We start from the raw sequence: 81289 nt of genomic DNA, 5'->3' as shown, positions 1-81289 counted from the left end.
CATATTTTGCAAGATTTTCGATAAATATTTTGCAAAAAATCTTAAAGAAATCTGATAAATAAAGAACTTTGACAAAAGAATCATAAAAATGAAAACGTTCATAAAACTCGATTAAAGATTAATTACACAAGAAGCGTTGTGATAGAAAACGGTTTATAATATAATGTTTACATGAATAATTACTAGTAGTTATGAAATAATCATTATTTAAGAGACGTCTTAATGGTTATGATTATTTCAAATTTGTGTGTGGCAAAAGCCCTGAGAGAGAAAAGGAGAATGACAAAATGGCAATTCCAAATTTACAAGTTGCATTAGACCATTTACGTATCGAAGATGCGTTGAAAGATGCACTTGCTGTTGGTAATGAAGTAGACATTATCGAAGCTGGTACAATTTTAATCTTGAATGAAGGGGACAAAGCAATCAAATGCTTACGCAATACTTTCCCTGATAAAGTTGTCATTGCAGATACAAAATGTGCCGATGCTGGATCAACAGTTGCTAAAAACTGTAAAGATGCTGGTGCCGACTGGATGACTGTCATTTGCTGTGCTACCATCCCTACTATGAAAGCTGCTCAAAAAGAAATTGGCACTTTACAAGTAGAATTATATGGTGACTGGACATTTGAACAAGCAGAGCAATGGCGTGAAGCTGGTATCGACCAAGTAATCTATCACCAAAGTCGTGACGCTCTATTTGCTGGAGCAACTTGGACAGAAAGTGACTTGAACAAAATCAAACGTTTAATCGAGATGGGATTCAAAGTTTCTGCAACTGGTGGATTAACAAAAGATACATTGAAAGTATTCGAAGGTATCGATATTTATACATTCATTGCTGGACGTGGAATTTACGCTACAGAAAATCCTGCACAATCAGCTCGTGAATTTAAAGAAGAAATTAGAAGAATTTGGGGCTAATCTCAAGGAAGGAAAGAAAGAATAATGGCAAACATTAAAGATGTAACAAAAGAATCATGGATTCTATCAACATTCCCAGAATGGGGTACATGGTTAAACGAAGAAATCGAACGTGAGGAAGTTAAACCAGGAACATTCGCTATGTGGTGGTTAGGATGTACAGGTATCTGGTTAAAATCAGAAAAAAACACTAACATCCTTTGTGACTTATGGTGTGGAACTGGTAAACGTAGCCACGGAAACGGAAAAATGAAAACTGGACACCAAATGCAACGTATGAGCGGTTGCCAAAACTTACAACCAAACTTACGTACACAACCATTTGTTATCGATCCATTTGAAGTGAAAAATGTAGATGCTTTAGTAGTAACTCACATTCACTCAGACCACTTAGATATCAATACAGCAGCAGCAGTTGCTAATAACTGTCCAGAAGCTAAATTCGTTGGACCACAAGAAGTAGTAAACACTTGGTTAGGTTGGGGAGTTCCAGCTGAACGTACAATCGTTGTACACCCAGGAGACTCAGTTAAAATCAAAGATATTGAAATCGTTGCTTTAGAAGCATTTGACCGTACAGCTTTAGTAACTGCTAAAGATGGCGAAGTATTAAAAGGTAAAATGCCTCAAGATATGGACGAAATCGCAGTTAACTACTTATTCAAAACAAGTGGTGGTAACTTATACCATGCTGGTGACTCTCACTACTCAAACATGTTTGCTAAACATGGTAACGAACACGAAATCGATGTGTGCTTAGGTGCATACGGTGAAAACCCTCGTGGTATCACAGATAAAGTGACTTCAGTTGATATGTTACGTATGGCTGAATCATTAAACGCTAAAGTTGTTATTCCAGTTCACTATGATATCTGGGCTAACTTCCAAGCAGATCCTAAAGAAATTACAGAAATCTGGAAATTCAAAAAAGATCGCTTAGAATATAAATTCAAACCATTCATTTGGCAAGTAGGTGGTAAATACACTTACCCAACAGATAAAGATAAATTAGAATTTAACTTCTATCGTGGATTTGACGACGTATTCTCAGTAGAAAACGACGTTCCATTCCCATCATTCTTATAATATTAACATCCTGATTGACCGTTACTACGGTAACGGTCAAATCTTAAAATATGGATGAATACGATTTCTTAAATAAAATCGTCAAAAAGGAGTTTTATCAGTGTTAAAAGAAATTATTCAAAACAATCGTTTTAGTTTCCAAAAAGGTTTTTCTTCTTGGGAAGATGCGATTCGCACAGCGTGTCAACCATTGTTAGACCAAAACATTATTACAGCTGACTATCCAGGTTACATTATTAATAATGTTCACGAATTTGGTCCATACATTGTAATCGCACCAGAAATTTGCATTCCACATGCACAAGAAGGAAAAGGTGTTAACGAAACAGCGGTTGCCTTCATGAACGTTGAAGAGGCAGTTGACTTCGGACCTAGTTCTGAATATAAACCTCGTTTATTCTTTGTTTTAGCTTCGACTGACAATGAAAAACATTTAGGCAATTTATCAGAACTTGTAACATTAGTTGAAGATGAAAATATCATCAATGCTTTTGTTAATGCACGTTCAAAAGAAGATCTAGAAAATATTTTACAAGGAATAGGTGAATAATATGGAATTCTTATTTGGTTTTTGGCAGTTCTTCTATACAAACATTTTTACTAAACCACAATACTTTGTAGGTTTAATCGTTTTAGTAGGTTACTTATTATTAGGTCGTAAATGGTATGACGCATTAGCTGGTTTTATTAAAGCAGTTGTTGGTTATATGATCTTAAACGTAGCAGCTGGTGGATTAGTTTCAAACTTCCGTCCAGTATTAGCAGCTTTAGGTGACCGTTTCGGTTTACAAGCAGCAGTTATTGACCCATATTTTGGTCAAGCAGCAGCAGAAGCAGCTTTAAAACAAGCTGGTCATGCAACAGGTTTAACAGTACAAGTACTTTTAGTAGCATTCTTAACTAACTTAGCACTTGTAATTTTCCGTAAATTAACTAAAGTACGTACTGTTTTCATTACTGGTCACATCATGGTTCAACAATCAGCTACAGCTACTTGGTTAATGGCTTTAGCATTAGGTGACAATGTACAACAATTACAATTTGTTGTTTTATTAGGTATCGTATTAGGTGTATATTGGGCAGTAGCTTCAAACTTAACAGTAGAAGCAACTCAAGAACTAACGGAAGGTGGCGGATTCGCAATTGGTCACCAACAAATGTTCGGGGTTTGGTTAGTAGATAAATTTGCACACAAATTCTCTGGTAAAAATGACAAGAAAATTGAAGATTTAGAATTACCAGGATTCTTATCAATCTTTAAAGAATCAATCGTAGCAACTTCAATCTTAATGGTAGTGTTCTTCGGAGCTATCTTATTAGTATTAGGTAAAGATTACTTAGTAAGCGTAAACGGTCAAGAAATCGTAGTTATGGCTTCTAAATTCAAAATGGCTACATTAAAAGAAGGCGACAACTTCTTCTTCTACATTTTACAAATTGCTTTAACATTTACAGTTTATGTACAAATTTTACAATTAGGGGTTCGTTTATTCGTTGCTGAGTTATCAGAAGCGTTCCAAGGTATCTCTAACAAATTATTACCAGGTTCTATGCCAGCCGTTGACTGTGCTGCTGTATATGGATTTGGTTCACCAAACGCAGTAACAGTTGGTTTCTTATTCGGGGTTTTAGGACAAGTAGTAGCAATCTTAGGATTAATCGTGTTCAAATCTCCAGTATTAATCATCACAGGTTTCGTTCCTGTATTCTTTGACAACGCAACATTTGCAGTATATGCTAACCACAAAGGTGGTTTACGTGCTGCTTCAGTTATGTCATTCTTATCAGGTTTAATCCAAGTTTTAGGTGGTGCAGTTGCCGCTGGAGCATTCGGATTAGCAGCATTCGGTGGATGGCATGGTAACTTCGACTGGGATACAGTTTGGGTTGGATTCGGATTCTTAATGCAACACTTCCAATACATTGGATTAGGTATCGTATTAGTAATTCTTTTAGCAATCCCTCAATTACAATACAGCCGTAACAAAGAACATTACTTTACAATTGCAGAAGATTACGAAACATATTTAGAAAATAAACAAGCTTAATTAGTTTTAAACAGAAAAATTTTATTATAAAATAGGTAACGGGTAAGAATGACTTACCCGTTATCAAATTCTAAAGGAGAGATATCAATGAAAGTATTAGCAGCATGTGGAAGTGGAATGGGATCAAGCCAAATTATTAAAATGAAATTAACAAACGTATTCCGTAAATTAAATATTCCGTTGGAAGTTCATCACTGTGCAGTATCAGAAGCAAAATCATCAGCTAAAAGCTATGACATGGTAGTTGTTTCATCAGCATTATTAGAAATCTTCGACGGATTAGATTTACCAAACACTAAAATCGTTGGTTTACAAAACTTATTATCAGAAAAAGAAATGACTGAAAAAATTTCAGCAGCTTTAGAGCTTTAATTAAAAAGGAGTCTTTTTTATCATGGCATATGAAGCGTTAAAACAACGTGTTCTTGAAGCAAACTTATTATTACCAAAACACAATTTAGTATTATTCACTTGGGGTAATGTTTCAGAATACGACCGTGAAGCTGGCGTTATCGCTATTAAACCTTCAGGGGTAGAATATGATGTAATGAAAGCAGAAGATATTGTTATTGTAGATATCGATGGAAACAAAGTCGAAGGAGCTTTAAAACCATCTTCTGATTTGGATACACACTTAGAAATTTACCGTAATTTCCCAGATGTTAATGGGGTAGTTCATACTCACTCAACATGGGCAACTACAATGGCTCAAAATGGTCAAGAAATTCCAGCATTTGGTACAACACAAGGAGATTATTTCTACGGAACAATCCCATGTACTCGTGCAATGACTGATGCAGAAATCAAAGGAGCTTACGAGTTAGAAACAGGTAAAGTAATCGTTGAAACATTTAAAGACAAAGATCCTAATGCAATTCCTGGTGTATTAGTATTCAACCATGGACCATTTGCTTGGGGTAAAGATGCTTTTGATGCAGTTCATAACATTACTGTTTTAGAGCAAGTTGCTAACATGGCTTGGCATAACTTAGTATTAAATCCAAACTTACAACCAATGTCTCAAACAATTTTAGACAAGCACTATTTACGTAAACATGGTGCAAATGCATATTATGGACAAGGGTAGGAGTTAAGCATGTACGAATTAGGACTATATGAAAAATCAATGCCAAACACATTATCATTTAAAGAAAAATTAGAAACTGTTAAAGCAACTGGTTTCGATTTCTTAGAAATGAGTGTGGATGAAACTGATGAAAAATTAGCTCGTTTAGAGTGGACGAAAGAAGAACGTCTTGAACTTGTTAAAACAATGTATGAAACAGGCGTATCTATTCGTTCTATGTGTTTAAGTGGACACCGTAAATATCCATTTGGATCACATGACGCATCTGTACGTGAACGTAGTATGGAAATCATGGAAAAAGCAATTGAATTAGCAGATGACTTAGGTATCCGTGTGATTCAATTAGCTGGTTATGATGTATACTATGAAGAAGGCGATGCTGATACATTAGAATTCTTTATCGATAACTTGAAAAAAGCTACTTTATTAGCAGCTCAAAAAGGAATCGTTTTAGGATTCGAAACAATGGAAACTCCATTTATGAATACAGTGGAAAAATCAATGCGTTTTGTAAACTTAGTAGATTCACCTTATTTACAAGTTTATCCAGATTCAGGAAACTTAAAAAATGCTTCTTTAGAACCTGGTGCGAAAAATGTTTATGAAGATATCGAGTTAGGGAAAGGTCACATTGTGGCTGCTCACTTAAAAGAAACAATACCTGGACATTATCGTGAAATTCCTTTTGGAACTGGACAAATTGATTTCAAGAGAATGGTGGACACTTTCTTATCAATCGGTGTTCGTCGTTTCACTGGCGAATTCTGGTATGTTGGACAAGAAAATTGGTTAGAGGATATTCATTTCGCAAACAAATTCTTACGTTCATATTTCCCAGAAAAATAATTAAGAATTTAATGTAACATCCTTAGAGTGTCTAGGGATGTTTTTTTACGTATAAGTTAATAACTAGATTATACCTCCCTGGTTTGTTGCAGCGCCGCCAGCAGCCTCGCTTGCGAGTCTCATGGCTAAAATTCGAGCCTGTAGTCTCGAATTTTGCGGGAATATATATTTATATATATTCCTTTTGCAACTGAGGAAGGTATAATCTATTCATTCACTTTAATTATTTATGTCATTTATTGTATTAGAATACTTATTTTACGTACGGATTCAGAATATATAGAAAATACTCTATAGTAGCACAAGCAATAAAAGTAGAGATATCTACTTTTATTGCAGGGAAACTTTGAGACCTAGGCTCAAAGTTTAGCCATGAGACAGCTTTAGCTGGCTGCTGGCGACCTTGCTACTATGTCCACAGTATTTTCTATGTATTCTGAGTCCTATGCATTGTCTTTATTTTTCTTTCCAAACCGTTTAAAATAAGGATAATGATACGTAAAAGAGGGGAGTGAGTTTGTTGTATTCTTATATGCAAAAGTGTATTGATAAAAATTATAAACCAATTACAAAGCACGATTTGATTCATAAATTTTCCCAGTTAGGAATTAAACGTGGGGATACTTTATTAGTTCATGCTTCTTTGTCTTCATTAGGATATGTGGTTGGTGGGACTGAAGATTTATATCTGGCGTTAAGGGAAGTTATTGGAGAGAAGGGAACGATTGTAGTTCCTTCTCAAACGGTTGAAATATCAGATCCTGCTAGTTGGCAATATCCTCCAGTTCCAGATGAATGGCATGCTGTAATTCGTGATGCTATGCCTGCATATTCTAAGGAGTTATCGTATAGTAAAGCGATGGGAGCTTTTAGTCAATTTATTGGTATTTTGCCAGAATCCATTCGAAGCAATCATCCTATGTATTCTTTCACAGCAATCGGAGAGAAAGCGAATGAAATTATTGGACAGGATTCATTTGATTTCCCATTTGGAGACGAATCGCCATTAGGAAGACTGTATTCTATTGGTACTAAAATATTAATGATTGGAACTGATTTTGAAACGAATACGTCACTTCATTTGGCAGAAAATCGGTTGAATAGAGAGGTCATTTATGAAAGAAGTAAAATAGTAACGGAAGATGGAGAAAAATGGATTTCGTTTAAAAATATCGAATTAGATTTATATGATGACTATTTAGAAATTCAAAATAGATTCATGGAACAGCATTTAGTTGCTAAAACAACTATCAATGAAGGTTCTGTATCCTTATTCGACATGAAAGAATGCGTTGATGTTGCGCAACATTATTATCAATTAAAAGAATGAGAAATAGTGTTTTACGTACAGATTCAGAATACATAGAAAATACAAATACAGTAGCAAAAGCAATAAAAGTAGCGATAGTTACTTTTATTGCAGGGAAACATCGAGACCTAGGCTCGATGTTTAGCCATGAGACCGCAGGGCTGCTGGCGACCTTGGTACTATATCAATAGTATTTTCAATGTATTCTGAAGAAGTTAAAGAGCAAAATGCCTTTTCAAACTATCACGAAAATACCCGAACGTCACAAAACAAAACGTTCGGGTATTTCTATTGTTCTTGATGTTATTTTTCTTTCCATAACTACCAAACATTTATCATTCGTGTTTTCATATATCTATTGTTCGTGTTTTACGCGTTTACATAGTTTGAAAATGAATTATTTTTATGAAAATTCATCTAAAAATGTATTTTTAGATAGAAATCACTTGTAATTATCGTTCGGATTTTGTATGATTGTACTTGAGGTTGAGAGTTCAATCTTGTAGAAAACATATCTTAGGGGGATATATTTTATGAAGAAGTCTTTTTGGTCAAAATTAGCACTTGGAGTATCAGCAGCAGCTTTACTTGCAGCTTGTTCAAGTCAATCAAGTGATTCAGGTTCTAAAGGAAATGGATCGAAAAAAATTGATACATTAAAGGTTGCATTTGTACCTTCTCGTGATCCAGAAGCGATTGTAACGGCTACTGAGCCATTGAAAGAATTATTGAAGAAACAATTAGCTGATGAAGGTTATACAGTGAATAATGTTGAAATCAATGTTGGTACAAGCTTTGATGCAGTAGGGGAAGCTTTAGCATCAGGAACTGCTGATGTAGGGTTCATTCCTGGTGGTACTTATGTATTATTTGACAAAGAGGTAGACGTATTATTAACAGCAACTCGTTCTGGTTTGGAAAAAAATTCTTCTAATGCAAAAGATTGGAACGATGGTCAAGAATCAAAACGTTCTAAAGATCAAGTTACTTCATACAAAGGATTAGTAATTGCTGGACCAACTGAAAAAGGGAAAGCAATCGCTGAAAAAGTAAACAGCGGTAAAGATATTTCATGGGATGATTTAAATTCAGCAAACTGGGGAGTTTTAGGAACTTCTTCTTCTTCAGGATATATTTATCCTACATTATGGCTACAAGATAAATTCGGTAAAAATATTTCAGATTTACAAAATGTTGTTCAATCTGATTCATACGCTTCATCTGCCGCTCGTTTAGCTTCAGGACAAATTGATATTATGGTTGGATATGCTGACTTACGTTCTGACTATGCTAAAAAATGGACAAGCGAATATGGACGTTCAGAAGAAATTTGGAAAGAAACAAATGTAATTGGTGTAACTCCAGATATTTATAACGATACAATTTCAGTAAGTAAATCGTCTCCAGTTGTAGACGACTCATTCAAAGAAGCTTTTGCTAACGCAATGATCAAATTAGCTGAAACTGATGAAGGTAAAGAAGTCATTAAGATTTACTCTCATTCAGGATATAAGAAAGCTAATGCCTCTGATTACGATAAAGAACGTGAAGCTCAAAAAGTTCTTAAAAAATTAAAATCAGGTAACTAAGGAAAGAAATGATGATCAAATGAGGGTTAGGAGCGACTCCTGACCCTTTTTTTGAGGAAGAGGACAGATATGATTAAATTTGAAAATGTTTCAAAAACCTATCCAAATGGTGTTAAAGGGTTAAAAAATATTAATTTAGAAATTGAACAAGGTGAATTTGTTTCGATTATTGGTTTATCAGGTGCTGGTAAATCGACATTAATTCGTACGATTAACCGTATGATTGAAATTACAGAAGGGACATTAACTGTAGATGGCACGAATGTATCTTCATTAAAAGGAAAGTCTCTTCGTAAATTCCGTAGAAATAAAGTAGGGATGATTTTCCAATCATTTAATTTAGTAACAAGAACAACGGTTATTAAAAACGTACTAACTTCGATTGTTCCAGATATTCCATTTGTTCGTTCATTATTTGGAATTTATACAAAAGAAGAAAAATTACATGCTTTAGAAGCTTTAGATAAAGTGGGGATTGTTGATAAAGCCTTTATCCGTGCTGACCAGTTATCAGGGGGACAACAGCAACGTGTTGCTTTAGCGAGAACATTAGCACAGAATCCTGAAATTATTTTAGCAGATGAACCAGTTGCCGCTTTAGACCCAATTACAGCTAAACGTGTTATGGAAGACTTTAGAAAGATTAACCAAGAATTAAATATTTCTATTTTATTAAACATCCACCATGTGGAATTAGCGTTAGAATATGCAGATCGTATTATTGGGATTCGTGATGGAGAAATTGTTTATGATGGTCCAAGTAGCCAAGTAACGAAAGAAGTATTAGATTTAATTTATAAAGGAAAGGCGGAGGAGTTACATGAAGGATAATAAACTCTTCGCTGCAAAAGAATTTACTTTAAAAAATGGTACAACCGTTACTGAACCAAAATCAAAAGCTATTTATGTTGCGATTGGTTTATTAATTGCGATGTATTTTTCAGCTAAAATTACTGGATTTAATATCCATACCATTTTACAACGTGGTGTTCAATTCTTTGTTATTATTGGTCGTATGTTTCCGCCAGCTTGGGAATATTCAAGTAATATTTGGCAACCATTAATTGATACAATTAAAATGTCATTATTAGGTTCTTTATTGGGTTCGATTTTAGTCATTCCATTTGCCATTGTTGCATCTAGTAATATTGTTAAAAATAAATGGATTATTAGTTTAAGTCGTTTATTTTTAAGTGTGGTTCGTACATTACCAACGCTTGTAACTGCCTTAATTGCAACTTATATCTTTGGTTTAGGAACAATGGCGGGTACATTTGCGATTGCGACTTATACATTTGCTTACTGTGGTAAACAATTATATGAACAAATTGAGACAGTAGATATGGGGGCTTTTGAAGCAGCTGAAGCTTTAGGAGCAACAAAAGGTCAAGCATTTACAAGTGCGATTATTCCCCAAATTTTACCAACTTACTTAGCAAGCTCATTATATTGCTTTGAAGGTAATGTTCGTTATGCGTCAATTTTAGGTTATGTTGGTGCCGGTGGTATCGGGATTATTTTAAACGAAAATCTTGGATGGCGTGAATATGGAAATGTAGGGATGATTTTAGTGACTTTATTTATCACTGTAGTCATTATTGAGTCTGTAAGTTACTACTTACGTACGAAATTAACATAGAAGGGGAGTTAAACACATGAATGAAGCAGTATTAAAACAATATGAAAAAGCTCCTCGTACATGGATTGTTCAATTAGGCGTTTTATTCTTATTAATCATCATTTTTGCATGGTCTGGATCTACGATTGAATTAAGTAAAATTCCAGAAAATGGATTACAAATTTCTCAAAGTATTTTACAAGGGATTGTAACTCCTGAAACATCGTTATTATTAAACTTTACAACAAAAGGTGTTCCATATTTATTATTAGAAACTATTGCAATTGCTTTTCTAGGAACATTAGTTGGTGCAATTTTAGCGATTCCATTTTCATTTATTTCTGCAACAAACATCGTACCAAAACCAGTTGCAATTATTGGACGTACAGCAATTATGGCGATTCGTACAGTCCCAACATTAATTTATGGGTTAATGTTTATTCGTGTAACGGGTCCTGGAGCTTTTACAGGGTTGCTTACAATGTCTGTGGCATCGATTGGGATGATTTCTAAATTGTATATTGAAGCAATTGAAGACTTAGATTATAAGATTTTGGAATCATTAGATGCTAGCGGATGTAATTTCTATCAAAAAATTCGTTTTGGAATCTTACCACAATTAATTCCTGCATTCATTTCTACAGTAATTTATCGTTTTGATATGAACTTAAGAGATGCGACGGTATTAGGGATGGTTGGAGCCGGTGGTATCGGTGCTCCATTAATCTTTGCGATGACAGCTTATAAATGGCATGAAGTAGGGGCTATCCTATGCGGATTAATTGTACTAGTATTAGTTATTGAATTCTTATCAACGAAAATTCGTACTCACTTAGCACGAGGATAAAAGAAAAAGCATGAAGGATTAAACTTCATGCTTTTTTTCTACTTTTGAAAACATTTTATGAAACAATGGTGCTAAAGCATATCCCATTAATGAAATCCCGATAATTCCCATGAAATATAAAACCGTTTCTTGGAAAATGCTAAAACCAATTAAAATAACTGGAATAGCTAAAATAGCAACAGCTTCTTTTAATGAAATAAAAATAAATAAATATCCATCACGAATATAACTCTTAATCGTACCAAAATACTGTGTTCTTGCTAATGAAATCAACATGGCTGTGATCGTCATACATAAGAATAAAAAGAAAATAATGGCTAACATCATTCCAAAAATATTTTGGAAACTATACCAAAATTGAATCACATATACTGTAGCTCCAATGATTGCTGTATAAATTAAAGAAACAGCAACTCGTACAAAGAAAAGATGTTTCAATTCATTCCAGAACGTTTTCACTAAATAACCATCTTCATTTTCAGAAAACTTCATCATTGTATACAACAAAGCCGCCAACACAGGCCCAATCGTTACAATAGGAATACTAATTACAATCACTAATAAGTTCAACAAAATAAAATCCGCTAACATCGTAGCAAAACGCCAAAAAGGACTTTCCTCATTAAATTTCATCTAAAACCATCCTTTAACAAATAAAATACAAAATACATTATACGATTAACCCCAAATTTAAGCAAGTTATCGTATGTAAGTTCATATCACATAATTAAAACACAATAGATAACATTCTAGACTGATAACGTAAAAAGTAAGAAATATTTAATACATTAGCTGAAGTTCTTAACTGAAACTTACAACGTAAAAAGTGAAGCATAATGGATACCGTACCTAAAGTTCTAATGGATAACGTTAAAAGTGAGAAATATTTTTTGTAGTATCAAAAGTAAAAGAATCCAGAGGATTCTTTTACAGCAAAATTTGAGACCAAGGCTCAAATTTTAGCCATGAGACAGCTTATAGCTGGCTGCTGGCGTGCTTGATACAACAAAGGAATATTTCGAACGATATCTAGGTTTACATAATATATATTAAAGAAAGTTACGTATTGAAAATAAACCAACAAACAAAAATCCTCCACCATCAACTAAACAAACATAAAAAGGACGCTCCTCACGAACGTCCTTCTTTCATCTATTAAACATTAGTAATATCAATGGATTGTCCAATCGACAATAAACATAACATACGTTTTGTAACTTTCTTTTGATAACTGGTTTCTAATGCTTCAGCATATAAATTCAATTGCTGTTTATACTTATCAACGACTTTCTGTATTCCTTTTTGTGTCGGAACCACATGATCCGTCTTATAATCAAATAAAATAATCTCATCGTCTAATTCCACAAATCCGTCGATAATCCCGTGAATTAACATCGAATCTTCATTATCTGGTAAATGCTTAAAGATACGTTTTGCTGTTACAACATGTGAAAATGCTTGTTCACGGTTTAATAATGCTTGATGTTCCTGTATCCATTGTCCAAATTCACTTTGGAAGAAATGATTAACTTGGTCAACTGGAATTACTGCAGCAACTTCTTTTTCTAAAAATTGTGTCTCAACTAATTGTTGAATCGTTTCTTGAATGAATTCAGGAGTAATTTCCTTCGTTAAGTCTAATTTTTGCATTAATAAATGTAAACCGCTTCCACGTTCTGCAGCAGAAACTTTTTGTTTACTTTCAATAAAGCTTGGTTTTGCTAATTCAGACGTTAAATAAACATATTGTTGCACAGTTTTTTCTGTTTGTTGAGTTTGTTCTTCTAAATGTGGTAATTGTTTTACATCTGGTTCTTCATTCATCCGTTTAATTTCAGATACACTCTGATAACTTGCAGTTGTAGATGCTAATAAATAAGGATACGTTTGTTTTAATTCTTCTAGTAGTTTTGGAAGATTTTTAACTGTATTCCCTACTGCTTGCTTTTGTAACCACTCTTCTTCATTTATTGAAGCTATTTCAGTTTCTTGTATCCAATTGAGCGCATTCTTTTTAATTTGTTCAAATTCAATCACTTCTTGATGGAATGGAACTTTATCCTGCTTTCTAAATGTGGCCATTAAAATCCAAGTTAAATAATTATCAACATGATAACGAAGAGCAAATGGTAATACTTCTTCATTCAAATCATCGATCATAGAATGTTCTTCTTTAAATTTTTCAAAATCTTTTAAAGAACCGACAATAATGAGTTTTTCACGTGCACGAGTCATTGCTACGTACAATTTTCTCATTTCTTCAGATAGTAATTTATTTTTCTCTGCTTTATAAGCCATAACATATGGAATGGTTGTATATTGAATTCTTTGAGGAAGTTGTAAATATTTAACACCTACTCCTAATTCATCACTACGAATGGCTTGTTGGCGAATATCTTGCTGGTTAAATTTCTTTCCAGCGTTCATTAAAAATACAACTGGATATTCTAATCCCTTACTAGCATGAATCGTCATGACACGTACTGCATCTTCTTCATCAGAAATTTGAGTAGGTTCTTCTAAATCTTGTTTTTTATGCTGCATTTGCTGAATAAATCGAACAAAATTACGTAAACCTTTAAAGCTAGAATCTTCGAAATCTTTAGCATATTTATACAAGGTATGTAAATTCAAGACACGTTGCTGTCCCACAGATTGCCCATGTACATATGTTAAATAGTTCGTATCCATATAAATTTGCCAAATAAGCGTACTGATGGATTGATGATTCGCAATATCTCTCCAAGATTCTAATTGTGCTAAAAATACTTGTACACGGTCTTTTAATTGCTGTTGTTGAGCACTATCATAATAATTTACTTCTTCTAGTTTAAAATGCTCCACAAATTGAACGCAAGCATCATAAAACGAACAAGATTTATTGTGTTTACGAATATGAGCAAGATCTATTTCATCTAATCCAACGATTCCGGAACGTAATACGGCTACAAATGGAATATCTTGAGTAGGATTATCAATAATTTTTAACGCTGACATCATAATCGCAATTTCTGTTCGTTTAAAATATTGAAGATTCTTTTGGACTAAAACAGGAATTTGATATTGCGTAAAGATTTCCTCAATTAATCCATTATTGGCTTTTGTTGGCGCTAAAATAACGATATCTTTATATTGTATTGGTCGTTTTTTCGGATTATCCTTTGTACTTTCTTCATGCATGATTTCGAATTGATTTGCCATCATTTCTTTAATCTTACCTGCAATAAAATGAACTTCCGCAGCTGCTGAATTATCAATCATACTTTCTGTCTCTAGTTCAGATGTTTCTTCTTCCTCATCATTCAAATTAGAATTTTGAATGATATAGCATTCGCTAAATTTATCCGTATCCTCTGAATAATTCAAGTTTCCAGTTTTTAGAGCGGCATCATCATCATAGTCAATTTGACCTAATTCATGGTCCATAATTTGTCTAAAAATTAAGTTGGTAAAGGACAATACTTGATCTCTAGAACGGAAGTTTTCAGCTAAAATAATTCGTTTACCGCCATTTTCATCTGCATAGGCTTCATATTTATCTCTAAATAAAGACGGATCTGCTAAACGGAAGGCATAAATCGATTGTTTCACGTCTCCTACCATGAAGAGATTATTCTCTTTAGCCACACTTGTTAAAATTGCTTCTTGAACACGGTTTACGTCTTGGTATTCATCAATTAAAACTTCGGTAAATAGTTCTTGATAATATTTTTTAGCAATTAGAACTCCATTTTTTTCAGTAGAAAGAATGGATAATGTATCATGTTCTAAGTCAGAAAAATCAATTTTATTAGATGTTTTCTTTTCTAATTGGAAAGCTTCATAGAATTTCAAGACAACTTGAGATAAATGCAACATCATTGGATAAATATTTCTTAAATGCTTCATTTGAACTTCAGGTGATTCGAAGAATACAGTTGCTAATACTTGATCTTCCCAATGTTTCTTTAAGCTATCTCTTTTCCGTTTAATGGCCTGAACGGCTTCTCTATCCGTTGTTTCATCTTTTTTAGGAACAGTTGGAAAACGGTCAAATTTTACCTCTTGTGCTAATGTATAGGCTGCAGTATAATTCCCACTTTCAAATGCTCCGTACACTTCTTGAATTTGTTGTGCATCAGCTTCAACCACATCTTTACATTTCATAAATTCGGTTAGTTCAGCTAATTTCAGTAATTCATCATAGGCAGAAACTAAATATTTTAATTCTTCTCGAATATAAGGAACAAATTGATCCTTAATAATCGGAATTTCGCCATAGTTATCCTTTGTTTCATATAAATCTGCCAAAGAAGAAATCCATTGTTTGGGATTTGGTTTTGAACGTGAAAAATCATATAGTTGGTAGACTAATGTAGTAAATCCATCATCATTACGGTCACTAGAAAAATAGCGCATTAATCCATCCATCCAAGAATGTTCTTCTAATAATTCATCCTGTATGTTTCTCCATACTTTTTCCTTTAATAAAGTCCCTTCCACTTCATTTAATAGTGAAAAGACAGGGTCTAATTGACTTAAATAAAAATAACGACGAATGACTTTCATACAGAAACTATGAATGGTAGAAATCGTTGCATTTGGTAATAAACTTAGTTGTTTGACATACATATGTTTCTTAGCAAGATCTGTTTCTTTTGTTATGGCTTTTTCTAAATTTGTACGTAAACGTTCTTTCATCTCTTTAGCCGCGGCTTCTGTAAAAGTCACGATTAATAAAGAATCAATATTCACACCATCTTCGATATATCCCATAATACGGTCAACTAATACTTTTGTTTTTCCTGATCCGGCAGAAGCAGACACTAATAAATTATCCCCTCTTTGCCAAATTGCTTGCCATTGTTCAGGAGTTGCTTGTACTCCCTCTGGTTTTACTGGTATCATCTATTACGCCTCCTTTCCGTTTAGTTTCTCTCTCATCCAAGTTAAGTTTTCTTGAAGAGGCATTTTTGTTAAAAATTGATAATTATTTTCTGGATTGGTTGCATCAAACATTGCTATTGCACTGAATTTTCCATTCACTGAATCAGCATATTCTTTTAATTCATCAAAAGGAGCAAGTTGATTTTCTCCATTTAAAATCTTTTCTCCAGCAGTTTTCAATTGATAGAAAGCAAAATCCATTAATAAATTGATGTCATCAGGAGCATAGACTTGGCTAGTTGCCTTGTATTCTCCATCTTTCTTTACTCCAAATGGTAATACAATAGAGTCTCCCGTTTCAAAATCAGGTTGAACTTGTTGCAGAACTCCTAAATCATTCGTTAATAAACCTGATAATTTATATTTTTTCAAACGAGTTTCTTCAAAATCTGCATCTGCTTTAATATCTTTTGCATTAAAACTTGGTTGGAAAACATGCATATATAATCCACCATATGGAGTCACTGCTTTATTAAATTGATCAGACACAATATTTCTAGCAACTGATAAATACGTTAAAAGTTGTAATTGAATCCCGTAACGTAATCGATTAATATCAAATTTTTGAGCTGAAGACTTATAATCAACTATTCCTAAATGATACCCTTTTTCAGTTTCTAAAAGGTCAATACGGTCAATTTTCCCACGAATAAATAAAGACTGTGTATCATTTAATGGAATTTCAATTTTCTTATCAGATTTTGCACCAAAAACGACTTCTGTTTTCCATGGTGTTACTTGTAATTGTTGCAATTGCATTAATGCTGCAGCTAATGTTTGTCGAATCGTATCTTGTAGTAGCACTTTTGTCCAATTCATTCTAGGAGATGAGTTTAAAATTTGGAATCTTGCATCTTCATTCATAGAATCAAAAATTTCTTTTAATAATGTTTCAGTTGTTGTTTTATCAATAGAACGAATATCTAGTTGTAATTCATGAACTTTACGAATAAACTGGTCAAATGTTTCATGGAAGTATTCGCCAGATCCAGCAGCTGTTAACTCGAACTCTCTACGTTCTCTTAAATTTAAACCATATTGTAAGAAATGACTAAATGGATCTTTATAAAATGTTTCCACTTGAGAAGTCGATAAGTATAAATGATTTCCATATAGTTCAGCAGCTAATTCTTTTGGTAATTGCTTGGCAATATTTAAATGGAATACACTATCTACTAATGTATGGTACTGATTTTGGAAATCTTTATCCTGTCTTAATAAATGTGGTAAAGTAAGCCAAATAGATGGGATATCTTCTTCTTTTGAGAACTTATATTGACGTAGTTTTTGTAGTAACGTTGTAAATAATTCATGAATCGTTACAAAGTCGCCCTGTTCAAAACGTTCTTGTTGGTTTAGATTTCCATCCTGGATATTAATCTCAAATTTATTTAAAATACGTTCTACAAAGCTAGATGGTTTTAATTTAGCACCTTTATCCGTATGATGCATGGATAAATATAACTTTTCAGTTGCGGAAGTTAATACTTTATAAAATAAAAATGGCTCTACAGATTGTTTTTGAATCGTTGTTGGATGTAAGAAACGTCCACTATCTAATCTACTTAATAAATATTCTCTTTCTTCATCGGTGATTAAACCACTCTCCTCTTCCATTCTAGGAAGGACTCCTTGAGATAATCCAATAACAAATGTAACCTTTTTAGGAGAATAACGCACAGAATCAATCCCCGTACACGTTAATTGGTCTAACGTAGATGGAGCCATATTATAGTGTGTATGTTCGAATCCTGTATGTAATAATAATTGGAATATTTCCCAATCAAATGGTTCATCTCCAAATATATAAACATACTCCTCTAATAATTTTAGAAATTCATTCCATACTTGATCTTGTCTACGAGCTGTTTGAATGTCTCCCATATTGGCAGCATGATTTCTCCAGTATAGGAATGCATCTGTTACTCCAATTTTTTCTAATAATTGATATAGGAGAGTAATAGCTTCTTTTGTTGTCTCAACTTTATCTAACTTCTTATAAAATGGTTCTAATAAAGAGACGATTTGCTCTCGTAGTTCTTGTGCTTGTGTTAACTGTTGATTTACTAACACTTCTCTGCTACTTAAGCTATCTTCATCAATATTTTCAAGTTGATAATTCCACGTTTTACTTGAAATCCAATCTTTTCCTTCATAGCCTTGTGCTAGTATAATTGTTTCTGTTTCATCTAATTTTTGACGATAATGAATCAGTGCTTCTCTTAAAGCCTCTTCCTCATCTTCCTTACTCTCTATATTTGCTCGATTTAGAGGCCAGAAACAATATTCACTTCTTAGAAGGTTCATTATGTCATGATAACGCCAAAAATGCTTCTGGATAGTAAAAATAGCGTCTAGCACTTGAATGAGTGGATGATGCTCCATTGTATCGGATAAATCCATGAAATACGGAATTTGGTACGTTTCTAATAAAGGCTGTAATAATGTTTGTTGTTCTTCTAAATTTCTGGATAAAATTTGAATATCTTGGTAACGATAGTTATCGCTATCGACTAATGATTTAATCGTTGCTAATGTTTCTTGGATTTCTTGTCGTTCATCTTCATAAGTAATCCATTGTAACGCATCGATTTTCTTATATGAAAATTCAGAAGAACTTTCAAGACCACCACTTGTTTCTAACCAATATTGCTCAAGTTCTAAAAAGTCAGGATGATAAGTCGTATTGGTCTCTTTTAATTCTTTTAAAACAGGTTTACTTTCATCAATCATTAACCAATTTAATAAGCGAGAAATTAATTGGCGATTGGAGTCAAATAACCCAGATTCTAGCGTTTCTTTTGGTTTAAAGGCATCAGTTGTTGCAGTCGTATAAAACTCTACTCCTCCGGATGATTTCACTAAAGCATCAATTACTTCTAATTCCATCGCATTTAAGTGGTACGATTGATCAATGACAACATAAGTATTTGATAAATCCATAGATGAAATTTCTTGCGCTAATATCCGTAATAAATCTTCTGATTGAACAAAATCTTGTTTTAAATATTCTAAATAATGTTTATAAATGATGCCAAATTCTTTTAAACGTTGGTCAATTTCTTCATAAGAATCTTGTTCAAACCACTCTGAGAAGTCCTCTACTTCAATTCCACCTAAACGAAATTCTTGCATGACAGCAGATAAACGTTCAATAAATCCTTTATGACGAGATTCTTTATTAAAAAGTACTAATTCATCTTGATATTCGGATAAGATTTTTTGTAAAATCATACAAATTCCAACTTTGGATAATGAAGGACGTTGCAATGCAGCATGATCTCTTAAAAAATACCATGCTAAACGTTTAAAACTATACACTTGAAGCTTTGTAACAGCATAAGAATTCTTCGGTTGCTGTAATAATTGACCCACTTCTTGAATCATTTCTAATTCTGCAGAAAATTTAATATGATCCGGAACTAGATAAATCACTTGATTATTGCTAGATTGTTTTAACCAATCTGCAATTTTAGTAGCAATTTGCGAAACTTTCGCACTTGTTTCTTTTGTTAAGATGACTTCGAAACTCATAAGAACCTCCAATCGTTTATTCTCTTTAACTTAACCATAGAACAATGAATTTGTAAACAAAAATAAAACGATTTTTCTACGTAGTAGAAAGCTACAATAGAAAAATCGTTTTTATAAATTTAGTTATTAAAATTTACCCAACTAGTTGTTCTAAGATATCTGGACGGAAACCGAAGAAAGGTTCAATTCCATCTGCAACTACAACTGGTAATGATTGGAATCCTAAAGCTTTCACTTCTTCTAAAGCTTCCTCTGATTCAAACACATCTTTAATCACAAATGGTACTTGATTATCCTCGAAAAATTGTTTAGTAAAGTTACATTGCATACAATTTGGTTTTGAATATAGTGTAATTTGACGATTTGACATAAACATCTCTCCCTTTTGTTTCATACAGGTAGTATCATACCTCATATTAGAATGAAATACAATATATTGTGCTTAAATTTTTTGTTTTATTTTTACAAACACAATATATTGGGATAGAACTGTTATAGTATAACGCCTCTAACCCTGATAATAAGGCAAAAACAGATTTGGTACAGACCAACAAAAAAAGCTAAGCACTATATTTTGTACTTAGCTTTTACATAGTTATTCGTTTTCAGAATCTTTCAATCTTTTAATATTTGCAGCATAAAGTGCTGCTCCAATAGATGAAAATACTGCTATCATCTTTTTATCATTGAAAAAAACAGTAAAGACAACTACTAAATATATCAAAAATAAAATTGTTACGATAACACTTCTTTTTTTCATAACCCTGCCACCTAATCAATATGTAATCTTGGCAAAATTATATCATAACTGAGACGGATTAGTAAACGCTTGGGTCAAATCCACGGTTTGTTACGTAGCCATCTTTTTCCCAAATATTTTTCTTTTTCTTCTTCGTTTGTTCTTCTACTTTTTGTAAATCTTTTAATAGCGTTGTATTCGGTGGGTGAGCATACCCTACTCTTGCTAAACTTTCTTCTACTAAAGTTTGTTGTAATAATTTTCCATCTAAGTAAACGTACATTAAAGCACGTCCATATTTATCTGTATAATCACCGACGTCAAACTTACCTTCTACTTTTTTAGCTTTCTTTAACAGTTCTTCTGTTTTTTGTTTTGCTTGATCTGCAAATGGTTGAGCAGCTTTTCCTTCTTTAGCGGTCTCAGGTGTATCAATCAATAATAAACGAATTTTAAAGTCTTTTCCATCTAATTTAACATGGAATGTATCTCCATCGGCTACTTTTCCAACTTGAAGAGTATACAGTTTTGATTTGTCATATCCAGAAAAATCTACACTACTTTCTACTTGTGTTTGGTTACTATTCGATTTATTAGAAGTTTTCTTCTGATTCTTCGAGAATAAACCAAGTCCAGAAATTATTAGAATAATAGCTAATATCGCTAACTTAACCAATAGAAATTGTTGTTTTTTCGTTAATTTCATAAAATCTCCTTTCAACGATTCAAAAAATAAGTGACAACAAATCTATTAAGATTACTAAGATCTGTTGTCACTTGATGAATTATACTTCTAATAATTCTTTTTCTTTTACTTGTGCTAAATGATCAATGTTTTTAACACTGTCATCAGTTAATTTTTGAATATCTTTTTCATATCCACGTAAATCATCTTCAGTGATTTCTTTATTTTTTTCAGCTTTCTTTAAATGCTCAATAGCATCACGACGAATGTTACGAACACTTACTTTTGCGCCTTCAGCTTCTTTCCCTACTTGTTTTGCTAATTCTTTACGACGTTCTTCTGTTAATTGTGGAATGACTAAACGAACAACACTACCATCATTTGTTGGAGTAATCCCAATATCTGACATTAAAATTGCACGTTCAATATCTTGTAAGCTTGATTTGTCATAAGGTGTAATTAAAAGCATACGAGCTTCAGGAACCGTTACAGAAGCTAATTGATTAACTGGAGTTGGAACTCCATAATACTCAACTTGCAGGCGATCTAAAAGACTGGCATTCGCACGACCAGCACGAATTCCGCCTAATTCACGTTGTAAGGCATCTTCAGTTTTTTTCATACGTTCTTTAGCATTTGCAATAATTTCAGTTGCTGTCATATTATTTCCCCCTTACAGTTGTACCGATATTTTCACCAAGAACAACTCGACGAATATTTCCTGTTTCATTTAAATTGAAGACAACTAATGGAATATCATTATCCATCGATAATGAACTTGCTGTTGTATCCATTACTTTTAGTCCTTTTTGAATCACATCTAAATGTGTTAATTCATTAAATTTAATTGCATTTGTATCGATACGAGGATCCGCACTATAAACGCCATCTACATTATTTTTTGCCATTAAAATAGCATCTGCTTCAATTTCAGCAGCACGTAATGCAGCAGCAGTATCTGTTGAGAAGTATGGATTTCCTGTACCACCTGCAAAAATAACGACACGTTCTTTTTCTAAGTTTCGAATTGCTTTACGACGAATATAAGGTTCAGCAATTTGACGCATTTCAATAGAAGTTTGAACACGAGTAGGAACTCCAATGTTTTCTAATGCATCTTGGAGTGCTAAGGCATTCATAACTGTAGCAAGCATTCCCATATAGTCTGCTTGTGCACGTTCCATGCCAACTTCTTCTCCTGTTACTCCACGCCAAATATTTCCGCCACCAACAACGATTGCAATTTGAACGCCTAAATCATGAACTTCTTTGATTTCTTTAACAATTTCTTTAATAGTTGGAGGATTAATACCAAAACCTGTTTGGCCTGCTAATGCTTCTCCACTTAATTTTAATACAACACGTTTATATTTTGGTTCAACCATTGTAAGGACTCCTCTTATATAGATTCTTAGTGAATTAAGTCTAAAAAAAAGGGGAATAGAGGGCAGCTTCCTACCTTATTCCCCACTAATTGAAATCAATTATTTTTTAACTTGTCCCATTACTTCTTCAACGAAGTTGTCAACACGTTTTTCTAAACCTTCACCAACTTCATAACGGTGGAATAATTTAACTTTACCACCTTTAGAAGCAGCATATTTAGAAACTGTTGTATCTGGATCTTTAACGAATGGTTGGTCGTTCAAGCTGATTTCAGCTAAGAATTTGTTTAAACGTCCAGCAATCATTTTTTCAACGATATTAGCTGGTTTACCTTCGTTTAATGCTTGTTCTGTAAGAACTTTTTTCTCATGTTCTAATTCATCAGCAGAAACTTCTGAACGGTCAACATATTTAGGATTGATTGCTGCAACGTGCATAGCAATGTCTTTAGCAGCATCTGCATCTGAAGAACCTTCTAATACAGTTAACACACCGATACGTCCGCCCATGTGTAAGTATGCACCGAATGCATCTGCATCAGATTTTTCAACGATTTCAAAACGACGTAATGAAATTTTTTCTCCGATAACTGTAGTTGCTTCAGCAATTACGTCAGAAACTTTACCTTCTGGAGTAACGATTTCTAAAGCAGCTTCTAAGTTAGCTGGTTTGTTAGCTAAAATTACTTCTGATAATTTAGCTACTAATGCTTGGAATTTGTCGTTTTTAGCAACGAAGTCTGTTTCAGCATTTACTTCTAATACAACTGCAACGTTTCCATCTACTAATACGTTTGTAATACCTTCTGCAGCGATACGGTCAGCTTTTTTAGCTGCTTTTGCTAAACCATTTTCACGTAAATAGTCAACAGCTGCATCGATATCTCCTTCAGTTTGAACTAATGCTTTCTTAGCATCCATCATCCCTACGCCAGTCATGTCACGTAGTTGTTTTACTAATTGTGCTGAAATTTGTGCCATTTCAATTTCCTCCTAAATGTTATAAATTTACAAATATTATTTTTTAAAAAAAGCTGTTTGGATGAAAGATTTCTTTTCCGATTCCAAACAGCCTACTGGTTAGTGATTATTCAGCGTTGTCGCCTTCAACTAATTTTTCAATATCTTCTAATGAAGTATCTTTGTCTAAGTCTTCTTCGTCAACTGCTACGTCTTCACCTTGGTTACCTTCAACGAATGCATCAGCCATTTTAGCTACGATTAATTTAACCGCACGGATTGCATCGTCATTTGATGGAATAACAACATCGATTTCATCAGGGTCACAGTTTGTGTCAACCATAGCAACGATTGGAATGTTTAATTTGTGAGCTTCTTGAACTGCAATGCGTTCTTTACGAGGGTCAACGATAAACATTACATCAGGAATGCGTGGCATATCTTTAATACCACCTAAGTATTTTTCAAGTTTGTCTAATTCTTTTAATAGAACGCCAACTTCTTTTTTAGGTAATACATCGAATGTACCGTCTTCTTGCATTTCTTTAATTTTTTTCAAGCGGTTGATACGTGTTTGGATTGTATCCCAGTTAGTCAACATACCACCTAACCAACGATGGTTAACATAGTATTGACCAGTACGGATTGCTTCATCTTTAACAGCATCTTGTGCTTGTTTTTTAGTACCTACGAATAAAGCAATACCTCCGTCTTGAGCAACTTCACGCATGTAGTTGTATGCGTCGTCCACTAATTTAACGGTTTTTTGTAAGTCGATGATATAGATACCATTTCTTTCTGTGAAGATGTATCTCTTCATCTTAGGGTTCCAGCGACGTGTTTGGTGACCGAAATGTACACCAGCTTCTAACAATTGTTTCATTGAAATAACTGCCATTTTTGTTTTCCTCCAATTTTGGTTTTATTTTTCCTCCCCAATTTTCATCGACAAGGGTACTTATTCCTAAGCACCACCCTTATCATCCAATTAGGTGTGAAATTTGGTTTTTATACCGTTAGTTATATTACACTAATATGAATTAGAATGCAACTATTTTGATACATTCCTTATACTTTTTTTAAAGTAACACATTCTTCATCGTCGACTTCATATAATTTCACTAAAATTTCTTCTTTTTTAGAAGTTGGAATATTTTTCCCAACATAATCCGGACGAATAGGTAATTCACGATGACCACGATCAATTAAAATTGCTAAACTAATCGTTTTTGGTCTACCGTATTCCATTAAAGCATTTAATGCAGAACGCACTGTTCGTCCTGTGAAAATGACATCATCTACTAATACAACATTTTTTCCATTTAATGAAAAAGGAATGTTCGTACCATTAATAATAGGATCAACTGTTGGATCTGGTTCATGACGATCATCTCTATATAAAGTAATATCAATTTCCCCTAGTAAAACTGGTTGATTTTCAATAGATTCGATTTTCTTTTGAAGACGTTTAGCAATATGAACGCCTCTAGTCTTAATTCCAACAAGTACTAAATCGTCAACTGACTTGTATTGTTCAATAATCTCATAAGAAATTCTCGTCATTGAGCGATTAATGGTTGCTTCATCTAATAAGAATACTTCAGACATATCCATACTCCTCTACTGTAATTCTTGAATTTTTTCTTCAAATTCTTTTGGTAATGGACTTTCAAAATATAGTTTTTCTTGTATAATTGGATGTACAAATCCTAAAGTCTCTGCATGTAAATATTGACCGAATTCTGTCGCATTTTTTCCATTTGGATGATACATTGGATCATTTAAAATCGGATGATGAATAAATTCCATATGTGCACGAATTTGATGCGTTCTTCCTGTTTCTAGATTTAGTCGTAAAACACTTGTGTCTTTTAAAGCTTGAATGACTGTAAAATGAGTAATCGCTTCTTTTTGAACGCAACGTTTTAGACGATTATGTGGATCTCTAGCTAATGGTGCATCCACTGTACCTGTAATATGTTCAAAACTTCCTTCTACAATTGCAACATAACTACGAGTCATTGAATGATCCATTAATTGATTCGATAAGCCAACATGAGCTTGTGGCGTTTTTGCTACTACTAATAATCCAGATGTGTCTTTGTCAATTCGGTGCACAATTCCCGGACGATATGTTTCAGAACCCTTGGATAATTGATCCACATGGTACAATAAAGCATTCACTAAAGTTCCTGTTGAATGTCCTTTTGAAGGGTGTACAACCATTCCACTAGGTTTATTAATGACTAATAAATGTTCATCTTCATAAACAATTTCTAATGGAATATTTTCTGCAAGAACCGTTAATTCTTCCTCTTCTTCAATTTGAATCATAATATGCTCTCCATCTTTTGCTTTATAGTTAGCTTTGACAACTTCACCATTTACAGATACAAATCCTGATTTTAACCATTGTTGAATGACTGAACGCGTATGAGATAATTCTTTTGTTAAAATTTTATCGAGTCTTTCGCTTTTTTCTAATGATAGTGTTAATTCAATAATCTTATTTTCCACTTTTTTCCTTCTTTCTTTCGACAATTAAAATATATAAGAATAATGCCGCTACCCCAACTGTTAAACAAATATCTGCAATATTAAAAATTGGGAAATCGATAAATTCAAGTTGAAACATATCAACCACATATCCTAAACGAACACGATCAATAAAATTTCCTAATGCTCCAGCTAATAGCAAACTATACGTTGTTAATGCAAATTTTGATTTACCTTTTTCTTGAAACATCAAGTATAAAATAGCAGAAACTCCAAAAGCAGTAATAATATAAAATACAAATTGTTGTCCTGCTAAAATCCCCCATGCTGCTCCTGTATTACGAATATAAAACAGTTTTACAATTCCAGGTAATAATTCTTGGCCTGTTTGCAAAGAAAAATTAGAAACAATCCACATTTTCATCACTTGATCTGCAGCAATTAATAATAAACTTAAAACTAAATAAATAATCATAAAATACCTCTTTCTACTCTCGATAGCTCTATTGTACCTATTCTATTATTCTTCGTCAAACAAGAGAACAAAACCATTAAAACTTTCATGATTTGCTTAAAATCTTTCATTTTTTACTAATTTTTAGTTATTTTTGCCCTATTTTCACATGAAAAACCTATCAAATCGGTTAATAATTTGTATATTTCACAAAAAAACTGTATAATGACAAAGTAATTTGTGTGTCTATAAATTAAGATGCGCGCATTCTATAAGAATGCAGCCTCAAAGTAAGGAGTGCGTTATGAAAAAAATTGCAACGAAGGTATTCTTGATTAGTGCAAGTTTGCTAGTATTTGCAGCCTGCTCTAATACAAAGAAGAGTGCTGAAAAAACTGTTCAAGAAGTACAAGATACCTTACCTGTGGTTGTTGATCATTTAAACAACATCCAAACTTTTGAAGCAAATTTGCAAAATGATTGGGAAGATGACATCGCTGATGATTCGACTCTAGCAAATTACGCTAAGAAAAAAGGTAAAGTTTTTGATAATCTACAACAAAGAAGAGATATTCAAAAACAAATTACTAAAACATTAAAAGTGATTCGTGATGATGCGTCTCACCTTAGTAATTTACAAGACAAGGACTTGCCAAGTGTTGAAATCAAAATTGTAAGTTCAAACTTGCAAAAAATTGTCGACAGTATAACAGATTATATTAAAAAATCTGAAGAACAATTGAATAATGAGCAAAAATTCTTTGTTGAAATATCTGGAAATAAATTATCTAAAGATGATTTGAAAGATAAAATTAAAGAATTAAACGAAGCGGCGTTGGAACGTCAAAAGATTTTAGAAGAAATTAATGACCCTCTTTCAGCAATTGATAAACCAATCCGTATTTTAAAAGCTCGTTTGAATGCTAGAAAGGAGTAAGATTCTGATGAAAACATTCGTAAGAATCATGCGTGTTCTTCTTCTAGGAATAGTTGTTCTACTCTTCCAATCTGTTCGTGCTGAAGAAGAAGTAACACAAAAATTAACATTAAGAACCTCTAGCTTATTAAGAGTTCCAGTAAACTTCCCTACAACTAGTAGTTATGATTCTGGCATTAATATTCCATACCCTAAAGAAGGTGTAAAAGGGATTTATGTACAAGCTTTTAGAGCAAAAGGTGAAGAACTAGATAAAATAGTTCGTTACGTAGACAAAACAGACATTAATGCTGTTGTCGTGGATGTCCGAGATGGTTATGGTAAAATAACTATGCCATTAGAAACTAATAATCAAACAATCCAAAACAATACTGTTAATGAAATTACAGACACAAAACAATTACTGAAAACTTTGGAAAAACATCAAATTTATCCAATTGCTCGAATCGTAAGTTTTGGGGACCACTTAGTTCCTTATCAAAATCCAGATTTAACCTTCCGTACTCTAGCGGGAACTGTTTGGGAAAATGACGAAGGTGAATCTTTCCTAAATCCTTTCTTAAAAGAAAATTGGGAATACATTGCTGAAATTGCAGTAGGTGCTGCTAAAGCTGGATTTAAAGATATTCAATTAGACTATGTACGTTTCCCTCTTGGATTTGAATTAGTGGAAAAATACTTAGATTACGATTTAGGTGATTATAGTGATTATACAGATATGGATGAAGCACGTATCGCTGCAGTTACTGATTTCGTCTCATTTGTTCGTGAAAAATTAAAACCGTATGGGGTTCACCTTTCGGCTGATATTTTAGCGCACGCGATTACTGCTTCTAAAATTGGTGGTATTGGACAAAAATTCACGAATATTGCAGATCATGTAGATGTTATTTCTCCAATGATTTTCCCAAGTCACTGGGTAAATGGAGCTTTTGGTGTAAAAGATCCAGATAAGCAACCATATGATATTGTGACTCAATATATGAAAATTGAAAATGGCTATGTAAAAGAATTAAATCCATCTCCTACTTCAAGACCTTGGATACAAGCTTTTACTGCTGATTATTTAGGAGAAGGAAACTTCCAATTGTATACAGCTGATGTCATTAGTCAAGAAATTAAAGCTTTAAAAGAAGCTGGAATTAAAGAATACTTACTATGGAATGCAGCCAGTCAATATTCAACAGAAATTGATTTCTAAGACAAAGAAAAACGACAGAATCATTAAAGGTTCTGTCGTTTTTTAAATATGAAATAATTTGAACTATGTTTATTTCCAAAAGACTTTCTATACTAAGAAAGTCTTTTGGAAACTATAAACAAACTTCTTCAAAACATTCTTCGTTACTCCATCAGCATCATTGATTAAAGCTGAACCATTACTTGTACGATCGACTAAACTTAAGTCCATTGGACGAATCTCTTTCATTTCTCCGTTTGTCGAAACAACAATATATTCTTGTTTAGAAGTAATAGAACCATCTAAATAAACCACACGATGAGGATTACTCTTCAATTCTCTTAAAACCATTAATCCTCTCTTAGCTCTTGTCAGCATTGAAACCTCTAAAACATTGAAACGTTTCACCGCTCCACGTTGAGTCACTAAAAAGGCTGAGACAACTTTATTTTCTGGACTATAAACCATTGCTCCAGCAACAAAATCATCTTTTCTTAAATTAATTGCCTTAACTCCACTAGCAACAGTACCAACAATTGGCACTTCACTTAATTCATAACGCAAACCAAACCCACAATGAGTCACAATAAAGATCTCTTGCTCTTGATTTGGAACTAGTTCAATAGCAACCACTTCATCCGTTGCTGTTTTTAATTTAATAGCATTACTTGTACGAGTTTTATATCCTCGATACGTATTAAATTCATTTAACGCAGTTTGTTTTACAAGTCCTTCTTTTGTAAAGAATACAACTGTCCAATCTTGATAAACTTCCGTACTATCTTTTTCCTTCACCATACCAGCTAAAATAATTTCATTTGTAGCTAGAGAAATGGATTGACTTAAATGATGACCTACATCTTTCCATTTTGCTTCAGGAATTTCGTGAATTGGTAAATGTAAATAATTCCCTTTAGACGTAAATAAAATTAAATGATCTAAAGTTGATACTTTTTGAACTAATAACACTTCGTCCCCTTCACGCAAGCCATTCTCTTCAGGAGCACTTGAAGCAAAGGAACGTGGACTAACTCGTTTGTAATAGCCTTGTTTTGTAGCAACTACATACACTTCTTCTTCAGGAATTAAAATCTCTGTTTCAATCTTGATTTCTTTAATTTCAGCTTGAATTTCAGTTAAACGAGGTGTCGCATATTTTTTCTTTAATTCTCGTAATTCTTGCTTCATTACTTGTAATAATGTTTTTTCTGATTTTAAAATACTTGTTAGAGTCGCAACACGTTCATTTAAGTCTAATTTCTCTTCTTGTAAAATTGTAATATCAGTATTGGTTAAACGATATAATTGCAAGCTGACAATTGCTTCTGCTTGCGTCATTGTAAAATCGTATGTTTCAACTAATTTTTCTTTCGCATCTTTTTTATCATTACTATTACGAATTAATGCAATTACTTCGTCTAAAATCGATAAAGCTTTCATTAACCCATCTACAATATGCAGACGATCTTGCGCCTTATTTAAGTCAAACTGAGTTCGTTTTGTAATGACTTCTTTTTGATGGGTAATATAAGAATCGATTATTTTCTTCAATCCAACTTGCATTGGACGTCTAGCATCAATCGCAACCATATTGAAATTATAATTAATTTGAAGCTCGGTATTTTTAAGTAAATAATTTAAAATTCCTTCTGCATTTGCTTCTTTTTTCAACTCGATGACAATTTGTAATCCAGTACGGTCTGATTCATCCCTTACTTCAGCAATACCTTCGATTTTTTTATTTAAACGAATTTCATCGATTTTCTTCACTAATAAAGCTTTGTTTACTTCGTAAGGAATTTCTGTAACAACGATTTGACTCTTTCCACCTTTAATGGCTTCAATGGATGTTTTAGAACGAACAACTACTTTCCCTTTACCTGTTTCATACGCTTGTTCTAATTCATCAATCCCTTGAATAATGGCTCCGGTTGGAAAATCTGGTCCTTTTACAAATTGCATTAATTCCTTAACCGTTGCTTCAGGGTGATCAATCGTATGAATCGTTGCATCAATAACTTCTCCTAAATTATGCGTTGGAATTTCTGTTGCATAACCAGCAGAAATCCCTGTAGCTCCATTGACTAATAAATTTGGGAAGCGAGCTGGTAAAACTGTTGGTTCTTCTTCTGTATCATCAAAGTTTAATACAAAATCAACAGTTTTCTTGTCTAAATCACGTAATAATTCTTCAGAAATTTTTGATAAACGAGCTTCCGTATAACGCATGGCAGCAGCTGGGTCTCCATCCATACTACCGTTATTCCCATGCATTTCTACTAGAACATCTCTTAATTTCCAATCTTGGCTTAGACGAACCATCGCTTCATAAACCGAAGAGTCGCCATGAGGGTGATAATTACCAATTACATTACCGACAGTTTTAGCAGATTTTCTAAATTGTTTTTCGCTCGTATTTCCTTCTACAAACATCGCATATAAAATACGTCTTTGTACAGGTTTTAATCCATCACGAATATCAGGTAAGGCACGATCTTGAATAATATATTTGGAATAACGTCCAAAGCGATCGCCCATTACATCTTCAAGATTTAACTCTTGGATATCTTGCTGCATGCTCATATTATTCCTCCTCCATTAATAGTGATAATTGTTCAACAGATGATGGAGAATGTATTTCTTCTTTTTTTGCTTTAGAACCTTTTGGTTGTTCATTTACTGTTAAATGTCCTTCTGTTTCTAAAATACTTTTTCCATCTTCTAAGCTAAATTCCACATGACTTTCAATCCATTTTCTACGTGGTTCAACTTTATTTCCCATTAATGTACTTACACGACGTTCAGCTTGAGCTTTATCATCAATCACAACACGAATTAATGTTCTTGTTTCAGGATTCATCGTTGTTTCCCATAATTGGTCTGCATTCATTTCACCAAGACCTTTGTAGCGTTGTAATAAATAACCTTTACCAACTTTTTTAATTTTTTCTTCTAATTCTTTTTCAGTCCAAGCATATTCTACAACTTGTTTTTTTCCAGTTCCTTTTGAAATCTTGAACAATGGTGGTAAAGCCAAATAGACTTTTCCTGCTTCAATTAATGGTTTCATATAACGGTAGAAGAATGTTAATAGCAATACTTGAATATGAGCTCCATCGGTATCCGCATCGGTCATAATGACAATTTTATCGTAATTACAATCTTCAATATTAAAGTCTGTTCCAACTCCTGCACCGATTGTATAAATAATGGTATTAATTTCTTCATTTTTTAAAATATCAGATAAAGAAGCTTTCTCCGTATTAATAACTTTTCCTCGTAATGGTAAGATAGCTTGGAATTTACGGTCACGCCCTTGTTTAGCAGAACCACCCGCAGAATCTCCCTCTACTAAGTAAAGTTCATTCTTTTTAGGATTTTTTCCTTGAGCAGGTGTTAATTTCCCAGATAGAAGTGTTTCTTTTTTCTTCCCTTTTTTACCATTACGGCTCTCTTCTCTTGCTTTACGACTTGCTTCACGTGCTTCTCTTGCTTTTAGAGCTTTACGGATTAATTCTTGAGCAATTTCCCCATTTTCTGTTAAAAAGATTCCTAATTGTTCAAAAATAGTATTATCAACAATACTTCTTGCAGCAGGAGTTCCTAATTTATCCTTTGTTTGTCCTTCAAATTGTAAAATCTCTTCTGGGACACGTAACGAAACAATCGCTGTTAATCCTTCACGAACGTCACTACCTTCTAGATTTTTATCTTTTTCTTTTAATAGCCCCACTTTACGAGCATATTCATTAAAAGCTTTTGTTAAGGCAGTTTTCATACCTACTTCGTGAGTTCCACCATCTTTGGTACGGACATTATTAACAAATGATAAAATCGTTTCAGAATAGCCATCATTATATTGGAAGGCAAATTCTGTTTCTACTCCATCAATCGTACTATTGAAATCTACAATTGGAGATAAAGTATCCTTTTCTTCATTTAAATATTGAATAAAATTGCGGATTCCTTCTTCATAACAAAACTCATCTCTTGTATCGTTTCTTTCATCTGTTAATGTAATCGTTAATCCTTTTAATAAAAAGGCAGATTCACGTAAACGTTCCGCTAAAGTTTCATAAGACCAAACAATCGTTGAAAAAATATGTTTGCTTGGTAAGAAACGAACCGTTGTCCCAGAACCTTTACGATTTGTTTTTTCTTTTTTTATGGAACTAACTTTTTCCCCACCTGTTTTAAAGGTTTGAGTATATAATACGCCATCACGTAATACTTCAACTTCTAACCAATCAGATAAGGCATTTACAACACTAGCACCTACCCCATGAAGTCCTCCAGAAGTTTTATATCCACCTTGGCCAAATTTACCACCAGCATGTAAAACGGTAAAAATGACTTGAATCGTTGGAATTCCAGAAGCATGTTTTCCTGTTGGCATACCACGTCCATTATCTCTAACAGATAGTGAGCCATCTTTATGAATTGTGACATCAATCTTACTTGCATATCCAGATAAGGCTTCATCGACTGCATTATCTACAATTTCATAGGCAAGATGATGCAATCCACGATGGTCGGTTGAACCGATATACATCCCTGGACGTTTTCGAACGGCTTCTAAGCCTTCTAATACTTGAATTGAATCATCATTATATTGGTTAGTGACTTTACTCATTCACGACTCTCCTTCTTCCTATTCATAAAACATATCTACTCTATCATACTTAATTTTTCAAATATTGCAAGAATTCTTCCTATAACTCTTTAAAATCGTACTAATTTTTTAAAAATATGCTATAATCATTGAGTATAATTTAAATTTAACAGATAAAGGAGAAATACATATCTATGCTATCCATTGTTTTAGGTGCTACGATGGCATACTTATTAGGATCCATTCCTTCTGGATTATGGATTGGACGTAAGTTTTTTCAAATTGATATTAGACAACACGGAAGTGGAAATTTAGGAGCTACTAATTCCTTTAGAATTCTTGGAAAAAAAGCAGGAACTATTGTATTGTTAATGGATCTTTTAAAAGGTTCGATTAGTGTTCTTTTGTTAAAGCAAATGGATTTACAGGGGATTTCCCCACTCATTATTGCGTTATTTGCTGTGATTGGTCATACGTATCCATTATTTGCAAACTTTAAAGGTGGAAAAGCTGTTGCTACTTTTGCTGGAATTATTTTGGCGTATAAACCAGAATTGCTCATTCCATGTTTATTATTGTTTGTCATTATTTTAGGAATTTCTAAAATGGTAAGTTTTTCTAGTATGGTTACTATTTCTATCGGTGTACTAGCATCTCTGTATTTCCAAGATATGGTTTTAACAACGATTGCTCTTGTAGTTGATATTTTTATTATTTATCGTCACCGTACGAATATTCAAAGAATTTTGAATGGCACAGAACCGAAAGTTGATATTTTTAAACGTAACAAAAGATAGGAAGAAAAATCTTATTTGTTTGTGAGGTCGCCAGCAGCCTCGCTCTGCGAGTCTCATGGCTAAAATTCGAGCCTTGGTCTCGAATTTTACCTGTAATGAAAGCTAGGGCCTAGCTTTCATTACTTTCACTACAAAACGATTTTTCTTCCTATCTTTTATATATTAATGGCGTTTTCACATTATAGGTTCTAAAAAAATTAACAAAAAGGAATAACCTACTCTTTGGAGTAAGTTATTCCTTTTTTCTATAAATTTCTTAGTTCATCATTCAACGCTTGGTGGATGTGTTGGTTCTTGATTCGTAAGAAGGTTCCTTTTGTTCCTAAACTTCTACTTTCAAGTACACCTGCAGATTCTAATTTACGAATCGCATTTACAATTACCGTACGTGTAATATCAAATTCTTTAGCAATTTTCAATGCAGTGAATCGTAATTCAATACCATCAAATAACGATAAAATAATTTTAATGGCTTCAATTTCGCTATAAGAAAGAGATTTTAACGCTAAATGGACATTTTGTTTTTCTCGGTTTTCTTGTTCAATTCGTTTTGTTTGCCAGTGCAATAATTCTGTTCCAATTACAGTTGCAGCATGTTCTGCTAAAATCAAATCGCCCGCAGAAAATGACTCTTTAGCTTTTCCCATTACAACAAATCCTAAACGGTTCCCAGAAGCATAAATCGGAATAATCGTTGTTTTTGCTTCCAGATATTCCTGTTTTAATTCCACAGGAAAAATCGTTAATTCAGCATCTACTGAAATATTTTCTAAATTTGTTTCAATAGAATTCAAAGCATTCATATAAAAATCAGGAAATTGTCTTGTTGAAACATATTCATGCATCCGAGCATTATTTAACTGGAATTGATCATGAAATCCTAGTATCCTACCTTCTGGTGAAGCAATAAATAAATCCACTTTCAATAGAGTCCCTAATACACCACTTAAAGTATTAAATGGTAAATCAGCTTTTTCATCTAATGTCCATAAATTATCATATTGTAAAACCGAATTGATTTTTCTTAAATCTTTAAGTACTTGTTGCAATGTTCTCTCTCCTTCCTATAAAATATAACGACTTAAATCACGATCAGCTGTAATCGTATTTAATTTTGATTCCACATATTGCTCAGTAATTTGAATACTTCCCATTTGCATTTGAGGAGCTTCGAATAATAATTCTTCTAATAATGTTTCTAAAATAGTATGCAATCTTCTTGCACCAATATTTTCCATATTACTATTCACTTCAAATGCTGTTCTAGCAAGAGCAGAGACAGCTTCTTTTGTAAAGATAACTTCAACATTTTCAGTAGCCAATAATGCTTTATATTGTTTTAATAAGGCATTCTTCGGTTCTGTTAAAATACGTTCAAAATCTTCTTTTGATAAATCTTGTAATTCCACACGAATTGGGAAACGACCTTGTAATTCAGGCATTAAATCACTTGGTTTAGCAACATGGAAAGCTCCTGAAGCAATAAATAAAATATGATCAGTTTGAATGGCACCATATTTTGTTTGAACTTGGCTTCCTTCTACGATAGGTAAAATGTCTCTTTGAACACCTTCTCTAGAAACTTCCCCACCATGATGTCCTTTTGCAGCAATTTTATCAATCTCGTCAATAAAGATAATTCCAGATGTTTCTGCTAATTTTAACGCTTCTGCATGTACATCATCTTTATTCACTAATTGGTCTGCTTCTTGTTCCGTTAAAATGTCTAAAGCTTCTTCTACACTAACGGTACGTTTTGAACGTTTTTTAGGTGTCATTTGGTCTAACATGGATTGGATTTGCATCATTTGCTCCATTCCATTATTGTTTCCTGCCATACGTAATGGCTTTTCTTCTACTTCAATCGTAACTTCTTGATTTTTTAATAAACCATTTCTCAATTGTTGTTCAATTTCACGTCTTGATGCAGCAATTTCGTCTGTTACTTCTTCTTTTTCCTCTTGTTGTAGCTCTGGTTTCGGTAAGCCCATTGATTGGAATAATCCCATTAATGAATCTTGTTGTGGATTCGCCACTTTTTTCATGATGCCAGGTTTTAAAATTTTCGCTAATTTACGAATAGCCTTATCATAAGCTTGAGGACGTACCTCTTCTTGCTTTTGTTTATGAACGATAGTAATCGCATTTTCTACTAAATCACGAACCATTGATTCTACATCACGACCGACATAACCCACTTCAGTAAATTTAGTAGCTTCTACTTTAACAAATGGAGCATCGACTAATTTAGCTAAACGTCTCGCTAATTCTGTTTTCCCTACACCGGTTGGTCCAATCATTAATAAGTTTTTAGGCGTCACTTCTTTTTGCATTTCTTCATCTAATAATAATCGACGATAACGATTACGTAGAGCAACTGCTAAAGCACGTTTAGCACTAGCTTGCCCTACAATAAATTGATCTAATTCTTGTACGACCTCTCTAGGTGTCTTACTAATTTTTGAATTCATTTCCCCGTCTCCTATACTACTTCTGTAATAATTGCATCATTTGTATACACATCAATTTCTGAAGCAACTTTTAAACTTTCTCTTGCAATATCTTCTGCGCTTAAATTTTCATCCCCAAAACGTAATAAAGCTCTAGCAGCTGATAATGCAAAGTTCCCACCTGAACCAATTGTTAAAATCCCATCATCTGGCTCAATTACTTCACCAGTACCTGAAACTAGTAATAATTGATCTTTATTCATTACAATCAGCATCGCTTCTAATTTTTGTAAGGTACGGTCAGTTCTCCATTGTTTTGCTAGTTCAATAGCTGCTCTTTGTAAATTCCCTTTAAATTGCTTTAATTGGTCTTCAAACATTTCTTCTAAAGTAATTGCATCTGCAACTCCACCAGCAAAACCAACAACGACTTCACCACCGAAAATACGTCTAATTTTTCTAGCGCTACCTTTCATAATAATTCTTTCACCCATGGTAATTTGACCGTCACCTGCAATAGCAGATTGATTTCCTTTTTTAACGGCACATATTGTTGTCATTTTAAAACCTCCTATGGTTTATGGTTAAATTTGGATGCATCAAAAGTATCTTCCTCTTGTTTTGCCCTTGGAAAATATAATTGATAATTTTGTTGCAAAGCATCTTTTGTGACATGTGTATAAATTTGAGTAGAACTTAAACTAACGTGTCCTAATAATTCTTGAACAGTTTTCATATCTGCTCCATTATTTAATAAATGAGTCGCAAAAGTATGTCGCAACATATGCGGATGAATTTTTAATTGTAATCCACTTTCTTGTAATAATTGATTTAAAATATAGCGAACGCCTGTTGTTGTAATCGGATCTCCTAAATGATTGACGAATACAGAAGCATGTTCTTTTTTATATTGGCTCATTAAAGAAGTTCGACTTTCTTCTAAATAAAGCTGTAAAGCTTCTGTAGCAAAATCACCGATTGGAACATATCTTTCTTTTGAACCTTTCCCAATGACCAAAATAACGCCATTTTTTAAATCTAATTGCTGTAAAGTTAATTCGGTTAATTCACTCACTCGCATCCCTGTAGCATATAATACTTCAATTAACGCACGATTACGTTGGTCTAAAGGCTGATTTCCATCAATGGAAGCAATAAATTTTTCCATCTCATCTTCATAAAAAAATTCAGGAAGTCGTTTTTGTCCTTTTTTATACGAAATACTCGCAAATGGATTTTCTTCAACAAGATCATGTTCTAATAAGTATTGATAGAACGAACGAAGACTTGATAAGAAACGTGATATACTCGAACGGTTATATTGTTGTTGATGTAATTTTCCAAGATAAATTCGTACATCCACTGCTGTAACTTCTGATAATTGTGTTAATGGAATTTCTCTTAAAAAGATCAAAAATTGTTCAATATCTCGTTGATAGGCTTCGACTGTTTTCAAAGAATATCTTCTTTCGACTGTTAAATATTGAATAAATGCATGAAATTGTTCTTCCATTTAAAAACATCCTTTCTTCACTTAAGACTGTAGCACAGTTTCTGACAACTGACAACTAAATTGTCAAAATTTTCCAAACAATTTTCACTACAAAAGAAATTTCCTTTTTTTCTATAAAACCAAAAAAAAGAAGCCTTTCGGCTTCTTTCTATCATTATTTTTGAATTTCCTCTTTATAATCACAATGGCTACATACAATTTGTTTGCCACTTTTCACTTTTTTCTCTACAAGATAGTGAGAACATTTCGGACATTCTCTTCCTACAGGTTTATCCCATGAGACAAATTCGCATTCAGGATAACGGTCACAACCATAGAATAAACGATTCTTCTTCGATTTTCTCTCAATGACATGCCCTTGTTGACAATGAGGACAAGTTACACCGATTTCTTTGACAATTGCTGCAGTATGACGACAATCAGGGAAATTACTACATGCATAGAACTTTCCAAAACGTCCTAATTTAATGACCATTGGACTACCACAAACTTCACAGTTAAATCCAGCAGGTTCATCTTTAATTTGGACTTTCTCAATTTGAATTTCCGCTTTATCCACTTCAGCTTTAAACGGTTGATAGAATCGATCAATTACTTGAACCCACTCTTGTTTTCCTGCTTCAATTTGGTCTAATTCAGATTCCATTTCAGCAGTAAAATGAGTATCTACAATATTCGGGAAATAATTATTAATCATTTGATGAACGATTTCTCCCAATTCAGTTGGTTCAAAACGTTTCGCTACTAATTTAACATAATAACGTTTTTGAATCGTTTCAATGGTTGGAGCATAAGTCGAAGGACGACCCACTCCAATTTCTTCTAATGTTTTAATTAAAGTTGCTTCAGAATATCTAGCAGGTGGTTGAGTAAAGTGTTGCTCTGGATCTAGTTTTTGTACAGATACCGTATCTCCCTCAACTAATTCAGGTAAAACATTTGATTTTTTTGAATCCGAATTATCTTGATATACTTTTTGATATCCAGCAAATTTAATAGTAGAACCATTTGCTTTAAATACTTGTTGATTTTGCTCTAACTCAACTTGAACCGTATCATAAATCGCTGCAGACATTTGACTTGCGACAAATCTAGACCAAATTAATGTATATAGTTTTAATTGGTCTTTTGTTAAATAAGATGCAATAGAATCAGGAGTTCTCATAACAGATGAAGGACGAATCGCTTCATGGGCATCTTGAGCTCCTTCAGAAACTTTTGTGGAACGTGTTGAATTTGAATACTCACTACCATATTCAGATAAAATATAAGATTTTACTTCATCTTTAGCAGTTTGAGAAACACGAGTTGAGTCGGTACGCATATACGTAATTAAACCGACTGAACCTTGTCTTCCTAATGATACACCTTCATATAATTGTTGAGCGACCATCATTGTTTTACGAGTTCTAAAGTTTAATTTATTGGAGGCATCTTGTTGCAAGCTACTTGTTGTAAATGGTGCAGCAGGATTTCTTCTTCTTTCTTTTTTCGTTACTTTTTGAACAGTAAATGGTAATTTCTCATCAATTTGTTTTAAAACTTGATTCACTTCATCTTGAGATTTTAATTCAACTTTTTCAGCACTTGTTCCATAATAACTAGCTAAAAATTTCTTTGTTGATTTTTGGAAAGTCGCATCCAATGTCCAATATTCTTCTGGAACAAATGATTGAATTTCTCTTTCTCGATCTATAATTAATTTTACAGCAATACTTTGTACACGACCTGCACTTAAACCTTTTTTCACTTTTTTCCATAAAATTGGAGAAATCGTATATCCTACTAAGCGGTCTAAAATACGACGCGCTTGTTGTGCATCGACTAAATCCATATCTAAGTTTCTTGGATTTTTAAAGGCTTCTTTTACAGCATCCTTTGTAATCTCATTAAACTCAACACGAATCGGTTTAGTTGTATCTAATCCTAATAAATGCGCTAAATGCCATGAAATAGCTTCCCCTTCTCTATCCGGGTCACTTGCAAGGTAAACAGCATCGGCTTTACTCGCTTCTTTTTTCAAAGATTTAATTAAATCCCCTTTACCACGAATAGAAATATAATGAGGTTCATAATTATTCTCGATATCGATTCCCATTTTACTTTTTGGTAAATCACGTAAGTGACCTTTACTAGCCACTACTTTAAAATTTTTTCCTAAATATCTTTCAATTGTTTTCGCTTTTGTTGGTGATTCGACGATCACCAAGTTTTTCTTAACCATATCGAAACTCCCTTCACAGAAGTATATGCTTGTTTTCAATAATCGTTATTCATCATAGCGAACGAAAGTTTGTTTGTCAAATCAAAAAACTAAATGATTAAGAATTTTATGGGAAATAATGAAGAGATTCTAAAATATCATTCGCATTTCTTATCGGAAATGCTCCAGCTGTAATCAGTTCATTCGTCCCTTTAGAATATTCACTCGTTATGCTTCCTGGTAGTGCAAACACTTGGCGATTTTCACTTAAAGCTACATTAGCGGTAATTAAACTTCCACTATGCAATTTAGCTTCGATTACACATAATCCATGACTTAATCCTGCGATAATTCGATTTCGATAAGGAAAATGAAATTTTAAAGGTGGACTATCTAATGGATATTCTGACAGTATCAGCCCTTTTCTCCCAATTGCATCATACAAAGCTTTATTCTCCTTCGGATAGGAAACATTAATCCCATTTCCAATAACCGCAATCGTTTCTCCTTTTAAATCTAATGTAAGTTGGTGTGCTAAACTATCTACGCCTCTAGCTAGTCCACTAATAATTGATACTTTTCTTTCAAGGATATCCGGTAGTAAATATTCTAGTGCTTCTTTGCTATATGGAGTATGATTTCTTGTTCCAACAATTCCTACCGATAAACGATTAAATAACTCCAGTCGTCCTTTATAAAATAACACAACTGGTGGTAAATAAATTTCTTTTAAACGTTTAGGATACAACGCATCTTCGTACATCAAAAAATGAATTCCTTCTTTCCGATACTTTAACTCCAAACTGGCAAAATCGGTATTTCTTAACCAATCAATCTCTTCTAAACTTAATTCCTGATGAATCGCTTCTAGTGTAAATTTCCCTTCTGTCCATTCATTTTGACATAAGCGTTGATACAATTCCCATCTTTGTTGACTGCTTCCCTTATCTCTCATTGCAAGAGCAATCATTAATGTGCGCCTTGTCCATTCCATAAAAATAACCTTCTTTCTCGAAATAACATCTCTACTTGTTATATACGAAAAAAAAGGCTAAAAATATTTTTTATTCTAAATAATCTTTAATTGGAGCAAAAGTTTTACGATGAATTGGACAAATTCCTTGTGTTTTTAATCCTTCCAAGTGTTTTGGAGTTCCATACCCCGCATTATTAGAAAAATCATAGCCAGGATATAATTCATCAAATTCTTGCATCATTTGATCACGCACTTGCTTGGCAACAATGCTTGCTGCTGCAATTGATATACTCTTCGTATCACCTTTAATAATGCCAATTTGCGGTGTATTCACATCAATTTTCATTGCATCAATTAATAAATAATCCGGTTGAATCTTTAATTCACTGACTGCTTGTTGCATCGCTAAACGACTGGCTTGGTAAATGTTCACTTGGTCAATAATATCTGCATCCACAATTCCGATTCCAATCGCAATCGCTTTTTCTTGAATGAGTCGATAAATTTCTTCACGTTTAGAAGCTGATAATTTTTTAGAATCATCAAACCCTAAATCTTCAATATTTTTCGGTAAAATAACTGCTGCAGCTACAACAGGCCCTGCTAATGGACCACGCCCCACTTCATCTACACCAGCAATAAAACTAGCTCCTTCTTTGTATGCTAAACGCTCATAATATTGCATTTCAATAAAATGTTCTGCACGTTTTTGTTCTTTTTCAATCCGTTTTTGACATGATTTGAGAGCTGTTTGCACTCCTTTTCTCATATCTAAACTCAATTGTTGAAACATGGGATCTTCCATCGAATGAATAGAACTTAGTAATTCTTTAATGTGACTAATCGTATATTTTTCAGTCATTTTATACACCTTCCAAACTAATTGGTGCAGTATCTAATGTATATCGACCTAATTTACCACCACGAATATCAAAAATAATACGCTCACTCGCACGTTCGTAATCATCTTTGAATCCTAACTTTTTCGTAATGAGTAATAATAAATCCACATCTGATAATTCTAAATCAGCTTCACTCAATCCATAAGGCTTTCTTAGAGCATCTGTATAGTAGGTTCTAAAAATATTAATCGCAAATAACGCTACATCATCCATATGTAATAAAGAATCTTTAATAGCACCAGTTACTGCTAATTTATTTCCAATCTCTTGATTATCAAATTTTGGCCATAAAATACCAGGCGTATCCAATAATTCAAAATCATTACCGATTTTTAACCAACGTTGTCCTTTTGTAACTCCTGGACGATTCGCTGTTTCAGCTTGATTCTTTTGAATCATACGATTAATAAAGGTCGATTTTCCAACATTTGGAATCCCTAATACCATTAAACGAATCGGACGAGGACGTACGCCTTTTGCTGCTAATTTTTCAAATTCTTCTGCCATTAATGATTTAATCGCTGCTTTTACTTGATTCAATCCTTTACCATCTTTAGCTTCAACTGTTAAAACTTCAATGCCTTCTTCTTGGTAATAGTTCATCCATTTCTTTGTATGAATTGGATCTGCTAAATCCGTCTTATTCAATAGCATTAATTGTTTCTTCTGTCCTTTAATCTCATTTACAATTGGATTACGACTTGATTCTGGAATACGTGCATCCACTAATTCGATTACAACATCTACTAATTTTATTTTTTCAATGGCTTCTCTTTTAGCTTTAGCCATATGTCCAGGATACCATTGTATCGTTGCCATTCGTTTCATCCTTTCTTACTACTTGTACTTTATTCTGAACTATTTTAACATACTCCCTTTTTATTTCAAAATTATTCATAGTCACAGACTAACTTTTAGTGTATAATCACAATATTATTTTTATGATGAAAGGAAGAAATATATGAAAAAATTGATACAACTAATCGATAAATTTGATGGCCCTCAATCCACATTAAGTAATGAAGAATTTTTTATCCGTGAGAAAATATTATTATACTTAAAATTATTTTGGGTATTATCTATTGTTATTTTTGTTTTATTAGGAATCATAGTTAGTATTTCATATTTCTTCTATTTCTTTTATTATGCGATTATTTTATGGATGATTACCAAAGTGTTAGACTTATTGCTTTACTTTTATTTGAAGAAAAAGCCTTGAAGAGAGCTATCATACTCCTTCAAGGCATCCTAATTAATTATCCTATTGAGGCTTTAAATTTCACTTTCTTAATTTTAAAATCAATACCCTTTTCTTGAATTGTCTTTTTAAAATCTTGAACAAAAACACGAGCATCGTTATCAATTTGAATATATAACTCATATCCTTCAGGAATTTTCTTCACTTCAACATTTGCAGCTTGATACTGCTTTAAATTACAATGATGATGAATATCGTGAATAACATTCAAATGACTAATCATCCCAGTAATATTTAATTGATACATTTTTCTATGAACACTGAGTTTACGATGTGTCAATAATTGAACAATTACTACAACTGCACAACACACACTACCAAAGAACCAAAATCCTCCGCCAATAGCCATTCCAATTCCCGAAGTTGCCCATAAACCAGCAGCTGTCGTAACACCACTAACACGCATATCACGCATGTAGATAATACCACCACCGATAAAACTGATACCACTAACGATTTGAGCTGCAACACGTGTTGTATCTGCTGCATCTGGCGTTTCCCAAAATGCTTCTTTTGAAACAATCATCATTAAAGCAGAAGCTAATGCAACAATTACATGGGTTTTTACCCCCGCTTGTTTATTTCTAGACTTACGCTCATATCCAATCGCCCATCCGCATAAGCATGCAAGAATAATGGATAAAAAATGTCGTATTTCTAACAAAGCATCAAATTGATGTAAAAATATTTGATTCATTTAACTTCTCCTTTCCATTCTTCATGATAACGTTCCTGTAGAATGCTTATAATCGTATAATTTTTACAAGAAAAAGTCAAGCTGAATGCTGTGGATAATATAATATTTTAAGTTTATGTTTTATTAATTTAACCACCAATACTTTGATATTTCTTTAGCCCTTGTTTCCAGAAGAATTGATAAACTAAATAAAAAATAATCCACCCAGAACTAAAATTGATTAATGTTTCTAGAGTAAATCGATTAGTACTCAGTAATAACTCATGTACAGGAAAATATCCTATAAAACTAAATGGTATAATCATTAATACAGCTTTTAACCATTGAGGATAGATTGAAATTGGATAATTTCCAAGTTGAGAAACTTCCCAAAAAATACTTTTCAGCCCATCATTTGATACCCACCAAAATGCAGTAGTACTTAAGAATAAATAAATAGCATATCTAACAAAAATAGAAGAAAGGATAAAGAAAAATAGTTTAATAAAGAAGATACCTGTCCATAATCCTGATAATTGAGTGATTGATCCTATTAATAACAATAAAGCCACTACCGTTTCAAATACAGATTCTTCATCTAGTTGAAAAATAATAAATTGAAATAATATATTTAAGGGCCTTACTAAGAAAATATCTAACTCTCCACTTTGAATCATATATGGAATTTCAAGTACAGTTACAAAAAATATTTCCCATAACGCATTTACTAACATCAAGTAAGAATAAAAAAATAACACTTCGTATCCACTAAACTCACCTAAAAATCCAGTATTCATTACTATTATATAAAGAACAAATGAGGTTGAAATGGTTTCTAGAAAAAAGCCCATATTTCCTAAAACAAAATCAATAGGATACATCATTATTCGTTTGATATCCATTCTTACAAATTCAGTATAAATTTTTCTATAAAATTTTAACGAACGAATCATCATGTTACCCTCCCATAATTTCTAGTTTTGAATAGACTCTTTTTTGTAAAATGAATAAAACTAAGAGAAAGAAAAGAATCCAACATAATTGAATTAAAAGTGCAATTTTATAGGAAAACAATTGACTTCCACTTAATATTGCACTTGGAAAATATTGTAATGCAACAAAAGGCAATTTTAATACAATAAATTTTAAAGGTTCAGGATAAATATCTATCGGTAAAACTCCCCCTCCAAGTAATAAAATTAAGCCTGAAATTAAACTTTTAGTTCCATTTATACTAATTAAATACGGAGAAAGTAATCCTATAATATGACCAACAATTAATGAAAGTATCCAACTTAAACATAAAGATAGTAAAGCCAACAAAAGAACACTATTTACAGTCATGAGATTTATTTTGAAAAAAATAACATAAATAACCCAGATAGGAATAATTCGATAAATCATCTTATAAACACTATTTCCAATTTGAATAGAAGAATTGACTAAAAACAGCATTTGTGGACGCTGTAAATAATTAGCTATTGTTCCTTTTAAAATAATATGATTCATAAAATCGGCTGAAGAAAACAAAGGTAATAAAGACGATAATGTTAAGGCAAACATAGAATAAATAATAATTTGTTGTGTATTCATACCATTTGTTTTTTCAACATATGTCCAAATATAATACTGAATAACAATAGCAATAAATGTACTCATAATCGTCATAACATTATTCATGCGATATTTTTTATTAGACTTAAACTGGTAAAGTGTGTATGCTATTAAACCTTTCATTCTAACACCCTCTTTACCGTCATTAATTCTGATAAACTTAAATGAACAACTTCTAAATTATCACGATGATAATTATTTTGAATAAATTCAATAGCTAATTCTTCTGAAATTTCACGAGTATCAAAAAAATATTCAGTAGAAAAAATATTCTTTGCTAATATTTTTATAGTTGAATTCTCTATCAATTCATGCTGACCTTGTTCGTGATAAACTATCACTTTTTTCAAATAAGAATATTGATTTTTAAACTCTTCAATACTTCCTTGATATGCATTGATACCTTTATTCAGAATAATAATTCTTTGACAAACTTTCTCAATCTCTTGAAAATCATGACTGGTAATCATGAAAGTCATATTTTTTTGCTCATTAACTTTTAAAATAATTTCCATCATTTTTTGTTTTGTTTGAACATCAATACCAATTGTAGGTTCATCTAAAATAACTAACTTAGGAGAATGAAGCAAAGCACAAATAAATTCTCCACGCATACGTTGTCCTAAAGAAAGTTCTCGAACAGGTTGATTTATATAGGCTTTTACTTCTAATTCGTTGATTAACCATTCTAACCATTTATCATCTTCAGCAGATGCTTTAGAATAAATTTTTTGTAAAAACTTGAAAGAATCTAACAGAGGTAAATCCCACCATAGATGAGATTTCTGTCCAAACATAACTCCAATTTCAGAAGCATTTTTTCGACGATTCTTGAACGAATCTTTTTCAAAAACTGTTACGTTACCAGAATCTGCAGGGATAATTCCTAACAACATCTTTATTGTCGTAGATTTTCCAGCACCATTCTCACCAATATAACCAACGATTTCTCCTTCATTAATTTCTAAATTTAAATCTTGAATAACTGTTTTCTTTGCTTTTTTGGTAAATATTTTTTCTTTAAAAGACTTTTTTAATTGTATATCTGAATCTATATATTCTTTAGATACATTTTCAAAACGAATCATACTCTTCTCCATATATCATAAATAAAATTTTATCCGTACAGACACTCCATGCCCACACCACCAATGACTTCTCATAGTAGTAATGATAAAAATCATTATATTCCATCATAAACTACAGACAGTCCATGCTCCAAGCCCAATGACTTTTCGCTGTTGCTAAGGTAATATAAGCCAAATTTGGCTTATATTATGGGAAAAATCGAGACCTAGGCTCGATTTTTAGCCATGAGATTCGCAAAGCGAAGCTGCTGGCGTCCCAAGCAACGCAAAGGAAAGTCAATAAAAAAATAATCATTTTTTGAAGAAATTCCTCATCGTAAACAATGGTTTACTACGTACAATGTTTTCTTCTCCAACAAATGTACGCATTTCTTTTAAACATTTCCCTGCATTTTTCACCACAAAATTAAATGAACCTGCAGATTTCGTATCTATAAAGAACCCACGAATATAACGATCCTTGAAGAACAATTGAGCACGTACTTTATCGATTTCATTCCAAGGAATTTGAATATAATCTTCCGGATTTTTTTCATTATAAAACTCAAACGCTCTATCACCAACAAGAATATCGCCGTGTTTATTTCCAATCCAACCAACAAATACATTGGCTTTCGTTGTAAAAATAACTTTTGTATTTAAAGACTGTGCCATAACTTTCTCCTTATTCATTAAACTGATAGCTCTATTCTATCATAAAACAAAAAAAGATGAACAGACTTTTAAATCTGTTCATCTCAAAATTATATCTTAATTACATAATTCCTGTTACACGACCAAGAATACCTAGTGCAAATAATGCAAAGATAATTAAAATTGGACTTACTTTACGTTTTAATAACCACATACATGCGAATGTTAATAATAAAGCAGCAAAACCTGGAATTAATTGGTTTAAGTTATCTTGTAATGTTGTAACTTTTTCAGGAGTTAATGAAGTACCACCTGCTAATGCAGATAAGATTTTTTGTAATGTTGAACCATCAACAGCTCCATCTGGGAATTGAATGTATGCTCCTTCAGATAATTTAGCACGAGCAACAACTAATGGGAAGTTAATAGAAGTCCAACGTTGAACTAAAATCCCCATTACGAACATCCCTAAGATCGAAGCACCTTTAGTGATAGTTTGTAAAATACCACCTGATAAGTCACTTGTAATTTCAGAACCCTTTTGATATCCAACTTCTTGTGTATACCATAAGAAACCGATACGGATTAAGTTCCAAGCAATAAAGAAGAATAATGGTGCAATTAATGAACCGCCTGTTGCTAATGAAGCAGCAATTGCTCCAATAATTGGACGAACTGTAAACCAGAATACTGGATCCCCAATACCTGCTAAAGGTCCCATCATACCAACTTTAACCCCTTGAATAGCAGCATCATCGATATCTGCTCCGTTTGCTTTCTCTTCTTCAAGAGCTAATGTTACCCCAAGAATTGGAGCAGCAATATATGGGTGAGTATTAAAGAACTCTAAGTGACGTTTTAAAGCATCACTTGCTTCTTCTTTGTTAGGATATAATTTTTTAAGTGCTGGGATTAATGAGAATGCCCAACCACCATTTTGCATACGCTCATAGTTCCATGAACCTTGAAGGAACTGAGAACGTAACATAACGCTAATACGATCACTTTTCGTTAATGAAACTTTTTTCTCTGACATATCTGTTCCTCCATTCTAGTAATCATTTAAAATATCGCCAAGTGGGTCTCCTGAACCAGAGTTTGATCCTGAACCACCTGAGTTATTTTTTTGTAAGTTTAAGTAAATAACAGCAATTGCTAAACCGATAATACCAGTTGCAATTAATGTTAATTCTTTAATTGGTGCTAACGCAAAACCTAAGAAGAAGAATGGCCATACTTCTTTAGTTGCCATTAAGTTAATAACCATTGCATAACCAACGGCTACTACCATTCCCCCACCTACTGTCATACCACCAGTAAACCATGCTGGTAATGAACCTAAAGCAGCTTGTACTGCTGATGAAGGGATGAATAATAAAGCTCCTGCAGGAATTGCGATACGTAACCCTTGTGTAGCTAATGCTACATAGTGCCAAAATTCAACACCACGGAAGTTCCCTTGTTCTGCTGCTCTATCAGCTTGGTGAACAAGAACAACTGATAAAGTACGAACAATCATAGTTGTTACTAAACCAACAGTTGCTAAAGTGATAGCTGCTGCAATCGCGATATTACGACCATCTGTAGAGAAGTCACCAGCTTTTACATAAATAATGGCAGATGCTACTGAAGCTAACGCTGCATCGGGAGCAACCGCTGCACCGATATTAGCCCAACCTAAAGCTAATAATTGTAAAGCTCCACCTAAAATAATACATTCAGATAAATGTCCTGTTGCTAATCCAATTAATGAACATGCAATAATTGGTTGATGGAATTGGAATTGGTCTAAAATACTTTCCATACCAGCTAAAAAGGCAACAACTAGGACTGCAATAATTGCTACAATATTAAAATCCATAATGACCTCCTATTAAATGTTTAATCCTTCGCCTGCTTTTGCAGCGATTAATTTGAATAAATCAGAAGGAGAATCTCCTGATACTTTTCTAACATCGAATTTCACGCCTAAATCACGTAATTTCTTATACGTATCAACATCTGCTTGGTCAACAGATAATACATTATTAATTTGAACTTTACCAACTGAATGAGCCATAGAACCAATATTTAATTCTGGAATTTCTACACCTTTTTCAATTACTGCTAAAGCATCTTGTGGGTTTTCAAATAATAATAATGCTTTTGTATCGCCAAAACGTGGGTCGTTATAAACTTGAACTAATTTATCCAATGGGATAACATGAGCACGAACTCCTGGAGGAGCTGCTTGTTCAATTAATTTTTTACGTAAATCGTCTTTTGATACTGAATCAGATACAACGATAATACGGTTTGGATTTGTTGCTTTAGTCCAGTTTGTCGCAACTTGTCCGTGAAGTAAACGAGTATCAATACGAGCTAATACAAACTTAATTTTGCCATCCCCTAAAACTGTTCCTTCTGGAATAGCTCCTTTAGGTGCAACCGTTTGTTCTTCGGCTACTTCTTCTTTCTTTTGCAATTCTTCAGGGCGAACTTTCACACCTTCAATTGCAGTTGGAGCAATCGCTTGCGCAATTTCGTGAGCTGTATTCATTGAGAAACGACTCGCATACGCTTCAATTAACATTGGTAAGTTTAATCCAGCAACAATCGCACGATGTTCTGGAGCTTCTTCAAACAATTTATTTGCTTGATTGAATGGACTACCGCCCCATAAATCGACTAAGAATAAAATTTCTTCTGAATCAACTTTCGCAATGGCTTCTTGCAATTTTCTTTGCAAATCATCTGGTCCTTCGCTTGGCATAAATACAACAGATTCAACTTTTTCTTGTTCTCCAAAAATCATTGAACCAGATTGCTTAATACCAGCAGCAAATTCACCATGGCTTGCAATAATAATTCCAACCATATGATTTCCTCCTATAAATCTATATTAATGCATCCTTTTATGCACCATTTGAAGTTTAACATTTAATTTTGTTTTTGTAAAAGAAAACATTTCATAAATAGAAATGCCTTTAACTAATTATATAGAATATCTCATCTTTTATTGGAAATTTGTCATAAAAAAGAAAAACTGGATATCGAAAATGTACTGCACCCCAAAAGTTAGACATGAAAATCTAACTTTTGGGGTGTTTTTTTATGAAATTAACTTATGAAGATAAAATAGAAATCTATCAATTAAGAAAACAAGGTGAAAGCTTAAAGAATCTTTCAAAGAAATACGATATCAACGTTGCTAATATTGAATACTTAGTACGATTGATCGATCGATATGGAATAGAAATTGTTAAAAAAGAAAAAAATCGTTACTATTCGCTAGAATTAAAGCAGGAAATAATTGATAAAGTTCTTTTAGAAGGGCGTTCACAATTAAGTGTATCTATTGATTATGCTCTTCCGAATCGTGGCTTACTTTCGAATTGGCTAGCACAATATAAGAAAAATGGGTATACTATTGTTGAGAAAACAAGAGGGAGACCAAATCCAATGGGACGTAAGCCAAAGAAAAAATTAGAAGAAATGACAGAATTAGAACGTCTTCAACTAGAGAATGAATACTTAAGAGCGGAGAATGCAATTCTAAAAAAGTTGAGAGAACTCCGATTGAAGGAGGAAAAAGAGAAAGAAGAAAAACTGAAATTGTTCAAGAATTAATCAATGAATTTGCGTTGGATATTCTTCTTAAAGTAATTAAATTAGCTCGTTCAACGTACTATTACCATTTAAAACAAATGAACCAACCAGATAAGGATCAACAGATTAAAGATGAAATACAAGAAATTTTCACCGAACATAAGGGAAACTATGGTTACCGTAGAATTCATTTAGAATTGAGAAATCGTGGATTAAAAGTGAATCATAAGAAGGTACAACGCTTAATGAAAGTTCTTGGTTTAATTGCTCGTATTCGTCGTAAACTCAAGTATTATTCGCACAAAGGAGATGTTGGTAAGAGATCAGATAATCTGATTCAACGTGATTTTGAAGGGACTAAGCCAATGGAAAAATGTTACACAGATGTAACTGAGTTTTCCATTCCGAGTAGCGAACAGAAACTATATTTATCACCGGTTTTAGATGGATTTAACAGTGAAATTATTGCGTACAATCTTTCACGCTCACCTAACTTACTACAAGTAAAGACAATGTTAAATGAGGCATTTACAGATGAGAAGTACGAGAACACAATTCTCCATAGTGACCAAGGTTGGCAATACCAACATGATTCTTATCATCAATTTTTAGAGAGTAAAGGTATACTACCATCTATGTTACGGAAGGGAAATAGTACAGATAATGGTATGATGGAATCTTTCTTTGGTATTTTGAAATCAGAAATGTTTTATGGATTTGAAAAAGAATTTAAGTCTCTTGAGGAATTAGAGAAAGCTATTATTGATTATATTGATTATATTGATTATTACAACAACAAACGTATAAAAATTAAACTGAATGGGCTAAGTCCTGTAAATTACAGAATAACTCATTCAAACTCTGCTCGTATTGCTTAACTAGTAAATCTATTTGAGCTAAGAAAAAATGCGCCAAAAAATTTGGCGCGAACCCCCTAGGGGGTTATTCATACATTTTATGAATCAAAAAGAGACGACTTATGTCGTCTCAAAAAAAGTCTAACTTTTTGGGGTCACTTCAAAATCCAGTTTTTCTTTGCATAAATATGAATTTATAAATTGGGAAAGAAATAACTCCTAGCAGTAGCTGAAAGAATTATGAGACACCGAAAGGTGACTGCTAGCGTCCTGGCTACTTTAAAGATATCCTATGTTATAAACGAATTCTCATATCCTTACGTCAAATAGAAATGACTTTTTGAAAAGTCAAAATTTATTAATGTATGATATCCATTTATGCAGAAAAGACTTCTAGAAGTAGCTGAAGTACTATAATCCTTCATGGATTATAGTACAGGAAAAATTGAGACCAAGGCTCAATTTTTAGCTATGAGACACCGTTAGGTGGCTGCTAGCGTCCTAGCTACTTCAAAGAAGTCTATTTCAAGTTTTTTCTTATTCCGAATATAAATAACCGTAATCTTTTTGTCCTCCAATTCGACCAAATGGCCAAATTGTAAATACTGCTTTTCCTTCAATCGCTGAACGATCAATAAACCCAATCATTCGACTATCTTTAGAAACACCACGATTATCCCCTAAAACAAAATACTTCCCTTCAGGTACTTTTGATTCACCAGTTAGACTCTCTAAAGTGAAATCATCCATAAATACCGTCTGTTTTGCCAATGCTTCAGTATTAATAAATGGTTGCTCTACTTTTTTTCCGTTAATATAAAGTACACCACTCTTCATCTCAATTGTATCTCCAGGCATCCCAATAACACGTTTAATATACTCAACATTTTCATCCGGTGCCTTTAGAATAACAACATCAAATCGATGAATATTTCCAACTTTAGAAAGTACCATTCGATCACCATTATGCAATGTTGGATACATTGAAGCACCACTTACTGTGAAAGGTCTACCAAGGAAAAAATACACTCCCCCAACAATGATGAATGCTACTATAAATGACCAAATCCAAGACCAGATAATAGACAAAATCGAGGGCTTGTATTCATATTCATCTTCATAACTCATTCGAATCTCTCCTTATCATTCAGAATATAAATAAGAATAATCTTTTTGACCACCAATGCGATTCAACGGCCAAATCGTAAAGACTGCTTTTCCTTCAATCGCAGATCGATCAATAAATCCAATCAAGCGACTGTCTCTTGAAACCCCACGATTATCTCCCATTACAAAATATTTTCCTTCTGGTACAGTCGTTTCACCTGTTAAAGCTTCTAAAGTAAAATCATCAATATAAACTGTTTTGTTTACCAGTATTTCTTTATTAATAAAAGGTTGTTCGACTACTTGACCATTTATATATAATTTACCTTCTTTTATCTCAATTGTATCTCCAGGCATCCCGATTACTCGTTTAATATACTCTTTATCTTGATCCGGAGCATGTAACACAACAACATCAAAACGATGAATATCTCCTAATTTTGACATAAACATGCGATCTGAATTATGTAGTGTAGGATACATCGATTGACCACTTACCGTGAATGGTTTTCCTACAAAGACAAATAATAATGCTAATATCGCAACTGATACTGCAAAGGAGGCTAACCAACTGAGTAATTCTTCCCATATTGTTCGCTTAGGAAGTTTTCTTTTACGCATATTACGAGGAATAAATGAACTAACTTCTTCCATTTAAAAACCTCCATTCTATTTTAGTAATTCTTTTGCTGCTTGATACTGTGTATCATTTTGTTGAATTAATGCTCTAACACTATCCATTAAATTTTGAGCAGTCTCTTCATCCACTTCTCCTGTTGCAGTTAATCCTTCTTTTTGTTGATAAGATTTTACTGCATCTTTTGTACCTTCATCAAAATAGCCGTCTACAGTAACAGAATATCCTAATCCTTTTAGAATTGTTTCGGCAGAAAGTACATTTTGTGAAACTGAGCCTACTTTTAATGTTTCTTTCGCATCAATAATTTTTAAGAATGCGTAATCTGGTAAATTCACTTCTTTCGTTGGAGTGACCCCTTCTTTATGAATCCAATTTCCCTTTGGAGTTAACCATTTAGCATTCGTATATTTTAACTCACTATTATCAGTAATATCGACGACACTTTGTACAGTACCTTTACCATAAGTTTTTGTACCTACAATTTGACCTCCAGCACCTTCTTTAATTGCTGCAGCTAAAATTTCAGAAGCACTTGCACTACCTTCATTTACTAGAAGAATATATGGCTGAGTAATTTTAAATTCACCAATGGATGAAGAAGCTTTATAGATTTTTTTCTCTCCAAATCTATCTTCTACTTGAACGATTGGTTCACCATCTTTTAAGAACATATTCGCAACTTTATATGCTTGATCTAAAAGTCCTCCAGGATTATATCGTACATCGAATACAAAAGCTTTAGCACCCTTATCTGTCAAATCTTTCACCGATTTTTCTAATTCTTCAGCTGTATTTTTTGCAAAACTAGTAATACGAACATGACCAATGGTTGCATCTTCTTTATCTAATTCAGCTTTTACGGTATTAATCGCAATGCTAGCTCTAGTTAGCTTAACATCTAAAGAAGTACCAGCACGTTCAATGGTTAAAACAACATCTGTTCCAACTTCTCCACGAACTTTTTTTACAACTTCAGAAATGGTCTTACCAGTCATATCTTCGCCATTAACTTTTGTAATCACATCATCCGCTTGAAGACCTACTTGTTGTGAAGGACTTCCTTCCATTGTTGTACTAATCACTACTCGGCTTTGATCTGATTTTAATTCAGCTCCAATCCCACCAAAGGCGCCATTTACGGTTTCATCTAATTGGGCTGTCTCATCATTTACTAAATAAGTGGTATAAGGATCTCCAACTGATTCAGCCATTCCTTTTAAAGCACCTTGAATTAATTGTTCACTTGTAACATCTTTATCTAAATAATTTTGTTTTAAATAATAAAATACTTTTTCAATTTGAAACAATTCATTCTTTTTAAATACACCAAGTGCTAAATTATTATCCGCTTTTGGCAGTTGAGTAATCACTATTGCAACTGTTAAAAAAACTGAAATGAGCATTGTAGCAATAATTGAAACGATAAAAACCCATAATCGAATTCCTTTTTTAGGTGTTTTAACGACTTTTTCTTGATTTTCTTCCATCTATTTTACCTACACATTAACCGTTATGAACTGTTTCTAAAGCAATTTCCATCATTTCATTAAATGTTTTTTCACGTTCTTCGGCAGTAGTTTCTTCACCTGTTAAAATATGGTCGCTAATCGTTACAATTGCTAGAGCTTGTTTCTTATGTTGTGCAGCTAATGCATATAAACCAGCAGCTTCCATTTCAATGGCTAATACACCATATTCTTGTAATTTTTGTTTATTTAATTCAGCATTATAGAAACGATCTGAAGATAAAATATTTCCTACGTGTACAGTTGCTCCACGTTCTTTTGCTAAATGATAAGCTTTATCTAATAATTCAAATGATGCTAAAGGTGCAAAATTAACTTGTCCTTGGAAAATATTTGTAATAATAGATGAATCCGTTGTAGCTCCTTGCGCTAAAACAATATCACGAACATTTACATCTGTTTGAATTGAACCCGCTGAACCAATACGAATAATTTTTTCAACACCAAATTCAGTATATAATTCATTAGCATAAATCATCATTGACGGAATACCCATTCCACTACCTTGAACAGATACGCGTTGTCCTTTATATAAACCTGTATATCCAAACATATTTCTTACACTATTATATTGTTCAACATCTGTTAAATAATGTTCCGCAATGTATTTAGCACGTAGTGGGTCTCCTGGCATTAATACTACCTCAGCGATTTGTCCTTTTGTTGCATTAATATGTACACTCATGTGTAATCTCCTAACTGTCTTATAGACTTTAAATTTTTTCTTACTGTAGATATTCTACTATATTGTCATTAGAAATTGAAATAGAAAAAACAAATTCATTCGTTTTTAAATTAATTTTTTTTGCTTTAATCGTACTTCCTTCATGGATTCCTGATAAATTTAATAGAAAATACTGTTTTTCAGTATTTAATTGGAACCATTCTGGAAATTCCATTTGTTGTAATCTTCCTAAAGCTAAAAATACTGGCAACGAGAATCCTCCTAATTGAACAGATTGTATTTTTAATTGAATAGTTCCTTCTTCCGTTACATAAGGTACAGTCGTCATTTTATAAGGAACGGTTACTCCTAACGCATTAGCATCTCCTGTAATTTGAATGACAGAATCATTCATGACAAAATTTGGAAAACTTGGATTTTCTACTTGATTTTTTTTGGAAACAATTTCTAAAATATTTTGAATTTCATTTTTACTTAATGTGACTTCCATCCAATTCTCTCCTTGCTCTACAATTGGCGTTGTTGAAACTTGATGTTTAGATCGACTAGGAATTAATGTAGAAATAATTACAAATAAATTGATTGCAATTAAGGCCAAAAAAGCAATTTTCCAATAATTCCTTTTCTTTTTAGTTCTTCTTAATGGTGTCATTCTATCACCTCTTTAATTTTTGTGAAAGTTATTATACTAAAATTGATTCTAATCTTCTAAAAGAAAGGCTTGAAATACATTATTTCCTAAAAACTTCCCTTTATGTGTTAAAGCAATTCCTTCAGCTGTTAGCTGGATTAATTCCTGGTCTAATAAATCCTCGATTATTTCTTGATAAATATCATTAATATTTCTTCCAAATCTTCTCTTAAATTCTTGATTTGAAACTCCGGACATTTTTCTTAATCCTAAAAACATAAACTCTTCTATTTGAGATTTTTTACTTAATACATCCTTTTGTAAAACTGGAAGTTCAAAATTCCGTAATGGTTCTAAATAATGTTGAATTGGTCCACAATTTTGATAGCGTTCTTGATTTAAATAACCATGAGCACCCGCACCAAAACCTAAATACTCATCTGCTTTCCAGTAATGTAAATTATGTCTTGATTCAAAACCTGGTAGCGCATAATTACTAATTTCATAATGATGGCGTCCAAAACTTTCCATAGACTCCATGGCTAATTGAAACATATCTGCTTCCTCATCTTGCGATGGTAAAGGAAGCTTTCCTTGTCTCATTAAATTATAAAAGACTGTCTTTTGTTCTAAAATTAAAGAATAAATCGAATAATGTGGCAAGTCCAACTCCATTGCAATTTTTAAACTATCTTCAAAATCTTGAATCGTTTGTTGAGGCAGTCTAAAAATTAAATCGATACTGATATTTTCAAATCCTAGTTTTTGAGCATTTCCTATCGTTTGTAAAACTGTCTTTTTACTATGTTTGCGACCAATCTTCTTCAATAATTCATCATTAAAAGATTGAACTCCCATACTGATACGATTAACCCCATATTCTTTCATCACTTCTAAACGTTCCATTTGCCCATCGTCTGGATTTAATTCCATTGAAAATTCGCAATTTTTTTCTAGTGGTAAATAGCGATGAATTCCTTCAAATAAAGTTGCTAATTGCTTAGGTGTTAAAGTTGAAGGTGTTCCTCCCCCGATATATAACGTCTCTAAAGGAGAGATGGGGTGATCTTCTGCTCGTAATTGCATTTCTCTTACTAATAAATCAACATATTCATCAACCGGTTGTCCTTCAATAAATACTTTATTAAAATCGCAATAATAGCAAATATGAGAACAAAAAGGAATATGAATATAAGCTGCTCTTACTGCGTTCATTTGTCTCTCCTTATTCTTTTGGTTTATTTTCTCGAATTTGTTGAATCACTGCTTCATCCGGAGTAATATACGTATTTTGTTGTCCTTCATACACAACAAATCCTGGTTTAGATCCATTTGGCTTTCTAATTTTCGAAACAGAAACATAGTCTACAGGAACAGTTGCTGAATGACGGTATTTAGAATAGTACGCTGCCAACATGGCTGCTTGACCAATTGTTTCATCCGTTGGATTAGCTGATTCTACAATCACGTGTGACCCAGGAATATTTTGGGCATGTAACCATAAGTATTCTTTTTTCGCTTGTTTTAACGTTAAATTATCATTTTGTAAATTATTTCTACCTACTAAAATTCTTGTACCATCATTTGAATAGAAAACATATGGTTTTGAAGGTTTCACTTTTTGTTTTCCTTTTTTCAAAGCAGAACGTTTTAAATACCCATTTGCTACTAATTCTTCTCGAATAATTTCTAAGTTTTGCACGTCTGCTTCTTCAATTTGATATAACACTTGTTCTAAATATTGAATTTCTTGTTGAGTAAGTTCCTGTTGTTTTTCAATATGTTCAATTGAATTTCTCAATTTTTGATATTTTTTAAAATAAGCTTGCGCATTTTGAGAAGGTGTCAACCACGTAGACAATGGAATAGTTAGTAACTCATTATTGTCATAATAATTCTCCACTTGAATTTCAGTTTGTCCTTTATCAATCTGGTACAAGCAAGTATTTAACAACTCGCCTTTAATACGGTATTGTTCCGCTTTCTCACTTTTTTGTAAATCTTCTTCAAATTTAACGAGCTTTTCTCGATTTTTCTTTAATTCCGATTTCAACATTTGAAGTAAATTTCCAGCTAACTGTTGGATTTTTTCTTCCTGAACTTTATGAACATAATAAGCTGTTAATAATTCAGATAATGTTTCAAACGATTGATTTTCAGCATTTTGGAATGAGTAATATGGACATACTGTGAAGTAGCTTTTTCCATTAGATAATTTTGTCAAAGTTGGTGTTGGTTTCTCATTATTTTGTTCTAAAAACTTCCATAAACTTTCAGCAATTGTTTCATCAAACATCATAGAACGTTCAACAATTTCATTAGCAGTTAGCGTACTTATCCCTTGTACAAGACTCATTAATGATTTAGCAAGAGAATCTTCACCTAATCCCTTTGTTAATCTAGCATCTAGTACAAATAACGTCATTTCAAATGGATTCAGTTTCGTTTGATGCGGAGGTAATTGATAAGTAGCCCCTGGTTGTAAAGTACGATAAGTATTTTGACTTAGTGGAATTCGTTTTAAACAGTCAATTATTTGCTGGCTTCTTCGATCCACTAAGAAAACATTACTATGTTTTCCCATCATTTCAAGTGTCAAACGCCATTTCGCTTCATCTCCAAGTTCATCCCTTGTATCCACATCTAAATGAATAATACGGTCAGCACCAACTTGAGTAAAATCTTGAATAATCGCTCCTTCAAGATATTTTCTTAAAATCATACAAAAATTCGGAGCAATCTCAGGATTATCCCCTTTTTCAGTAATAAACTGGAAACGTGCCATCATAGGATGAGCACATAATAATAATAAATAATTTTTACGATTTGAACGAATCGTTAATTGAATTTCATAAGGAAGGGGCTGATGAATTTTACTAATTCTCCCTCCAATAATTTCTTTAGAAACTTCATCCGTCATCCATTTTGTAAATAAACCATCAAATGTCATAACTTCCTCCATATAGATAAAAAAATAGATTTGAATTTATCTAATTATAAATCCAAATCTATTATATTTTGTATCGTCGTTAGATTAGATTTTACTGTTAAACTCTACTCTATTGTAACGATTTTTGACTTAATTATCTACTGATATGATATAACTAAAAATACAATTAGCTTTATCATAATGTAGCTACGGCGCAAGCAGCCAGCAAAAGCTGTCTCATTGCTAAAAATCGAGCCTTGGTCTCGATTTTTCCGACAATAAATACCTAACAGGTATTTATTGTATCAGCTACTTTGAAAAGCTAATTGTATTTTTGACTAATGCTCATGAATTCTCGAAAAAATACGGTCTATTCTGTTTTAGATACGCAAATAAAAAGCTTTAAATTCTAGTCACCAGGTATTAAAAATCGATACTGTCGCCGAAATCAGTATAATAATCAAAGCAATACTTATAGATATTTTATACGGTTTTAGTACTGTTAAAAGATTCCTTAAAATTAACTTCTAAATATTATAATTAATCATTTTTCAAACGCTTTTTGACTTTCAAATAAATTAGTAGCAGTAAAATCAAATTCCATAACAATAATATTATATGACTAGAAGATATTGCTGATAATTTGAAACTTTCAGAAATAGCTTCAGAATAGATGTATGGTAATACCACAGGAAATACACGTTCAATATAGGGGATAACTAATATTGGAAATAGCAATAAAGTAGCTAACGCAGTCATCGAACTCTTAAAAAATAGAGTTAAATAATATGCAATCAAGAAACACAAAACGCTACTAAAAAGATAAGAGAAAAACTGTATTACGCTAACTTCTTTAATAGTTCCTTTAAAAATGAAGAAACTTACAATAACTAAAAATATTAAAACGGCTTGTAATACACAGTCTATCAACTCAGCAATAATAATTTTTTGTGTACTGTTATTTTTGTTTCCCGTTAATAAATAGACGATTTTAGATTCTGAGTTCTCGACTTCCATAGAGCCATTTATCAGACCACCTATCATAAATAAATAAGATGCAATTACCAAAATTTGATTATTGGATAGTATAATATTATTATCATTGATTTCAAATGTTATCAAACTAAGAATACAGATAAATAAAGTAAGCAAGAATTGAGTTAAAATTTGTATTTTCACTGCAATCAAACTATATTTTTTATACATAAGAGCATATATCATTTCATTCATGTTTCTCCTCCTTCTTATTTTTATACCAAGCTTTAATATACATCATTATAGTAACTATTAATCCTTGAGATAATAATAATAATAAACCATACACTTCTGAAGGATTGTTATTTTCTACTCTTCCAAATGCGAATGACTTAGCACCTGTTAACGGAAATAAATTTTCAAGCGTCGGAGAAACAACTCTCAATATACCTGATAAAGTTATAACAAGAATACTTACAATAATTATGACAGATGGAATAGGCTTTCTTGTTATCTGTACTAAAAACATTGAAAGCAATGTCAATGTTATGGAAAAGATAATAATTCTTAACGTTACTTCTAAAATAAGACCTATGTTAAGATAATTTTGTAAGGTTTCATCTAACATCGCATAGAGCATTCCACTATTGATTAAAGATAGAACAACTGTCAACGTACTGGATACAATTATTCCAGAGCAAATCTGACCTGTTAAAACCGTCTGCCATTTTGGTGTTAATAATTTAGTCAATGATTCCTGTCCAAATTTGTACTCCGTAGATAGAAGCAGTGCAAATAAGATTGGAAAAAATAAAATACTAGATTGGTAAGGAGATGATAATATCGCATCTCTAACTGTTTAAAACCCTGATAATTGACTAGTCGCATCTTCAAGTATAAGAATATCTGTATTCCCATTTGCTATCGCATTGATTACTTGAATATTTTGAAAGGTAAAGAATACACTAATTCCAATCACAATTGCTACTCCCCTCCAAAAGAGTGGCAATGAGAATATTTTGTATAATTCGCTACGAATATTTTTCATAAAGCATTCCCCCCATCTAATTTGTAATAGATTTAAAATAGGCTTCTTCAAAAGACCCATATTCGTCAAGAACATCTTTGCTACTACCATCAATTACTATCTTACCATTTGATAATCCAACAACTTTATCAACTGTAAGTTCTAATTCATTCATATAATGACTTGTGATTAAAACTATTTTACCGCCTCTAACAAATTCTCTTAGAAACTCTCTAACCCATCTAATTCCATCTGGATCGAGTCCATTAATGGGTTCATCCAAAATAAGTATTTTAGGATTTGCTAAAATAGCCGTAGCCAGCCCCAGCCTTTGTTTCATTCCAAGAGAGTAATCTTTTATCCTTTTATTTCCAACATCCTGAAGACCAACTAATTTTAAACATTCTAAACATCTCTGCTTGTCTATACCACTCGTTAAAGCAATCCATCTCAAGTGACTATAGGCTGTCCTTGTTGGATTAGGTTGAAAACTATCTAAAAATGCACCTACATATCTGAAGGGGTATTTTCCTAATTCTTCATAATTTTTTCCATCAAAAGTCGCCCTACCTTCGTCTGGTGAAACCAATCCTAGCAAAATTTTTATTAAAGTTGACTTACCAGACCCATTTGGACCAATTAATGCTGTTATTTCTCCCTCTTTTGCCGTAAACGAAACTTCTGAAAGAACACTCTTACTACTAAAACCTTTGCTAATTTTCTCAAATTGTATCATTTATCTTTTCCACCTTTTACAAATATTTTTTTGAAACTTAATCTTTATAATTGGTATACCATCAAATGCCACCCATAAATGCCATCTATATTTCATGTTATACAAAATAATTATCAGAAAAATATCAGAAATTCTAATTTTTATAAAAGTTTTTTTATTCTAGATTATCCTATTGTCAGGTACTAGGAATATAAGTAACAGACTGTAAATAAAAAAATCGCCACCTTAAACAAGATGACGAAAGTTTTTATCAATTTAAAGAGTGAAGATTTTACTAGTTAAAAACTAGCAAGATATAACTTTTTAAAACTAAATTTGCAAGATTAATAGCATAAAAATATTTGAACGCTAAAGGCTATACTGGTATAGAAATAGTGACAAGAGCACCGTTCTCAAAGTTACTCAACTTTACCTCTCCGCTATGAATTTTCGCTACCCGATTAACAAATGCTAATCCAATTCCGAAATGACTTCCTTGTTCTGAATTTGTTTCCTGATTGTCTTGATAGAAAAGTAAGCCGTATTTCTCAAGTATATTCTCCGAAAATGAAGAATCGCTATTCCAGACGGAAATGTAAAAATTATTATCTATTAATTGATATTCTACTCTTATGACTGGATAATTACTTGTGGAATGGTCAATCGCATTATTGATAATATTTAGAATAGCTCGTAGGAATAGGTTTAGATTAAGTGTTAAGTTAATAGAGATCGGTAGGCTATTTAAAAATTGGATTTTAGCCTTTTTGTCAGTACGTAACTTAATTTCTTGTTCAAATAATTCAACTAAGTAATCCGAGGAGAAACTCTCCCAATTGGAAGTATCATTATAGAATGTTTTAGAATAATTGATTAGTTGGTTAAAGTATTTATTAAGTTGTTGGCTAGCAAGTTCAATATCTCCTAAACATTGCCCGATATTTCCAGTAATATCCAAAGATTTTAAAAATTGAGCGTTTCCTTGAATAATTGTTAAAGGTGTTTTCAAATCGTGCGCTGCAGCTGAGACTTGAAACATCAGTTCCTTTTTTTGCTGTTTTTCAGATTGAATCATTTTATTTATCGTTAACTGCATTTCCTGAATTTTTTGTCTCGTTTCAATTAGTTCAATTAAAGTTAACTTAGCTGAGGATTGTTCATTAATATCCACCAGTAGACTTTGATTATAAACAATATTTGTTTCTTGCTTGATCTTTTCTAAAAGATTACTTATATTTTTAGCAATAATAGAAAATAAAATCAGACTAATGTAAATCCAAGAAATCGTGCTGAAATAGATGGTAAATGCTCCTGCATTTTTTTCAGTAATATTAGTAAATGCAGTAAATAACATTGGAAGAAAATAAAATAGAAAAAGACTAATAAGAAATTGTCTTAAAATCTTAAAGTATGTTTGTTTAATCAGTTGGTTAAAAGTCAGAGCGTTATCCACTGATAACCACCTCCCCAGATTGTTTTAATAGGATTAATTTCATAAGGTTTTAATTTTTGCCTGATTTGGTATACATACTCTGTAATTGACCTCCCCTGAGTTTCAGAATCATGAGGGTAAAGATAATCAAAGAGTTCTTCGTTTGAAAATATTCTATTAGGATTGCTGGAGAGTAACAAAATTAATTGAAATTCTCTTTTTGTAGTGGGAATATGTATATCCACAATTCTTAGTTCTTCTTTAATTTTATCAATTGTAAGAGGTCCAAACTGTAGAATCTCACTGGAATTATTATTGCGTACTTCTCGACGGATATGCATCTGTACTCTTGCCACTAGTTCAGGGATACTGAATGGCTTTGTGATATAGTCATCTGCACCAGATTGAATGCCATATACAATATCCTCTTCTAAATTTTTGGCTGTTAAAAATATGATTGGAACAGAAATAAATTCTCGGATATACTTACAGATTTCAATTCCACTATGAGGCATCATGATATCTAAAATAATTAAATCATAGCCGATAAAATGACAGATATCAATTTCTGGAATAGACGTTCGTGTGTCGACTAGAAAGTTTTTATTCTCTAGAACATTTTGAATAAGTCTTAAAATGGCAATATCATCATCTATGACTAGGACTTTATATTTCATAATTAGCTCTCCTTTGAAAATATTCAAACACATTCTAGCATAATTTATCAGTAGTACACAATTACGAAAATCAGTTTTAAACGTCCAATCTAAAATATTCGCAAAAAAAATTGGCTTTTCAATGTAGCTAAAACCCTATAAGTCATTTTTGACTTATAGGGTAGGAAAAATCGAGACCAAGGCTCGATTTTTAGCAATGAGACAGCTTTTGCTGGCTGCTTGCGTCCTTAGCTACATTAAGATAAAGCCATATTATCCCAGTTTATTTTGCAAGTAATTGTGCAATTTCAATAATCACATCACGTGCTTTTTCCATTGATTCTACAGCGACAAATTCATAACGTCCGTGGAAGTTTTCTCCTCCTGCAAAAATGTTTGGAGTTGGTAAGCCCATAAATGAAATTTTAGAACCGTCTGTACCGCCACGAATTGGTTCAATAATTGGCGTAATGGATAAGTTTTCCATTGCTTTTTGAGCAACTTCAACAGCTCTAAAGTCTTTTTCAATAATTTCAGCCATATTGTAATATTGATCTTTCATATCAATTGAAATGCGATTGCTATCTAATGATGCGTTTAGACGATCTGCAACTAATTGTAAATAAGCTTTTTTCGCTTCGAATAATGTACGATCATGGTCACGAATAATATAAACTAATTTTGCTTCTTCAACGACACCATTAGCATACATTAAGTGATAGAATCCTTCACGACCAGAAGTATGTTCTGGTACTTCAAATTCAGGTAAAGCATTTTGGAATTGACGTGCAAGTTCTAAGGCATTTACCATTGTATCTTTTGCAGTTCCTGGGTGAACATTTTTCCCTTGGAAAGTAATTTCAGCTTGAGCAGCATTGAAACTTTCGTATTCTAATTCTCCAACTGGTCCTCCGTCCATTGTATAGGCAAAGTCGCAGCCAAATTCTTCAACATCAAATAAATCCGCACCACGTCCAATTTCTTCATCTGGACCAAATGCTACACGAATTTTTCCGTGTTCGATTTCAGGATTTGCTAATAAGTATGCACCTGCTGTTACAATTTCACTAACACCTGCTTTATCGTCAGCTCCTAATAAAGTTGTACCATCTGTTGTAATTAATGTTTTACCAACATAATTTTTTAAATTAGGGAAATCTTTTGGTGATAAAACAAATTTTCCTTCTTTATCTAATACAATCGCTTCTCCATCATAATTTTCATGGAATTGAGGTTGTACATTACGAGCTTCAAAATCAGCTGTATCTACGTGAGCAATAAAACCAACAACTGGAACTTCTTTTGTAGTTGTAGCTGGAATTGTTGCTGTTACAAAGCTATTTTTAGGATTTAATCTTACATCTTGATAGCCTAATGCTACTAATTCTTCTACTAAGTCTTTTAAAAACTCTGTTTGACTTGGTGTTGATGGAACAGATGTGCTTGCTTCATCTGAACGAGTTTCTTTTTTTACATAACGAATAAAACGATCAACTAATTGATTTGGCATATTACATTCCTACTTTCTTCTTATAAAAATTCAAATGGATCCGTAAAAGTCGTACTTTTAATAACTTTTACATTCCAATTTTCTTCTTGATTCCATTGTACAAGCCAGTTCGCTAATTTTTCAATACAAACGACTTCAATATGATGCCCTGCATCCACTAATAACAATGGTGACTCTTGAATATCATGAGCGACATGATACGTAATGTCTCCTGTTACAAATGCATCTGCCCCTTTGCTGACAGCTGCTTGGTAAAAACTTCCACCAGAACCGCCTAAAACAGCAACTTTACGAATTTTATCTAATGAACGATTTCTTGGAGTAACAAAACGTAATCCTTTTAATTGGAATTGATTTTTTACATAAGTGACAAATTCATCTACAGATAATGCTTTAGATAATTGTCCAATACGTCCAATCCCTAGTATTTTTGCATCATTTTCTAATGTCCAGACTTCATAAGCTGGAACTTCATAAGGATGACTAGCTTTCATAGCACTAATAATAGCGTCTACTTGGTTTTCATAACAAATGATTTCTACTTTTTCCTCTGCCACTTGTTCTGGTTGATTCACTTGTCCAATAGCAGGATTTGCTCCTTCAGTTGGGGTGAAACGACCTACTCCACTCGTTGTAAAACTACATTCCTTATAACAATCACCAATTTGTCCTGCTCCTGCTTCATGCATTGCTTGTCGAACTGTGCTTGCTTGTTCTTTCGGTACAAACACGGCAATTTTCATTTGACGAAGTTTTCCTGTTGGAGATAGTACTTCTACATCTTCTAATTGCAGCACTTCACTTAACCAATCATTAACTCCACCTGAAACAACATCTAAGTTTGTATGAGCTGCATAAATAGCAATATCATGTTTTAAAATATCTTGATACATTTTATGTTGTGGATTTGTTAAATCAAATTGTTGTACAGGTCTAAAAATCGGCGGATGATGTGCAATAATTAAATCGACATTTTTTTCAATGGCTTCTTGAATGACAGAAGGACGAATATCTAAAGTCGTCATTACTACTTGGACTTCTTGATTCCAATCTCCAAAATGTAAGCCAATCGGATCTTTCCCCATTGCTAAAGATTTTGGAACTCTTTGTTCAAATTTACGAATAATATCTCTAACGGTTGGCATTGTCAATCAATCCTTTCAATTCAAGATATTGATGGTTAAATTTCTCTACTTTATCAGTTGGAATTTCTTTACTATTTTTCAATTGTGCTAAAATTTCTTCGATTTTACGCAACTGACGTTCCCATTTACGAATTACCAACTCTGTTGGCTTCTCTATTAATTTTGGACCAAATTTAATTTGAGTATCTGTTAATGTGGAAGATTCTTTTCTTTTTTCAGCTACAATAATTTCATATAAGCGATGATGATCTTCTACCACAACTTCTTCTAAAATTTCATAGTGATGTTCCACTAACCACTGTCTTAATAAATGTTCTGCAACATTTGGTTGTAATACTAATCTTTCTTTACCTGTTAAAGTACCCTTTACTCGACCTTGTTCTAAAATACGAGCAATTAATTCTCCACCCATTCCACAAATAGAAATGGCTGTAACTTCGTCTTCAGAAGTAACGACATCTAATCCATCTCCTAAACGAACAGAAATCTTATCATTTAGAACATAATCTTGAACCGTTTGTTGGGCAGACTCGAAAGGACCTTTTACAACTTCTCCAGCAATAGCGCTAGTGATCAATCCTTGCTGTATTGCATAAACCGGTAAATAAGCATGGTCAGAACCAACATCGCATAATAATGTCGTACCTTCTAAAAAAGAAGCAACTGTTTTTAGTCTTGGGCTTAATTCTACTGACATCTCTTACTCCTTTCTCACATTAAGAAATAAATAAAACTTTTACACCAATGCTCTTTAAATAAGCAACTGTTTCAGGATCAGCGGAATAATCCGTAATTAAATGCGTAATCATAGAACAATCTGCGGTATGGAAATTGGATTCCCTACCAACTTTTGCTCCTTCAGCTACAACAATTTTAGGACCATTCGTTCTCTCTAAAATAACACGGTTGACTGCCGTTTCAGGTAATGCTACAGTCGTAATTCCATTTTTATTGATACCACCGACCCCTAAAAAGCAAATATTCGCACGTGCTTTTGAAAACGAGTTAATGGCAAAATCTCCAACTAAAGATTTTTTTTGTTCAAAAATTTCTCCTCCACTTAACACAATCGAAGCTTTAGAAGAGGCCTTTTTGAAAATAGAACGACCATTATTTGTCAATATCGTAACATTCTCATCTGCTAAATAATTCAATAATAAAAAGGCTGTAGAACCAGAATTAATAAAGACCATATCATGTTCGCGAACTAAACCAGATGCTCGACGTGCAATATTTTTTTTAGTGGAATTATATTGTTTTTGTTCAATATTTTCTTTTTCAATCTTACCTGAAATATATTTTGCTCCACCATAAAAACGTTCAATCAATCCTTGATCTTCAAAACGTTGTAAATCTCGACGGATTGTAATTTCAGAAACTTCTAATCTTGATGATAATTCTTCTACAGATAATTGCCTATGTTCCTGCAATAATTTTAAAATTTCTTGTTGTCTCTTAAACACAACACCTTTGCTATTTTTCATTAGTATCCGTTCCTTTTTTCTCTATGAAGAACAGAGGAGAAGCCTTCATTGACGACTTCTCCATTGTTCATTGATTTTAGCGAATTTTTAATGATAATTCTTGTAATTGTTGTTCAGATACTGGACTTGGTGCTTGTGTCATCGTATCCATTGCTGAACCGTTTTTAGGGAATGCAATCACTTCACGGATATTATCTTCCCCAGCTAGTAACATAACTAAACGGTCTAATCCTAATGCAATTCCTCCGTGTGGTGGGAATCCATAATCTAATGCATCCATTAAGAATCCAAATTGTTCTTGTGCAGATTCTTTTGTGAATCCTAATACTTCAAACATTGCTTCTTGCATGTCTCTTCTATAAATTCTTAATGATCCTCCGCCTAATTCATATCCATTTAATACAATGTCATAGGCTTGAGCTTTAGCTTCTGCTGGATTTTCTAATAAAGCATTGAAATCTTCATTCACTGGACGAGTAAATGGATGGTGCATTGCTTGATAGCGATTTGCATCTTCGTCATATTCTAATAATGGCCAATCAACAACCCATAAGAAATTGAATTTAGTTTTATCAATTAATTCATGTTTTCTACCGAAGTGTAAACGTAATTCAGATAATGATTGTGCTACAACACTTGGTTTATCCGCACAGAAGAAAATAATATCTCCCACTTCTGCATCTAAACGTTCTCTTAATGCTGTTTCTTGGTTCACTAAGAATTTAGCGATTGGTCCTTTTAGTCCATCTTCTTCTACTTTCAACCAAGCTAATCCTTTTGCACCATATTTAGCGACAAATTGAGCTAAGCTATCTGCATCTTTACGAGAATATTCATCTGCTAATCCTTTTAAGTTTAAGGCTTTTACATGTCCACCATTTTCAACAACAGTACTGAACACTTTTAAGTCAGAATCTTTTACAATATCCGCTACATCGATTAATTCTAATGCAAAACGAGTATCTGGTTTATCATTACCATAACGGCTCATTGCTTCAACAAATGATAAACGAGGGAATGGAGTTGTTACTTCTACTCCTAATGTATCTTTCATGACTTTTTTCAATAAGCCTTCCATCATTTCTTGAATTTCTTCAGCTGATAAGAAACTTGTTTCAATATCGACTTGTGTAAATTCAGGTTGACGGTCTCCACGTAAATCTTCGTCACGGAAGCAACGAACGATTTGGTAGTAACGGTCTAAGCCCCCACCCATTAATAATTGTTTAAATGTTTGAGGTGATTGTGGTAAAGCATAGAAACTTCCTTCATGTACACGAGAAGGTACTAAGTAGTCACGAGCTCCTTCTGGAGTTGATTTTGCTAAGTATGGTGTTTCTACATCAATAAATCCTTCAGTATCTAAATATTCACGAATCGCACGAGTTGTTTTATGGCGTAAACGTAAGTTTTCTAATACAGGTTTACGACGCATGTCTAAATAACGATATTTCATACGTAATTCATCTGAAGCTACTTTATCATCTTCAATGTAAATTGGTGGAGTTTTAGCTTTTGCTAATAATTCAACATGGTGAACTTCTAATTCCATTGAACCTGTTTTTAAGTTTGGATTTGTTAATCCTTCACCACGTAAAGCAACAGTACCTGTTACTTCAATAACGTATTCTGGACGTAATGTGTCCGCAATTTCAAAAGCTGCTTGGTTATGTTGTGGATTAAATACAACTTGCATTACACCTTCACGGTCACGTAAGTCGATAAAAATAACCCCACCATGGTCACGACGTTTTTGTACCCAACCATGTAATGTAATTTCTTTTCCTACTAATTCTTCTGTAACTAATCCACAGTAAATTGATCTCTTTTTCATCCGAATCCCTACTTTCTATTTTCCAAAATATTCATCAATTGCTGTTGTATCCATTGTTGCTTGGCGGAATAGACTATCAAAATCTTCATATACATCTGCTAAGTCAACTTTTACTTCTTTACCAGTACTCATTACTTTTAGTGGAACTTGACGAGTCGCTAACTCTTCTTCTCCTAATGTAATGACAACTTTTGCTCCATATTTTTGAGCATTTTTAAATTGAGGTTTTGCTTTTCGACCGAAGAAATCACGATCTACAGAATAACCTTGTTGACGTAATGAAATAGAAAGTTTTAATACTTCCTCTTCTGTTTCTTCCCCTAAACCAACAATATAAGCATCTAATTCTTGTAAGTTAGGAATTTCTACTTGTTCATCTTTCATTAATAATACAAGTCTTTCCATTCCTAATCCAAATCCAAATCCAGGTGTTTCTGGTCCGTCTAACTCTTGAACAAGACCATCATAACGTCCTCCACCACAAATCGTAGTTTTAGCACCAAATGATTTTGAATCCGTCATAATTTCAAAAATCGTATCTTGATAATAATCTAATCCACGAACCATTGTTTCATCAATTTCAAATGGAATTTCTAAAGCTGTTAAATATTGTTGCACTTTTTCAAAGTGAGTACGTGCTTCATCAGATAAAAATTCTAAAATACGTGGTGCATTTTTAACGATTTCGATATCACGTTTATCTTTACTATCTAATACACGTAATGGATTTTTGTGAAGACGATTTTTAGAATCTTCACTTAATTCCTCTGCAAATGGTTCTAAATAATCAATTAAAGCTTGGCGGTATGCAATACGATCAGCTGTTTTACCAAGTGAATTAATCACTAAGCGCATATTTGATAATCCAAGTTCTTTTAATAAATCCCATGCCATTGCAATAGTCTCAACATCTGTTGCAGGATTTGTTGAACCGAATACTTCTACCCCTAATTGGTGGAATTGTCTTAAACGACCTGATTGTGGACGTTCATAACGGAACATTGGTGCCATATAATATACTTTATAAGGTTTCTTATGTTCTGGACCAAATAATTTATTTTCTACATAAGCACGAACGATAGCTGCAGTTCCTTCTGGACGTAATGTAATATGACGGTCACCCTTATCATAAAAATCATACATTTCTTTTGAAACGATATCTGAAGTGTCACCCACTCCACGGCTAAATAATTCATAGCTTTCAAACATTGGTGTACGCATTTCTTCAAATTGATAATCGCCTAAAATGATGCGAGCTGTTTCTTCAATATAGTGCCAAATTTTTATTTCCTCTGGTAATAAATCGGCTGTTCCTTTTGGTTTTTGAATCATTTTATCCCTACTTTCTATGTATAAAAAATGTGTAAAAAAAATCCTGACTCAATGAGTCAGGACGATTATTTCGTGGTACCACCTAAATTTGAACAGAGTTCCCTCTATTCCTCAACTAAATAACGGCTCTTTTGCCGGAATAACTTTGCATTATTCTCCTCCAGAGTGTCTTTCAATTCTCTCAGTCTTATGAGAAACTTTCAGCCACGATTTCTCTCTCTAATTGCTGCGAATCTACTTAGCTCCTTCACTGGATTTCCTATGAAATTGATACTAATTTACTAAAAAGTTAACCGTTTGTCAAGTAATGTGGATAGAATTGTTAACTTTTGATGATAAATCTTGTTTTTCTTATCCACCTACTCAGTTTTTATTTTTTCTCTACTAAATCTATTTTCTCCATCACTCGTCCCTCGTTTAACACAATAACATTCGAGCAAATCGATTCAATTAACGACTGATTATGACTAATAAATAGTATTGTCATATTTGTTTCTTCTTGAACTTTTTTCAATACTTTTATAACCTTTTCTTGATTCACATCATCTAATGAACTCGTTATTTCATCACAAATTAAGCACTCAGGTTGCGCTAAAATTGCCCTAGCAATCGCACATCTTTGACATTGTCCTCCAGATAATTGATGAGGATATTTTTCTAACCAAGCCAATTCTAACTCTAGGCTTGTAAATAATTCCTGTATCATTCGAATTCGTTCCGGATGACTTTTTATTCTTCGCATAAATCTTAACGGTTCTTCCAAGCTCTTCAATATTGTTTGATTCGGATTAAACGATAACAAGCTATTTTGGAATAAATACTGAACTCTTCTGTAATAGCTTTGTTTTTCAAAAACTAATAACTCTCTAAGCTCTTTTCCTTCAATCAAAATATTACCTTCGTATGGAATAAAGCCTGATAAAATCTTTGCAAGAGTTGTCTTTCCTGCTCCTGAATGACCCATTATTCCGGTTACTTCGTATTTTGGAATATCGACCGTAACGCTTTGAAGAATCGCATCATTACTTTGATAATGATTGGATACATTTTTCAATTGGAAAAATACTTTTTTTTCGACAGCAGTGTCTCGAACAAATGGAATTCTTTCTTGTAGTACTTCCTCTTTTCCTACAAAATGTCCCTCTTCTAAAGTTAATACTTTTGTACAAAATTGATAGGCTAATTCTTGTTGATGTGTCACCATAATGGTTGCTACTTTATGATGCTCAGCAACAGTAACGATTAATTGCATCATTTCCATTTGCAAAGGTGCATCTAATGCACTAAAGGGTTCATCAGCAATAATTAATTTCGGCTGATTGATAAAAGCCATCGCAATCATGACTCTTTGCAACATTCCTCCAGATAATTCGTGAGGATATAAGTGCAACACCTTTTCCTCTAATTGAACCATTTTTAGAGTTTCGATAATTTTTTGTGGTTCTGGTTGTACCATTAATTCTTTCAACTGTTGCCCGATTGTAAATAACGGGTCCAAACTATGTTGTCCATTTTGAAAAATGATTCCAATATCTTGCCTTAAATATTCTCTTCTCTTTTTACTTTCTAAATTCAACCAGTTTTCTTCTAAAAACTTCATTTCAGTCGCATTCATTATTACTTTTTGATGAATATTTCCAAGAATACATTCTAAAAAAGTCGATTTCCCAATTCCGGACTCACCAATAATCCCAATAACTTCGCCTTCTGCAATTGAAAAGTCTAAATTTTTGAGGACTAGTTCTTCTCCATATGAAGCATTTAATTGTTTGACGTCAAAAACTGTTGTTCCCATTAGTCTTTTACCAATTTATTTGTAATATGATAGAAATCAGATGGAGAGAGTTCAAAATGATGAATATAATTGTTCATTGCTCCATGTAAGTTAACAAATCCAATGTAGTCGACAACTGCTTCATCTCGTGCATAATCTTGGATTTCTGACACTTCGCTACGGATTTTAGCTGCATCTACTTCATGACCTAAGGTAGAAATTTTTTCATCTAACCATGAGTCTGAATTTTTAACATAATTTAAAGCTCCATCACTCGATAATGTTGCATCTAAGAAGTAGTGAGGATCTCCCGTTGGCAATGTTAATGCTGAAGCTAAAGCAATGTCATAATCTAATTGATTTAATCCATCTACTTTTTCTTGAATATCAATTTTCAAATCAATCCCCACTTGTTTGAGTTGTTGTTGCAGTGCTGTAGCAATTTTTTCGTTGGCTAATCTCTTATAAGTTTTTAGAACAATTTGTAATGGCTCATTTTGAGCATTCACTAAAATACCATCTGCATTTTTTGTTTGATAGCCAGCTTCTTCTAATAATTTTGTCGTCAATTCTGGTTGGTATTGTTTATTAGTAAATGTACCACTTGAATAAATACTAGAATCTAAAAAGGCACCATCTGCAGGAGTGACATGACCTTTTAAGAAGTCTTGTGTTAATTCTTGTTTATTAATCGCATGTAAAATTGCTTGACGAACTTTTTTATCTTGTAATCTTGCTTTATTCAATTCTAGATGATAGGTTCTTGTACTTGGTTGATTATACACTTGAACAGAATAATCTTTCATTAATGAATCAGCTACATCATCATTTAAATCTAATCCACCATCTACTTCTTTTGATTTAATTGCTAATTCCAATGTTTTTTGATCTGGAATTAATTGATAATGAACTTCTTTAATCGAAGCATTGCCAGCCCAATAATGAGTCGAAGCCGTTAATGAAATGGAATCATTTGGTTTAAATTCTGTCACTTCATAAGGACCTGTTCCTACAATCTTGTTCGTACTTGTGACATCTACAATAGCTGTTTTTGCATCCACCAATTCATGGATAAATTGAGGACTTGGTTTTTCAGTTTTTACTGTAAACGTTAATGCATCCTGTACTGTATACGTAGCTGTTTTAAAAATTTTTGCTGACTTATGATTTTCTCCTAATCTTTGAAGACTAGCAATAACCGCATCACTAGTCACAGGATTTCCATTTGAAAATGTAAGGTTTTCCTTTAAATGAATTTCCCACGTTTGATCATCAATCTTCTTATAAGAGGATGCTAACCATGGCTCTACATCAAACTCCTTCGTTAAACGGAATAATGTTTCACCAATTCCAAAACGAATGGTAAACCAACCTTCCCAATCTTTTGCTGGGTCAATGCCTGCTGTAAATTGAGAATCCCCTATTTTAAACGTTGAATTTTGCGGACTTTCTTGTTGTTGAGAGGTTGGCTGTACAGGTGCACATCCAACTAATACTGCTGCTGCAATAGTTAATAATATATTTTTTAATTTCATAAATTTCTCCCTTTCTTTTGAATCCAATGATGAATTCCGTTAAAAATAATAATCGTTATCGTAATTGCAAGTCCTGGTGCAATCATTAACCATGGTGCTTGTTCAAACGATAATCTTCCCTCATTTAGCATTGCTCCCCATTCTGGTTGAGGAACTTTTACACCTATCCCTAAAAAAGATAAAGTTGCTAAACTTAAAATAGTACTTGAAATATTGACGATCATATACGTCACTAATGGTTGTTGAATATTTTTTAAAATCGTCATCATCCGATACCAAAATGGAGCTCCTTGCATATACATCACTGTGACATATTCTCGAACTTTAAGTTTACGAATTTCTCCTCTTGTTAATTTTGCATAATAAGGCAAATAACTAATGACTAGCGCAATAACGCCATTTCTTAACCCTCCACCTAATACACCAGCTATCGTAATAGCTATGAGTAAACTAGGAATGGCTAATAGAATATCTACGATGTTCGTAATGATTCTATCAACCCATCCACCAAATAACGCTGATAATCCTCCTAAAAGTATTCCACCTAAATAAGATAAAGCAACGATTAAAACAGAAGCTCCAATCGAATATCTAGCTCCTACAATCACTCGAATAAAAACATCTCGACCAAAATCATCCGTTCCAAACCAATGACGAGCGTTTGGTGGACTTAAGATTTCACTTGCATTCATTGTTTCATAGTTAAGGAACACTGTACTCCACAATAGTAATACACATCCTATTAAGATGAGTGACATAACCCATTTTCTCTTATTGTTCATGATAACTCACCGCCTTTAATACGGATATCTGTTCGATTTTGTAATTCATCCGAAATTTGAGTGAGCACTATATATAAAAAGCTAATACAAACAACTATCATCTGAACAACTGGATAATCTCTTGAACTAATGCTATCCATTAATAACTTCCCAATTCCTGGCCAGTAAAAAATAGTTTCTACAACAACGACACCAGCCATTAAAGAACCAAATGATAGTAAAATAATCGTCACCATTGTAGGAAATATATTTTTCAATAAATGTCGTTGAAAAATTTTTGACTCTTCCATGCCACGATAATAAAGCACTTTAACATATTCCTGTTGTAATTCTTGTTCTAACAACGCAGAAAATTGTTGAATAAATTTTGCACTTACAGGAATCACAATCGTAATAATCGGCAATATTAATCCGATCCCACCTTGATTGGCTAATAATGGAACCCATTTTAATTGAACGCTAAAAACATACATTAAGAAATAACCAATGACGAAAGATGGTAATGACATCTTGAAAAATAAGATTAATTGAAAAAGTAATTTTACAATTTGGTTTTGACATCTTACCAAAAATATCGATAACGGAATGGAGATTCCTAATGAAATCACTAGAGTAATGATTGCCAATTGAATTGAATTCAAAGCGGCTGGAATGATTAATTTCTCAACCTTGATATCAGACATTAAACTCTTTCCAAAATCACCTTGGAGAAATTTAAAAAGCCAACTCCCATATTGTACAAGTAAAGGTTGATTCAGTCCCATTTCTTCACGCATAAGTGCAAGAGCTTCTGAAGAGACACGACCAGTCCCAGCAGACATTTTAACAGAAGCAGGATCACTAGGTGCTAAATGAATGAGTAAAAATACAAAAAATGAAATACCGACAAATAAGATAGATATGGTTAAAATTCTTTTCAAACCTTTAAACATTCACTACCACTCCTTACTTCTTAGCACATAGTAAGAACAAAGGTGTAGGATTATAAAATTCATCTTTTTCTAGATAAATTCTATGGCTAATCGTTCGATCAATTTGAAGAGAGTCAACTTCTTGGTTTAATAAATACTGCACATCCCATTGAGGTCTTACTTCACTAGAAATAGATAAACTTCTTTGAATCATTTCGCATTCTGATAAAGTATCTTGACTTAAATGATGATGCGCATGATGCTGTGGCAAATCACTCGTATCCGTCATACTCGAAGCACCATAATTTCCATCAATATTAATGAGTAAACCACCTTTTTTTAATACTCTAAGCCATTCATCATAAGCTTTAGGTACATCTGGTAATGTCCAAGTCACGTTTCTAGCAATGACGATATCAAAACTTTCATCTTTAAACTCAAGATTTTGAGCATCCATCACTAAAAATTGCGCATCAAACTTTTCCTGTTTCGCAAAAACAGTCGCTAAATGAATCATTTCCTTTGTTAAATCAATTCCAATGACTTCATGCCCTAATTGACTTAAAATGCCTGTAAAAAATCCTGTTCCGCAACCAATATCTAAAATTTTTAACGTTTGATTTTGTGGTAAATATTTGGCAAACTCTGTAATCCAACGAGATTTCAATGGACTATGAAATTCTCTTGTACGTTGCTCTAAAAAAGAAGTGCTTCGATTTGTCCAATAATTTTCAACTCGTTCATGGATAGTTTGTTCTTGTGTCATTACTGATCCTCCTTTACAACTTTGATACAAAACATCGGTGTTACTCCATAATTTAATTGTTCTTCATAATCCCAGACTAAATCTCCAAAATTTTCTTCCGCTTCTACTGAAATTCCTTCCTGTGAAGAAAAGTAATCGATATCCCATTGCGGTCTTTGCTGATACGTTAATGGCAATTGTTGCACAATCCAGTCCATTTTTTCCTCATCGACACCTTCACCTTGCCAATAATCTTCTAGCTTTTCTTCTATCGCTTTTTGACGCTTTGCTTCAAATTCTTTTTCTAGTGATTCATTTTGTAGAAATGCATACCAATTTGCATCGAAAATAAATAAAGCTCCATTCGGTTTCAATACTTTTAACCATTCTGAATAAGCTTGTTGAGGTTTTTCTAAATTCCACGTTAAATTTCGACTAACAATGATATCAAAACTTTCTGGCTGAAACTCTAAATTTTGAGCATCCATTTGTATGAGTTGAATACTTGAATTTTCCTTGCTATATGTTTGTATATTCTCTTTGGCAACTTCAAGCATTTTATACGAGTAATCAACACCAGTGATATTGCTATATCCCAATTCTTCTAAAATAATTGTAAAAAATCCAGGGCCAGTTCCTATATCCAAAACTTTTAGATTTTGATTTGCTGGTAACAATCGTTTGAATTGTTTTTTCCATCTTTCTCTTTGAATGCCCTCTAATTCTTTTCGATTCACTTTGGAATATCCTGAGTAACGATGATTCCAATAATGTTGTATTTCTTCTAACAGGTTCACATTTGTTACTCCCTTTTTATCTTACTTTTGCAATTTCTGTTACAAGTTTATCAAAGAGTTTTTAAATTAATGTTAACAAATAATCACATCAGAATACTATTTTTCATTTGGACGGATGTTAACAAAAAAAAGAATTCCAGATTAAATCTGAAATTCTTCTTAATTCATCACTTTTATCGTAATTTTTCTTCGACCGAAGTCCATTGCTTGTTGTACTTCCGGATAATGTAAATCAATTCGATTCCCTTTGATATCTCCACCAGTATCCCCTGCAATCGCAATCCCATATCCTGGTACTTCCACTAAAGTACCTAAAGGAATTTGAGAAGGATCTACTGCAATGACATTAGGATTCGATCTTAAATCAATCCCCATTGCTGTATAATTACTTAACCCAGGTTGTTTATAAGAATAAGCTGTTGCTTCTGCTGCGAATTCTTTTCCACTTGATGTAGATTTTACTTCATTTGAAACTACTTGACTCTTAGAAGAAGTCTCAGTAGTCCCTTTAGATTCAATTTTATTCTCAGCAGTTGAAGCTTTGGCTTCAGAGGAAGTAACTGGTTTTGTTTCTTGAACTACTTCTTCTTTTTTCTTCTCCTCCGGAGCATGATGATTTGTTGGTTCAGGATTTTCACTTAATTGTTGAACTTTACTTTCTTTTTCATTAATGGCAAACAATGCATCTTTATTATTCGCAAGATTTTGTTTTAACACTTGAATACTATCCGCATAAAGTGTAGATTCTGTTTCTAAATCGACTTGTTTTTTTAATAAACTTTCTTCTGTATTTCTTAATTCCTTTTGCGAATTTTCTAATGTTTGAACTTCTTTATGATAATTTTGAATCGTTAATATATCCGATTTGAATAACTCTTGAATCACGATTAATCGGTGAAAGAAATCCGAAATACTTGTTGCTTGAAGCAGTTGAACAAATCGTTGATAAATTACTCCACTTGATTGCAAAGCGACCATTCTTTCTTTTACGACTGTTTCTTTTTCTGCTAATTTTTCTTGTTGTTCGATTATTTGAAGTTCTAATTCTTTTTGATTGGATTTCAATTCTTTTAAGTCTTGTTTCAAACTTTCAACTTGTCTATATTTCTCATTCGCAAAATTTAATTTTTGAGAAATTTCCTGTTCTAATTGTTGAATCGATTCTTGAGAAATTTCTTGCGCATGAATGGACATTGGAAAACTAGTTAAAAATAAACAAGCCATTCCACTAATAATCATGCTTTTTCTTAATCGTTTATCCAGTATCCTTCACCACACTTTCTCCATCGTATTCTCCATTATATAATTTGGATATAAAAAAAACGTAACAACCGTATTACAGTGTTGTTACGTTTTACCCTTGATCTTTATTGATTCGAAACTTTTTTGAACGAGAAACCATTCATTTTCTCTAATACTAAAATACAAATGAATAAAATTATTATCAAAATAGGAATAATGGTTAACCCCATACTCCCACTTAATTGAGCATTTTGAATATTTTGAGGCAATCTTCCCGTTAAAATCTCAACTGAACGTAAATAAGTAAAAGGAATAATATGTGCTACTTTTTGGAAAGGTTCAATTGCATTTATACCAAAGACAAAACCCACGATTGAAATTAATGAGATAAATAAAGAAACTGTCTTTTGTTTGAAAAAGAAACTAATCAAATAGACTACTTCAGCAATAACGATAAATACTAGAAATTCTAACACTAAACTCCTAAATAATATATCCTGTATTTTAACAATAACTATCTCTTGCTTCACCAAATCAAAAATTGGAAAAGGATATTCTAAAGTTCCTAACCCTTGATTAAAAACGCCTAAAATTAATGAAATTCCACAAATTGCTAAAAATACACCCATTACATACACAACACCTACTCCAAGAGAGCTAATAGCAAACTTCACTTTTGAAAAAGGAAGTAACTTAGCGGTATCCAAATTACCTTTAAATCGATCTGTAAATAGTTGTGTTAACATAAAAATGATTGAAATTAAAAATATAGTTGGAATAATAGTAACCAGCGTCCATATTACTTGATCAATGCCATAAGTTGGGAAATCTAAATGATGAGCCTTAATATTTAATGGGGATAAAGCTTCATACACCTTCCATTCACGATATACTGCCTGTTTTAATTCCGCACTAGTATGAGATTCTTTTGAAATTCTTCCGAAAATTTTTTCTTCATATTTTGCTTGTAAAGCATAAGCCTCTTTCCACTTTTGTTGTTCTAATAAAGATAAAATTTCTTTTCTTTCCTCTAATTGATTCTGTTTCAATTCTAAATTTTTCTTTGTAAACTGATATTTTTCTGATTCACTATCTGTCTCTTTAGATAAAGTATCTTCATTTTCTTTAATCAGTTGTTCATTTTCTACAATATTACTTTGTAGTTGACTTTCTAAACTAAGAGTCTGTGCCGTTCTACTATTTAAATAAAATGCAATACTGATTACAATTGCTAGCATTGCAACTATAATGACATTCAATCGACTTTTAAAAACTTTTTTCACTAAAAATAAACTAAAATGTTTCATCATTGTACCTCTTCTATGCGACAATTTTCAATTTTTACAATTTTGTCACAAACATTCATCAATTCTTCTTTGTAGTGAGAACTTATAATAATCAGTTGTTGTGAATGGATTTCTGTTAATCGATTGAAGAACTTAGTACGATAATACTCGTCTAAACCATTTGTAATTTCATCCATTAACCAACACTCTGCTTGACTCATAAAGTACATTGCTATTAATAATCTTTGTTTCATACCTAGTGAATACTTCCGAATAGGTAAATGAATATAGTCAGACATTTCCCAATACTCAATTTCATGTTCTAAATTTTGAGAAGAATTCCAAACATTTTTGATATAAAGTAAATAATCGATTCCACTCAGATTTCCATCAAACCATTCAATCGTTTCATAATAAAATAGCGAAGAAAGAGCTATAATATTTCCACTATTTACTGAAATTAACTGGCTGATTGCACGAAATAATGTAGTTTTTCCAGAACCATTAATCGCAACCATTCCATATATATTTCCCTTTTCAAAGGTAAAATCTATATCCTTTAAAATCATTTCTCTTGTTTTTAGACGAACTTGATTCAGTGTAATCATACAAATCCCCACTTTTAACTAATTTACATTATGCAATGATATCGTTTTCATTTTATCATTTGATATCATTTTTTACAATAGGAAAATTATCAGCCTCTTATATCTTCTCTAAGAAACACAAACATTTGTGACACGAACCAGTGTCAATACAACTTGTGGGAC

The 81289-nt window shown here is 32.8% G+C and carries 76 protein-coding genes; 17 read left to right on the top strand and 59 right to left on the bottom strand.

The features are described 5' to 3' along the window. The first annotated feature begins 287 nt into the window (after nt 1-287). The 12 genes from RWZ86_RS00385 (at nt 288) to phnE (RWZ86_RS00330) (ending at nt 11356) form a co-directional block, all read left to right on the top strand. Nucleotides 288-926, top strand: coding sequence for a 3-keto-L-gulonate-6-phosphate decarboxylase UlaD (locus RWZ86_RS00385; RefSeq protein ID WP_314679040.1), 639 nt, complete (start codon nt 288-290; stop codon nt 924-926). A gap of 24 nt (nt 927-950) precedes the next feature. After that, a complete protein-coding gene (ulaG, locus tag RWZ86_RS00380; protein WP_006702638.1) occupies nt 951-2012 on the top strand; it encodes an L-ascorbate 6-phosphate lactonase in 1062 nt (353 codons plus the stop codon). A gap of 100 nt (nt 2013-2112) precedes the next feature. Beyond that, entirely contained in the window at nt 2113-2562 is a 450-nt protein-coding gene (locus RWZ86_RS00375) for a PTS sugar transporter subunit IIA (RefSeq protein WP_314077659.1), read from the top strand. A gap of 1 nt (nt 2563) precedes the next feature. Next, nucleotides 2564-4060: a PTS ascorbate transporter subunit IIC gene (locus RWZ86_RS00370; RefSeq protein ID WP_314679039.1), complete on the top strand. Its 1497-nt coding sequence runs from the start codon at nt 2564-2566 to the stop codon at nt 4058-4060. 87 nt (nt 4061-4147) lie between these two features. Then, nucleotides 4148-4432, top strand: a complete 285-nt coding sequence (locus RWZ86_RS00365; protein ID WP_006702641.1) for a PTS sugar transporter subunit IIB — start codon at nt 4148-4150, stop codon at nt 4430-4432. Between the two features lie 22 nt (nt 4433-4454). Next, the gene (locus RWZ86_RS00360) at nt 4455-5147 is read left to right on the top strand and encodes an L-ribulose-5-phosphate 4-epimerase (protein ID WP_314679036.1); all 693 of its coding nucleotides are present in this window, start codon (nt 4455-4457) and stop codon (nt 5145-5147) included. A 9-nt stretch (nt 5148-5156) separates the two neighbouring features. After that, the gene (locus RWZ86_RS00355; protein WP_314679035.1) at nt 5157-5993 is read left to right on the top strand and encodes an L-ribulose-5-phosphate 3-epimerase; all 837 of its coding nucleotides are present in this window, start codon (nt 5157-5159) and stop codon (nt 5991-5993) included. Between the two features lie 511 nt (nt 5994-6504). Then, complete coding sequence (locus RWZ86_RS00350; protein WP_314679034.1) at nt 6505-7323, top strand: AAC(3) family N-acetyltransferase; 819 nt, start codon at nt 6505-6507, stop codon at nt 7321-7323. Nucleotides 7324-7835: 512 nt separating this feature from the next. Further along, nucleotides 7836-8891, top strand: coding sequence for a PhnD/SsuA/transferrin family substrate-binding protein (locus tag RWZ86_RS00345; protein WP_314679031.1), 1056 nt, complete (start codon nt 7836-7838; stop codon nt 8889-8891). A gap of 69 nt (nt 8892-8960) precedes the next feature. Further along, on the top strand, nt 8961-9722 hold the full coding sequence (gene phnC, locus RWZ86_RS00340; protein WP_314111124.1) for a phosphonate ABC transporter ATP-binding protein: 762 nt from the start codon (nt 8961-8963) through the stop codon (nt 9720-9722). Then, entirely contained in the window at nt 9712-10530 is an 819-nt protein-coding gene (gene phnE / locus RWZ86_RS00335) for a phosphonate ABC transporter, permease protein PhnE (RefSeq protein ID WP_314679030.1), read from the top strand. The genes phnC and phnE (RWZ86_RS00335) overlap by 11 nt, the downstream gene beginning before the upstream one ends. A gap of 16 nt (nt 10531-10546) precedes the next feature. Continuing rightward, nucleotides 10547-11356 (top strand): phosphonate ABC transporter, permease protein PhnE, encoded by an 810-nt coding sequence (gene phnE / locus RWZ86_RS00330; RefSeq protein WP_314679028.1) that lies wholly within the window; start codon nt 10547-10549, stop codon nt 11354-11356. Nucleotides 11357-11374: 18 nt separating this feature from the next. On the opposite strand, the gene RWZ86_RS00325 is transcribed toward phnE (RWZ86_RS00330), so the two are convergent. The 13 genes from RWZ86_RS00325 to lspA all read right to left on the bottom strand — a co-directional run bounded on the left by RWZ86_RS00325 (nt 11375) and on the right by lspA (nt 26556). Next, complete coding sequence (locus RWZ86_RS00325) at nt 11375-11989, bottom strand: DUF624 domain-containing protein (RefSeq protein ID WP_314679026.1); 615 nt, start codon at nt 11987-11989, stop codon at nt 11375-11377. 522 nt (nt 11990-12511) lie between these two features. Continuing rightward, nucleotides 12512-16243 carry a helicase-exonuclease AddAB subunit AddA gene (gene addA / locus RWZ86_RS00320; protein WP_314679025.1) on the bottom strand — a complete coding sequence of 1244 codons (3732 nt, stop codon included), beginning with the start codon at nt 16241-16243 and terminating at the stop codon, nt 12512-12514. Nucleotides 16244-16246: 3 nt separating this feature from the next. Beyond that, the gene (locus tag RWZ86_RS00315; RefSeq protein WP_314679023.1) at nt 16247-19816 is read right to left on the bottom strand and encodes a PD-(D/E)XK nuclease family protein; all 3570 of its coding nucleotides are present in this window, start codon (nt 19814-19816) and stop codon (nt 16247-16249) included. Between the two features lie 133 nt (nt 19817-19949). Continuing rightward, entirely contained in the window at nt 19950-20186 is a 237-nt protein-coding gene (gene nrdH, locus RWZ86_RS00310) for a glutaredoxin-like protein NrdH (protein ID WP_314679021.1), read from the bottom strand. A gap of 225 nt (nt 20187-20411) precedes the next feature. Then, entirely contained in the window at nt 20412-20576 is a 165-nt protein-coding gene (locus RWZ86_RS00305; protein ID WP_314679019.1) for a hypothetical protein, read from the bottom strand. 58 nt (nt 20577-20634) lie between these two features. After that, nucleotides 20635-21261, bottom strand: coding sequence for a thermonuclease family protein (locus RWZ86_RS00300; RefSeq protein WP_314679017.1), 627 nt, complete (start codon nt 21259-21261; stop codon nt 20635-20637). A 79-nt stretch (nt 21262-21340) separates the two neighbouring features. Then, nucleotides 21341-21901 carry a ribosome recycling factor gene (gene frr / locus RWZ86_RS00295; protein WP_006702655.1) on the bottom strand — a complete coding sequence of 187 codons (561 nt, stop codon included), beginning with the start codon at nt 21899-21901 and terminating at the stop codon, nt 21341-21343. 1 nt (nt 21902) lies between these two features. Continuing rightward, nucleotides 21903-22625: a UMP kinase gene (gene pyrH, locus RWZ86_RS00290; RefSeq protein ID WP_314679015.1), complete on the bottom strand. Its 723-nt coding sequence runs from the start codon at nt 22623-22625 to the stop codon at nt 21903-21905. Between the two features lie 99 nt (nt 22626-22724). Next, nucleotides 22725-23606, bottom strand: a complete 882-nt coding sequence (gene tsf, locus RWZ86_RS00285) for a translation elongation factor Ts (protein ID WP_314450493.1) — start codon at nt 23604-23606, stop codon at nt 22725-22727. Nucleotides 23607-23712: 106 nt separating this feature from the next. Then, entirely contained in the window at nt 23713-24483 is a 771-nt protein-coding gene (rpsB, locus tag RWZ86_RS00280) for a 30S ribosomal protein S2 (protein ID WP_006702658.1), read from the bottom strand. Between the two features lie 170 nt (nt 24484-24653). Next, nucleotides 24654-25193, bottom strand: coding sequence for a bifunctional pyr operon transcriptional regulator/uracil phosphoribosyltransferase PyrR (gene pyrR / locus RWZ86_RS00275; RefSeq protein WP_314679014.1), 540 nt, complete (start codon nt 25191-25193; stop codon nt 24654-24656). Between the two features lie 12 nt (nt 25194-25205). Next, the gene (locus tag RWZ86_RS00270) at nt 25206-26102 is read right to left on the bottom strand and encodes an RluA family pseudouridine synthase (RefSeq protein ID WP_399544591.1); all 897 of its coding nucleotides are present in this window, start codon (nt 26100-26102) and stop codon (nt 25206-25208) included. After that, on the bottom strand, nt 26092-26556 hold the full coding sequence (lspA, locus tag RWZ86_RS00265; RefSeq protein WP_314679012.1) for a signal peptidase II: 465 nt from the start codon (nt 26554-26556) through the stop codon (nt 26092-26094). Before lspA ends, RWZ86_RS00270 begins: the two co-directional genes overlap by 11 nt. Nucleotides 26557-26839: 283 nt before the next feature. Between lspA and RWZ86_RS00260 the strand changes: the two genes are divergently transcribed. Together RWZ86_RS00260 and RWZ86_RS00255 are read left to right on the top strand one after the other, a co-directional pair. Further along, the gene (locus RWZ86_RS00260) at nt 26840-27472 is read left to right on the top strand and encodes a YkyA family protein (RefSeq protein ID WP_314679010.1); all 633 of its coding nucleotides are present in this window, start codon (nt 26840-26842) and stop codon (nt 27470-27472) included. Between the two features lie 7 nt (nt 27473-27479). Then, complete coding sequence (locus RWZ86_RS00255) at nt 27480-28673, top strand: putative glycoside hydrolase (RefSeq protein ID WP_314679008.1); 1194 nt, start codon at nt 27480-27482, stop codon at nt 28671-28673. 87 nt (nt 28674-28760) lie between these two features. On the opposite strand, the gene parC is transcribed toward RWZ86_RS00255, so the two are convergent. Both parC and parE read right to left on the bottom strand, forming a co-directional pair. Then, nucleotides 28761-31235: a DNA topoisomerase IV subunit A gene (parC, locus tag RWZ86_RS00250; RefSeq protein ID WP_314679006.1), complete on the bottom strand. Its 2475-nt coding sequence runs from the start codon at nt 31233-31235 to the stop codon at nt 28761-28763. Nucleotide 31236: 1 nt separating this feature from the next. Then, nucleotides 31237-33285, bottom strand: a complete 2049-nt coding sequence (parE, locus tag RWZ86_RS00245) for a DNA topoisomerase IV subunit B (protein WP_314679004.1) — start codon at nt 33283-33285, stop codon at nt 31237-31239. Between the two features lie 173 nt (nt 33286-33458). On the opposite strand from parE, the gene plsY reads away from it, so the two are divergent. Then, nucleotides 33459-34061: a glycerol-3-phosphate 1-O-acyltransferase PlsY gene (plsY, locus tag RWZ86_RS00240; protein WP_314679002.1), complete on the top strand. Its 603-nt coding sequence runs from the start codon at nt 33459-33461 to the stop codon at nt 34059-34061. 245 nt (nt 34062-34306) lie between these two features. On the opposite strand, the gene codY is transcribed toward plsY, so the two are convergent. The 8 genes from codY to ylqF form a co-directional block, all read right to left on the bottom strand. Next, nucleotides 34307-35110, bottom strand: a complete 804-nt coding sequence (gene codY / locus RWZ86_RS00235; protein ID WP_314679000.1) for a GTP-sensing pleiotropic transcriptional regulator CodY — start codon at nt 35108-35110, stop codon at nt 34307-34309. 15 nt (nt 35111-35125) lie between these two features. Continuing rightward, nucleotides 35126-36532: an ATP-dependent protease ATPase subunit HslU gene (gene hslU, locus RWZ86_RS00230; protein WP_314678998.1), complete on the bottom strand. Its 1407-nt coding sequence runs from the start codon at nt 36530-36532 to the stop codon at nt 35126-35128. A gap of 11 nt (nt 36533-36543) precedes the next feature. Beyond that, complete coding sequence (gene hslV / locus RWZ86_RS00225; RefSeq protein WP_006702671.1) at nt 36544-37071, bottom strand: HslVU peptidase proteolytic subunit; 528 nt, start codon at nt 37069-37071, stop codon at nt 36544-36546. Between the two features lie 11 nt (nt 37072-37082). Further along, nucleotides 37083-38024, bottom strand: coding sequence for a tyrosine recombinase XerC (xerC, locus tag RWZ86_RS00220; RefSeq protein ID WP_314678995.1), 942 nt, complete (start codon nt 38022-38024; stop codon nt 37083-37085). 154 nt (nt 38025-38178) lie between these two features. Beyond that, nucleotides 38179-40248, bottom strand: a complete 2070-nt coding sequence (topA, locus tag RWZ86_RS00215) for a type I DNA topoisomerase (RefSeq protein WP_314678993.1) — start codon at nt 40246-40248, stop codon at nt 38179-38181. Between the two features lie 106 nt (nt 40249-40354). Then, complete coding sequence (dprA, locus tag RWZ86_RS00210) at nt 40355-41221, bottom strand: DNA-processing protein DprA (protein ID WP_314678991.1); 867 nt, start codon at nt 41219-41221, stop codon at nt 40355-40357. Nucleotides 41222-41291: 70 nt separating this feature from the next. Continuing rightward, on the bottom strand, nt 41292-42065 hold the full coding sequence (locus RWZ86_RS00205; protein ID WP_314678989.1) for a ribonuclease HII: 774 nt from the start codon (nt 42063-42065) through the stop codon (nt 41292-41294). A gap of 1 nt (nt 42066) precedes the next feature. After that, nucleotides 42067-42924 (bottom strand): ribosome biogenesis GTPase YlqF, encoded by an 858-nt coding sequence (gene ylqF, locus RWZ86_RS00200; protein WP_314678987.1) that lies wholly within the window; start codon nt 42922-42924, stop codon nt 42067-42069. Nucleotides 42925-43066: 142 nt separating this feature from the next. On the opposite strand from ylqF, the gene RWZ86_RS00195 reads away from it, so the two are divergent. Continuing rightward, on the top strand, nt 43067-43324 hold the full coding sequence (locus RWZ86_RS00195) for a hypothetical protein (protein ID WP_314678985.1): 258 nt from the start codon (nt 43067-43069) through the stop codon (nt 43322-43324). Between the two features lie 37 nt (nt 43325-43361). Here RWZ86_RS00195 and RWZ86_RS00190 read toward each other — a convergent pair whose 3' ends face one another. The 8 genes from RWZ86_RS00190 to RWZ86_RS00155 all read right to left on the bottom strand — a co-directional run bounded on the left by RWZ86_RS00190 (nt 43362) and on the right by RWZ86_RS00155 (nt 50231). Further along, on the bottom strand, nt 43362-44060 hold the full coding sequence (locus RWZ86_RS00190; RefSeq protein ID WP_314678983.1) for an MgtC/SapB family protein: 699 nt from the start codon (nt 44058-44060) through the stop codon (nt 43362-43364). A gap of 128 nt (nt 44061-44188) precedes the next feature. Continuing rightward, entirely contained in the window at nt 44189-44995 is an 807-nt protein-coding gene (locus RWZ86_RS00185; RefSeq protein WP_314678981.1) for an ABC-2 family transporter protein, read from the bottom strand. A 1-nt stretch (nt 44996) separates the two neighbouring features. Next, nucleotides 44997-45776, bottom strand: coding sequence for a hypothetical protein (locus RWZ86_RS00180; RefSeq protein ID WP_314678980.1), 780 nt, complete (start codon nt 45774-45776; stop codon nt 44997-44999). Then, complete coding sequence (locus tag RWZ86_RS00175) at nt 45773-46741, bottom strand: ATP-binding cassette domain-containing protein (RefSeq protein WP_314678978.1); 969 nt, start codon at nt 46739-46741, stop codon at nt 45773-45775. The genes RWZ86_RS00180 and RWZ86_RS00175 overlap by 4 nt, the downstream gene beginning before the upstream one ends. A 291-nt stretch (nt 46742-47032) precedes the next feature. Further along, the gene (locus RWZ86_RS00170; RefSeq protein ID WP_314451385.1) at nt 47033-47395 is read right to left on the bottom strand and encodes a DUF956 family protein; all 363 of its coding nucleotides are present in this window, start codon (nt 47393-47395) and stop codon (nt 47033-47035) included. Between the two features lie 100 nt (nt 47396-47495). Next, nucleotides 47496-48410: a PTS system mannose/fructose/sorbose family transporter subunit IID gene (locus tag RWZ86_RS00165; protein ID WP_314678976.1), complete on the bottom strand. Its 915-nt coding sequence runs from the start codon at nt 48408-48410 to the stop codon at nt 47496-47498. Between the two features lie 15 nt (nt 48411-48425). After that, on the bottom strand, nt 48426-49238 hold the full coding sequence (locus RWZ86_RS00160; RefSeq protein WP_211228175.1) for a mannose/fructose/sorbose family PTS transporter subunit IIC: 813 nt from the start codon (nt 49236-49238) through the stop codon (nt 48426-48428). Between the two features lie 9 nt (nt 49239-49247). Then, nucleotides 49248-50231, bottom strand: a complete 984-nt coding sequence (locus RWZ86_RS00155) for a mannose/fructose/sorbose PTS transporter subunit IIA (RefSeq protein ID WP_314678974.1) — start codon at nt 50229-50231, stop codon at nt 49248-49250. A gap of 236 nt (nt 50232-50467) precedes the next feature. Here RWZ86_RS00155 and RWZ86_RS00150 point away from each other — a divergent pair. Beyond that, nucleotides 50468-51840 (top strand): IS3 family transposase gene (locus RWZ86_RS00150; protein WP_314678972.1). Its coding sequence is split into 2 segments (ribosomal slippage): nt 50468-50909 and nt 50909-51840, totalling 1374 coding nucleotides; the frame shifts between segments, so codons are not numbered across the junction. A 516-nt stretch (nt 51841-52356) separates the two neighbouring features. Here RWZ86_RS00150 and lepB (RWZ86_RS00145) read toward each other — a convergent pair. The 28 genes from lepB (RWZ86_RS00145) to RWZ86_RS00005 all read right to left on the bottom strand — a co-directional run bounded on the left by lepB (RWZ86_RS00145) (nt 52357) and on the right by RWZ86_RS00005 (nt 81127). After that, a complete protein-coding gene (gene lepB / locus RWZ86_RS00145) occupies nt 52357-52947 on the bottom strand; it encodes a signal peptidase I (protein ID WP_314678971.1) in 591 nt (196 codons plus the stop codon). Nucleotides 52948-52962: 15 nt separating this feature from the next. Further along, entirely contained in the window at nt 52963-53580 is a 618-nt protein-coding gene (gene lepB / locus RWZ86_RS00140) for a signal peptidase I (protein WP_314678968.1), read from the bottom strand. Between the two features lie 15 nt (nt 53581-53595). Further along, nucleotides 53596-55053 (bottom strand): S41 family peptidase, encoded by a 1458-nt coding sequence (locus tag RWZ86_RS00135; protein WP_314678967.1) that lies wholly within the window; start codon nt 55051-55053, stop codon nt 53596-53598. A gap of 16 nt (nt 55054-55069) precedes the next feature. Next, the gene (deoD, locus tag RWZ86_RS00130; protein WP_227931301.1) at nt 55070-55777 is read right to left on the bottom strand and encodes a purine-nucleoside phosphorylase; all 708 of its coding nucleotides are present in this window, start codon (nt 55775-55777) and stop codon (nt 55070-55072) included. A gap of 40 nt (nt 55778-55817) precedes the next feature. Further along, entirely contained in the window at nt 55818-56429 is a 612-nt protein-coding gene (locus RWZ86_RS00125) for a DUF2140 family protein (RefSeq protein WP_314678963.1), read from the bottom strand. Nucleotides 56430-56477: 48 nt separating this feature from the next. Further along, the gene (hemW, locus tag RWZ86_RS00120) at nt 56478-57623 is read right to left on the bottom strand and encodes a radical SAM family heme chaperone HemW (protein ID WP_314678962.1); all 1146 of its coding nucleotides are present in this window, start codon (nt 57621-57623) and stop codon (nt 56478-56480) included. A gap of 10 nt (nt 57624-57633) precedes the next feature. Beyond that, on the bottom strand, nt 57634-59358 hold the full coding sequence (locus RWZ86_RS00115; protein ID WP_314678960.1) for an NFACT RNA binding domain-containing protein: 1725 nt from the start codon (nt 59356-59358) through the stop codon (nt 57634-57636). A 519-nt stretch (nt 59359-59877) separates the two neighbouring features. Further along, on the bottom strand, nt 59878-60567 hold the full coding sequence (locus RWZ86_RS00110) for a hypothetical protein (RefSeq protein ID WP_314678958.1): 690 nt from the start codon (nt 60565-60567) through the stop codon (nt 59878-59880). Then, the gene (locus RWZ86_RS00105; RefSeq protein WP_314678956.1) at nt 60560-61063 is read right to left on the bottom strand and encodes a hypothetical protein; all 504 of its coding nucleotides are present in this window, start codon (nt 61061-61063) and stop codon (nt 60560-60562) included. The genes RWZ86_RS00110 and RWZ86_RS00105 overlap by 8 nt, the downstream gene beginning before the upstream one ends. A 108-nt stretch (nt 61064-61171) precedes the next feature. Then, nucleotides 61172-61360 carry a hypothetical protein gene (locus tag RWZ86_RS00100; protein WP_314678954.1) on the bottom strand — a complete coding sequence of 63 codons (189 nt, stop codon included), beginning with the start codon at nt 61358-61360 and terminating at the stop codon, nt 61172-61174. A 16-nt stretch (nt 61361-61376) separates the two neighbouring features. Next, the gene (locus RWZ86_RS00095; RefSeq protein WP_314678952.1) at nt 61377-62075 is read right to left on the bottom strand and encodes an ATP-binding cassette domain-containing protein; all 699 of its coding nucleotides are present in this window, start codon (nt 62073-62075) and stop codon (nt 61377-61379) included. A gap of 355 nt (nt 62076-62430) precedes the next feature. Then, on the bottom strand, nt 62431-63507 hold the full coding sequence (locus RWZ86_RS00085) for a HAMP domain-containing sensor histidine kinase (protein WP_314678949.1): 1077 nt from the start codon (nt 63505-63507) through the stop codon (nt 62431-62433). Next, on the bottom strand, nt 63492-64163 hold the full coding sequence (locus RWZ86_RS00080; protein ID WP_314678947.1) for a response regulator transcription factor: 672 nt from the start codon (nt 64161-64163) through the stop codon (nt 63492-63494). The genes RWZ86_RS00085 and RWZ86_RS00080 overlap by 16 nt, the downstream gene beginning before the upstream one ends. Before the next feature lie 262 nt (nt 64164-64425). Continuing rightward, on the bottom strand, nt 64426-65652 hold the full coding sequence (pepT, locus tag RWZ86_RS00075; protein ID WP_314678945.1) for a peptidase T: 1227 nt from the start codon (nt 65650-65652) through the stop codon (nt 64426-64428). Between the two features lie 20 nt (nt 65653-65672). Continuing rightward, entirely contained in the window at nt 65673-66797 is a 1125-nt protein-coding gene (locus tag RWZ86_RS00070; RefSeq protein WP_314678943.1) for a Nif3-like dinuclear metal center hexameric protein, read from the bottom strand. Then, nucleotides 66784-67494 carry a class I SAM-dependent methyltransferase gene (locus RWZ86_RS00065; protein ID WP_314678941.1) on the bottom strand — a complete coding sequence of 237 codons (711 nt, stop codon included), beginning with the start codon at nt 67492-67494 and terminating at the stop codon, nt 66784-66786. Before RWZ86_RS00065 ends, RWZ86_RS00070 begins: the two co-directional genes overlap by 14 nt. Before the next feature lie 19 nt (nt 67495-67513). Beyond that, on the bottom strand, nt 67514-68281 hold the full coding sequence (locus tag RWZ86_RS00060; RefSeq protein WP_314678939.1) for a DeoR/GlpR family DNA-binding transcription regulator: 768 nt from the start codon (nt 68279-68281) through the stop codon (nt 67514-67516). A 76-nt stretch (nt 68282-68357) separates the two neighbouring features. Next, a complete protein-coding gene (gene aspS, locus RWZ86_RS00055) occupies nt 68358-70115 on the bottom strand; it encodes an aspartate--tRNA ligase (RefSeq protein ID WP_314678937.1) in 1758 nt (585 codons plus the stop codon). A gap of 15 nt (nt 70116-70130) precedes the next feature. Further along, nucleotides 70131-71447 carry a histidine--tRNA ligase gene (hisS, locus tag RWZ86_RS00050; protein WP_314678935.1) on the bottom strand — a complete coding sequence of 439 codons (1317 nt, stop codon included), beginning with the start codon at nt 71445-71447 and terminating at the stop codon, nt 70131-70133. A gap of 370 nt (nt 71448-71817) precedes the next feature. Further along, nucleotides 71818-73242 carry an ATP-binding cassette domain-containing protein gene (locus tag RWZ86_RS00045; RefSeq protein WP_314678933.1) on the bottom strand — a complete coding sequence of 475 codons (1425 nt, stop codon included), beginning with the start codon at nt 73240-73242 and terminating at the stop codon, nt 71818-71820. Then, nucleotides 73242-74756, bottom strand: coding sequence for an ABC transporter substrate-binding protein (locus RWZ86_RS00040; RefSeq protein WP_314678930.1), 1515 nt, complete (start codon nt 74754-74756; stop codon nt 73242-73244). Before RWZ86_RS00040 ends, RWZ86_RS00045 begins: the two co-directional genes overlap by 1 nt. Then, complete coding sequence (locus tag RWZ86_RS00035) at nt 74753-75514, bottom strand: ABC transporter permease (RefSeq protein WP_314678927.1); 762 nt, start codon at nt 75512-75514, stop codon at nt 74753-74755. Before RWZ86_RS00035 ends, RWZ86_RS00040 begins: the two co-directional genes overlap by 4 nt. 20 nt (nt 75515-75534) lie before the next feature. Further along, entirely contained in the window at nt 75535-76470 is a 936-nt protein-coding gene (locus tag RWZ86_RS00030; protein ID WP_314678924.1) for an ABC transporter permease, read from the bottom strand. 13 nt (nt 76471-76483) lie between these two features. After that, nucleotides 76484-77215 (bottom strand): class I SAM-dependent methyltransferase, encoded by a 732-nt coding sequence (locus RWZ86_RS00025; protein ID WP_314678921.1) that lies wholly within the window; start codon nt 77213-77215, stop codon nt 76484-76486. Further along, on the bottom strand, nt 77215-77991 hold the full coding sequence (locus RWZ86_RS00020) for a class I SAM-dependent methyltransferase (protein WP_314678919.1): 777 nt from the start codon (nt 77989-77991) through the stop codon (nt 77215-77217). Before RWZ86_RS00020 ends, RWZ86_RS00025 begins: the two co-directional genes overlap by 1 nt. Nucleotides 77992-78150: 159 nt before the next feature. Continuing rightward, nucleotides 78151-79230, bottom strand: coding sequence for a 3D domain-containing protein (locus tag RWZ86_RS00015; RefSeq protein ID WP_314678918.1), 1080 nt, complete (start codon nt 79228-79230; stop codon nt 78151-78153). 128 nt (nt 79231-79358) lie between these two features. Next, a complete protein-coding gene (locus RWZ86_RS00010) occupies nt 79359-80540 on the bottom strand; it encodes an ABC-2 transporter family protein (RefSeq protein ID WP_314678915.1) in 1182 nt (393 codons plus the stop codon). Beyond that, entirely contained in the window at nt 80540-81127 is a 588-nt protein-coding gene (locus tag RWZ86_RS00005) for an ABC transporter ATP-binding protein (RefSeq protein WP_314678913.1), read from the bottom strand. The genes RWZ86_RS00010 and RWZ86_RS00005 overlap by 1 nt, the downstream gene beginning before the upstream one ends. Between the last annotated feature and the right edge of the window lie 162 nt (nt 81128-81289).

Origin of the sequence: uncultured Granulicatella sp. (assembly GCF_963545075.1) — a bacterium.
Classification (GTDB): domain Bacteria; phylum Bacillota; class Bacilli; order Lactobacillales; family Aerococcaceae; genus Granulicatella.
The sequence above is the reverse complement of the archived record's forward strand: the minus strand, read 5'-3'. Positions and strand labels throughout refer to the sequence as shown.

Excerpts from the sequence above, each read along its gene's own strand:
- RWZ86_RS00255 (WP_314679008.1), top strand. The coding sequence starts at position 27,480 with ATGAAAACATTCGTAAGAATCATGCGTGTTCTTCTTCTAGGAATAGTT.
- RWZ86_RS00135 (WP_314678967.1), bottom strand. The coding sequence starts at position 55,053 with ATGGAAGAAAATCAAGAAAAAGTCGTTAAAACACCTAAAAAAGGAATT.
- RWZ86_RS00205 (WP_314678989.1), bottom strand. The coding sequence starts at position 42,065 with ATGACTGAAAAATATACGATTAGTCACATTAAAGAATTACTAAGTTCT.
- hslV (WP_006702671.1), bottom strand. The coding sequence starts at position 37,071 with ATGACAACAATATGTGCCGTTAAAAAAGGAAATCAATCTGCTATTGCA.
- lepB (WP_314678971.1), bottom strand. The coding sequence starts at position 52,947 with ATGAGTTATGAAGATGAATATGAATACAAGCCCTCGATTTTGTCTATT.
- RWZ86_RS00365 (WP_006702641.1), top strand. The coding sequence starts at position 4,148 with ATGAAAGTATTAGCAGCATGTGGAAGTGGAATGGGATCAAGCCAAATT.
- plsY (WP_314679002.1), top strand. The coding sequence starts at position 33,459 with ATGCTATCCATTGTTTTAGGTGCTACGATGGCATACTTATTAGGATCC.
- RWZ86_RS00035 (WP_314678927.1), bottom strand. The coding sequence starts at position 75,514 with ATGTCACTCATCTTAATAGGATGTGTATTACTATTGTGGAGTACAGTG.
- nrdH (WP_314679021.1), bottom strand. The coding sequence starts at position 20,186 with ATGTCAAATCGTCAAATTACACTATATTCAAAACCAAATTGTATGCAA.
- RWZ86_RS00325 (WP_314679026.1), bottom strand. The coding sequence starts at position 11,989 with ATGAAATTTAATGAGGAAAGTCCTTTTTGGCGTTTTGCTACGATGTTA.
- RWZ86_RS00190 (WP_314678983.1), bottom strand. The coding sequence starts at position 44,060 with ATGAATCAAATATTTTTACATCAATTTGATGCTTTGTTAGAAATACGA.
- RWZ86_RS00100 (WP_314678954.1), bottom strand. The coding sequence starts at position 61,360 with ATGAAAAATATTCGTAGCGAATTATACAAAATATTCTCATTGCCACTC.
- RWZ86_RS00080 (WP_314678947.1), bottom strand. The coding sequence starts at position 64,163 with ATGAAATATAAAGTCCTAGTCATAGATGATGATATTGCCATTTTAAGA.
- pyrR (WP_314679014.1), bottom strand. The coding sequence starts at position 25,193 with ATGTCTGAAGTATTCTTATTAGATGAAGCAACCATTAATCGCTCAATG.
- RWZ86_RS00370 (WP_314679039.1), top strand. The coding sequence starts at position 2,564 with ATGGAATTCTTATTTGGTTTTTGGCAGTTCTTCTATACAAACATTTTT.
- hemW (WP_314678962.1), bottom strand. The coding sequence starts at position 57,623 with ATGAACGCAGTAAGAGCAGCTTATATTCATATTCCTTTTTGTTCTCAT.
- RWZ86_RS00025 (WP_314678921.1), bottom strand. The coding sequence starts at position 77,215 with ATGACACAAGAACAAACTATCCATGAACGAGTTGAAAATTATTGGACA.
- RWZ86_RS00115 (WP_314678960.1), bottom strand. The coding sequence starts at position 59,358 with ATGACATTTGATGGTTTATTTACAAAATGGATGACGGATGAAGTTTCT.
- RWZ86_RS00195 (WP_314678985.1), top strand. The coding sequence starts at position 43,067 with ATGAAAAAATTGATACAACTAATCGATAAATTTGATGGCCCTCAATCC.
- pepT (WP_314678945.1), bottom strand. The coding sequence starts at position 65,652 with ATGCCAAATCAATTAGTTGATCGTTTTATTCGTTATGTAAAAAAAGAA.
- RWZ86_RS00180 (WP_314678980.1), bottom strand. The coding sequence starts at position 45,776 with ATGAAAGGTTTAATAGCATACACACTTTACCAGTTTAAGTCTAATAAA.
- dprA (WP_314678991.1), bottom strand. The coding sequence starts at position 41,221 with ATGGAATGGACAAGGCGCACATTAATGATTGCTCTTGCAATGAGAGAT.
- RWZ86_RS00070 (WP_314678943.1), bottom strand. The coding sequence starts at position 66,797 with ATGCCAACCGTTAGAGATATTATTCGTAAATTTGAACAAAGAGTTCCA.
- RWZ86_RS00170 (WP_314451385.1), bottom strand. The coding sequence starts at position 47,395 with ATGGCACAGTCTTTAAATACAAAAGTTATTTTTACAACGAAAGCCAAT.
- aspS (WP_314678937.1), bottom strand. The coding sequence starts at position 70,115 with ATGAAAAAGAGATCAATTTACTGTGGATTAGTTACAGAAGAATTAGTA.
- RWZ86_RS00040 (WP_314678930.1), bottom strand. The coding sequence starts at position 74,756 with ATGAAATTAAAAAATATATTATTAACTATTGCAGCAGCAGTATTAGTT.
- phnC (WP_314111124.1), top strand. The coding sequence starts at position 8,961 with ATGATTAAATTTGAAAATGTTTCAAAAACCTATCCAAATGGTGTTAAA.
- hisS (WP_314678935.1), bottom strand. The coding sequence starts at position 71,447 with ATGATTCAAAAACCAAAAGGAACAGCCGATTTATTACCAGAGGAAATA.
- RWZ86_RS00300 (WP_314679017.1), bottom strand. The coding sequence starts at position 21,261 with ATGAAATTAACGAAAAAACAACAATTTCTATTGGTTAAGTTAGCGATA.
- addA (WP_314679025.1), bottom strand. The coding sequence starts at position 16,243 with ATGATACCAGTAAAACCAGAGGGAGTACAAGCAACTCCTGAACAATGG.
- RWZ86_RS00045 (WP_314678933.1), bottom strand. The coding sequence starts at position 73,242 with ATGGGAACAACAGTTTTTGACGTCAAACAATTAAATGCTTCATATGGA.
- RWZ86_RS00065 (WP_314678941.1), bottom strand. The coding sequence starts at position 67,494 with ATGTCAGTAGAATTAAGCCCAAGACTAAAAACAGTTGCTTCTTTTTTA.
- RWZ86_RS00385 (WP_314679040.1), top strand. The coding sequence starts at position 288 with ATGGCAATTCCAAATTTACAAGTTGCATTAGACCATTTACGTATCGAA.
- topA (WP_314678993.1), bottom strand. The coding sequence starts at position 40,248 with ATGGTTAAGAAAAACTTGGTGATCGTCGAATCACCAACAAAAGCGAAA.
- RWZ86_RS00260 (WP_314679010.1), top strand. The coding sequence starts at position 26,840 with ATGAAAAAAATTGCAACGAAGGTATTCTTGATTAGTGCAAGTTTGCTA.
- ylqF (WP_314678987.1), bottom strand. The coding sequence starts at position 42,924 with ATGGCAACGATACAATGGTATCCTGGACATATGGCTAAAGCTAAAAGA.
- RWZ86_RS00030 (WP_314678924.1), bottom strand. The coding sequence starts at position 76,470 with ATGTTTAAAGGTTTGAAAAGAATTTTAACCATATCTATCTTATTTGTC.
- parC (WP_314679006.1), bottom strand. The coding sequence starts at position 31,235 with ATGAGCATGCAGCAAGATATCCAAGAGTTAAATCTTGAAGATGTAATG.
- parE (WP_314679004.1), bottom strand. The coding sequence starts at position 33,285 with ATGAGTAAAGTCACTAACCAATATAATGATGATTCAATTCAAGTATTA.
- lspA (WP_314679012.1), bottom strand. The coding sequence starts at position 26,556 with ATGATTATTTATTTAGTTTTAAGTTTATTATTAATTGCTGCAGATCAA.
- frr (WP_006702655.1), bottom strand. The coding sequence starts at position 21,901 with ATGACAGCAACTGAAATTATTGCAAATGCTAAAGAACGTATGAAAAAA.
- RWZ86_RS00360 (WP_314679036.1), top strand. The coding sequence starts at position 4,455 with ATGGCATATGAAGCGTTAAAACAACGTGTTCTTGAAGCAAACTTATTA.
- RWZ86_RS00015 (WP_314678918.1), bottom strand. The coding sequence starts at position 79,230 with ATGATTATTAGTGGAATGGCTTGTTTATTTTTAACTAGTTTTCCAATG.
- rpsB (WP_006702658.1), bottom strand. The coding sequence starts at position 24,483 with ATGGCAGTTATTTCAATGAAACAATTGTTAGAAGCTGGTGTACATTTC.
- RWZ86_RS00305 (WP_314679019.1), bottom strand. The coding sequence starts at position 20,576 with ATGAAAAAAAGAAGTGTTATCGTAACAATTTTATTTTTGATATATTTA.
- phnE (WP_314679030.1), top strand. The coding sequence starts at position 9,712 with ATGAAGGATAATAAACTCTTCGCTGCAAAAGAATTTACTTTAAAAAAT.
- ulaG (WP_006702638.1), top strand. The coding sequence starts at position 951 with ATGGCAAACATTAAAGATGTAACAAAAGAATCATGGATTCTATCAACA.
- RWZ86_RS00010 (WP_314678915.1), bottom strand. The coding sequence starts at position 80,540 with ATGAAACATTTTAGTTTATTTTTAGTGAAAAAAGTTTTTAAAAGTCGA.
- phnE (WP_314679028.1), top strand. The coding sequence starts at position 10,547 with ATGAATGAAGCAGTATTAAAACAATATGAAAAAGCTCCTCGTACATGG.
- RWZ86_RS00155 (WP_314678974.1), bottom strand. The coding sequence starts at position 50,231 with ATGGTTGGAATTATTATTGCAAGCCATGGTGAATTTGCTGCTGGTATT.
- RWZ86_RS00175 (WP_314678978.1), bottom strand. The coding sequence starts at position 46,741 with ATGATTCGTTTTGAAAATGTATCTAAAGAATATATAGATTCAGATATA.
- RWZ86_RS00110 (WP_314678958.1), bottom strand. The coding sequence starts at position 60,567 with ATGAATGAAATGATATATGCTCTTATGTATAAAAAATATAGTTTGATT.
- RWZ86_RS00315 (WP_314679023.1), bottom strand. The coding sequence starts at position 19,816 with ATGAGTTTCGAAGTCATCTTAACAAAAGAAACAAGTGCGAAAGTTTCG.
- RWZ86_RS00345 (WP_314679031.1), top strand. The coding sequence starts at position 7,836 with ATGAAGAAGTCTTTTTGGTCAAAATTAGCACTTGGAGTATCAGCAGCA.
- RWZ86_RS00185 (WP_314678981.1), bottom strand. The coding sequence starts at position 44,995 with ATGATGATTCGTTCGTTAAAATTTTATAGAAAAATTTATACTGAATTT.
- RWZ86_RS00060 (WP_314678939.1), bottom strand. The coding sequence starts at position 68,281 with ATGAAAAATAGCAAAGGTGTTGTGTTTAAGAGACAACAAGAAATTTTA.
- RWZ86_RS00165 (WP_314678976.1), bottom strand. The coding sequence starts at position 48,410 with ATGTCAGAGAAAAAAGTTTCATTAACGAAAAGTGATCGTATTAGCGTT.
- deoD (WP_227931301.1), bottom strand. The coding sequence starts at position 55,777 with ATGAGTGTACATATTAATGCAACAAAAGGACAAATCGCTGAGGTAGTA.
- lepB (WP_314678968.1), bottom strand. The coding sequence starts at position 53,580 with ATGGAAGAAGTTAGTTCATTTATTCCTCGTAATATGCGTAAAAGAAAA.
- hslU (WP_314678998.1), bottom strand. The coding sequence starts at position 36,532 with ATGAATTCAAAAATTAGTAAGACACCTAGAGAGGTCGTACAAGAATTA.
- RWZ86_RS00125 (WP_314678963.1), bottom strand. The coding sequence starts at position 56,429 with ATGACACCATTAAGAAGAACTAAAAAGAAAAGGAATTATTGGAAAATT.
- RWZ86_RS00355 (WP_314679035.1), top strand. The coding sequence starts at position 5,157 with ATGTACGAATTAGGACTATATGAAAAATCAATGCCAAACACATTATCA.
- pyrH (WP_314679015.1), bottom strand. The coding sequence starts at position 22,625 with ATGGTTGAACCAAAATATAAACGTGTTGTATTAAAATTAAGTGGAGAA.
- RWZ86_RS00095 (WP_314678952.1), bottom strand. The coding sequence starts at position 62,075 with ATGATACAATTTGAGAAAATTAGCAAAGGTTTTAGTAGTAAGAGTGTT.
- tsf (WP_314450493.1), bottom strand. The coding sequence starts at position 23,606 with ATGGCACAAATTTCAGCACAATTAGTAAAACAACTACGTGACATGACT.
- RWZ86_RS00005 (WP_314678913.1), bottom strand. The coding sequence starts at position 81,127 with ATGATTACACTGAATCAAGTTCGTCTAAAAACAAGAGAAATGATTTTA.
- xerC (WP_314678995.1), bottom strand. The coding sequence starts at position 38,024 with ATGGAAGAACAATTTCATGCATTTATTCAATATTTAACAGTCGAAAGA.